88 protein-coding genes, 2 tRNA genes and 2 pseudogenes (1 of these 92 running past the window's edge) are annotated in these 115,343 nt (G+C 51.3%); 34 read left to right on the top strand and 58 right to left on the bottom strand.

The genetic code is table 11. The features are described from left to right. The 4 genes and pseudogenes from E5358_RS06560 to E5358_RS06575 all read left to right on the top strand — a co-directional run. Positions 1–303, top strand: a pseudogene (locus tag E5358_RS06560) (IS5/IS1182 family transposase); the annotation flags it as partial. A gap of 78 nt (positions 304–381) precedes the next feature. After that, positions 382–891: a 5-(carboxyamino)imidazole ribonucleotide mutase gene (gene purE / locus E5358_RS06565; RefSeq protein WP_135939436.1), complete on the top strand. Its 510-nt coding sequence runs from the start codon at positions 382–384 to the stop codon at positions 889–891. Between the two features lie 9 nt (positions 892–900). Further along, positions 901–2,286 (top strand): (E)-4-hydroxy-3-methylbut-2-enyl-diphosphate synthase, encoded by a 1,386-nt coding sequence (gene ispG, locus E5358_RS06570; protein ID WP_135939437.1) that lies wholly within the window; start codon positions 901–903, stop codon positions 2,284–2,286. 107 nt (positions 2,287–2,393) lie between these two features. Then, on the top strand, positions 2,394–3,125 hold the full coding sequence (locus E5358_RS06575) for an acid phosphatase (protein WP_135939438.1): 732 nt from the start codon (positions 2,394–2,396) through the stop codon (positions 3,123–3,125). A 253-nt stretch (positions 3,126–3,378) separates the two neighbouring features. Here E5358_RS06575 and E5358_RS06580 read toward each other — a convergent pair whose 3' ends face one another. Further along, the gene (locus E5358_RS06580) at positions 3,379–4,509 is read right to left on the bottom strand and encodes an AAA family ATPase (protein ID WP_135939439.1); all 1,131 of its coding nucleotides are present in this window, start codon (positions 4,507–4,509) and stop codon (positions 3,379–3,381) included. Positions 4,510–4,773: 264 nt separating this feature from the next. On the opposite strand from E5358_RS06580, the gene E5358_RS06585 reads away from it, so the two are divergent. The 3 genes from E5358_RS06585 (at position 4,774) to E5358_RS06595 (ending at position 8,025) form a co-directional block, all read left to right on the top strand. Further along, positions 4,774–6,357 (top strand): capsule assembly Wzi family protein, encoded by a 1,584-nt coding sequence (locus E5358_RS06585; protein WP_135939440.1) that lies wholly within the window; start codon positions 4,774–4,776, stop codon positions 6,355–6,357. A 63-nt stretch (positions 6,358–6,420) separates the two neighbouring features. Beyond that, complete coding sequence (locus E5358_RS06590) at positions 6,421–6,858, top strand: lipocalin-like domain-containing protein (RefSeq protein WP_135939441.1); 438 nt, start codon at positions 6,421–6,423, stop codon at positions 6,856–6,858. A 45-nt stretch (positions 6,859–6,903) separates the two neighbouring features. After that, positions 6,904–8,025, top strand: coding sequence for an MraY family glycosyltransferase (locus tag E5358_RS06595; RefSeq protein ID WP_135939442.1), 1,122 nt, complete (start codon positions 6,904–6,906; stop codon positions 8,023–8,025). A gap of 685 nt (positions 8,026–8,710) precedes the next feature. On the opposite strand, the gene E5358_RS06600 is transcribed toward E5358_RS06595, so the two are convergent. The 3 genes from E5358_RS06600 to E5358_RS06610 form a co-directional block, all read right to left on the bottom strand. Continuing rightward, positions 8,711–11,059, bottom strand: a complete 2,349-nt coding sequence (locus E5358_RS06600) for a bifunctional dihydroorotate dehydrogenase B NAD binding subunit/NADPH-dependent glutamate synthase (protein ID WP_135939443.1) — start codon at positions 11,057–11,059, stop codon at positions 8,711–8,713. A 97-nt stretch (positions 11,060–11,156) separates the two neighbouring features. Continuing rightward, the gene (locus tag E5358_RS06605) at positions 11,157–12,164 is read right to left on the bottom strand and encodes a glycosyltransferase family 9 protein (RefSeq protein ID WP_135939444.1); all 1,008 of its coding nucleotides are present in this window, start codon (positions 12,162–12,164) and stop codon (positions 11,157–11,159) included. A 97-nt stretch (positions 12,165–12,261) separates the two neighbouring features. Further along, complete coding sequence (locus E5358_RS06610) at positions 12,262–12,864, bottom strand: DUF4254 domain-containing protein (RefSeq protein WP_135939445.1); 603 nt, start codon at positions 12,862–12,864, stop codon at positions 12,262–12,264. 129 nt (positions 12,865–12,993) lie between these two features. On the opposite strand from E5358_RS06610, the gene E5358_RS06615 reads away from it, so the two are divergent. From E5358_RS06615 to E5358_RS06655, 9 genes are all read left to right on the top strand, one after another. Further along, entirely contained in the window at positions 12,994–14,967 is a 1,974-nt protein-coding gene (locus tag E5358_RS06615; protein ID WP_135939446.1) for an OPT family oligopeptide transporter, read from the top strand. Positions 14,968–15,134: 167 nt separating this feature from the next. Continuing rightward, positions 15,135–16,388 (top strand): methionine adenosyltransferase, encoded by a 1,254-nt coding sequence (gene metK, locus E5358_RS06620; protein WP_135939447.1) that lies wholly within the window; start codon positions 15,135–15,137, stop codon positions 16,386–16,388. Between the two features lie 137 nt (positions 16,389–16,525). After that, positions 16,526–17,482, top strand: coding sequence for a DUF4271 domain-containing protein (locus E5358_RS06625; RefSeq protein WP_135939448.1), 957 nt, complete (start codon positions 16,526–16,528; stop codon positions 17,480–17,482). 8 nt (positions 17,483–17,490) lie between these two features. Then, complete coding sequence (locus E5358_RS06630) at positions 17,491–18,243, top strand: uroporphyrinogen-III synthase (RefSeq protein ID WP_135939525.1); 753 nt, start codon at positions 17,491–17,493, stop codon at positions 18,241–18,243. A gap of 107 nt (positions 18,244–18,350) precedes the next feature. Next, positions 18,351–18,767: a ribonuclease P protein component gene (rnpA, locus tag E5358_RS06635; protein WP_168354602.1), complete on the top strand. Its 417-nt coding sequence runs from the start codon at positions 18,351–18,353 to the stop codon at positions 18,765–18,767. After that, complete coding sequence (gene yidD, locus E5358_RS06640) at positions 18,733–18,972, top strand: membrane protein insertion efficiency factor YidD (RefSeq protein WP_135939450.1); 240 nt, start codon at positions 18,733–18,735, stop codon at positions 18,970–18,972. Before rnpA ends, yidD begins: the two co-directional genes overlap by 35 nt. Positions 18,973–19,059: 87 nt before the next feature. Continuing rightward, positions 19,060–20,358 carry a tyrosine--tRNA ligase gene (gene tyrS, locus E5358_RS06645; protein ID WP_135939451.1) on the top strand — a complete coding sequence of 433 codons (1,299 nt, stop codon included), beginning with the start codon at positions 19,060–19,062 and terminating at the stop codon, positions 20,356–20,358. 153 nt (positions 20,359–20,511) lie between these two features. Further along, positions 20,512–20,582: transfer RNA gene (locus E5358_RS06650), tRNA-Gln, on the top strand. A gap of 171 nt (positions 20,583–20,753) precedes the next feature. After that, positions 20,754–21,260, top strand: coding sequence for a calycin-like domain-containing protein (locus E5358_RS06655; protein WP_135939452.1), 507 nt, complete (start codon positions 20,754–20,756; stop codon positions 21,258–21,260). Between the two features lie 228 nt (positions 21,261–21,488). Here E5358_RS06655 and E5358_RS06660 read toward each other — a convergent pair whose 3' ends face one another. Further along, positions 21,489–23,570 carry a TonB-dependent receptor plug domain-containing protein gene (locus E5358_RS06660; RefSeq protein WP_135939453.1) on the bottom strand — a complete coding sequence of 694 codons (2,082 nt, stop codon included), beginning with the start codon at positions 23,568–23,570 and terminating at the stop codon, positions 21,489–21,491. 156 nt (positions 23,571–23,726) lie between these two features. Here E5358_RS06660 and E5358_RS06665 point away from each other — a divergent pair, with 156 nt between their 5' ends. Genes E5358_RS06665 through E5358_RS06685 form a run of 5 tightly spaced genes read left to right on the top strand, consistent with a single transcriptional unit; the run spans position 23,727 to position 27,659 of the window. Further along, positions 23,727–24,905: an SEL1-like repeat protein gene (locus E5358_RS06665; protein WP_135939454.1), complete on the top strand. Its 1,179-nt coding sequence runs from the start codon at positions 23,727–23,729 to the stop codon at positions 24,903–24,905. Positions 24,906–24,913: 8 nt separating this feature from the next. Then, positions 24,914–25,273, top strand: a complete 360-nt coding sequence (locus tag E5358_RS06670) for a DMP19 family protein (RefSeq protein ID WP_135939455.1) — start codon at positions 24,914–24,916, stop codon at positions 25,271–25,273. 14 nt (positions 25,274–25,287) lie between these two features. Beyond that, positions 25,288–26,403: a tetratricopeptide repeat protein gene (locus tag E5358_RS06675; protein WP_135939456.1), complete on the top strand. Its 1,116-nt coding sequence runs from the start codon at positions 25,288–25,290 to the stop codon at positions 26,401–26,403. A 16-nt stretch (positions 26,404–26,419) separates the two neighbouring features. Beyond that, positions 26,420–26,956, top strand: coding sequence for a hypothetical protein (locus E5358_RS06680; protein WP_135939457.1), 537 nt, complete (start codon positions 26,420–26,422; stop codon positions 26,954–26,956). Then, on the top strand, positions 26,940–27,659 hold the full coding sequence (locus E5358_RS06685) for a tetratricopeptide repeat protein (RefSeq protein ID WP_277821201.1): 720 nt from the start codon (positions 26,940–26,942) through the stop codon (positions 27,657–27,659). Before E5358_RS06680 ends, E5358_RS06685 begins: the two co-directional genes overlap by 17 nt. A 253-nt stretch (positions 27,660–27,912) precedes the next feature. Here the strand turns inward: E5358_RS06685 and E5358_RS06690 are convergent, their stop codons facing one another. The 11 genes from E5358_RS06690 to E5358_RS06740 form a co-directional block, all read right to left on the bottom strand. Beyond that, positions 27,913–29,895: an alpha-L-arabinofuranosidase C-terminal domain-containing protein gene (locus tag E5358_RS06690; protein WP_277821194.1), complete on the bottom strand. Its 1,983-nt coding sequence runs from the start codon at positions 29,893–29,895 to the stop codon at positions 27,913–27,915. A gap of 236 nt (positions 29,896–30,131) precedes the next feature. After that, positions 30,132–32,423, bottom strand: coding sequence for a beta-galactosidase (locus E5358_RS06695; RefSeq protein WP_277821202.1), 2,292 nt, complete (start codon positions 32,421–32,423; stop codon positions 30,132–30,134). Between the two features lie 134 nt (positions 32,424–32,557). Then, a complete protein-coding gene (locus E5358_RS06700) occupies positions 32,558–35,008 on the bottom strand; it encodes an alpha-L-arabinofuranosidase C-terminal domain-containing protein (RefSeq protein WP_135939461.1) in 2,451 nt (816 codons plus the stop codon). Positions 35,009–35,260: 252 nt separating this feature from the next. Continuing rightward, positions 35,261–36,367, bottom strand: coding sequence for a DegT/DnrJ/EryC1/StrS family aminotransferase (locus tag E5358_RS06705; RefSeq protein WP_135939526.1), 1,107 nt, complete (start codon positions 36,365–36,367; stop codon positions 35,261–35,263). Positions 36,368–36,456: 89 nt separating this feature from the next. Beyond that, positions 36,457–38,286 carry an ABC transporter ATP-binding protein gene (locus E5358_RS06710; RefSeq protein ID WP_135939462.1) on the bottom strand — a complete coding sequence of 610 codons (1,830 nt, stop codon included), beginning with the start codon at positions 38,284–38,286 and terminating at the stop codon, positions 36,457–36,459. A gap of 68 nt (positions 38,287–38,354) precedes the next feature. Continuing rightward, positions 38,355–39,134, bottom strand: coding sequence for a polysaccharide deacetylase family protein (locus tag E5358_RS06715; RefSeq protein WP_135939463.1), 780 nt, complete (start codon positions 39,132–39,134; stop codon positions 38,355–38,357). Positions 39,135–39,220: 86 nt separating this feature from the next. Then, positions 39,221–40,525, bottom strand: a complete 1,305-nt coding sequence (locus tag E5358_RS06720) for a glycosyltransferase family 87 protein (RefSeq protein WP_135939464.1) — start codon at positions 40,523–40,525, stop codon at positions 39,221–39,223. 5 nt (positions 40,526–40,530) lie between these two features. Further along, positions 40,531–41,517: a glycosyltransferase family 2 protein gene (locus E5358_RS06725; RefSeq protein ID WP_135939465.1), complete on the bottom strand. Its 987-nt coding sequence runs from the start codon at positions 41,515–41,517 to the stop codon at positions 40,531–40,533. Positions 41,518–41,612: 95 nt separating this feature from the next. Then, the gene (locus E5358_RS06730) at positions 41,613–42,014 is read right to left on the bottom strand and encodes a GtrA family protein (RefSeq protein WP_277821195.1); all 402 of its coding nucleotides are present in this window, start codon (positions 42,012–42,014) and stop codon (positions 41,613–41,615) included. 27 nt (positions 42,015–42,041) lie between these two features. Further along, a complete protein-coding gene (locus E5358_RS06735; RefSeq protein WP_135939466.1) occupies positions 42,042–43,154 on the bottom strand; it encodes a glycosyltransferase family 4 protein in 1,113 nt (370 codons plus the stop codon). Then, entirely contained in the window at positions 43,132–44,118 is a 987-nt protein-coding gene (locus E5358_RS06740) for a phosphatase PAP2 family protein (RefSeq protein ID WP_135939467.1), read from the bottom strand. The genes E5358_RS06735 and E5358_RS06740 overlap by 23 nt, the downstream gene beginning before the upstream one ends. Positions 44,119–44,342: 224 nt before the next feature. On the opposite strand from E5358_RS06740, the gene rnr reads away from it, so the two are divergent. The 7 genes from rnr (at position 44,343) to E5358_RS06775 (ending at position 53,843) form a co-directional block, all read left to right on the top strand. After that, on the top strand, positions 44,343–46,517 hold the full coding sequence (gene rnr, locus E5358_RS06745) for a ribonuclease R (RefSeq protein ID WP_135939468.1): 2,175 nt from the start codon (positions 44,343–44,345) through the stop codon (positions 46,515–46,517). 599 nt (positions 46,518–47,116) lie between these two features. After that, on the top strand, positions 47,117–47,476 hold the full coding sequence (locus tag E5358_RS06750) for a hypothetical protein (protein WP_135939469.1): 360 nt from the start codon (positions 47,117–47,119) through the stop codon (positions 47,474–47,476). A 135-nt stretch (positions 47,477–47,611) separates the two neighbouring features. Beyond that, positions 47,612–48,793: a glycosyltransferase gene (locus E5358_RS06755; protein ID WP_135939470.1), complete on the top strand. Its 1,182-nt coding sequence runs from the start codon at positions 47,612–47,614 to the stop codon at positions 48,791–48,793. Next, entirely contained in the window at positions 48,793–49,548 is a 756-nt protein-coding gene (locus tag E5358_RS06760) for a glycosyltransferase family 2 protein (RefSeq protein WP_135939528.1), read from the top strand. Before E5358_RS06755 ends, E5358_RS06760 begins: the two co-directional genes overlap by 1 nt. 21 nt (positions 49,549–49,569) lie before the next feature. Further along, complete coding sequence (locus E5358_RS06765) at positions 49,570–50,772, top strand: glycosyltransferase (RefSeq protein WP_135939471.1); 1,203 nt, start codon at positions 49,570–49,572, stop codon at positions 50,770–50,772. A 55-nt stretch (positions 50,773–50,827) separates the two neighbouring features. Continuing rightward, entirely contained in the window at positions 50,828–51,691 is an 864-nt protein-coding gene (locus E5358_RS06770; RefSeq protein WP_135939472.1) for an O-fucosyltransferase family protein, read from the top strand. A gap of 37 nt (positions 51,692–51,728) precedes the next feature. Then, entirely contained in the window at positions 51,729–53,843 is a 2,115-nt protein-coding gene (locus tag E5358_RS06775) for a hypothetical protein (RefSeq protein ID WP_135939473.1), read from the top strand. Between the two features lie 312 nt (positions 53,844–54,155). On the opposite strand, the gene E5358_RS06780 is transcribed toward E5358_RS06775, so the two are convergent. The 17 genes from E5358_RS06780 to E5358_RS06855 form a co-directional block, all read right to left on the bottom strand. Beyond that, positions 54,156–55,340 carry a vWA domain-containing protein gene (locus E5358_RS06780; RefSeq protein ID WP_135939474.1) on the bottom strand — a complete coding sequence of 395 codons (1,185 nt, stop codon included), beginning with the start codon at positions 55,338–55,340 and terminating at the stop codon, positions 54,156–54,158. Between the two features lie 101 nt (positions 55,341–55,441). After that, complete coding sequence (locus tag E5358_RS06785; protein WP_135939475.1) at positions 55,442–56,116, bottom strand: porin family protein; 675 nt, start codon at positions 56,114–56,116, stop codon at positions 55,442–55,444. A 36-nt stretch (positions 56,117–56,152) separates the two neighbouring features. Next, entirely contained in the window at positions 56,153–57,175 is a 1,023-nt protein-coding gene (locus tag E5358_RS06790) for a PD40 domain-containing protein (RefSeq protein ID WP_135939476.1), read from the bottom strand. A gap of 123 nt (positions 57,176–57,298) precedes the next feature. Then, positions 57,299–57,511, bottom strand: coding sequence for an XRE family transcriptional regulator (locus tag E5358_RS06795; protein ID WP_135939477.1), 213 nt, complete (start codon positions 57,509–57,511; stop codon positions 57,299–57,301). A 580-nt stretch (positions 57,512–58,091) separates the two neighbouring features. Continuing rightward, on the bottom strand, positions 58,092–59,024 hold the full coding sequence (locus E5358_RS06800; protein WP_135939478.1) for a lysophospholipid acyltransferase family protein: 933 nt from the start codon (positions 59,022–59,024) through the stop codon (positions 58,092–58,094). Further along, complete coding sequence (locus E5358_RS06805) at positions 59,021–60,880, bottom strand: LTA synthase family protein (protein ID WP_135939479.1); 1,860 nt, start codon at positions 60,878–60,880, stop codon at positions 59,021–59,023. Before E5358_RS06805 ends, E5358_RS06800 begins: the two co-directional genes overlap by 4 nt. Further along, a complete protein-coding gene (locus E5358_RS06810; RefSeq protein ID WP_277821196.1) occupies positions 60,877–62,838 on the bottom strand; it encodes an LTA synthase family protein in 1,962 nt (653 codons plus the stop codon). The genes E5358_RS06805 and E5358_RS06810 overlap by 4 nt, the downstream gene beginning before the upstream one ends. A 94-nt stretch (positions 62,839–62,932) precedes the next feature. Continuing rightward, positions 62,933–63,922 (bottom strand): BamJ family beta-barrel-assembly machinery protein, encoded by a 990-nt coding sequence (locus tag E5358_RS06815; protein WP_135939481.1) that lies wholly within the window; start codon positions 63,920–63,922, stop codon positions 62,933–62,935. A 117-nt stretch (positions 63,923–64,039) separates the two neighbouring features. Beyond that, the gene (locus E5358_RS06820; protein ID WP_135939482.1) at positions 64,040–64,912 is read right to left on the bottom strand and encodes a BamJ family beta-barrel-assembly machinery protein; all 873 of its coding nucleotides are present in this window, start codon (positions 64,910–64,912) and stop codon (positions 64,040–64,042) included. Positions 64,913–65,031: 119 nt separating this feature from the next. Beyond that, positions 65,032–65,637 carry a BamJ family beta-barrel-assembly machinery protein gene (locus tag E5358_RS06825; RefSeq protein WP_135939483.1) on the bottom strand — a complete coding sequence of 202 codons (606 nt, stop codon included), beginning with the start codon at positions 65,635–65,637 and terminating at the stop codon, positions 65,032–65,034. Positions 65,638–65,773: 136 nt separating this feature from the next. After that, a complete protein-coding gene (locus tag E5358_RS06830; RefSeq protein WP_277821197.1) occupies positions 65,774–67,741 on the bottom strand; it encodes an Ig-like domain-containing protein in 1,968 nt (655 codons plus the stop codon). Between the two features lie 59 nt (positions 67,742–67,800). Then, positions 67,801–69,348 (bottom strand): GH3 auxin-responsive promoter family protein, encoded by a 1,548-nt coding sequence (locus E5358_RS06835; RefSeq protein ID WP_135939484.1) that lies wholly within the window; start codon positions 69,346–69,348, stop codon positions 67,801–67,803. A 191-nt stretch (positions 69,349–69,539) separates the two neighbouring features. Continuing rightward, positions 69,540–72,368 carry a M16 family metallopeptidase gene (locus E5358_RS06840; protein ID WP_135939485.1) on the bottom strand — a complete coding sequence of 943 codons (2,829 nt, stop codon included), beginning with the start codon at positions 72,366–72,368 and terminating at the stop codon, positions 69,540–69,542. Positions 72,369–72,546: 178 nt separating this feature from the next. After that, positions 72,547–73,773 carry an FtsX-like permease family protein gene (locus tag E5358_RS06845; protein ID WP_135939486.1) on the bottom strand — a complete coding sequence of 409 codons (1,227 nt, stop codon included), beginning with the start codon at positions 73,771–73,773 and terminating at the stop codon, positions 72,547–72,549. A 117-nt stretch (positions 73,774–73,890) separates the two neighbouring features. After that, a complete protein-coding gene (rbfA, locus tag E5358_RS06850) occupies positions 73,891–74,226 on the bottom strand; it encodes a 30S ribosome-binding factor RbfA (RefSeq protein ID WP_135939487.1) in 336 nt (111 codons plus the stop codon). Between the two features lie 4 nt (positions 74,227–74,230). Continuing rightward, positions 74,231–74,353 carry a hypothetical protein gene (locus E5358_RS15085; RefSeq protein ID WP_277821198.1) on the bottom strand — a complete coding sequence of 41 codons (123 nt, stop codon included), beginning with the start codon at positions 74,351–74,353 and terminating at the stop codon, positions 74,231–74,233. Between the two features lie 430 nt (positions 74,354–74,783). Beyond that, entirely contained in the window at positions 74,784–75,803 is a 1,020-nt protein-coding gene (locus E5358_RS06855) for an alpha/beta hydrolase (protein ID WP_135939488.1), read from the bottom strand. Between the two features lie 186 nt (positions 75,804–75,989). Here E5358_RS06855 and E5358_RS15325 point away from each other — a divergent pair, with 186 nt between their 5' ends. Further along, positions 75,990–76,973, top strand: a complete 984-nt coding sequence (locus E5358_RS15325; RefSeq protein ID WP_277821199.1) for a LysO family transporter — start codon at positions 75,990–75,992, stop codon at positions 76,971–76,973. Positions 76,974–77,083: 110 nt separating this feature from the next. On the opposite strand, the gene E5358_RS06865 is transcribed toward E5358_RS15325, so the two are convergent. From E5358_RS06865 to E5358_RS06875, 3 genes are read right to left on the bottom strand one after another with little or no spacing between them, the layout of a single operon-like run. After that, positions 77,084–78,682 carry a pectate lyase gene (locus E5358_RS06865; protein WP_135939489.1) on the bottom strand — a complete coding sequence of 533 codons (1,599 nt, stop codon included), beginning with the start codon at positions 78,680–78,682 and terminating at the stop codon, positions 77,084–77,086. A 38-nt stretch (positions 78,683–78,720) separates the two neighbouring features. Next, complete coding sequence (locus E5358_RS06870) at positions 78,721–80,481, bottom strand: pectate lyase (RefSeq protein ID WP_135939490.1); 1,761 nt, start codon at positions 80,479–80,481, stop codon at positions 78,721–78,723. 54 nt (positions 80,482–80,535) lie between these two features. Continuing rightward, positions 80,536–81,888, bottom strand: coding sequence for a pectate lyase family protein (locus tag E5358_RS06875; protein ID WP_135939491.1), 1,353 nt, complete (start codon positions 81,886–81,888; stop codon positions 80,536–80,538). 279 nt (positions 81,889–82,167) lie between these two features. Here E5358_RS06875 and E5358_RS06880 point away from each other — a divergent pair, with 279 nt between their 5' ends. Together E5358_RS06880 and E5358_RS06885 are read left to right on the top strand one after the other, a co-directional pair. Continuing rightward, positions 82,168–82,584 carry a hypothetical protein gene (locus tag E5358_RS06880; protein ID WP_135939492.1) on the top strand — a complete coding sequence of 139 codons (417 nt, stop codon included), beginning with the start codon at positions 82,168–82,170 and terminating at the stop codon, positions 82,582–82,584. 253 nt (positions 82,585–82,837) lie between these two features. Next, positions 82,838–83,248: a hypothetical protein gene (locus E5358_RS06885; RefSeq protein ID WP_135939493.1), complete on the top strand. Its 411-nt coding sequence runs from the start codon at positions 82,838–82,840 to the stop codon at positions 83,246–83,248. Positions 83,249–83,367: 119 nt separating this feature from the next. Here E5358_RS06885 and E5358_RS06890 read toward each other — a convergent pair whose 3' ends face one another. The 12 genes and pseudogenes from E5358_RS06890 to E5358_RS06940 all read right to left on the bottom strand — a co-directional run bounded on the left by E5358_RS06890 (position 83,368) and on the right by E5358_RS06940 (position 96,291). Next, positions 83,368–84,915 carry a YifB family Mg chelatase-like AAA ATPase gene (locus tag E5358_RS06890; protein WP_135939494.1) on the bottom strand — a complete coding sequence of 516 codons (1,548 nt, stop codon included), beginning with the start codon at positions 84,913–84,915 and terminating at the stop codon, positions 83,368–83,370. A gap of 87 nt (positions 84,916–85,002) precedes the next feature. Beyond that, positions 85,003–85,971: a DUF4369 domain-containing protein gene (locus tag E5358_RS06895; RefSeq protein ID WP_168354604.1), complete on the bottom strand. Its 969-nt coding sequence runs from the start codon at positions 85,969–85,971 to the stop codon at positions 85,003–85,005. A 59-nt stretch (positions 85,972–86,030) separates the two neighbouring features. Beyond that, a tRNA-Leu gene (locus tag E5358_RS06900) sits at positions 86,031–86,115 on the bottom strand. 114 nt (positions 86,116–86,229) lie between these two features. Then, complete coding sequence (locus tag E5358_RS06905; RefSeq protein WP_135939496.1) at positions 86,230–86,448, bottom strand: hypothetical protein; 219 nt, start codon at positions 86,446–86,448, stop codon at positions 86,230–86,232. A gap of 185 nt (positions 86,449–86,633) precedes the next feature. Then, positions 86,634–88,040, bottom strand: a complete 1,407-nt coding sequence (locus E5358_RS06910) for a hypothetical protein (protein WP_135939497.1) — start codon at positions 88,038–88,040, stop codon at positions 86,634–86,636. Between the two features lie 142 nt (positions 88,041–88,182). Continuing rightward, positions 88,183–88,704 carry a hypothetical protein gene (locus E5358_RS06915; protein ID WP_135939498.1) on the bottom strand — a complete coding sequence of 174 codons (522 nt, stop codon included), beginning with the start codon at positions 88,702–88,704 and terminating at the stop codon, positions 88,183–88,185. A 205-nt stretch (positions 88,705–88,909) separates the two neighbouring features. Further along, positions 88,910–89,185, bottom strand: a complete 276-nt coding sequence (locus E5358_RS06920) for a hypothetical protein (RefSeq protein ID WP_135939499.1) — start codon at positions 89,183–89,185, stop codon at positions 88,910–88,912. 98 nt (positions 89,186–89,283) lie between these two features. Further along, the gene (locus E5358_RS15560) at positions 89,284–89,811 is read right to left on the bottom strand and encodes a RagB/SusD family nutrient uptake outer membrane protein (RefSeq protein ID WP_422121066.1); all 528 of its coding nucleotides are present in this window, start codon (positions 89,809–89,811) and stop codon (positions 89,284–89,286) included. Further along, positions 89,812–90,180, bottom strand: a pseudogene (locus E5358_RS15565) (TonB-dependent receptor domain-containing protein); the annotation flags it as partial. Positions 90,181–90,407: 227 nt separating this feature from the next. Next, on the bottom strand, positions 90,408–94,388 hold the full coding sequence (locus E5358_RS06930; RefSeq protein ID WP_135939501.1) for a pectinesterase family protein: 3,981 nt from the start codon (positions 94,386–94,388) through the stop codon (positions 90,408–90,410). Between the two features lie 317 nt (positions 94,389–94,705). Further along, complete coding sequence (locus tag E5358_RS06935; RefSeq protein WP_135939502.1) at positions 94,706–95,989, bottom strand: type II toxin-antitoxin system HipA family toxin; 1,284 nt, start codon at positions 95,987–95,989, stop codon at positions 94,706–94,708. Further along, on the bottom strand, positions 95,986–96,291 hold the full coding sequence (locus E5358_RS06940) for a helix-turn-helix domain-containing protein (RefSeq protein WP_277821200.1): 306 nt from the start codon (positions 96,289–96,291) through the stop codon (positions 95,986–95,988). The genes E5358_RS06935 and E5358_RS06940 overlap by 4 nt, the downstream gene beginning before the upstream one ends. 146 nt (positions 96,292–96,437) lie before the next feature. Here E5358_RS06940 and E5358_RS15090 point away from each other — a divergent pair, with 146 nt between their 5' ends. Next, positions 96,438–96,605, top strand: coding sequence for a hypothetical protein (locus tag E5358_RS15090; protein WP_168354605.1), 168 nt, complete (start codon positions 96,438–96,440; stop codon positions 96,603–96,605). 314 nt (positions 96,606–96,919) lie between these two features. Here the strand turns inward: E5358_RS15090 and E5358_RS06945 are convergent, their stop codons facing one another. Together E5358_RS06945 and E5358_RS06950 are read right to left on the bottom strand one after the other, a co-directional pair. Beyond that, complete coding sequence (locus E5358_RS06945) at positions 96,920–97,264, bottom strand: HepT-like ribonuclease domain-containing protein (protein ID WP_135939504.1); 345 nt, start codon at positions 97,262–97,264, stop codon at positions 96,920–96,922. Next, complete coding sequence (locus E5358_RS06950) at positions 97,248–97,544, bottom strand: nucleotidyltransferase family protein (protein WP_135939505.1); 297 nt, start codon at positions 97,542–97,544, stop codon at positions 97,248–97,250. The genes E5358_RS06945 and E5358_RS06950 overlap by 17 nt, the downstream gene beginning before the upstream one ends. Before the next feature lie 426 nt (positions 97,545–97,970). Between E5358_RS06950 and E5358_RS06955 the strand changes: the two genes are divergently transcribed. After that, the gene (locus E5358_RS06955) at positions 97,971–99,335 is read left to right on the top strand and encodes an ATP-binding protein (RefSeq protein WP_135939506.1); all 1,365 of its coding nucleotides are present in this window, start codon (positions 97,971–97,973) and stop codon (positions 99,333–99,335) included. A 138-nt stretch (positions 99,336–99,473) separates the two neighbouring features. Here E5358_RS06955 and E5358_RS06960 read toward each other — a convergent pair whose 3' ends face one another. The 6 genes from E5358_RS06960 to pflB form a co-directional block, all read right to left on the bottom strand. After that, positions 99,474–101,078 (bottom strand): hypothetical protein, encoded by a 1,605-nt coding sequence (locus E5358_RS06960; protein ID WP_135939507.1) that lies wholly within the window; start codon positions 101,076–101,078, stop codon positions 99,474–99,476. A 94-nt stretch (positions 101,079–101,172) separates the two neighbouring features. Continuing rightward, entirely contained in the window at positions 101,173–103,167 is a 1,995-nt protein-coding gene (locus E5358_RS06965) for a RagB/SusD family nutrient uptake outer membrane protein (protein WP_135939508.1), read from the bottom strand. 52 nt (positions 103,168–103,219) lie between these two features. Further along, on the bottom strand, positions 103,220–106,441 hold the full coding sequence (locus tag E5358_RS06970) for a SusC/RagA family TonB-linked outer membrane protein (RefSeq protein ID WP_168354606.1): 3,222 nt from the start codon (positions 106,439–106,441) through the stop codon (positions 103,220–103,222). 397 nt (positions 106,442–106,838) lie between these two features. Continuing rightward, positions 106,839–109,523 (bottom strand): hypothetical protein, encoded by a 2,685-nt coding sequence (locus E5358_RS06975; RefSeq protein ID WP_135939509.1) that lies wholly within the window; start codon positions 109,521–109,523, stop codon positions 106,839–106,841. A 382-nt stretch (positions 109,524–109,905) separates the two neighbouring features. Continuing rightward, positions 109,906–110,634 carry a pyruvate formate-lyase-activating protein gene (gene pflA / locus E5358_RS06980; protein WP_135939532.1) on the bottom strand — a complete coding sequence of 243 codons (729 nt, stop codon included), beginning with the start codon at positions 110,632–110,634 and terminating at the stop codon, positions 109,906–109,908. A 145-nt stretch (positions 110,635–110,779) separates the two neighbouring features. Next, complete coding sequence (pflB, locus tag E5358_RS06985; protein WP_135939510.1) at positions 110,780–113,008, bottom strand: formate C-acetyltransferase; 2,229 nt, start codon at positions 113,006–113,008, stop codon at positions 110,780–110,782. A gap of 481 nt (positions 113,009–113,489) precedes the next feature. On the opposite strand from pflB, the gene E5358_RS15095 reads away from it, so the two are divergent. Beyond that, positions 113,490–113,630: a hypothetical protein gene (locus E5358_RS15095; protein WP_168354607.1), complete on the top strand. Its 141-nt coding sequence runs from the start codon at positions 113,490–113,492 to the stop codon at positions 113,628–113,630. Positions 113,631–113,853: 223 nt separating this feature from the next. Here the strand turns inward: E5358_RS15095 and E5358_RS06990 are convergent, their stop codons facing one another. Together E5358_RS06990 and E5358_RS06995 are read right to left on the bottom strand one after the other, a co-directional pair. Beyond that, on the bottom strand, positions 113,854–114,759 hold the full coding sequence (locus E5358_RS06990) for a DUF5106 domain-containing protein (protein ID WP_135939511.1): 906 nt from the start codon (positions 114,757–114,759) through the stop codon (positions 113,854–113,856). Further along, a protein-coding gene (locus E5358_RS06995) for a hypothetical protein (RefSeq protein ID WP_135939512.1) crosses the window boundary here: on the bottom strand, positions 114,756–115,343 show its 3' portion. Its footprint extends 2,763 nt past the window's final position; the window shows 588 of its 3,351 coding nt (coding positions 2,764–3,351); its start codon lies off the right edge, out of view — the gene reads right to left on this strand; the stop codon is at positions 114,756–114,758. Before E5358_RS06995 ends, E5358_RS06990 begins: the two co-directional genes overlap by 4 nt.

Raw genomic sequence — 115,343 nt, forward strand, 5'->3', positions numbered from 1 at the left:
GACGGCTTGTTCTGCAACCTTGACGCAGGCTTTGACGGCTTGAAACTGCGCCTTGCCATGGACAAGCATGGCATAATCTCCAACGTGTGCCCAAACCGCAGGAATGGCACAGACTCTTCGGAAGAGTATCTGTTTGATGAACTGATGTACAAAGAACGGTGGACAGTAGAGAGGACGAATGCATGGATGGACGGATTCAGGGCTGTGCTTATACGGTTTGACACAACTGTGGATAGCTGGAAAGGGTGGAACTATCTGGCATTCATAGTCATGTTTGTTAAAAAATGTCTTAAATACAATTAGTTTAAACAACTTCAATAAGGAGAACAGACAGCTACAAACGCAAAAACAACATAAAACAACAATAAAAACTACAGAAACATGAAACCATTGGTATCAATCATCATGGGCAGCACAAGCGACCTGCCGGTAATGGAAAAGGCTATGAAATTCCTCGACGAGCAGCAGATTCCTTTCGAAGTGAACGCTCTCTCAGCCCACCGCACTCCCGATGCAGTGGAGGATTTCGCAAAGAATGCTGCCGCACGTGGCATAAAAGTGATTATCGCCGCTGCCGGAATGGCTGCCGCACTGCCGGGAGTCATCGCAGCATCCACGACACTTCCCGTCATAGGTGTGCCTGTCAAAGGCAGCGTGCTTGACGGTGTGGACGCTCTCTACTCCATCATCCAGATGCCGCCGGGAATCCCTGTCGCCACCGTAGGTGTCAACGCGTCACTCAACGCGGCTATCCTCGCAATGGAGATGATAGCCCTCTCCGACACAGCCGTGGCAGAACGCCTCGCTAACTACAAGGCTTCTCTCTGCAAGAAGATAGAGAAGGCTAACCAGGACCTCGCCGAGGTGAAGTACACTTACAAGACTAACTGACACCGGACCATGGAAAGAAGAAGGACTACCGTCACACATGTCGGCACAACTGCCATCGGCGGAGACAACCCGATACGTGTGCAGTCGATGACAACCACCAACACCAACGACACCGTGGCTTGCGTCGAGCAAACCAAACGCATCGTGACTGCCGGCGGAGAGCTTGTCCGCCTGACAACGCAGGGCAACCGCGAGGCGGAGAACATGCGCAACATCTCTGCCGCTCTCAAGGCGGAAGGCATCATGACTCCTCTCGTTGCCGACGTGCATTTCAATGCAAACGTGGCGGACACGGCGGCACTTTACTGTGAGAAGGTGCGCATAAACCCCGGAAACTATGTCGACCCGGCAAGGACTTTCAAGCAGTTGGAGTACACGGACGAGGAATATGCAGCCGAACTGCGTAAGATTGAAAGCCGCTTCGTGCCGTTCCTCGACATCTGCCGCGAGCACAACACCGCCGTGCGCATAGGCGTAAACCACGGCTCACTGTCCGACCGCATCATGTCACGCTACGGCGACACTCCTGCGGGAATCGTCGAGTCATGCCTCGAATTCCTGCGCATCTGCCGCAAGGAGGACTTCAACGATGTCGTCATCTCCATAAAAGCGTCCAACACAGTGGTCATGGTGCAGAGCGTGCGCCTGCTTGTCGAAGCTATGGACAAGGAGGATATGCACTACCCATTGCACCTCGGTGTGACGGAAGCGGGCGAGGGTGAGGACGGCAGAATAAAGTCTGCCGTGGGCATCGGAGCACTCCTGACCGAAGGAATAGGCGACACAATCCGTGTGAGTCTTTCCGAAGAGCCGGAATGCGAGATACCTGTGGCGAAAAAACTCGTGGCTGCAATCGCCGAATGTGCCGGAAAAAGGGAGAACGCTGTCATAACCGACGGCACACTTTTCCTGTCGTTCAGTGAGGACAATCTTGAGGATTTGCAGCTGAAAGCGGCAATGTCGGCAGGCGCACTGCTTATCGACGGCAAGGCGAAAGACCTTGTAATAGAAAACCATTCCGCACTTCTCGACACTGACCTCACCGCCCTTGCCGACAGCATCTTGCAGGCAGCACGAGTACGCTTCACAAAACCTGAGTTCATCTCCTGCCCCGGTTGCGGCCGCACGCTCTACGACCTCCAGTCAACAATAGCACGCATAAAAGAAGCCGTGAACAGCGAAGCGGAGCACGACAGCCGTTTCAAGACACTGAAAATCGGTATCATGGGCTGCATAGTCAACGGTCCGGGCGAAATGGCGGACGCTGATTTCGGCTATGTCGGAGCAGGTCCGGGCCGCGTCTCCCTCTACAAGCAGAAGGAGTGTGTGCAGAAGAACATCCCTGCCGAAGAGGCGGTGGAGCGTCTCATGGAACTTATAAAGGCAAACATTTAATCAGGTTTGTCAGTATTGTCAGTCGCGAAAACAGCGTCAGTACCGTCAGTACTGACACAACTGACAATATTGGCGCGACCTACAACCCTGCCAAACAACAACCCAAAATGAAACCAATCCATCTCATCATCGCCCTCTTCCTCCTTGTCCTGCCTGCCTCTGCGCAGAAAGAGATAAAGAACCAGAAATGGGGCTACGGCTTGACATTCCTCGATGAAGGCGACAGTATGCCCGACGCCCTGCACTACCTCCCGGCACCACCGGAGTTCGGAACGGAGGAATTCACCAACGACAGCATCATCTACGAAAAGGGCAAGCGCCTGCGTCTCACGGCACGCGGCGACACAGCCGTAATGGATGCCAACACATCCATAGCGTACTATCTCAAACGCTTCTCGCCCGCCGTGGGCAAAGAACTGACCGAAAAGAACTGCCCTGTGCTCACAAAGACCCTGAAAGGGCTGATGCAGGACGTGCGAGGCGGCATACAGCACGCCAAGAACACCTTCGCGCGCCACCGCCCATACCAGCATTTCAAGGAGGCGACCCCTATCCCCGAGGACGAGGGACCTACGGACTACACATCCTATCCGTCAGGCCACACCGTGCGCGCATGGGCGGCTGCGATGCTCCTCACCGCCATCTATCCCGAGCATGGAACGGAAATCATGCGCGTAGGCTATGAACTCGGTGCCAGCCGCACTATCGTGGGCTTCCACTACCAGAGCGACACCGACGCCGCACGCCTTTGCGCAAGCGCAGGTTTCGCACGCCTCTGTGCAAAGGAAAGTTTCCTCAAAGCCCTCGAAAACTGCAAGAAAGAGGCACGGAAGCTGTGATGTCGCATAAAACACACTATACTGACAACAAGAAACAGCTGTGCATTTCAGCACACAGCTGTCGAAGATAACAGATTGTTGGCAAATTGTTGACATGGCACAAGGTAACACTTGACCATGCAAAAGGTAACGTTTTACATCACGAAAGGTAACCTTTTACCATGCAAAAGGTTACCTTTGGAAATGCTGCATCTGCCAGGTATGTTTCTCATGCGGATTCTTGAGGATTTCTGAGGATTATCCCCACGTATCTTCAGAATCCGCATGAGACTCTCAACCATATACCCATGAAGCGGTCATAGACTTGGTAGCTGTTACCATTGTCCATGACAAACTCGTTCTTCAGCAGGTTCTCCAGTGCGCGGTTGATGCTGCTCGATGCGCCTAACGAATGGCTTTGCAGGAAATCCTTTCCATTGATGCTCTCCACAGTGCCTTCCTTGGCAATGGCTGTCAGCAGCTTCCGCTGGTTGAGGGTCAGCATGGAGAGCTGTTGCTGGAAATTAAACTCCTCCTCGCTGATTATTATCCTTATGCATTCGTTGATGTCCGGCTCACAGACATTGCCTTCGCAAATCTCGAAAACCTTGTTCAACAGACGCTGTATGTACCACGTGTGCCCGAACAATACTGTGTACAGATAATGGAAAGTGCCTTCATCCATCGTGATACCCCTTTTGGCAAAGTGGCATGCGGCAAACCTATGGTATTTCCTTTCGTCAATGCTTCCGATGTGCATCTTCTGCGTGCTTTGGTAGAAAGGTCGTTTCGGTGACATGAACATGTCAAGCATTATATGGCGCTTGCTGCCTGAAAATATGAAACTTACGTTCGGAAGGAACTGGATGTGGGAGCGAATCATAGCCTCTGCCCCTTTCTCCGGATATTCCGTTATCTGCTGGAACTCGTCGATGGCGACGACACATTCCCTGCCACTCTGCTTCATATACTCGAAAATCTCTCCCAATGTCTGCTCTGCATTGTCAGGGACAAAATCGAGAGTCACCGACGGCGCGCCCGTCATGCTGTCGACAGAGACAACAGGACGGCAGCTTTTGAAGAACGATGTCAGTCTGCCGAGCATCGTTTCGCTGAATGAATCCAGCTGCCCGAGGATGGTTTGGGCTAACAGCAGTGTGAACTCTCTAAGCGAATTGGTGGGGAAAATGTCAAGATAGAAGCATTTCACTTCCGGCATGTCCTTGCCTATACGGTGGAAAGCGTTATGTATGAGCCCTGTCTTGCCCATGCGCCGGCTACTCACCAGTGTGATGTTCCTCCCGTTTTCCAGCGCGGAAATTAGGGTCGCGGTCTCTTCTTCGCGGTCGCAGAAGAACTCCGGACTGATGTATCCGTATGTCAGGAAAGGGTTCTTTGTCTTCATTGTAACGGTCTTTGTGTTAGGATTTTATGCTTATTGCGCAAATTGCGTAACGCAAATTGCGCTACAAAGATAAGCATTTAATTTTGAAAAACAAAGAAATTCGCGTCATTTTGATTGCGAGAAGGTGGAAAGCGGGGAAATGGACAGGCAGGAAAAGAAACTTTCCAATTTATTGCATCAATTATAAAATAAACAAGGTCGTTTTGCGTTAAAAACTAAAGGACTATGATTCTGCGGGCTTCTCCGCAATGAAGATTTATGAGAATGACAAAGAGAACATATACATTGGTGGCGGCGGTGTTGGGCAGCCTGTCCGTCTTCGGGCAGACTGAGGGCGGTGCAGATGCAAAGCGCGACATCTTCTCCGGCATAGGTGCGTATGCCGAGACACAGGTGACGGTGGGCAAAGGGCACAATCCTTTGTGGCTCAACGCCAACAAATACGGTCTCTCGTCGCTCGATTCGGACAACGGATACTTGCGTGTGGCGGTGGAGCGTGATGTCGCTGCCGACAGCACACGACGGTGGGGAGTGGGCTACGGGCTGGACATCGCCACGGCGTACAACACGACCTCGTCGTTCATTGTGCAGCAGGCGTATTTTGAGGGGCGTTACAAGCTCGGTTCGCTGACCATAGGCAGCAAGCAGCAGCCTATGGAACTGCGTGACAATGAGCTTGCAAGCGGTGCGCAGACCCTCGGCATCAATGCGCGTCCCGTGCCTCAGGTGCGCCTCGGGCTTAACGACTACTGGACGATTCCTATACTCGGCAGGTGGTTTGCCTTCAAGGGTCATCTCGCCTTCGGCATGATGACCGACGGCAACTGGCAGGAATCGTTTGCCAAAGGGACACCGAACAAATGGAACAAGAACACGCGCTATCATCAGAAATCCGGCTATCTGCGCATTGGAAAGGACGATGAACATCATCATCTGACACTTACTCTCGGACTGGAAATGGCAGCGCAGTTCGGCGGAACTGTCTACAACTGGGCAGGAACGGACGAGAACGAGAACCATGAGGAGGCGGTCAAGCTGAAGAACAACCTCGGAAGCTACTGGAATGCCTTTGTAGGCAGTGCGACAGCCGATGCCGGTGAGGGGATTTATGAGAACGCCGAAGGCAACATCCTCGGTTCGTGGGTGGCACGGTTGCAGTGGAATGACGACCGTGTGACGGCAGGACTGTACATGGACCATTACTTTGAGGACCATTCGGGACTGTTCTTCCTCGATTATGACGGCTACGGTTCGGGCGAGAACTGGAATGTGAAGGAGCGCAGCCGGTATTTCGTTTATTCATTGAAGGACTTCAATCTCGGCTTTGACTTGCAGTTGAAGAAGGTGAAAATCGTCAACAAATTCGTGCTGGAATACATGAACACCACGTACCAGTCCGGTCCTATCTACCATGACCGCACGGAGAACATCAGCGACCATGTTGCCGGACGGGACGACTACTATAACCACTATTGCCTTTCCGGGTGGCAGCATTGGGGGCAGGTGATGGGCAATCCGCTGTACCTCTCCCCTCTTTACAACGATGACGGGTACATAGGAACGCACTGCAACCGCTTCCGCGCTGTGCATTTCGGTGTTGCCGGCGACCCTCTTCAGGGACTGCACTACCGCCTGAAGGCAAGCTGGCAGAAGGGTTGGGGCAGGTATGCAGACCCATACATGTCACCGAAGGAGAACACGAGCCTGCTTCTCGAGGCCTCCTACCGCACTCCGAAAGAGTCCTCTTTCCTGCGCCCTGTGACCTTCACCCTCGGACTTGGCGCGGACTTCGGTGAGCTTCGCGGCGACAACAAGGCAGTGCAGATGACGGTAAAGTATGAGCTTTAGTTTTTCACAAACCTAACAAGTTGTCAAATTGTCAAGTTGTCAAATTAGAAAAAAACACAAACCATGAAAAAAACAATCTACGCCATAATCCTCTCGGCTGTGCTTGCGGCATGCTCGCTGCACAGTTCCGACAACGGCAAACTGGACGGCTACTGGTCGTTAAGGCAGGTGGACACGCTCAGCAGCGGTGTCTCTGTGGACTACAGCGGGCAGCGTGTGTTCTGGGCTTTCCAGGCAGACTTGATGCAGTCGGAGGACATGCCCACAAGAATGCAGTTCGTCTACCGTTTCAGCCATGCAAAAGACACAGTGGCTGTCACCGAACCTTATCTCTCCGACCGTACCTTGGGGGATGGGAAAGTGACGGAAGACAAATGGTTTGCCGACATCAACCGCCACGGAATCAACAGTCTGCAAGACTCCTTTTTCGTAGAGCGGCTGACGGGAGACAGAATGGTGCTGCGTGACAAGATGCTTCGTCTGCACTTTGAGAAATATTGAAAAGGCATCAGGACTGACTATTATAGAACATACAAAGGACTTACAATGAACGTTATATTTGTTTTGGCTGTGACCTTCGTCATCACCCTCTGCATAGGCATTTTCCTCACCCCGCGTGTGGTGGCTGTGGCGAAAGAGCTCCACCTCTATGACCTTCCCGACAGCAGGAAGGTGCATCAGATTCCCATTCCGAGGGTGGGCGGCGTGATGTTCCTCCCCACTGTGGTCATTGCTATTACGCTTGTGCTGGTGGTACTGCTGCGCATGGGCGTGATGGGCGACAAGGTTTGGGAAGGTGCCACGATACAGCATTTCATGGCATATATGGCAGGGGCGATGATGCTCTATGTCATAGGATTGTACGACGACATACACGGAGTGGGCTACAAGATGAAGTTCTGCGTGCAGATTTCTGCCGCCGTGCTGCTCTGCGTGAGCGGACTTTGGGTGGCAGACTTCTCCTATGTCTTCTTCATCCGTGCCGTCCCGTTTTGGATAGGCATGCCTTTCACGGTGCTCTTCGTGGTCTATGTCACCAACGCCATGAACCTTATCGACGGCATTGACGGACTTGCATCGGGGCTGTCCATAGTGGCGATGACGGTGATTGCCGGGCTGAACATCATCTCCGGGAACTTCACGTGGGCACTGATTCCGGTGGCTTATCTCGGAGTGCTTGTCTCTTTCTTTTATTATAATGTGTTCTGCAAGCGCGACAAGACCTTCATGGGCGATGCAGGAAGCCTCACTCTGGGCTTCACGCTGTCGTTCCTTATCCTGCATTTCTGGCAAAAGGACCCGGTGTGGAATGTCTCTCTCCACAACATTGGTATAGTGGCGCTGAGCACACTTGCCATACCTCTGCTCGACGTTGTGCGCGTTTTCGCCTCCCGTCTGCGTGACGGACGCAACCCGTTCCTGCCGGACAAGAACCATATCCACCACAAACTCCTGCGCGCCGGACTTACGGGAAGGATGACGATGGTGGCGATACTGCTCCTGTCTGTCATGTTCATCACGGTCAATTATCTTGTCTCCAACATCAGCCAGACACTGATGATTGTCGTCGATGTGCTGCTTTTCGTGGTTATGCACTATGCCATAAACTTCTTTATCTTCAGGAAAGAGGGGCGCGGTAATGTCTGGGACAAGACATTCTCGTTATGAAAACTCCGAATGGCACTTGCCGGAACCATATTCCGAAGTGGCTGTATGAAAACCATGGGAAGCTATTGCATACTATTCTTTTCCGTAGTGCAGAATGAGTTTTAATGTTTTTTTAGTGAGTGCTCAACTTGTATGTGAGTAAAAAACAGTACCTTTGGAAGGTATTATTTTTTAACTCCAACTCAATAAGAAAAATGAAAGAGAAAACTACATCATCTTCTTCCTCATGGTCTATAACCTTAAAGGCATGAAACTGCTTCAGAAGGCTGACCGTTCACAGCTCATGGCACTTCCTTCTGACATCTACATCCTCTGCTATGCTTCCGGCAAGACCGTGAAAGTGATACTGTAAGGCTTTATCCACTCTGATAATGAGAGAATAAATGAGATTACAGCTGTCCTGAAACCATAATGTCTATATATATTATGGTTTAGGGCAGCTATAATCATAGCTTTATTGCATCTGTATAATCATATTATCAGGCGTTAGGACAGGTCGGAATGTGAACCGGTGCGGAGCATGAGAAGAGTAAGTGCACCACCATCCTGCTGCCACACCATAAGCCAATCGCTGTTGTAAGGATTCATTCTTTGCCAAAGCCGATAAGTTTTGATAATTGCAAAACCTCCCACCGGCAGCCTGTTGCAAGGCGGTCGGTGGGAGGTTGCGTTTATGATTAGTTGGTTATTCGCTCAGAGCGGCATCCATGTTCGCCGCTGCACGGCGTCCGTCGCCCATTGCGAGGATGACTGTCGCACCGCCGCGGACGATGTCGCCGCCGGCATAAAGTCCTTTGTGGGATGACTCCATGTTGTCATTCACGACGATGGTGTTCTTGCGTCCGAGCTCCAAGCCTGCAACAGACTTAGGCACAAGTGGGTTAGGAGATACTCCGACAGCCACGACGACCTGGTCGGCGTCTATCGTAATGCGCTTGCCGGTGTCAACAGGTGAGCGGCGTCCGGAAGCGTCCGGCTCTCCGAGTTCCATGACAGCAAGCACCGCCTGCTTTACAGCACCGTTCTCGTCACCTATGTACTCGACAGGATTATGCAGCGTAAGGAAGTTTATTCCCTCCTCCTTTGCATGCTTCACTTCCTCCAGACGTGCCGGCATCTCAGCTTCCGAACGACGGTAGACGAGAGTCACATCAGCACCGAGACGCTTCGCCGTACGGCATGAGTCCATCGCTGTGTTGCCTCCGCCGACAACAAGGACGGACTTCGCAGGGTTGAGCGGTGTGTCCATTGTCGGGTTGGCAGCGTCCATAAGGTTGACACGTGTGAGATATTCGTTGGACGACATGATGTTCAGGAGGTTCTCTCCGCTGATGTTCATGAAGTTAGGAAGACCCGCACCTGAGCCGACAAAGATGCCTTTGAATCCCTGCTGCTCAAGCTCATCGACAGAGATTGTCTTGCCGACAACAGTGTCTGTGTAGAACTTCACACCGAGTTTGCGGAGGTTGTCTATCTCAAACTCCACGATACTGTTAGGAAGACGGAACTCAGGGATGCCGTATTTCAGCACGCCGCCTATCTCGTGGAGAGCCTCGAAGACATGAACCTCGTAGCCTTTCTTGACCATATCGCTGGCGAAAGACAGTCCTGAAGGACCGGAACCGACGACAGCCACCTTGATGCCATTGGCAGGTGCGCACTCAGGGAGTGCCGCCTTGCCGCTCTCGCGCTCATAGTCGGCAGCGAAACGCTCAAGATAGCCGATAGCCACAGCCGGCTCATTCATCTTCAGATGTATACACTTTGACTCACACTGCTTCTCCTGCGGGCATACACGTCCACAGACAGCAGGGAGTGCGGAAGTGGATTTCAGCACTTTTGCAGCGGCAAGGAACTCTCCTCGCTCTATGTTCTTGACGAACGAAGGAATATTGATGCTTACCGGACAGCCCTCCACACACTGCGGTTTCGGACAGTCAAGGCAGCGTTTTGCCTCAATGAGAGCCTGCTCAGGGGTGAGACCCTTGTTGACCTCCTCCGTGCGGGTTGTGGCACGATAGACAGGGTCAAGCTCAGGCATCGTCACTCGCTCGATGGCGGTGCGCTCCTTCGGCTTCATCGCCTTGCGCAGTTCCTCACGCCAAGGAGCGTTGCGGTCGGTCAGTTCCGACAGCGGAGCATCGGCAGAGTCAGCATTTTCAGCAGTTGCGGCGACAGCCTTGCAGGTCTCCTCAGCGTCATCCTTGTCCGCAAGGTGCTCGGCGAAATGCTCCAGTTCGTCACGCTCGGCATTCTTGAAAGTGCCCATACGCTTCAGCATCTCGTCCCAATCGACAAGCGCGGCGTCAAATTCAGGACCGTCGATGCACACGAACTTTGTCTTTCCGCCTATTGAAAGGCGGCATGCACCACACATTCCCGTTCCGTCGACCATGATAGTGTTGAGCGACACCTCTGTCGGAATGTCATGCTTCAGGGTGGTCATTGACGCGAACTTCATCATTATTGCAGGACCGATGGCTATCGCCTTGTCGATATGCTCCCGGTCTATGAACTTCTCCATGCCCACGGTCACGACACCTTTCTCGCCCTTTGAGCCGTCATCGGTCATTACAATCACCTCGTCGGAATATTTCCTTATCTCGTCCTCGAGGATGACAAGCTCGGCTGTGCGTCCCGCAATGACAGACAGCACACGGTTTCCGGCAGCCTTCAATGCCTTGACGATAGGCAGCAGCGGTGCCGTGCCGACACCTCCGGAAGCACAGAGCACAGTGCCATAGTTCTCGATTCGTGTGGCGTTGCCAAGAGGTCCGACGATGTCAAGGATAGTGTCGCCGACATTAAGGCGACAGAGCTTCTTGCTTGACAGTCCCACTTCCTGAACCACAAGTGTGATTGTTCCTTTGCTTGTGTCAGCGTCCGCGATGGTCAGCGGCATGCGCTCACCCTTCTTGTCGACACGTACAATGACAAAATGCCCCGCCTTTCTTGACTTTGCAATCAGCGGTGCCTCAACCTCGAAAAGGAAAACCTTCTCGGAGAACTGTTCTTTTCTAATGATTTTGTTCATGTTATAGTGGTGTTTTTAAGTAACTATTGTAAATTATTTTACATTTAAGTTATGTTTGTACTAAAACTAATTTCCAACAGTTACTTGTTTATCTTAATTACAGATATTTCCCGACTTTCCCGACAATCTCCTCCGGCTTTATGCTGTTCAGGCAGGCATAATCGCCACGCAGGCAAGGCTTGTTGCCGTAGATGCTGCACGGGCGGCACGGCAGTTCCGCCTGCACAATGTCATCCTTGCTCTGTCCCCAGCCCATGAAGCCCGTGAACGGATGCGTCGCTCCCCAGATGCTTACGACCGGTGTGCCGACAAGGGATGCGAGATGCATGTTGCCCGAATCCATTGTCACCATGCACTTCATGCGCTTCATCACGGCAAGCTCATCGCCCATGTCACGGCAGAACTCCCCGGCATACAGCACATTGTCATACATGCTTTGCCATGTGCTGAACTGCGCTTTGTCCCTCGGTCCGCCGCCGAAGAGGTAGATGCTGAGGTCGGGATGCTGCCTTTTCAGCAGTCTGATGACCGTCTCCATCTTGTCCACAGGGTAGATTTTGCCGTCATGGGCGGCAAAAGGAGCTATGCCGACAGCCTTTTCCGGGATTCCGACAGGCGGCTCTTTCGGTGACAGAGGCGCTTCCTTTGGAATCTCGAAATCCAGTCCCAGCCGGCTGAACACTGCCTTGTATTTCTCGAAGGAAGTGGCCTGCTGCATTAGGATTTTATCCTCCCGGCGTGTTATTTCCTTCCTTGCGGCGCGGTTCTTGTCGATATAAGATACAGGGATGCCCGCCATGCGGAAACGCAGACGGGCATATTTTGTGCGCAGGACATCATGCAAGTCTGCCACCATGTCCGGTTTCAGTGCACGGAGGTCATGATAGACATGCCTCAGTCCGCCGATACCTTTGTAGCGGCTGTCTTTCAGGTTCATCCCCACAAATTCCACATTCGGTGCAAGTCCCTCGTAGAACGCCTTGGCAAACGGACGGCTGACCATGATGATGTGTATGTCCGGGTGTGCCATGGCAAGAGCCTTGACTACAGGCACTGTCATGGCGACATCGCCGATGGCAGAGAATCTTATGCAGAGTAGTTTCATTAAGTTGGTTGCGGGTCGGAGAGGTGGGGCGTGGGGATTCCGGCTTGATGTAACATGATGCATCAAGCCATAATCCGCGCCCTACTCCTCCGGGTGCTTATTTCTTGTAAAGGACAGGGTTTGTTGTTGGGTCGTTGTACATCTTCATCTGTCGGTAGACCTTCATGTACTTGCGTCCTGCCTCGATGTCGGCGAGGAGCTGGTCGATGGCAGTAGGGAGGTCGACGTTCTGTTCGAGCAGTACATCGAGCTTCGCCTTGCATTTTGCCTTGTGTTCCGATTGCGCATCGTCGCGCTCCACCTGTTCCTTCATGTGGTAAATCTTCAGTTGCAGGATAGAGAGGCGGTCAATCGCCCATGCCGGCGACTCTGTGTTGATTGTCGCGCCGTCAAGGATTTCCACGTCGGCGTACAGCTTCAGGAAATAAGAGTCTATCTGTTCCACAAGGTCAGTGCGGTCCTGGTTCGACTTGTCGATGCGCCTTTTCAGCACGACAGCCTCTTCCGGAGCAATCTGCGGGTCACGGATGATGTCCTCAAAGTGCCACTGCACGGTGTCTATCCAGCACTTCAGGTACAGCCGGTTCTCTATTGTTCCTTCTTCGTAAGGGTTGTTTATCGGGGTGTCGACGTTATCTTTCACATGGTAATCGGCGATAGCGCGATTGAAGATGTTGATGGCGTTTTCAGTAAAACTCATAGCCTTGTAGTTTGATTATTATCTTTTGCAAAGGTAGTCATTTTTAATGATTTGTCAAAATAAAAAGGAGCTTTATTCGGCATTCTCAAGAAAAATGAGTAATTTTGCACTCTGATTTAATAATATATTATGGCAAAACTACCAGAAAATGCCTTCCGCGAGCTGAAGGAGGGTGAAAATTACGAGCCGGTGCTCTCTCCCAAGGAGAGCCATCCGGAGGTCAATATGTGGTCCGTATGTTGGGGATTGCTCATGGCGGTTGTGTTCTCCGCCGCGGCAGCGTTCCTCGGTCTGAAGGTGGGACAGGTGTTTGAGGCAGCCATCCCTATCGCCATCATCGCCGTTGGAGTGTCCTCTGCCACAAAGCGCAGCAAGGCTTTGGGCGAGAATGTCATCATCCAGAGCATCGGAGCATGTTCGGGAGTCATCGTGGCGGGAGCGATTTTCACGCTTCCTGCTCTATATATCATCCAGGCGAAGTATCCGGAGGTGACGGTGAGCTTCATCCAAGTGTTCCTCTCCTCCCTTCTCGGCGGCATCCTCGGCATACTTTTCCTCATCCCGTTCCGCAAGTTCTTTGTCAAGGAGCAGCATGGAAAGTACCCTTTCCCTGAGGCTACGGCTACGGCACAGGTGCTTGTCAGCGGTGAGGAAGGTGGCGGTCAGGCGAAGACTTTGCTCACTGCCGGCGCGATAGGCGGCATCTATGACTTCCTCGTCTCCACGTTCGGCACATGGGCGGAAGCGTTCTCCACACGTGCCATCCCTTACGGCGCGGCTCTTGCGGAGAAGGCAAAACTGGTGTTCAGCATAAACACCAGTGCTGCGGTTCTCGGACTCGGCTACATCGTGGGCTTGAAGTATGCGGCGATAATCTGTGCCGGTTCGGCGGTAGTATGGTTCGGTCTTGTGCCGCTTATGCCTTTCCTTGGCGACGAGACGCTGCAGATGCTCAACCCGACATTCGACCTTGCCGCCCTCGGCAGTGTCACGGACATGTCACCGGAGCTGATTTTCAGCACTTTCGCCCGCCACATCGGTATCGGAGGCATCGCCATGGCAGGCTTGATAGGCATTGTGAAGCAGTGGGGAATCATACGCAGCGCGATAGGACTTGCGAGCCGTGAGCTGAAAGGTTCGGGCGCAACAACCGGCAAGGTGGAGCGCACACAGCAGGACATCTCCATGAAAATCATTGCCGTGGGAGTCATTGTGGCTCTTGTGGCGACATTCATCTTCTTCTATGTCGGCGTGGTTGACTTCAACCTCATGCACGCTGTTGTCGGCATTCTCGTCATCGGCGTCATAGCGTTCCTGTTCACCACCGTGGCAGCCAATGCCATTGCCATTGTCGGAACGAACCCTGTTTCTGGCATGACCCTCATGACCCTTATCCTCGCTTCCGTCATTATGGTTGCCGTAGGGCTTAAAGGCTCTGCCGGAATGGTGGCGGCACTGGTCATGGGCGGTGTTGTCTGCACGGCATTGTCCACGGCAGGCGGCTTTGTGACCGACCTCAAGATAGGCTATTGGCTTGGCACAACACCTAAGAACCAGGAGATGTGGAAGTTCCTCGGAGTGCTTGTAAGTGCTGCCACAGTGGGAGGAGTGATGATTGTCCTGAACAAGACTTTCGGCTTTGTGGGCGAGAATGCCCTTGTCGCTCCGCAGGCAAACGCCATGGCAGCGGTGATAGAGCCACTGATGTCAGGCACGGGTGCGCCATGGCTGCTGTACGGAATCGGTGCGCTGTTGGCGTTGGTTCTCAACTATGCCGGTGTCCCTGCCCTCGCCTTCGCCCTCGGTATGTTCATCCCTATGGAACTTAACGCCCCGCTTGTCGTGGGTGGCGCGATAAACTGGTTTGTCACAACACGCAGCAAGGACAAGGCTGTCAACGAGGCACGTGGCGAGAAAGGCACGCTCATCGCCAGCGGTCTCATCGCCGGCGGAGCGTTGATGGGCGTTGTTTCGGCGTTCATCCGCTTCCTCGAGTATGACTTTGTGAACACCGTATGGCTTGAGAATCCGATGTCAGAGGTGGCAAGTCTCGCGGTGTATGTCCTCCTCATAGCATACTTCGTTAAGGCAACGAAAAAGTAAGGGTTGGCATGCACACGGCAAAGTGTAACCTTTTACCACATGAAAGGTTACTTTCCGCCATGTCAAAGGCTACACTTTGCATAGTAAAAGCTAACCTTTGATAACTCTTTAAAATACAAGATGTTACATAAAGTGTAATTAATAACGAACAAAACGAAAACAGATATATGTACCTTTTCACATCAGAATCAGTATCGGAAGGGCATCCTGACAAGGTTGCCGACCAGATAAGCGATGCCCTCCTTGACCAGTTTCTCGCCTACGACGAGAAGTCCCACTGCGCCATAGAGACATTTGTCACCACCGGACAGGTGGTCATCATGGGCGAGGTCTCCTCCCGTGAATATGTTGATTTGCAGACCATTGCCCGCCGAACAATCAACAGAATCGGCTATACGAAGTCCGAATATCAGTTTGACGGCAACTCCTGCGGCATCATGACCGCCATCCATGAGCAGTCGGGCGACATCAACCAGGGTGTCTCCCGTGCCGAGGAGGACGAGCAGGGAGCAGGCGACCAGGGCATGATGTTCGGCTATGCCACCACGGAGACCGACCGCTATATCCCTGTCTCACTGGACATTGCCCACCTCATCATGAAGACCCTTGCCGAAATCCGCAAGGAAGGCAGGGAAATGCTGTACCTCCGCCCGGACTCAAAGTCGCAGGTTACGGTGGAATACAGTGACGAGGGTGTGCCACAGCGCATAGACACCATTGTCGTTTCCACACAGCACGACGACTTTGACGAGGACGAGGCGATGCTCGCAAAGATACGCGAGGACGTGCTCAACATCCTCATGCCACGCGTGAAGGCACAGCTCAGAAGCGACAAGATGCTGGCGTTGTTCAACGACGACATCAAGTATTTCGTCAATCCTACGGGCAAGTTTGTCATCGGAGGACCTCACGGCGACACCGGACTCACAGGGCGCAAAATCATTGTCGACACTTACGGCGGCAAGGGAGCGCACGGCGGCGGAGCCTTTTCCGGCAAAGACCCTTCCAAGGTTGACCGTTCTGCGGCATACGCTGCGCGCCACATCGCCAAGAACATGGTGGCCGCCGGTGTTGCCGACGAGATGCTTGTGCAGCTCGCTTATGCCATCGGCGTGGCACAGCCTGTCAGCATTTATGTTGACACCTACGGCAAGAGCAACGTGAAGATGACGGACGGTGAGATAGCAGAGAAGATACGCCAAATGTTCGACCTCCGCCCGAAGGCAATTGAGCGTGCGCTGAAGCTCCGCCAGCCTATCTACAGCGAGACAGCCGCCTACGGTCATGTGGGCCGTGAGAGCAAGGTTGTCAGGAAGACATTCACCTCACTCTACCACGACACGAAAGAGGTGGAGGTGGAGCTGTTCACATGGGAGAAACTTGACCGTGTGGAGGAGATAAAGAAAGCGTTTGGACTTTAATTAATGGTTTAGGTCAGTATTGTCATTATTGGCAGTTATGTCAGTACTGACCGGACAATACTGTCAATAATGACAACTCTGACAATATTGACAAAACTGTCATTACTGACCAAAGAAAAACAACCCCTCAACAACCCTTGCTTCAGGAAACGGATTCCATACAGAAAGCTGTCGAGACGGTGCCCGCGACCTTGTCGCCAGACTCCGTCGAGAAAGAGCAGATTCCCGACTTCACCTCCAAGAAAAGCCACTGGGAGGTGAAGGTGGACTCTGTCCTCATGCCTGATGCCGGTGAGGAAGTGAAGGCAGAGGTGAAGCCGCTGCCGAAATACTACAAGGAGTCTTTCTTTGCAAAGGACTCCCTTCTGCACAGCGAGATTCACGGCGGACGCTACGGCATCCCGGGCGACCCGGTGCCTTACACCATACAGAGGGACGATGTGCTCACCCCGGTGCTCATCTTCCTCGTCTTCCTGCTGATGTTCTCCGCAAAGCGTTCATGGAAGACTTTCCGCATGCAGGCAAAGCATTTCTTCCATGACTTCCGCAAAGGCTCTATCATGGAGAAGGAGTCCATCTCCGGCACTGTCTACCTTTTCTTTGCCGGAGTGTACACCATGGTGATTCTCTCGCTCCTGTTCTACTTCTACGCCAAGGCATATGTCGCGGAGGTGTATGTGACGCTCAGCGAGTACACCCTCATGGGGTTCTTCTTCGCCAGTGTGCTAAGCATGTGGGGATTGGAGACAGCACTGCAGCAGTTTGCCAATTATGTCTTCTTCACCCCCCGCGACCGCTCGTTGTGGACGGCGGTGAAGATGATGTCGACGGCATGGCTCGGCATCCTGCTGACCCCCGTGTTCCTCCTCCTCGCCTACTTCAAGCTCAACGAGGGAAACGCACTTATATACGCGCTGATTGTCATTATATTTGTCAAATTATTGCTGTTTTATAAGTGCTTTCTCATATTTTTCAAGAAAAGAGGTGCATTTCTGCAGATTTTTTTGTACTTTTGCACACTTGAAATTGTGCCGCCATTGATATTGTGGGGTATTTTGGTAACTATAGCCAACTATCTGAAAGTAAATTATTAACTTAGATGATGATAAAGAAAATACTTGTTTCGCAGCCGAAACCGTCGGGAGACAAATCCCCGTATTTTGATATAGAGCGCGATTACGGAGTGGAATTGATTTTCCGCCCATTCATTAAAGTTGAGGGAATCAGTTCAAAGGATTTCCGACAGCAGCATGTCTCACTCGGAGCTTATACAGCCGTGGTGTTCACGTCAAAGCATGCGATAGACAATTATTTCGCACTTGCCAAGGAGCTGCGTGTGGAGATTCCGGAGACAATGAAGTACTTCTGCACCACGGAGAGCATAGCACACTATATCCAGAAATACGTGCAGTACCGCAAGCGCAAGGTGTTCTTCGGCGAGTCCGGCAGAGTTGACGACCTCATCCCTTTCATGACAAAGCACAGCGGAGAGAACTATCTCGTGCCGCTGAGCTCGGTGCACAACGACGCCATAAAGGATTTGCTTGACGAGAACAATCTGAAGCATACGGAGTGCGTGATGTACCAGACGGTCAACGATGACCTTACTGACGAGGAAAAGGAGAATTTCGACTATGACATGATTGTCCTGTTCAGCCCTACAGGTGTGAAGACGCTCCGTGACAACCTTGACGACAAGGTCAGGGAAGGCTCACTGAAAGTGGCAACTTTCGGTGCGGCGACGGCAAAGGCGGCAGAGGCGGAAGGCTACGAACTCGAGGTGCAGGCTCCCACTCCCAAGCATCCGTCAATGGTAGGAGCACTCCGCGCATATCTCCGCGAGCTTGAGGACTAAGGATGGCGTGACCTCCGCACATGCCCTGCCGACAGGGAAAGCGGAGGCTTATGCAGCAGGAAGCCGGACAAAAGCATCACCATAACCGAACAAAACAAAAGCATACATTGAAAAGACTGTCACTATCGCCACGCCTGAAGAGCAAGTCGCTCATTGACGAACTCTTCACAAGTAAGAAGAGCAAGTCCCATACAGTTTACCCGATAAGGATGGTAAGCCTGGATACGGACATAGCCCAAGGCACTGCCGGCAGTGGCGGAAAGGACGATTGCCCGGTCATGGTGCTGTTCTCTGTCTCGAAACGCCATTTCAAGCATGCCGTAGACCGTAACAGGATAAAGCGGCAGATGAGGGAGGCGTACAGGCATTGCTGCGCGGAAAACAAAGAAGAGGCATCCGGAATGCAGGCTTTGGTCCCTCAGGGGAAAAGGAGGCTGATAGCATTCCTATGGCTTGCCGACAAGCATTTTGAATCAAAAAAGGTTGACAATGCCATTAGCAAAGCTCTTGAAAAACTGCGTTAAGTGGCTGCTGCTTGCCCCGATATGGTTTTACCAGCACGCCATATCCCCTTTTACTCCGTCAGCCTGCCGCTTCACGCCGACCTGCTCGGAGTACATGCGGCAGGCAATCATCAAGCACGGACCGATGAAAGGGCTGTGGCTCGGCATAAGGCGCATACTGCGCTGCCACCCTTGGGGCGGCTCCGGACATGACCCTGTGCCGTGAAATGAGGCAGTATTGTCAATAATATAAATACTGTCAATATTGTCAGTACTGTCAATCTTGACAAAACAAAAACAAAAACAACATACAATGAAGAACTTTGTAGAAGAACTGAAATGGCGCGGAATGCTCGCGCAGATAATGCCAGGAACAGAAGAACTGCTCCAGAAGCAGATGGTGACGGCATACCTCGGCACTGACCCTACGGCAGATTCTCTCCATATAGGCCACCTTTGCGGAATAATGATGCTGCGCCATCTGCAGCAGTGCGGTCACAAGCCTATCATCCTTGTCGGCGGTGCTACAGGCATGATTGGAGACCCTTCCGGCAAGTCGCAGGAGCGCAACCTCCTTGACACGGAGACTCTCTACCACAATCAGGAGTGCATCAAGAAGCAGGTTGCCAAGTTCCTTGACTTCGATGCTGAAGGCCCTAACGCCGCAGAGATGGTCAACAACTACGACTGGATGAAGGATTTCACCTTCCTTGATTTCGCACGTACCGTAGGAAAGCACATCACCGTCAACTACATGATGGCGAAAGACTCCGTGCAGCAGCGACTTAACGGCACTGCACGTGACGGACTGTCATTCACAGAGTTCACCTACCAGCTCCTGCAGGGCTATGATTTCCTCCACCTCTATCAGGCAAAGAACTGCCAGCTGCAGCTCGGTGGCAATGACCAGTGGGGCAACATGACGACCGGAACGGAGCTTATCCGCCGCACTCTCGGCAGCGAGGCAGAGGCTTATGCCCTCACTTGTCCGCTCATTACAAAGGCTGACGGCAAGAAGTTCGGCAAGACAGAGTCCGGAAACATCTGGCTTGACCGCAACCGCACCACACCTTACGCTTTCTACCAGTTCTGGCTTAACGTAAGCGATGATGACGCAGAGAAGTACATAAAGATATTCACATCTCTTGACAAGGAGACCATCGACGCCCTCGTCGAGGAGCATAAGAAGGATCCTGGCTACCGCATACTGCAGAAACGCCTCGCGGAGGAAGTGACAGTGATGTGCCATTCAAAGGAAGACCTTGAGACAGCAAAGGAGGCTTCAAACATCCTCTTCGGCAAGTCCACAAAGGATTCTCTCCTGAAACTTGACGAACAGACTCTTCTTGACGTGTTCGCAGGCGTGCCACACTATGAGATTGCCAAGGCGGACATCATCGGTAAGGCAGCCATTGAGTTGCTTACCACCGATGCACCGGTGTTCCCGTCAAAGGGCGAGATGCGCAAACTGACACAGGGCGGTGGCGTTTCAATCAACAAAGAGAAGCTCTCCGACCCTAACACGGTCATCACAGAGGCTGACCTTCTGGACGGGAAATACCTGCTTGCACAACAGGGAAAGAAAAAATATTTCCTCATTATAGCGAAATAATGACAAATATTGCATGTAATACAAATATTTTTTGTACCTTTGCAGTCAAATAACAGGATGTCTTCCTTTTAGCCCTGCTTGTGAAGGAGGCTTTGCTTCCGGAACTTTATCGGGAGGAGGGCTATGAAGACAGAATATCCTGTTTTTTAGGATTGTCCCATGGTGTAATGGTAGCACAACAGGTTTTGGTTCTGTTTGTAGAAGTTCGAATCTTCTTGGGACAACGTAATGCGAGATGAACGGTGTCGGTTCATCTCGCATTTTTTACCGGGAAGCACTCAAAAACAAGCATGCCCAAAATTTGATTTTACTGATTTTTAGGTATTGTCGGAATGCGGAAACATTAGTAATTTTGCACTCGGAAATTTTAATATTAACAAAAGGTAAACATAATCATGAAAAAGACTTTTCTTTCAACCTTACGCGGCTTTGCTGCTTGCGTAATGGCAGTGTTCGTAAGTGTGGCGTTCTCAGCTTGTTCAAGTGATGACGACGAGCCGGTAATCCCCGCCCCACAGACTTTCACCGGACAACTTTCTACAAGCATTCCTTCAATGCTGACATTTGAGCCAATCGTCGGCGAGAACTCGGCTGTTGTCACTTGGGCGAACCCGGAGCAGACTTTGGCAACCGTGAAACTCGGTGCTTTCAGTATAGCAGTAAAGACACCTATGGGTGAGCATTCTTACAATATTGGCGAGATGACAATCAGTGATGTGCCTTGTGTGAAGTCAGGCAACAAAATCACGATGAGCAAGCCGGAGTTTGAATGTCAGGCAGGTGATTTCAAGACGACAGGTTCGCTTGAAGGAACGCTAGAGAACGGCACATTCACTCTCACACTGCTGTACACGCCGGGCACAATGCCGCTTAAGGTTAAGACTGTGTTGGTCGGAAAATAAGTTGGTCACGAGGTGATAAGTAATCTACAATAGTTGTTTTACTTACAGCTCGCAACCATTTTCTTTTGAATTTCTTATTCTTTTTGGAGTGAAAAGCATAAGTCATAGAGGTTGTCGGTTCGCAATATTCCCTCTTTCACTTATGCTTTTCATTCGAAATATATTCCAATTATAATCTTGTTGACAGACTTAGTGCTAAGTACAGCGGTAGTGTTACGGTGGTGATGGTCATCGTCCTCCGGCTTTCGATGTGTCAACGTTGGCGTCAGCATTGATGAGTTTGTCGGCACTGCGCTTCTGCCGTCCCCATTGCAGGTTGTAGCTGATTTGGACGTAAGGCATTCGCATGTTGATTCTGTCGTGCTGCTCGTTGCTGTTCCATTGGCTGAGGGTCTTATAGCCACGGTCGTATTTGCCGAAAGGCATTATCACGCCGGCGGCGAACTGCCAGCCTTTCATGTTGTAGCTCAGGTCGATGATGTTAATGTCCTCTCCCCATGAGATTTTCTCTCCCCACAGGTCACGTTGTGCACGGATGTACTGTCCGCTGAGTACAAAGCCCCAATGTGTCAGTTGCAGTGAGGCGTTGCCGCTCCATGCGTTGTTGTGGTGCTCATAGTCTGTGCCCCGCATGCGTTCCGTGCGGTACTGGAGGTAGCCGCTCACGGTGAGCCATTTAGGTATGACCTCTATCTGTGGCGCAAGGAAGAATGAGAGGTTCTGCAGACCACGGCTGTTCTCGTAAGTCGTCAGCAGTCTGTCCCCCTCCCACAGGAACATAGGGGTTATGGCATTTGGTGAGGTGAAGGCACGGACGCCGAAAGTTCCGCTGACACGTGGCAGATTGAATCCATAGCGGAAAGTGAGCATGTAGGAGTTTGCCGTCTTCAAGTCCTGGTTTCCCACACGCCACTGGAAGCCGTCAAGCTGTTGCGGCACGATGTTCGTCTCCGAGAGTGAAGGCGTGGACTGCCATGAAGTGAAGTTAAGGCGGAAATTGTGGTTGCGGTCTGGTGCGTAGGTCACTGTCGCCTGTGGTCGTGGACTCCATGAGTGAGTGCCAAGACCGGATTCCTTGAAGAGAAAATCAGTGTATTGCACGCCCATTCCTGCCGTTGCCGACCATTTTCCGAGGCGTTGGAAATATTCGGCAAACAGGTAGGTCTTGTCCTGCCGTTGGTGGAACACCTGTCCGTCAAGACTCTCATAGCGTGAGCGGTTGCGGTTGGCGTTGTAGGACGCTCCGGCGGTGAACCGTGAGTTCTGCCAGTTCTTTATATAGTTCGTCTCTACGGCGTACGCCTGGTTACGGTCCTTTATGCTGGTGTGGATGTCCGTGATGTAAGTTTCCGTGCCGGGAAACCACTCAAGATAATCCGAGAAAGTGCGTCCGGAGTAGAACGAACTGCTTAGGCTGACTATGAGCATCTGCTTGTTGCGGAAGTTCTGCTGCCAGTAAAGGGAGAGGCTCGGAGTGCTTCCCTCCTTTCCGTTGGAGTCTGTGAGGTCGATGTCGCTTGTGCCGTCGCTCAATGAGAGCAGTCCGTGGTAGAGTTCCTTCTCCCTTATGTTTTGGAAAAAGCCAAACTCCGCCATGAATACTGTTGTGTCAGGCTTTATGTAGTTGTAGGAAGCCCATGCGTTTGCCATTGTGTTGTCAGTATTGCCGCCCAGCGGTGTCTCGTCGCGAGTGACAGATGTACCATCGGGACGGGTGAATGTCTCGGAATAGTCACGATAGATTTTCACCTTGTTTGTCAGCTTGAAGTTGCCGCCCACCGACCATTGCGAGCGTCCTGTGTTGAACTTTGCGTCCGCCATGTAGAAGCCCCATGCTGTGTTCAATGCCGGTCGTGCGTTAGCCATCAATGAGCCTCCGACGGCAGGATTGGTGACAATGATGTTAAGCACATAGTTTGCACCGCCGTAGCGCAGACCGGGATTGTCTATCCATTCCACGCGCTTTATCGTTTCAGGCAGCAATGTCCTTACCTGCTCTATTGAGGATACCCTGCCGTTGATACGCACCTGCACCGACTGTCCTGCCGCCTGTATGGAGCCGAGGGCGTCGCTTACTGTCAGCGAAGGAATCATCAGATTGTTAAGCAGCTGCATGCCGTTCTTGGAGTTCTCGACAGCACTCTTGGATGGGTTGTAGATGTCCATGTCCGCCTTGCGTATGACTTTGGACGCTTTGACGACAACTTCCTGCAGTTCACGTGTCAGCAGAGTGTCCCGCGCCTCCTGTGCCATGGCAGTTGCTGTGCATAATGACAGGGCGAGAAGAGGCAGTATTTTGTTTGATTTCATGTGCGCTATGTTTGTAAAATATGTGAGGTAGCTTGGTACGGTCGTACTAAGTTTGGGATTTCACGATGCAAATATAGCGATTTTTTTATATATTATTTATTGTTTTCCGAAAAAATCTGTATTTTTGCACCTATAAAAAATAAGGAGGTGAATGTTATGGGTGGTTTGTCAGAACAATTGAACATCATAAAGAAATTCATAAAGTGCCATGCCGGCGAGAGCGATGAAGTGCAGGCACGCCGGGCGGTTGAAACAGTAATGCCTGTTGCCGAAAGTGGCGATGCCAAGGTGCAATATCTGCTTGGCAAGTATTATTCGTGGGGCTATCATCACGACTGCGACAACCTGAAAGCGATATATTGGTTTGGGAAAGCCGCAGACAGTGGTGATGAACGGGCAGCAGAAGCCATAATGGACATTTATCGCAATGACTGCCCTGACGGAACAGATGTCGTACAAAGAAAAGCATTGATACTGAAATGGCACAAGCGTTGGTTTGGCATTTTGGCGGAAAAAGCAGGCAAGGGTGCTGCCGATGCTGCCCAAGCATTGATGAATCTCTATGTTGATGATTGCCCCGAGGACATGAATCCGGAAGAGGGTGTGGAGGAAGCCTGCAAATGGTATGCCCGCCAGATAGGGATATTGACAAGTAAGGCTGCCAATGGCGACGCCGTGGATAAGATGAGTTTGGCGGACATTCTGTTGTATGGCTATAATGTACCAGAGGAGGTTTTGGCAAGTTTTACGGACGAGGATGACAAGCGGAGTCTGCTGCAAGCCGTAAAACTATACAAAGAGGTTGTCAAATGCGATTGTATCGACTTCCTCAAGTCGGAGGCGTGCTATAATATGGGGCGTGCTTATGATGACTTGGGAGAAGGGAAAAAGGCACTTGCAAGTTTCAAGAAAGCGGCGAAACTGAACAATCATGAGGCGTATGTGAAAGTCGGCGACGCTTACCACTATGGCAACGGCACAGAGCAGGACGATGCGCAAGCCCGCAAATGGTATCGGAAAGGCGCGGACTTGGGCGAAATAACAGCCGCCCTGCGACTTGCCGACTGTTACAAGAACGGCATCGGAGGAAAGCAGGATTATGCGAAAGCAATGGAAATATACATGTGCCTTGCCGAGCGCACAGGCCGCAAATGGCAACACCAGGCTGCCGGAATAGACACGGCGTTGTATGAGCTTGGCTGCATGCACATGGAAGGACTCGGCGTGCAGCAGGACATGAAAAAGGCATACCGCTATTTCAAACTTGCCGTCAAGAAAGAGAATATCAATGCCGGAAACGCACTGAATGACGAGCGATTCAAGGACTTTAAATAACTAACACCATGACAGAACAAGATATACATTGGAACAAATTTATTGAAAATGTTTGCGGACGTGACATTTCGACCCTTTCGCCGGCTCAGAAGAGAGCGGTGCTCTGCTTCCGGTACGACTCGGAAATGGAGAACGGAGGGCATTCCGCTTATCTGGAGAATCACCCTGAAACTAATCCTGACGAACTTGAAGACGCCATTCTCACTGTCGGCTGCAAGGAAATGGCGGATAATTACCGCAAGGCAATCACTGATGGCGAAGAGGATGATTGGGAAGAGACTGACAATGCCTACTACGATTTCGAGCCGTCGCTATGCGATTGCCTTCAGGAGTTTGTGGAGAAGAACAAGGATATAATCTTTGACTAAACAACCAAGTGTCTATGGAAAGAAAGGAACTGTTCGACATCATAAAGCGGTGGATTGCCGACGGAGGCGATAAGGAAGAGGCACGGCAGGCTGCCAATGCTGTCACACCGATAGCCGAGAAAGGCAGTGTGCAGGCGCAACTGCTTCTCGGACATTACCATTATCACCTTGACTGCGACAATCCCCGATTCATCACTTGGTTTGAGAAAGCCGCTGACAGTGGCAATGAAAAGGCTGCCGGATTCTTGTCGGATTACTACCGTTATGCCTGTGACAACACGGAACAGGACAAGGCGTTGGGCAGAAAGTGGCATTATAGGAAGATAGAAATCCTGAAGAAGAAAGCTGACAAAGGTGTGGCTACTGCCGCAAAAGCCCTGATGAACCTCTATGTCTATGAGCGTCCCGACGACATGGAGGAAAAGGAGGGACTGGCTTCTGCCATAGAATGGTACGACCGTTGGATTGACATATTGAGGGCGAAAGCTGAGAGCGGAAACGCCAAGGACAAAAAGAAGCTGGCGGACATACTGTATTGGGAGCATGCTGTGCCAGAAGAAATACTGTTTGACATCCGTGACCGGCATGACGAAGCGGCAAAGATTTACAAGGAACTTGCTGACACGGCAGGCGACGGTTTGTCATATTTTAATTTGGGACACACATACAGCCGTGAGGAAAACGGCTTGGAACAAGCATTTGAATGCTATGTGAAAGCGGCGGAACTGGGTTATACCAAAGCCTGCTACAATGTTGCGACTGCATATTTCGATGGCGAGGGAGTGGAAAAGGATTGGACAAAGGCGTTTGAATGGTTCAAGAAGGGTGCGGACAGTGGCGATGCCTTTTCCATGCTTAAGCTTGCGGAGTGCCATAACCGCGGCATCGGTTGCGTGAAAGACCATAATGCCGCCATGGGATTGTACACACAATTAATCAACCGCAAAACCCTGAAAGGGAGTGACGCAGGGATAGCAGAGTACGAACTCGGCAACATGTACTTGAAAGGTCTTGGCGTTGAGCAGGATTTGCAGAAGGCTTACGACTGTTTCAAGCAAGCCGCAGCCCATTATAACCGTGCCGCAGAGAACGCCCTGAACAACAAGAAGTTCCGTGATTTCAGAAGATAAGGAGTAATCTCGCACAATGGAAAAAGACGATATACTGGAACTGACAGGACGGATGTGCGCTCCTCATGAGCCGGAGGTGCGCTGCTCGTGGGAAAGGACTTCATGGAAGGCTTTTCGTGAAGCGGAGAAACTGACGGACAGAACCTTGTTTCCCGTATTGGAGGAGATTATCAATGAAAGCGGTTTGGACATTCGCAAGGCTGCTTATTTCATTTACAAGAAACTGTTGGTTCGGCAGTTTGATGAAGACAAGTTTGCCTTTTTGCTCTCACAGTTGGACAAAGAGGCAGAAAAAGGCGAATATATGTGGTGGAACGACTTTCTTGATGAGATGGAAACAAATCCCTGCACTCCCATAGCACCTTTGCTCGCCATTGCCGAAAGAGGCAAGAAATATGATGTGAAATGGGTCTGCAAAACCGTTGAGATATATGCCGGGAAAGGTAACGCCGAATCCATCCATGCCCTTCCCGCTTTGAAAGCGCGTGTAAAAGCCACCAAGCGGACACAACGGCAGGCAACAGCGGACATCCTACATAAACAAATGCCGTGAATCGGCACAGTCGGGTTATGCTCCGGCTCAGTATCAACTCGGGCAATGCTATGAGGAAAGTATCGGCGTGGAGCGCAATCTGGCAAAGGCGTTCAGATTGTATTGGCAGGCATCCGACAACTGCCGCCCTGCACGGGAACGGCTGAACAAGGACAGTTATCAGGGGCAGCTTGCCAAATGGTTGAAGAAAGCAGTCAACAGAAAAGACCTGGCGGATGCTGACCTGGCGGAAGCGATGTGCATGCTGGGCAGTTGTTATCAGCATGGTTGGGGTGTGGATGATGACATGTCTTCCGCGGTCGAATGGTACCGCAAGGCTGTTGATGCCGACGGACATGTCTCGCCGGACGCTCTGTGCGGTCTTGGCGACTGCTATGCCGGCGGAAAGGGTGTGAAGCAAGATTGGGAGAAAGCGGTGGCGTTGTACCGTCAGGCGGCGGAAATGGATGCCCCGGAAGCGCAATACTTGCTTGCCCGATGTTATGACGATGGGCATGGTGTAGAAACGGATATGAAAGAAGCCGTGCGCCTGTACAAGAAGGCGGCGAACAATGTCTGCGAGAACAAGGGTTACTACGGCCATGTTGGGGCAATGCGCTGTCTGGGTGACTGCTACACCACCGGCAATGGCATAAGGAAGAATGCGAAACAAGCCGCTGTATGGTATGCCAAAGCCACGGAATTGGAGGCTGCTTCAAAGTGATTTTGGGACAGTTTTTGACATGTGGCATTACGTTGTCCTTAGCAAGAACATGTTCTGCAAAAGCCTTTGTTATCATAATCCGGAATGCAATCTGCCGGCATAAAAACCGTATGATAATGATTGCAAAACAAAAAGGTGACACTTCACACCACAAAGTGTTATGGTTGACACAACAAAAGGTTGCCTTTCACGCTGTGAAAGGCAACCTTTTGTTGTGCTATTTTTATAACATTGATTTACAACACGTTACAGATTATTTCCCGAACTTATAGACAGCGAAAGACTGTGCAGGTACGGAGAGCTTCAGGATGTTGCCCGTCTGTGCGGCAATGGTTGTGGTCACAGGCTTCACGACGTCCTTCTTGGCAATAGTGTTTATTGCCTTAGGGTTGTCGGAACGGAGGGTGGTGACGGTCTGCGCGCCGATGTTTTTCAGACCTTTCACCTCTATTGCAACCTCGCGTGCGCCGTCGTTGAGGTTGGCGATTTTCAGGATATACTCCTTTGTGCGCTTGTCATAAGTGGCGGAAGCATAAAGTCCGTCCTCACCGGCGACAGGGAGCTTTCCGGCAGTCAGCGGGAGCACGTTTGTTCCCGGATTGGTGGAATAGAGCTGCTGCACATAATAATTAGGTGTGAGGACAGTCTCCAGATTGTCCACCCAGATAAGGTCCGGACGCCACTGCCAGCCGTCGACATGCGCGAAGAGAGGCGCGTAGGCTGTCATGTGGACGACATCGGCGTTGCGCTCCATGCCTGTCATGAACGCCGCCTCATGGAGTGCGGAGAGGAAATTGTTCTGTCGTGTAGGCTCTTTGCCCTCGACTTTCTTTGTGTGGCAAGCATACTCGCCGGCAAAAACCTTAGGGCCTTTGCGCGGATACTTGTCGTAACGCTTGATGTTGTCACGGAACCAGTTCTCGTCACGGTAATAATGCTCATCGACAAGTTCCACGTTAAGGTCGCGCATGCGCTTCCAACCGTAGTCGAATCGCTCACCGCTTGGGTCAGGACCTGACGAACCGATGATGTTCATCTTAGGATATTTTGCCTTTATAGCCTTGATGAACGGTTCAAGACGCTGAGGATATGCTTCGTCCCACTGCTCGTTTCCGATGCCGAGGAACTGCAGGTTGAACGGTTCGGGATGACCCATTTCCGCGCGGAGCCTGCCCCATTTTGTGTCTGTCGTGCCGTTTGCGAACTCGATAAGGTCAAGAGCGTCCTGGATGTATGGGTCAAGCTCTTCCAAAGGCACATTGGCTTTGGCTTCGTTTCCCTTGTTCTGGTACTGGCAAGCCATACCCACGTTAAGGATAGGCAACGGTGTCGCACCGATGTGTTCGGAGATGAGGAAATACTCATAGAAGCCCAGTCCGCCCGTCTGGTAATAGTTCGGGTAGAGGCGGTGAGGGAATGTGTAGTTCCAGCGGTTCTCGTTCAGCGGCCGTTCCTCCACCTTTCCGACGGTGTTCTTCCACTGATAGCGTGTGGCAAGGTCAGTGCCCTCCACGATACATCCGCCCGGGAAGCGGAACACTCCCGGCTGCAAGTCCTTCAGAGCCTGTAGCATGTCGGCGCGGATAGCCCCTTTCCATGCGTCGGAAGGGAAGAGACTGATGTGGTCAAGGTCAACAGCGTCCTTTGATTCAAGGTAGACGCGCATGAACGCATCCTTTGCCGTGATGGGCGAAGTGATGGTGATGGTGTGCTTCTTCCAGTCGGCGGAAGTGATGTCGAGACGGCTTTTGGCAACGATATCGTTATCCTTGTTGATAAGTTCCACCCTTATTTTTCCGGCTTTCGCACCTTTGTCGGCAAGTCGAGCCTCAACGGAAAAGTTGTAGACCATGCCTTTCTTCACGCCCATTCCGAAGAATCCGTGGTTCTCGAGACCGGTGCGCTTGTCGCGATGTCCCGGGTCTTTCAGTGTGACATAGTGCGGATTGTTCTTGAAAGCAGGGTCTGCCGTGTTGACAGTGACATTGCCGAAAGTGTTCCAGCCCATGAGAGCCTGTGGGAACTCAAACGAGCGGTTTTCCACCATCTCGGCATAGAGTCCGCCGTCCGCGCCGAAGTTGATGTCTTCGAAGAATATGCCGTACATCGTAGGCTGCACGGTGATTCCCTTCTCAGGCTTTGCGGCGTTGAGCGTCCACCTTGCCGGAGCGTTCTCTGCCATGGCAGTCGCTGCAAGGGCGCACATGGCAAGGGTTGTGATAAGTTGTTTTTTCATAAGTATGAACATTCGTTTTAGTGTATGTGAATATATATTTCTAATATGGAATCGTTATGTTTCGCATGGCATACCCCCATTTATACCCCAATGAGATTTGGAATCGCTTGGGAAATGTTGTACATTTGCATAAGATAAGCTGCACCTGTGTACAAGAACCGCGTTAGCAGTTCCTCCTTATATATCATTAATTCCACAATGTAATGACAGTTGTGTTTTTATCGACACTTCTACTTTTAATAGACAAAAATCCTGTAATCCTTCACGCTTCCCGGAGCACCCGTTTCGGCGCGAGGCAGATATTCGAGAGCGGAGACTGTCTGCCGTGTGCCCAAGTCGATGACAAGCAGGTGAGGAACTTTGGCATTTTTTGCCGTGCTCCAGTAGGTTGACTCCTGAAGGTCAAAGGCTTTCTCGCCCGTCATGTTCCTGTTTGCGTCCTCACTGTCAGCGTATTTCACAGTCCATGGCTCACGGCTGATGCGTCGGCCTGCCGTGTCGAGGAGGTAAAGCTCTGCTATCTGCACATTGCCGGTGCCGTCGTGCGTGGTGAGGCACTCTATGGCTATGTGGCGTCCTTCGGCAGGCTTTGCGAAACGAACTGTCTGCCAACCGTTGCCGGAGGTGAAGGATGATGCGGCGACAGGTGTGTAAGCACCGAGGTTCGGGCGGTCGGCAGGGTTGTCGTTCCTGCGAGGCTTCTCTGTCTGCAGCTTATCAAGCTCAGGCGAATCCTGACACCAAACGATGTTCTTCTTCGGACCTACTACATCAAGCACTATCACTTCGTTGCGCCCTTTCCTAAGCCAGCAGCCCGGAACGTAGAGCGTCTGCTGCGGACCGATATGCCAGAAACGGCCGAGAGCGTGACCGTTGACATATACTTGTCCCTTGCCGAGGTTCTCGACATTAAGGAATGTGTCGCCGGTGCGTGACAGATTGAACCATCCGCGGTAATATCCTGACGCTCCCTCGATAGGGGACGCCGTCTTCGCCTTCATGCCAAACGCCTGCAAGGCTGTCGCATAGTCATCGGGAATGATGTCCATCTGCCAGTTTTTCAAGTCCCATGTCAGCTCATGTCCGTCGGATGAGGTCTTGACTGTCACTCCGTTGGTGATACCTTTGAAATCCTTTATCGCGCGACCGAAGTTGATTCGTCCCATGGCTTCCACCACTATTGTCAGCCGGCTGCCCTTCTTCACGGCAGGGAGGGCGAGGGATTTCTCCTTCTTTACACGGTCGATGGAACCTATCAGTTTGCCATTGATGAACACTTGGCTGTAGTCGTGCCCCTCGTTCAGTGTGAGCACGCTCTCGCCTTCAAGCTCAGGGAGCTCCGTGGAGTACATGGCAGTGCCCCACCCCATGTCCATTTCCTCGAACGTAAGAGGAGTTCGGGCGGTGAGAGTGTTGGTGATTCCGTAGGACAAGGGCACATATTCGTCCAGCGAGAACTGTGGGACGGTGATGAGTTTTGCAGGCAGTCCCGGCACTTTCGGCAGCTTTTCCTTGGAATGACGCTGCATCATCTCGCGCAGTTCGTAGTATTTCGGTGTGGCTTTGCCATACTCGTTGATAGGCGCATCGTAGTCGTAGGATGTCACATCCGGGGCGAATCCCGGCGAGTTTGCACCTGCCCAATGCCCGAAGGATGTTCCTCCATGGGTCATGTACAGGGAGAATGAGATGCCTTTCGTAATCATCTCCTCCATGTTGTCCACCATTTTCTTTGCCGGACGTGTCTCATGCTTCGCGCCCCACTTGTCAAACCATCCGCTCCAGAACTCCGAACACATCTGCGGAGCGTCAGGGCGAAGTTCGCCAAGCCGCTTGAACTGCGCGTCGATGTTGGCACCTGTGCCGAAGTTCATTGTCCATGTGAGGTCGTCAAGTCCGTTCTTTGTGAAGTTGCTTGCCCAGTCGCATTGGAACAGCTGCACCTTGTCAAAGCCCGAAGCACGGACGATGTCGCGGATTTCCCCGACATATTGCTTGTCCTCGCCGTATGAACCGTATTCGTTTTCCACCTGCACCATGATGACAGGGCCGCCCTTTTCGATTGTGAGCGGTGACAGTTGCCTGCCCACTTCACCCATGAACAGGCGCACACGCTCCATGAAGTACGGGTCTTGCTCACGCAGCCGGATGTCCTTCTTCTTAAGCAGCCACCACGGCAGACCGCCCATTTCCCACTCCGCACATACGTAGGGACCGGGTCGGACAATGACATACATGCCGTTCTTCTTGCACAGGCGGCAGAACTCCGCTATGTCATTGTTGCCTGAGAAGTCAAACTCGCCTTCCTTCTGCTCATGGATGTTCCAGAAGACATACATGCAGACGGTGTTCATTCCCAACGCTTTGCACATCCTGATGCGGTGTTCCCAGTAGTCACGCGGTATGCGTGGATAATGGAGTTCGGCAGCTTTCACGAGGAAAGGCTTGCCATTGAGCAGGAAAGTCTTGTTGCCTGTCGTGAATGTTCCCGTTTTGTCATTCTCCGTCTTGACGGCTTTTCCCTGCATGGGGATGAGGGAAAGCAGTGCAAGCAAGGTCAGGTGTTTCAATGCTTTTATAGTTTTCACAGTATAGCTTATTTTCTCTGTCATGTCAAAAGGCTTGTTTTCATACCAAAAGATGCTGCAGGAAATGCAACATTTCACTTCTTGTCAGGGTTAAAACGTATGACGGTGAATGAATAGGGACTCATCTCATAGTCAATCACCGGGCTTACTTCCTGTTCCGTTTTCACAGGAGCAACACCCTCGTCAGCAGGCTTTCCCGCCATTGTCTCTGCCGTTGCACGGACGGTAGTGCCAAGAATCCCTTCAAGATTCAGCTTTGTCGTCACCTTCACAGGCAGGAGGTTCACCAGCTTTATGATGACGTCGCCCGTCCCGGAGTCACGTACGATGCTGTGTCCCATGCGCAGACGGACGTTCTCCTGGTTATTGTCAGCTTTTGCATAACAAGGGATATACTCGTCACCGGCATTCCGTCCGTAGAGCTTCTGCACATGGTAGTCGGTGGTGAGACGTATGGAAGCATTGTCAAAGTAAATGAGATTATGCGACCACTGCTGATGTCCGCGGCGTGAAAGCAACGGCGCATAGCTTGACAATTGTACCACATCGGCGTTCCTTTCGACAGAGGCGAGATAGAGAGCGGTGGTCAGGGCGGACTCCATGTTGTGCTTTTTGCCCGGCGTATGGGAAGCATACTCGCCGAGATAGACCTTGGTCTTGTTGCGGTCGTAGGAGTCATAGAAGTCCTGATTGTAAATCATCCAGCCCGAAGGGACATAGTAATGCTCGTCAATGACATCGAGATTCATCTCGTTTGCCAGTTTCCAGCCATACTCATAGTCAGAGCCACGGTTGAAAGGCCCTGCCGTTCCGACAATCTGAATGTCAGGATACTTCGCCTTCACTGCCTCGCAAATCATCTTATAGCGCACGGTGAAGACATCGGAGATAAGGTCTTCGTTGCCTATGCCTATATATTTAAGGTCGAAAGGCTTGGGATGTCCCGCCTTTGCCCTGAGGCTTCCCCATTTCGTAGACTTGTCGCCACGTGCCCATTCGACAAGGTCGAGGATGTCCTGAATGTACTGCTGCATCTCCTCCATAGGCAGACCGCCCTGCTGACCGTCACCTCCGTCGGAAGAGTTCTGGCACGGCACGCCTGCGGCAATCACCGGAAGCGGCGTCGCACCGATGTCCTCGCAGAAGCGGAAGTACTCGTAATAGCCGAGTCCCATTGTCTGGTGGTAGTTCCAGATGTTGCGCATCCCTTTTCTTTCCCACAGTTCTCCTATGGTGTTCTTCCAGCGATAGATGTTGTGCAGGCCATTGCCGTGGGCGAGACATCCGCCCGGGAAGCGCACGAACCGTGGATGAAGGTCGACAAGTTTCTCGGCAAGGTCCTTGCGCATGCCGTTCTTCCGTCCCTTGAATGTGTTTTGCGGGAAGAGCGAAATGAAATCGACAGCAACCTTTCCGGTAGCTAACGGGCGGAGTTCCAGTCGTCCGTCACTGACCGTTTTGTCAGGAACGACGACTGTTTTCGTCTGTTTCCAGCCCTTTCCTCCTATGTTTATCTTACGGCGCGCTATCACATTGCCGTCCTTGTCGACAATCCTTAGTTCAAAAGGCGTGACCTTTTCCGACTTCGCGAACATCGAAAAGTCATATTTCTCTCCTGCTTTGACCGCCACACCGTCCCATCCTGCGTTGACAAGTGCGCTGCCCGTGGTGCTTATGTCCAGCAAAGCATAGTGCGAATTGTTGGGATGCAGGGGTGCAACGGTGTCTATGGACATCGTAATCCCCTCTCCTTCAATGCTCCAGGCGTATGTAGCGTTCCAGTCCTTGTTGCGTCCGCGGACATCATGCGGTGTATATTCAAAGTCGCGGTTCTGCAAAAGTTCCGCATAAAGTCCGCCGTCGGCAGCATAATTGATGTCCTCAAAGAATATTCCGAACAGCTCCGGACTGATTGCTTTCTTGTCGGTCGGGTTGGCGGTGACGGTGAATGTCACATCCTTCAGTCCTTTGAACCTCATCGGGTCGTCACGCATAAGCTCCGACTGGCGTGCGTTACGGTACTGGCTGCGCTCATATTCCGCGATAAGGTCGTTAACCACCGCGCGCTCCACTTTTATGACAACGCCCTTCCGACGGTCACCGTCAGGGAAGACAATCTGCTGCCTTTCAATGTTCCTGTTGCCGTTTTTCTTGTCGCCGGCAGCATAATAATCCTGCGGTTTCCATAGGATAAGGTCGTCCGTTTCGGTGTTGGCAATGACCTTGCCGTCCTCGTTCACAAGCCACGTGCACACCCATTTGCCGTCCTTACGGCGGAGAAGCACAGGGTCAATCATCCTTTTTCCGCTGCCCCACGGTCCGTAGTCACTGGACACAAAGTTATGGGAGCCACCTATCTTGTGCCACGACTTGTTGTCTATGCTCCATGCAAAATGCAGCCCGTCGTGGTTTTTGTTATGGTCGGTGGTGTAAGAGAAGAGATAAAGAGAGTCCGGTTGGTTCTCGATGGCATGAGTGTTTATGGCGGCTGTCGCCAGCATTGCCATGGCTAATAGCTTTTTCATTTCAGGACGATATTGGTTGATTGTGATGTTAAGTTTCTTGGTTAAAAGGCTCTTGCCCCTGCATCGGCAACGGCAGGAAAAAGGTTTGATGCACAAAATTAGCACTTTCTAAAGGCAATAGCATGCAAAAATGTGTGTTATTCATGTATTTTTGTGTACAGACATGGATATTTGTGCACTATCGCATTAACAGCATATCCACAGACATTAAGGAATTCAAGAACCTTAATGTCTGTGGATACAAAAATCAAATCATCGGAAACCGTTCACGGCTTCGATGACTTCCGCCGCCTCTTCCGCTGTCATGCAGGGGCTGATGGGCAGTGAAAGTTCCTCGCAGGCAAGGCGTTCCGTGATAGGGAGCGACAAGTTTGCCATGGCAGGATGATTGCCGTAACACTCTTGACGGTGAGGAGGTATGGGGTAATGGATAAGTGTCGGTATGCCTCTCGATGCAAGATAGTCGCGCAGACGGTCACGCTCAGGCGAGAGAACGGGGAAGATATGCCACACATTCTGCTCCTCGGGAAGCCACTCAGGCAGTGAGACGAGCGGATTGCTTATACCTTTATTATATATGCGCGCTATCCTTCGGCGGCGTTCGTTGTCACTGTCAAGATGTGCAAGTTTGACGTCCAGCACGGCAGCCTGAAGCTCATCAAGGCGGCTGTTCCTGCCACAATACTTGAACACGTATTTCCGTTGCGAGCCGTAGTTTGCCAGTGTGCGCACCGTCTCGGCAAGCTCCTTGTCGTCAGTCGTCACCGCTCCGCCGTCGCCAAGTGCGCCGAGGTTTTTCCCCGGATAGAAACTGTGGGCGGCAGCGTCACCGAGCGAGCCTGTCCGCCTGTCGCCGAAGCGGCAGCCGTGTGCCTGAGCATTGTCCTCAAGGAGCTTCAAACCGTGCTTTTTGCATAGGTCTGCCATGCGCTCCGAATAGGCAAGCCGGCCATAAAGGTGAACGGTCATCACGGCTTTCGTGCGCGGTGAGATGCGGCTTTCGATGAGTGAGCCGTCGATTTCCAGCGTTTTCGGGTCAGGTTCGACAAGGACAGGCGTGAGACGGTTCTCGGTTATGGCAAGGATTGTCGCGATATACGTGTTTGCAGGAACAATGACCTCATCGCCCGGAGCCATTATGCCGAGTTCCATGTATGCCCGAAGGATAAGTATGAGAGCATCCAGACCGCTTGCGCAGCCCACGCAGAACCGTGTGCCGATGTACTCCGCATAGTCGTTCTCAAACCTTTCGTTCTCCTTTCCCTGCAAGTACCAGCCCGAATCCGTCACGCGGCGTATGGCGGCGTGTATCTCTTCGGCATGGCTTGCGGTGATGTCTTTCAGTGAGAGATAGTCCATTGGAAGTTGTGGGTTATAAGGTTTTATTGTGGGGTCTTCGGCAAATTGACAAGACATTGGGTTGATAATTTGTCAGAAAAGCCTCACCTTTACACTTTCTGCATATCGTTCAGTTTCTTGTAGTAGCCGTCCTTCTCGATGAGTTCCTTATGCGTTCCACGCTCGACAATCTCGCCTTCATGGAGCACACATATCTCGTCGGCGTTCTTTATGGTGGAGAGGCGGTGCGCAACAGCCACGGTGGTGCGCGTCTTCATGAGGTTCGTAAGAGCCTCTTGCACAAGGCGTTCCGACTCGGTGTCGAGGGCTGAGGTCGCCTCGTCAAGAATAAGGATGGGCGGATTCTTGAGTATGGCACGTGCGATGGAGATGCGCTGCCGCTGTCCTCCCGAGAGTCGGCTGCCACGGTCGCCGATTGATGTCTCGTAACCCTCCTCGCTCTCCGTGATGAAGTTATAGGCATTGGCGATTTTCGCCGCACGGTCGATTTCCTCCTGTGTGGCAGAATCCACGCCGAAGGTTATGTTGTTGCGGAACGAATCGTTGAAGAGTATCGCCTCCTGATTGACGTTTCCGATGAGCTGGCGCAGGTCATGGATGCCCATGTCCCTGACATTCACACCATCGATGAGCACCTCGCCCTCCTGCACGTCATAGTAGCGTGGGATAAGGTCGACAAGGGTCGACTTGCCGCCTCCCGACTGTCCCACGAGAGCCACTGTCTGTCCCTTGCGCACAGTGAGGTTGATATGGCGCAGAACCCATTTCTCCGCATAGCGGAAGCCCACGTTGCGGAACTCTATTTCGTGCTCGAACGTTGTCGGACGGACAGGGTTATCCTTCTCCGTTATATTGTTTTCGGCTTTGAGAATCTTGTCGATGCGCTCCACGCCGGCAAGTCCCACAGGGATGGTGTAGCCTGCCTTGGAGAACTCTTTGAGAGGGTTGATTATGGAATAGAGGATGACCATGTAGTAGATGAATGTCGGTCCGGTCAGTGCCATCTCGTTAAGCACGAGGATACCGCCGAACCACAGGACGATGACAATCATCATTGTGCCGAGAAACTCTGACATCGGGTGTGCGAGACTCTGTCTTACGCTCACCTTGATGACCTGGTTACGGTGCTCGTCGTTGATGTCACTGAAGCGTTTGTTCATCTTTTCCTCGGCACAGAAAGCCTTGATGATGCGCAGACCGCCGAGAGTTTCCTCCACCTGCGACATCGTGTCGCTCCAAAGGTTCTGGGCTTTCAGAGAGCCCGCTTTCAACTTTCGTCCTATGCGCCCCATGATAAATCCCATGACAGGGACGAAGATAAGTGTGAAGAGTGTCAGCTGCCACGAGATGACAAGCAGGGTTATAAAGTAGGTTATGATGAGTATTGGGTTCTTGAACATCATGTCCAAAGAGGTCATGATAGAGTTTTCGACAGTGGAGACGTCACCTGTGATACGTGCTATAATGTCGCCTTTCCGCTCCTGTGTGAAGAATCCTATCGGGAGTGATGTCACTTTTTTGTATATCTCGTTGCGGAGGTCGCGCACGATGCCTGTTCGCATCGGGATGACAACTGCCGAGGAGAGGAAGTACATGCTCGTCTTCAGGAATGTGGCGAGCACGAGGAAGAGTCCTATGATGAGGAGTGTGGTGGTCTGTCCGACATTGTCGATGAGCATGGTGACATAGTAGTCGACATTGTTCGTTACCGATTCCTTTAGGTTGTCGAAGGTCATCGGGATGTATTCCGTCACCCGCTTGCTGTCCTCTGTCTTGAAAAGGATTTGCAGGATAGGGATGAGCGCGGCGAAGGAGAAGATGTTCAGCAGAGCCGAGAGTATGTTGAAGAGGATTGTCAGTACAAGGTATTTCTTGTAGGGTGGCACGAAACGCCTCAGGATTACTATGAAGTCTTTCATTTTGATGGTGGTTATTTTCTTTTTGACTATATTGGCAATACTTTCCGTAATGTCAATGCTTACCTTGGTTAAATGTGTCTTTCCGCAAATTCGGAGTATGTCCCAAACTCTTCTCCGCGTGCCTTAAGGTCGAGGATTACGGCTTTCAGGCGGTCGTACATGCCCTGTCCGGCATGGTTGCGGATGATGAACGGCATGCGCAGTTCTGGATGCTCGCCGAGCGGATAGAACTCCCAAGGGTGGAAATACGTGTTGAAATATCCGTCATGGCGTATGATTCTGTGGCACAAAGTCTTGTACAGCCACAGCGGGAAATTATGGAGCGAGAGCCAGAACATAGGTATTCTTAGCCATGGGGAGACACTTGCCGGAATCTGCATCACGCCCTCCTTCATGAACCATGTCCTCGGAGTGGTGAGGTGCATGTAACGTCCGGGGATGAAAGCAGGGTTGAGCGAGGCGTTGTAGAGGTAGCCCCGGCGTGCCTGTTCTTTAAGGTCGACCTTGAACATCCTCGGCTGACGGTATCCTTTTATCTGTCGTCCGGTCAGCTGTTCGAGAATTTTTTTGGAGTTGACGACATCTTCCGGCTTCGGGTCCCAGTGGTCACAGCCGTGTGCAGCGACCTCATGTCCTTCGTCCATGATGCGCTTCATTACCTCAGGAGCATGGGTTGCAAAATTCGTCGTGCAGAAGAATGTGCCCTTCACTCCGCACTCCTTGAGGCAGTCAAGGATACGGTTTGTGCCGTAGCGGGACACTTCCATTCCCTCTTTCAGTGTATCGTAGTCGACGCCATGCTCACGTGGAACGTCGAATTCTTCAGTGTCAAAGCTCAATAATATCATTGGTTGTACGGTTTTACGGTAGCGGATTGTGGGTTATGAGGCTGCGGGTATGATACCATAATTCACGGATATGTTGCCGTGAAGCCTTAGTTTCCTGTGCCCTTAACGCCGTAGAGGCTGTAATCTTTCCTTATAAGTTCATAACACAGTTTCACCCATATCATGGCAACAGGCAAGGCTTTCAGTGCATAAGGCTGTATGAATTCCTGCCTTATGGTGCGCGGAAAGAGGTCAGACGGCGACATGCTCGTGATGAGAAATACAAGCACCAGCAGCACGATGTCCACCGGTGAGCGTCTCCATGGTGCGCAGCAATACCATATCACGCAACCTGTGACGGCAATGATGTAGCCGCTTGACTCTGTCCCTGTTGAGAAAAGACAGACGAACATGAGCACTCCGGCGAGGACGGTCTCGCGGAAAGCACCGCTTTTCCATTGCTCTATGCGGAAATATCCGACAGCCATCGCCGTCATTCCTGCCATAATCACGGGCAGGTCGGAATAGCTTCTTATCCACCAGTTGGCGGTATCCACAGGGGTGTCGCCTGCCGTCACCGAGAGGAAAGCCGTATGCCCCACGGTACAGGCATAGCCTGTCTTGCGGAGAAGTCCGAGGACAGAGATGTTCTGTGCGCGGCTGAGAAGGTTCTCGCCGTTCTTTCCGCCGAGACATTCAAACCATTCCCTGTACTCGGTCAGTTGGTATTCAGGGGAGGAAATCAGCATAGGGAGGCAGAAAAGCACAAGAGTCCATAGGCAGAGCGACAGGATATAGCGCGTCTTATGCTTGGAAAACAAGAAGAAAGCTACACCTACTATGCCGTAAATCTTCACAAGCGTGCCGATGACTATAAACAGTGTGGCATATTCATCGCGCTCTTTCTCCACGAAATAGTAGCTTAGGAGGATGATTGCCGCTATGGCAATGTTGAACTGCTGCATGAAAAGCGCAGTAAGAAGTTCATGGGCGCAGAACCAGATTATGAACGGGAGGATATAGGGAGTGTGCGGTGGAGATTGCATGTTATCGGCTGCAGGTGCACCTGTCTCTGCCACGGAGACGGTGGAATATCTGCTGACCGCCCAGTACAGGAACACAGCAAGGCATGTGCACCACATCCCGAGACCTAACCATTCAGGCACAACGGCAAATGGTGCAATGATGATTGAGAAGAACGGTCCGTAATGGTTCAAGTCCCAGAAGCCGCCGTCTGTTGCCGGAGCATAGAGCGATGTCCCCTGCCATGTGTTGTAGAAGACATAGCGGAAGATGTCGAAATTGTTGTGCGCCTTCAGCTTGCACAGAGCCGAGATGACACCAAGTGCAGCCCAAAGCCACGGCATGAGCCGCCTGTCGGACAGTATGCCTCTTATTCTTTTCTTATCCATTATCCTTATTTCTCTGTGTTTCCTCTCCCGGTTTCCTCTTGTTTTCCACCATCTCCGACTTGTTCTTTGATGATATACAACGGACGGTGCTTGACCTCGATGTATATCTTGCCTATATATGTCCCCACGATTCCTACGGAGAGGGTCAGTGCCGCACCTATAAACCATATCGAGCACATGATTGAAGCCCACCCGCTGGCATAAATGCCGAGGAGGAGTGAGCCGATGACATAGCACAACATGCAGAAGGCTATGACGAGCATTCCCGCTCCGGCGGTGATAATCATTTCTATCGGCCGTGTGGAGAACGACGTTATGCCGTCGGTGGCAAGGGAGAGCATCTTCCTGAGTGTGTACTTCGAGTTTCCTGCAAGGCGTGCCGAAATGACATCATCGACGGTGGCGGTCTTGAAGCCTATCATCGGTATCATGCCGCGAAGATAGAGGTTTCTTTCGGGGAACTCCGCCAAAGCATCCAGTGCGCGCTTGGACATGAACCGGAAATCGGCATGGTTGTATACAGTCTTCACACCCATGTACTCCAGAAGTCTGTAGAACATCTGTGCCGAAGTCCTCTTTGACCATGAGTCTGCCTGGCGGCTGACCTTCACGCCATAGACGATGTCCGCTCCCTCACTGTGGCGGTCAATCATCTCTTCTATGGCATTGAGGTCGTCCTGCAGGTCCGCATCAATCGTCACAACGGCATCGGAACCGTGGCGTGCCGTCATCATTCCTGCCATGATGGCGTTCTGATGTCCTACGTTATGTGCGAGGTCAAGTCCGCAGATGCGTGCGTTTTCCCTGTTCAGTTCGGTGATAATCTGCCATGTCCTGTCTCCCGAACCGTCATTGACATAGAGAACAAAACTGTCCTCTGCAATCTTACCCTTCATGACCAGTCGGTCAAAGAGTGCAGAGAGTTCCTTTGAGGAGTCACGGAGCACGGCTTCCTCGTTGTAGCATGGGGAGACGATTGCTAATTTTATCATTTGGTGATGGTGTTTTTTTCTGTCCCGACAATATTGCCGGCAGTGACAGTTGTGTAAATCTTGACGGTATTGGCCTTGTCAGTCTGGCTTGCCAATTATTTCTTTTTATAGACGAAATGCAGCATCATGAAGTTAACAGGGACGGCAGAACCCATTGCAAGCAGTGCCGCATACTCCTTTGGAATGCCTGCCCACAGATAGAGATTCAGGAAGCCCAGCTGGACAAAGAAATTCACAATGTGCGAGCCGCCGAAGCCTGTCAGCCTCTTCCATGACGGGCGGCTGTGGAACGTCCAGTAGCTTGTGATGACGAAGTTGCAGCAGAAAGAGACAAGGTAGCTTATGGTGTACGCCGGGTTCGGGTTCATCCAGCGGATAAGAACCCAATAGACCGCATACTGTATGGCCACGGCGAGACATCCGTTTATGCAGAAACGGACGAACTCCCCTTTCTTCCCGCCACCCTGTAGCGGCATTCTTTTGCTGTTATCTTGCATGTTTTTTCAGCTTTAAGTGCAATTGGTTCACATGAGAAGCCTCTCATACATCCCCATCATTTGACATGTCAGACCGTCCGGATCGAAACTCTTGCGTGCATAATCCTCCAATTTTCCGCCCATCGACAGTCGCAAGTCTGTGTCTGAAAGCAGACGGTCGATGTGGTGCGCAACAATCTCCGGGCAGTCCTTGTCGTGCGGATTGACGAGGAAAGCGTCAGGACCTGCCGCCTCAGGGAGCGAGGAGACCGTCGTCGTTATCACCGGAGTGCGCTGCAAGGCAGCCTCAACGACAGGCAGACCGAAGCCTTCATAGAACGAAGGATAGGCGAAAACCACCGCCTGGCGGTAAAGAGCCTGAAGGAGACGGTTGTTGTGTATGTCCGTCGCTATCGTCACCCACTGTCTCAGACGGTGACTGTCGATGTACTCCTCCACCTTCTTCCTGTACTCCCTTCCATTGCCTACGACAAGGAGCAGAGGGCGGTTCCCGGCAGGAATAAGTTCCATAGCCTGCACCAACGCCAGCAGATTCTTGCGTGAATTGACAGAACCGACATAGAGAACGTATGGGCGCACACCTTCCGTCCCTGACGAAAGAGCATCGCCGAAATGTTCCTTTATTAATCTGACAGCCTCATCCTCCGCCATCGGAGTGTAGTAATAGTCCTGCACAGGCTGATAGATGACCTCTATACGCTCCTCGGGAACACCATAGAACCTCATTATGTCGCGCTTTGTGGACTCTGAAATAGCCACCACACGATCGGCTTTCCGGCATGAACGCCCGTACTTGAAGTCATAAATGTGGCGGTCTGCCCAATGGTACATGTCAGGGAACGTGAGCCATGCGATGTCGTGCATCGTGACCACGGACATCATTTCTTTTGCCCCTCCGCCACATCTCTTTGCGCGGAGAATGTCCATCGGCAGCTCGTTTGACAACCCATGGAACAGTTCACAGCCGTCATTTGCCGCCTTCCTGCCAAGGGAAAGCACCCTCGGGAGCGTCCCTTCATCATAGAGAAGGTAGTCATTCCCGGGGAAAAGTCTCTGCAACCCATTCACCAAAGTACGCGAATAGTTGCCCAGACCAGTATTGTTGTGATAATAACGCTTAGCGTCGAACCCTATTTTCATGGAAGAACAGCAGATAGAACATATAATAAAGCAGGAGTCCAGAGAACAGTCCTGCGATTGCATCGACAAGATAATGGGCGCGGATGTACACCGTCGCCATGCAGAGGAACACGAAGAACGGCAGGAAGACATACATCGGACGCCACTTTCCGCGCTTCCTGCAGAGCCTTGCCAGCAGGCATCCCACCACCGTCGATATGCCGATGTGGCTCGAAGGGAACGCCGCCGTGGCACGCTCGCCCTCATGAACGGCACCGCTCCTTACCAAAGAACGGCAGAAACCGTCCCAGCCCGTGGCGGGAAGCATCTCCCTCGACTGCAGGAAATAGTCTCCGACATCAGGGAAAACGCCTTGCTTCGCACTCTCCAAGCCTATGGCATTGAAATAGTACTGCGGTCCTGTGACCGGCACAAGGTCAAAGATTATGTAGTAGGCGAAGAACGAACCGAGAACCACCGACACCGCCTTGACAAAATCCTCGTAGCGGCAGATGAAGTACATCATTACCACCGCAAGGATAAGGTAGAAATAAGAGTAGTAGCCAAGGTATATCGGTTCGGAGAAAATCCCCCACGGCATTGCCTCGGAAAACACCAAAGAGGGCTGGCAACCGAACAGATTCTGCTCCATGGCGGCAAAGACATGGTCCATGTTCGGCAGTATGCGGTTAAACTCGTAAGTGTCTGTGTACCACCAAGGGAGCATCGCCATCTGCCCGACAACGCGCAAGAGCACTGTCAGCCGGCATGGCACAAGGCGGTAGACACCCCAGAGGAGTGCCATGATGATGAGCGTCTTCACACGCCCGAATATCATTTCTCCGGGATGAAGGAGGTGGGTATAGCAGAATATCAGCATCACTGTCGTGGCAAAGAGATAAGCCAGAACAACCCATTCGAATGCCATCAGGCCTTTGACGGGCTTCTTCTCCTTTGCCAGCAACGTACTGAAAAGTTTTTTCATTGCGCTTTTTCGGTTATCGGTTTTTGGGCTTGGGGCTTTGGGATTCTTCAGGTCAGTATTGTCAATAATGACAGTAGCGTCAATATGTCAGTGTTAATAATGTCCGATTGACCTCACAACCTCCAACCCACAACCTTGGGTTTGATTTATGAAAATTTAATGTATTTTGCTTGCAAAGGTACAAAATATTTCGTTACTTTGCAAAAACTTAAAACATAAAGACTATGGGAAAGGGCAAAAAAGGCGGTAAACGCATGACAAAGAAAGAGCTCACAGTAGTGCTCATGGACTTTTTCCGACAGGAACCAGGAAAAACTTTCTCGTTCAAGGAGATATTCAAGAGACTGAAACTCAACACTCATCCGCTGAAGATGCTTGCTATAGACATCATGGAGGAGATGGCGTGGGACGACTTCCTCACACGCATCACCGACTCCTCATACCGTCTGAACCAGCAGGGACAGACCATGGATGGCGTGTTCATACGCAAGCGCACAGGCAAGAACTCGTTCCAGCCTGACGGCACGGACCAGAAGCCTGTGTTCGTGGCGGAGCGCAATTCGATGTACGCACTTGACGGCGACCGTGTCCGGGTGACCATGATGGCGCGCCGTGACAAGCATATCCGTGAGGCTGTGGTGACGGAGATTCTGGAAAGAAAGAAGACCCAGTTTGTGGGCAAAGTGCAGATAGAGCACGACGTGGCGTATATCTCTCCTGACGGGGAGAACCTCTCACGCGACATCGTTGTGCCCAAACGCCTGCTCCACAAGGCACAGGAGAACGATGTGGTCATCGTCCGTGTCGTAGAATGGCCTACCGATGAGCGCAGCCGCATCATAGGCGAGGTTATCGCAAACCTTGGCACAAAGGGCGAGAACAACACCGAGATGCACGCCATTCTGGCGCAGTACGGTCTGCCTTACGAGTACCCTCGCGCCGTGGAGGATGCTGCCAACCAAATCAGTGAGGAGATTACCGCTGAGGATTATGCGGCACGTGAGGATTTCCGTGATACGTTCACCTGCACCATTGACCCTCATGACGCCAAGGACTTTGACGATGCCTTGTCGCTGAAAGTGCTCACAAAGGGCAGCGAGGAGGACGGAAAGGGCGCATTGTACGAGGTGGGTGTGCACATCGCCGACGTCTCTCATTATGTCAAGGAGGGCTCTGTCATCGACAAGGAGGCACAGGCTCGCGCGACAAGCATCTACCTTGTCGACCGCACAATCCCTATGCTGCCGGAGCGTCTCTGCAACTTCATCTGCTCACTCCGCCCCAATGAGGAGAAACTGGCGTACTCCGTCGTCTTCACCCTCGACAGCGAGGCGAGGATAAAGACCTGGAGACTGGTGCACACAGTGATAAAATCCGACCGCCGGTTCACCTACGAGGAGGCACAGGAGCGCATCGAGAAAAAGGAGGGGGACTGTCAGGAGGAGATAAACATCATGTGGAACCTCGCCCGACAGCTGCGCGACCGCCGCTTCGAGGAAGGCTCCGTGAAGTTCGACCGTGAGGAGATGCGCTTCGACATCGACAAGGACGGTGTGCCTGTGCGCTGCTATTTCAAGAAGTCAAAGGAGGCAAACAAACTCGTCGAGGAGTTCATGCTCCTCGCCAACCGTACCGTTGCGGAGAGCATAGGCAAGGTGAAGCGAGGACAGGCGGCCAAGACTCTGCCCTACCGCATCCACGATGAGCCTGACCCACAGAAGCTTGCGGAGCTGAAAGGCTTCGTCGCCAAACTGGGCTACAAGATGAAATCGACAAGCACCAAGGGGGCTTCGGCACGTGCCATGAACCAGCTTCTCGCCGACTGTGAGGGCAAGAAGAACCAGAAGGTCGTGGAGATGGTCGCGCTGCGTGCCATGATGAAGGCAAAATATTCTGTCCATAACATCGGGCATTACGGACTTGCCTTCGACTACTACACGCATTTCACATCGCCCATCCGCCGCTATCCGGACACCATGGTGCACCGCCTTCTCACGCGTTACCAGCAGGGTGCGAAGAACGCCAGCAAGGACAAGTACGAGGAACTGTGCAAGCATAGCAGCGAAATGGAGATGACGGCAGCCATGGCGGAGCGCGATTCCATAAAGTACAAGATGGTGGAATTCATGTCAAAGTTCATCGGCGAGGAGTTCGACGCCCACATCTCGGGAGTCGCTTCCTACGGCATCTACTGCGAGATTGACGAGAACCACTGCGAGGGCATGATCCCCATGCGCGACCTCGGTGAGGACTACTACGAGTTTGACGAGAAGAATTTCGCCCTCGTCGGCCGCCGTCACCACCACACCTACTCCCTCGGCGACCCTGTGCGCATAAAGGTGGCACGCGCCAACCTCGACAAGCGCCAGCTCGACTTCGTGCTTGCAGATGAGCAGTAGGGTGCATCCGGGATGGGTGTTCCACAGCGGAGGAGAGACGCATGCAGGGAGTCCGCCTCCGTTTCCGCTGACTCACAGAGACCGCAGGTGCTCAGACAGAGGGACAGAAAGAGTCACTGACTGACTCATGGAAAAGAGATGTGACATCTGCGCCGGAAAGCTCCCTGCAGAAACAGAAAGCTATACATCATCAGGCGGGGCGTGTCAGACAGCGACATGTCCCGCCTGCTCAGCATATGGCGACCTGGCAGGAAGATTCCGCAGAAAAGTATACGGAATAAGAAAACTCATGATGTTTTACCGCCACAAGAATCGCGTAAAACCAAAGAAGAACAGGAAAGCACAGAAATTCCGAAAATTTCCTGATTCTCGCAGCCGCCTGTTACTCAGCGGTTTACACCGAAACGGATTTTATTCTATATTATCTAAGCCTGTAAAAAGTTACGTTTAGCGCAGTAAAGTGTTACCTTTTGCCAGACAAAAGATAACAAAAAACGGTGCGAAAGATGGCTTTTTACAATAAAAAATGCCGCTTTTCATCGGTAAAAGAGTAAAAAAACGGCAATAACAGGCTGCAAAATGAGCCGGTTTTGCGTATTATGATAAATAGAGCATGGGAAAACTCCGGCTTTTTCAAGAATGAAGACAATGTCCATCCTGACAGCTACAGCAAACAGGAATCCTTGTTTTCCGTAGTTAAAAGATACTGTGCAGGCGATGTGATAAAAACAATTTTCTCACTTTTCCCGACACAGCCTGCTTTATACAAAAAAAAGACAAAATGGTATCCGAATCCACAATTTTGGCACGCAAATTACTGTTTTTTCACTAAAAAGCCATACACATTGATTTTTCAAGTACTTGATGGAAAAACAATTCATACTAAAAAAACGCAATTGTTGTTTTCAAGCAAGCAGTCCATGCAACTGTGCAAAGCCAAAGGAAGAGCAATATTTTGAAGAATATTCTTTGTTATATGGATAACTTTTACTATCTTTGCAAAATAACCATACAACCACATAACCATAAAATGACTGTCATACATAAAACCACGCCAGTGGTTACAATATAACCATAAAAACCTACAGCCCATAATGAAACACCTCTTCCTCATAAGCCGCTTCCTCGACGGAGGTATTGACACAGTGCTCATCGAATACCTTAACGGACTGTGCCGGTACACTCACCATGACATTACGCTTGCCATCGGCATGAAAATGAACGAGGCGGAGGTGTTCCTCCCACGCATATCGCCCAAGGTCAGGATAGAGTATCTTGTGGAGAACGACATGCTTACGGCATACAAGCGTGCCAAGCACCGCCGCCGCAAGAACGCCTTGCATGGGGCATTCGACGAAATACTGCTAAATCCGCTGCGGCGCTGCATCATGAGGAGAAAGATAAAGGAACTTGCAGGAAAGAACGATGTCGTAGTGGATTTTGACAGTTGTTTCAGCTCTTTCATGGATGCCGTGCCGGAAAAGGTCAGAAAAATAATGTGGTTTCATTTCTCACTCGCCGCCGAAGCATGCAGAGCACCGAAACGGATAAAGCGGCTAAAGAAGAAAATCCACCGCTATGACAAGGTCGTGCTCATTGCCGATGCAATGCTGGAAGAGGCAAGAAGGATGATGCCTGAACATCAGGAAAAGTTCTGCCGCATATACAACTGCCTGAACGAGGAAACTCTCATCCGGAAAGCAAGTGAAGCTCCTGACAGCGAAAAGGCAGAAAAGCCATTCTTCCTTGCCGTGGAAAGGCTTGAGGAGACGCAGAAAGACCTCACAACTCTCTTCAAGGCCTACGCGCACCTGAGGAGCACCGCCACGGACATTGATGTCCCGGCATTGTACATAATCGGTGAAGGGAAGAGCCGGCCCTATCTGGAAAGCCTCATCCACTCTCTCGGAATGGAAAGCCATATCCTGCTGCTGGGCTTCAAAGCCAACCCCTATCCATGGATGAAGGCTGCCGTGTCACTTATCCACAGCTCAAAGTTTGAAGGACTGCCCACTGTACTTGTCGAAGGACTGATGCTCGGCAAGGTCATCATCTCCACCAACTGCCCTACCGGACCGGCAGAGATTCTTGCCGGAGGAAGAGCAGGACTGCTGACACCTGTGGGCGATGTCCACGCCCTTTCCGATGCCATGTACTCCGTGCTGGCTGACAAGACATTATGCGACAGCCTCATTGAGGATGGGAGAATACACCGCCGGCGGTTCCTGCCGCAACAAAGCATCATGGAGTTTAACTGGATGATAGAAGCAGAATGATTATGGAAAAGCAGAAAATAAGCGTAGTCATCAATACATACAACGCCGCCATGCGCCTGCGTGAGGTGCTTGATGCCGTAAAGGACTTTGACGAAACACTCGTCTGTGACATGGAATCCACTGACGACACTCTTGCCATAGCCGCAGAATACGGATGCCGCACAGTGACCTTTCCACGCGGGAAACACAACATAGTCGAACCTGCACGTGAATTTGCAATCCACCAGGCACGCCACCCATGGGTGCTTGTCGTGGATGCCGACGAGATTGTCACGCCCGAACTCCGTGAGTATCTCTACTCTTTCACGCAAAGCGGCAACGCCGGACTGTTCATCCCCCGCAAGAATTTCTTCATGGGAAGATTCATGCGCTGCCTCTACCCTGACTATGTCCTGCGCTTCTTCCTTAAGGACAAGACCCGCTGGCCGGCGGTCATCCACTGCTCTCCGGAAGTGGAAGGCAAGGTGGAAAGGATTCCGAAGAGCCGCACAGAACTTGCCTTTGTGCATCTTGCCGATGAGTCGATAAGCACCCGTCTGCAAAAGACTGACCAGTACAGCACCAACGAACTGCCGAAGAAACGCCACAAGAACTACGGCACCGGAGCCCTCATCGGACGGCCTATACTGTTCTTCTTGAAGACTTACTGCATAAAAGGAGCCTGGCGTGACGGCAGAGCCGGCTTCATAAAGGCTTCGATGGAAGCACTCTACCAGTTTGTTGTAGTGGCAAAGCTGATAGAAGAAAAGAGATAAAGAAATGAAAAAAAAGCTGACATGAAGAAAAACATTCTCATTTGCTTGTCATGCAAGTTGGTCCCAACTTGCGGCGGGACAGAAAGAACCACACTGCTCTTAGCCAAGGAATTACATGAGAAACATGACTGCAACTGCTTCCTGCTTACCCTTGAAGAAGGTTCAGAGCATTTCGGCTGTTTCAAGAAACAATATGAAATATCTTACAGCAATCATACCCAGAATGACATTTATGACATAATAAGAGACATTCTTGCAGACAATCACATCGATGTTTGCATAATGCAATACACAATGTCTCTTCCTAAAATCATAAGCAACATACTGCGGAAGGAAAAACTTACCGTAAAGACTATATTCGCCCACCACATGCAGCCCGGGTGGGAACAGACTGTCTCATACCAGACTGTCTATACGAAATACAAGAACAGCCGCAGTGCATTCTCACGCATAAGGTACAGGTCGAAGCTGTGCCTGCTTCCTTTGTTCATATCACTTGATTTGAAAAGGACACGAAGACTGTACAGGAACATCATAAACAACTCTGACATAATAGTGCTTCTGTCCAAGGAATACATACCACTGTTCCAGAAGATAGCGAAGAAAAAGGCTGCACACAAATTCAGATTCATCCCGAATGCCTTGACTTTTAATGAATTCTTTGACATAAACCACTATGATGACAAGAAGAAAGAAGTAATAATTGTGTCACGGCTGGACGAAAGGCAGAAACGTATACTCATTGCGCTTGCTTTATGGAAGACAATAAAGGAATCACCCATCGCTGCGGAATGGACACTGAAAATAATAGGAGACGGGACAAAGGCTACTGACATTGACAAATACAGACAACATGTAGCATCAAACAGCATACCCGATGTGACATTCACAGGCCGCACAAATCCTCAGCCTTACTACGAGGAAGCATCCATCTTCATGATGACATCGAAAAGCGAAGGACTGCCCATGACACTCAATGAAGCTCATCAGATGGGTGTGGTTCCCGTGGTCTTTGACACGTTTGCAGCACTAAAAGACCAGGTGACGGACGGTTATGACGGCTTTGTCATAGAGGACAATGACAAAGAGTCGTTTGTCAGCATAATGCTGGAACTGATGTCTGACGGCAGAATGAGACTCGGCATGGCTGAAAACAGCATTGAATCATCAAAGAAATTCCAAATGGACCGCATCATCAACAGATGGACAGAACTGATAGACTAAGCATGTGGGCGGCAACCGACAAGAACATTAACCAAACATACACAATAGGAAAGCAATGCTGTTCGTAAGAGACAAAGGGCAGATGTGCAACAACATCTATCAATATATAAAAATGTACGCATGGGCAAGGAAGCACAATCTCAAAAGCATGAGCATGCGCTTCGCACATAAGTACAAAGGGTTTGCCATCTGCCATACACCTTACCATAACAAGACGGTTTACATTCTGGTAAAGGCACTGAAAATTCTGAAGCTGATTCCTGTCGTTAACTACGAGGACGAAAACACCACAGCGGAAGAGTGCGAACGGCGGCTGCTCTCCTCACGCAGCGCAATCGTCGAAGGGTGGAACGTCGGTTATAATGACCTTCTGCCGGAATACATGAACGAGATAAGGCAGCTCTTTGCCTTTGACGGCAACATAACGGCTGCCGCACGGCGCAACATGCTGCCGGCCGGCGACACTACAGTGAGCATCGGACTCCACATCCGGCGCGGCGATTACAAGTCGTTCATGGGCGGAAGGCATTACTTCACGGACAAGGACTTCATGGATTGCCTCGCTCTCCTGCTTGACAACTTCAAGGGAAAGCGGTGCAACATCTATCTGTGCACCAACGACAAGAAACTTGACAAGGAATTCTTTCTGCGCACCTTACGCAGCAAAGAGAAATGGAACAACTGCCACATCAGATTCCCTCATGGCAGCGGACAGGAAGACCTGTGCCTGCTTTCCGAGTGCGACTATATCCTCGGACCGGTCAGCAGTTACTCCCTCATTGCCACAATGTACGGGAAAGCACGCTGCCTCTGGATGAGCCACAAGCACAGGGCAGTGCTTCCTTTGTCACTTTTCCGTGATTTCCAAAGCCTTACTGAAATTTTCGACATCAGTTTCTTTTCTGACGAGCATCTGTAGCCATCCAGTTAAATACATAAAAAGCAAAACACCTGCCATGAAAAAGTTACTCTTCATTGCGTTCGTCACCTTCCTGCAATCAATAGCAATCAACGCTGCAGGACAGAAAATAGACCGCCATGCACTCGTTGACCGAAACAGTCCGCACATCACGGCTGCCGATTCGCTCAGCTCACTGTCGGTGGGCAACGGCGAGTTTGCCTTCACTGCCGACATAACCGGGCTGCAGTCGTTCCCCGAGTACTACAAGAACGGCGTGCCACTCGGCACGCAAAGCCAATGGGGCTGGCACAGTTTCCCTAACGTGAAAGGGTTCAAGCCGGAAGAGACACTCATGGAGTATGACTTCGGGCACGGACATAAGGAACTTTATGCCGGACAACCTAAGACACCGGGACGGCAGAAGGAGGCCTCCGACTGGTTCCGCGTCAATCCTCATCGTCTGCATCTGGGCATGATAGGCTTCGACTTCGACCGCAAAGACGGCATGAAGAACATCACTGCCGTAGACCAAAGGCTGGATTTATGGACGGGAACTCTTGACAGCAAATTCAAGTACAAAGGTACGGAGATTGAGGTGAAGACAGTCTGCCACCCACAGAAAGACATGGTCGCTGCGGAGATTGTGTCAAAGAAACGCACCGGAATATGCTTCCGTTTCCCTTATCCTACAGGGCAGCACTGTGACGATGCGTGCGACTGGAATGCCGACAGCAAACACTCTACACGTCTTATCACACAGGAAAATAACAAAGCTGTGCTGGAGAGGGTGCTGGACGGCACAACCTACTATGTCACAATCACTTGGCAAGGCAAAGCAAAGCTGACGCAAAAGGCTGAAAACTACTTTGTGCTCACGCCGAAAAGCGACAGATTTTCCTTCACTTGCTCCTTCGACAGGACTCTTCCGGCATCGGAAAACGTGTCCTTCCATGCCGCACATGAAGCTTCCTTGGCATATTGGAAAGCATTCTGGACTGACGGCGCGGCAGTGGATTTCTCCTCCTGCACCGACCCTCGGGCAAAGGAACTCGAACGCCGTGTGGTGCTGAGCCAGTACCTCCTCGCCATACAGTGTGCCGGAACAACTCCGCCACAGGAGACGGGCTTGACCTACAACTCATGGTTCGGCAAGTTCCACCTCGAGATGATATGGTGGCATCAGGCACAGTTCGCCCTCTGGAACCGCACGGAACTGCTTGACCGCACCCTCGGCTGGTACCGTTCGGCACTGCCTGTTGCAAGGGAAATCGCAAAGAGACAGGGCTTCAAGGGTGTGCGCTGGATGAAGATGACCGACCCGTCAGCCATAGAAGCGCCGTCAAAAGTAGGCAGCTTCCTCATCTGGCAGCAGCCGCACCTCATCTATCTTGCGGAACTCGTCTACCGTAATGCCACGGACAAAACCGCCATTCTGGAGAAATACGGTGACCTTATCGAGCAGACAGCGGAGTTCATGCACTCGTTCGCGACCCTCGATTCCGCCAACAACCGCTATATATTAAAAGGTGTAATCCCTGCACAAGAGACTTTGAAAGCCGCCGAGACCGTCAACCCTCCGTTTGAACTCTCCTACTGGCATCATGCCATGAAGGTGGCGCAGGCATGGCGCGAACGTCGCGGAATGGCACGCAGCGAGGCATGGGATGACCTCATCGACTGCCTCTCGCCTCTCGCTTACAACGACGACAAGCTCTATCTTGCAGCGGAGACAGCCACCGAGACTTACCGCGACATACGCTTCACCTCCGACCACATGGCGGTGCTTGGCGCAGTGGGCATACTGCCGATGAGCCGGCTTGTCAACGAGGACTACATGCGCAACACGCTCCACTGGATTTGGGACAACTGGAACTGGAACAAGACATGGGGCTGGGACTACCCGATGACGGCAATGAACGCCGCACGCCTCAACGAGCCTGAGAAGGCTGTCGGCGCGCTCCTCATGGACAAACGCACAAACACCTACCTCCCGAACGGCCACAACTACCAAGACCAACGCCTCCGCATCTACCTTCCGGGCAATGGCGGACTGCTGACTGCTGTTGCCATGATGTGTGCCGGCTGGGACGGCTGCACGACAGAGAACCCCGGATTCCCGAAAGACGGCAAATGGAACGTCCGTTGGGAGGGTCTGAATCCTATGCCATAAGTCCATGCACAGCATAAAGAAACAAACTCTTCTATTTCAGCAAAACTCAAATTAATCGACACACCATAATAAGAAATCTTCTTAATACGCATGAGAAAAACAAACATACTCATCCATATTAAGAATATTATACAAGTGCTTTTACCATATTATATAAAAACAAGAAAAAGAGCTGTATCACTACTAAAATTTGATACAGCTCTTATTCTTTTGTAGCTATCATACCATATAAAACAACAAATGGAGGTTATTTGCTGACTCTCTTTTATTATATGTACTGATAAGCCATCTTGCTTGAATGTAATTTAATTCTCACTCCTTAGAATTTGAGAAAACAAACTTAATGACTTTCTCGCCACGGACAAGCCCGTCTTTTGACAATACGGTAACCTTGATTTCATGTTCCAAGCCATCGCAGACAGACGCAAGGTTTGTACAGCGAATTACATAAGAGTTCTGCATGGCACCCGTAACAGGAAGGTTTTCCAATGTTATATTGGTGAAATACCGGTCTGCATACATAATAGAACCGCCGGTGTATTCCGACATAAGCCATGGCTGTTCGTTATAGAGGTACGTGTTGTCACACCACTCCTTTCTGTCACTGTAAACAGTGTGGACAGTGCCGTTGTTTGTCGTCCAATTATTGTTTTTAGGGTTCAAGTACTCCACTGACCATTTTTCTATGCCGTTAGGCTGGTTAGGCTCGTCAGTGAAATTGACAAAGATACGGTTAGAACCACCACGGAAAGCAAAATTGTCATTTGCGAAATGGAGGGCAACCATTCCACATTCGTTGTATGAACCATTTTCATACAATCTGCTGTTTTCCGCCTTTGCACGAAGCGTTTCAGCGTCTGCACCTCCATAATGACGAGTGCGGTCTGTGCCATAACGGTTGTCGGCGTTCATGTACTCACCAAGTTTCTCCGGCGTTGTCATGTTCAGCGCGCCATCAATGGCATGGTTCGAGTCACCGTATCCGACGCTTCCCACGCGCAAGTCAAGCCCACTCGCTTCAAGGACTTTCGACCAGGATATGATACTGTTGGCAACAGCATCTGCCTCTTCGGACATACTGCCCGAGTTGTCAACAAGGAACACTACATCGGCAAGCAGTGTACGGCTGTCCCCATCAGCGTTGTTATACACATCGATGCCCTTCGCGCTATTGTCAATAGTCACCCAAACATTCTGCTTTGCTGAATTTCCTGTACCATAAAGTTTCAGCCAATCAGAATGCTCTTCATCCCATACACCGGTCATGTTGATAGCCAAATAAGGATAACCGCTCTCTTCCTCTACTGTGACAGAGAAATTTGGCAATGTGACATTAGCATTACCGATTTCAGGCGCAGGAGTCGCCTCATTATCACTCGGTATCCCAAGCACATCATTGGCTGTGACAACATCATCATCGCTTGAACATGAGACAAACGACAAAGTTCCCATAGCCATCGCTGCACAAACGATACTACGATAATTGATTCTCTTCATTTTCTATGGATTTTAATTGTTTGTAAGTGAAATTGTTCTGACTAATTAATGACATGCAGTAATTATTCAGAACAACTTAATTCACTAAAGGGGGAAAAGGCTTAGAAGTTATATCCGAGGTTAATCATCCATGCCTTGTTCTTGATTGAACCATCATCGTCACGACCGATGTTTGTCAAGCCAAGGTCATAAGAGAAACCGAGATAATAGTGCTTTGCCACAGTCACGCCGGCACCGAATGAGAGACCCATGTCGAAGCTCTTAGCGCACTCTGAGTCATCATCATCCTCACCACCGAAGAAATCATACTCGGCTTCATCACCACCTACTTCATACTTGCTCTTTCCTGAGATGCCGTAAGCAAGGTAAGGACCAACGTTTATCTGAAGCTCGCAAGCGTCACTGAAAGCGTAACGGTAAGAAGCGAGGACAGGAATCTGGAGATACATTGGGTTCACCTTCCATGTTTCACCATCCTCTTCCATCTTGAAGCCCTTCTGCTGAAGGAACAGACCTGTCTGCAGATGGAGGCTCTGCATGAGAGGAATGTCAACATTCACACCTGCGTTGAAACCGATGCGGCTGCCCGGAGAGTAGGAACTGCCATCCTCTGAGAATGACATGTTTGCGCCAAGGATACCTCCGCGGATGCCGAATACCACTCCCTCGTCACTCTTCTCTGTTGAGAAGAAAGAAGAAGATGAACTGCTTGCTCTCTGAGCGGAAACTGTCAATACGCTGAACGCGCATGCCAATACTAACATAAACTTTTTCATAATCTTAAATGTTTGTTGGTTGATTAGTTAATTGGGTTACAAATTGAAGTCCATTCGCCATACATTGTACACCTTGTCCACAGAACCGCGCTGTGAGAGGAAGAATATGCTCTTGCCGTCAGGAGCCCAGACCGGCGAAAGGTCATTGCCGGGATGATAAGTCAGCTGTGTGAACTGTGTGCCGTCGGTGCGCACGACAAAGATGTCCGTGTTGTCAATGCCCTCCTTCTCCGACTTGCTGCTGCCGGTGACAAGAAGCCAGCGGCCGTCAGGTGACAGCTGCGGCGTGGTGTAGCTCTTTCCCGGCTGTGTAAGGATAACCTCCTCCACACCGGTCTCAAAGTTCACGCGCCATATCTCACTCTCGTTGTTGTTCGTGAACCGTGCGCAGTAGACCACACTCTTCTGTCCCGGGATAGGGCAGACGGTCATTCCGCGTGAATAGTTCGAGAACAGGTTTGTCTTTCTGTCATAGCTCCAGATGCTGTAGCTTGAGCGTCCCTCGCCACGGTGGAAATAGATGGTGTTGCCGTCAGGGCTTATCACACCGCCATAATCGTTGTCCGTACCGCTGGAAATCTGTCTTACCACCGTGCCCTGGTTCGCATCGACAAGGTAAATGCCCTGATGCCCTCCTCGCACCTCAGTGAAACAGAGAGTGTTGCCGTCAGGACTCCAGGAGAATCCCTGAACGTTGGTCCTGAACGTACGCTGCACGCTTGCTCCGCCGTGTGACGCGCTCTTAATCATCACATTGGTGGTCTTGTTCTTCTCATTGATGTAGCCTATGCGCTTGCCATCAGGCGACACAGCAATCTGCGGCACCACCCACCAATCAAGAACGTTTGTCTTCTTCGACCCGAAGATTCCCGAAGTCTTCCCGACAAGCCCGTCATTATAGTCGGCAACCATGTCGGCATCTTCGGTAATCTTCTCGAACTTCACGCCGCCCTCTTCAGGGACAAACACCACGGAATAGTCGAATTTGCCTTTCTTCTTAGCACCATAGCTTCCCATGGCAACAAGGCAAAATGCAAGTAATATAAATGTCTTTCTCATTAACCAATATTTTAATATTAATAATTGTGAAATATTGGTGCAAAGGTACAAAATTATATAATTAGAATGAACATTATTGTGTATCCGTAAAGCGACAGAAATGTATCAAAAACAGGACACATATCAACCCTCAGCCTCATAATCCTCCACAAACTCCTTGAAGAAATCATGCTTGAGTATCCTTGAGATTCGTATCAGCATTCCCGTGTCAATGCTGTTTTTCCCAAGAATCCTGTACACAAGGGAACGGTTGCAGTTCAATTTTCTGGCAAGCCAGCTCACCGTCCGCTCCTGCCTCTCCAGCTCTTCCCTGATGCTTTGTCCGATGTTTATCATGCAGATACAAGTTATATTCCGTTAACACTTCAAAAGAATATAACAAAAAAAGGCGGGACCCACTCCATGCTTATTTTTCAAGTCCGGTCAACCGCCAAGTAAACCTTTGCATACCAACAAGCACAAGCAGTCCACGCCCCAAGGGACGTGAACCTATCATCGCTTGTTCCCGTATGCAGAATGATTTGGCGGTTATTCGACTTGTTGAGAACAAGGACTATAAGTCCATATTTCTAATAAGTAAAGAACGGGAGTTGCCTCACCGTCATATTCTGTTTTTACTGTTTTTTCTGTTTTTAGAATTATACTTTGCAAAGATACTACAAAAAAGTCAATTATATGCCTATCCATGTGAATAAAATGCATTTCCAAAAGAAAAATGATTGTTTTCCCAGCTTAGGGACAACCATTCATGCATAATGGATTTATCCGTAAATAAGCAGGTCTGTCATGCGAAATGACCAGTAAACTCATAATTTGCAGGAGTCCTTTATATGATGTCACAGCCAAACAGGTTTTGGACATTGCTGCGCTCCACATATTGTCTCCTGACAAAAGCAAGACTTTTTCACAGCGACAATCATCCCATGATGACCTTGCCTGAGACCGGATCATACATTTTCAGCCACTCTTCCTTGGTGCGCTTCCATCGGTTATGGCTCCACAGCCAGAGGAAAGGAGCCTTTATGATTGTCTGCTCCAGCATGCGTGTGTAACGCTCAGTGATGGCAAATTCAGGCTGCTCCCTGGAGTTGTCAGTGATAAGAACGAACTCCGCTTCATAATACCCGCGCTTCACTTGGCGCACATCAAGGTAGTAGACATCCATGTCAAGCTTCTTCATGAGTTTCTCTGCACCAGTGAATATCGGTGTCTCCGGATGATTGAGGAACGGTGTCCAGTAGTGGATGTTGTTCCAAAAAGGAGCTTGGTCGGCAATAAATCCCACGAGTATGGGCTTGCCCTGCTGCTTCAGCTTCATCATCATGCGCACCGATTCGTTGACAGAGATGTTTACACTTCCGAAGCGCTGGCGTGTATAAGCTATAAGTCTGTCAAACACAGGGTTCTCCAAAGGATGATAGAGCTGTGACGCTATGCACGTGCCTTTTGTCCAAAGACTGAAAGAGGATATCCATTCCCAGTTGGCATAATGCCCGAGATATATGCCGACGTTCTTGCCGTTTCGGGCGGAAGCTCTGACACTCTCTACATTGAGAAAACGCATACGGCGTTTTATTTCTTCCTCGGAAATGGCGAAATACATCACTGATTCCGCAAGGATGTCACAAAAATGCAGGTAGAACCGTCGCTCCAAAAGCCACAGTTCCTTGTCTGATTTCTCCGGGAAGGAGTCTCTCATCTGCCGGTGAACAAGTTTCCTGCGGTAGCGAATGACATAGAACAGCAGTGCAGAAAGACACAGGGAATTGAAATAATGGATGCATGCCGGCAGCTTTGAGACAGCATACCAGCAGCAGAACATTATGTGGTAGAGGACTTTTTCTTTCATAGTTCAGATGTTTTCTTGTACAGGTTCTGCAACAGAGCCTTCGCCTTGCGCTCCCTTATGCCGTCAGCTCCGGCGACACTTCTCTCACCGTCAAGGTCAAATGTTGTACGTCCGGTGGAGTCAACGAAGGTTATTCCGCTGTTGTAGACGTGGAAAGCATTGGGATAAGCATACGTCGCGCTTGTCACATCGCGTGAGAAGATGAAGGCATCGTGGACGATTCCCATCTGTCCGAGCAATGTCGCCGGGAGGTCTGCCTGATTCATGAGCCTGTCAATCTTCATCTTCCGTACCACGGCCCCTCCTGTCCATATCATCGGGATATGGGTCACGTCATGGTCGTGCAGGGCGGCATTCTGTCCGTAAGGTATGCCATGATCGGATGTTATGATGACAAGCAGATTGTCCCACACCGGGCTTTTCCGCAGCTTCGCCATGAGTACGCCAAGGCAACGGTCTGTATAGTTGAAGGCATTGAGCACATCGTCGTCCATGGTCCGTGACGGCACGGTCCACGGCTCATGGCTGCTCAGGGTCATGATAGTGTGGAAAAACCTTTTGTCCGGATGCTTGCAGCAGTCTGCAACAATACCTTTAAACGCCTTGTCGAACAATGTCCCGTCATAGACACCCCAGTCCGTGGCGATGTCCTTGCGAGGGAAATCCTTGTCGGAGACGGTCTTCTGGAATCCGGCCTGGTGCATATAGCCGCCGGTACTTGCGAAAGAGATGTCGCCGCCATACCAGAATGCCGTGCAGTAACCGTTGTCAAGCAGTGTGCGCGGCAACGCTGCCATGCGCTCACACTTCTCAGGAATCTTCATGAGTGATGTCTTCGGAATGGCTGGCCACCCTGCGAGGAGCGACAGTTGTCCGCGATCGGTGCGGAAACTGTTGGCGTGGCATGCAGTGAAGTCCACTCCTTCGTCCGCCAAAGCCTGAAGGTTCGGCATGGCATTCATGTCACGTGCGACATGCCAGTCCGCACCTTCCCATATCACAAGCAATATGTTCGGACGCCGAGTGGTGAGGAGGGTGTCTGCAGTTACTGTCTCCGTGTTATATATTCCCTTGATTATTTCTTTGCATTCCTCCTCTGGAAAATACTGTGCCTGTGACCCGAAATCCTCGAGTTTGCCTATGGAATAGAGCATATTGAACACCGGATTGACGGCAGCATGGTTAAGATACTGGTTGTCGGAATAATAAGCTTCCGAGACATTGTTGGTGCCTTTGCCCACTCCTCCTCTTATCATCAGCACGAGAAGGGCACAGACAGCGACATACAACGCTACGGTCGTGAGGATGCGGGTTAACGGCCGCCGGGGGCAGGCGGCGGGGTGCGGGGTGCGGGAACCTATTGCGAGGAAGAACAAACGGCCTGAAAACCACGCCCATACGGCTGCAAGAAGCACCTGACGGGTAACGAATCCCGCAGAGACACTTGCCATAGCATCCTTCGGCTTGTCGGTGTAAAGGAACACGGATGTGTCAAGCTTGAAATGCCAGAATGGATAAAGGGCGATGTCAGCAATAATAATGACTGCAAAAAGTATGGCTATAACTGCATAGTATATCCTCAGGAAATGTCGCAGTCCTTCCTCCTTTCTCTCGCAGGAGGCAGGGAGAAATGCCGTGGCCATTATGGCCAGGAAAGGCAGAACGAGAGTGTATGCCGTGACGGCATAGTCAAGTTTCAGACCGTGAAGCACCACTTCCAGGCAGTCTGTGCCCGAAGTGCCCTCCTGCCATGTCAGGAGAAGAAATAAGAGTTTCTGCACTATGAAGACAAGCATCACGGCAATGAACAGCCTCGCCATAAGCATTATGCCGGCATTTCCTGTAATATGTTTCATTTTATGATAAGTTTGTCGTTTACCATTCGTTGCATGTAAGTCTGGATAACAGCCTTCAACTGCCGCTCATCAGCCATTATTTTCTCCCTTTCAGTTGCCGGCAAAGCAAGTGTGCCGTCACCTTTCAGGAGATTACGGCGCAGAAGTGTGTCCTTCCGGAAGTTATAGACGGCATGAAGACTGTTGCCATCGAACTGCAGGAGATAGTCGCCTTTGACAAACTGGTACAGCCCGCTGCCGGTATGGTTGACAGCCCACGTCTCTTCGGCGGGTGTGTTCAGCAGGTCAACGCCCCACGCGATGTAAGGTTCGGGATAGCGCAGCCACCCGAGGATGGTGGGGAGGATGTCCGTCTGCTGTGCTATGCAGTGCATCCGTCCGCGAGGCATCTCGCCGGAAGGGTCGAAGAAAAGCAGTGGCGCACCGAACAGCCCGAGGTCTGTACGGTACTCGGGGTGGTCGGCGATGTTGGTATGGTCGCTGGTGAAGACAAAGATTGTGTTCTTGTACCACGGCTGTTTCCGCGCTGTCTCAAAGAATTTCCGCAGCGCCATGTCCGTATAGCGGATGCACTTATGGATAGGGTTCTCGTCCTCATCCTTATAAACCTCCTTGTACTTCTCCGGCACAACATACGGATGATGACTGGAGGCGGTGAAGACAGAGGTGACGAAAGGCTCGCAGAACTCTGTCATCTTCATGGCATAGAACTGCAGGAACGGCTCGTCCCAGATGGCCCATGTGCCGTCGTACTCCCGTTCTCCACCAAAACGAGGATCACGGCCGAACTCCGTCCTGCCGTAGTAATCCTTGTAGCCCGTTGCTTTTGCGAACGCCTCAAAGCCCATGCTGCCGTTCTCCGCGCCATGGAAAAAGGCGGAATAATAGCCTTTCTTGCCCAGTTCGCCGGCTATTCCGCTGACATCGTTCATGGATGCCGGCGTGAGGAAAAACGGCTCTATGAAGCGCGGAATGCCTGAAAGTATGGACGGCATACCGTCGATTGACTGTCTGCCGTTTGCAAAAGTATAGTCGAAACTGAGACTTTCCTTGTACAAAGAGTCCATGAACGGCGCATAACCCTTGTACTTTCCACCGTCAAGGTGATCATTGTACGCTCCGATATATTCCCTGCCGAAGCTCTCGACGATAAGCACCACGACATTCTTCCGCCGCATTTCGCCCTTGACAGGCTCATGGACAGGTGAATAGATTGTGGCGAGTTCCTCGTCGGAGAAATATCTCGGGTCATGGAAAACGTTCTTGCCGACCGTGCGAATCATGGAAAACGGTGTGTTTAGGATGAGCACTGCCTCTGCCGGACGGCGGACATATTGGTTGGCATTGCTGACGGTTATCGGGCGTACGGCTGTCGTCCAGCCGCCTCGCATACCGGCAATGCAGAAAGGAACAAAGACAAGGAGAGTAAGGGCTCGTGAGGAAATCTCCGCCCAACGCGGGAGAAGAGAATGCTTTCCTATACCCATTATGCGGCGTGACAGCCGCCAAACGGCATAGAAAACAAGGAAAGCAAGGAGGAAAAGGTACCAATGGCGCAGGGTCTCCGCACCGAGAATCTGCAAGAGGTTGCTCTCGTTGGCGAACTCATTGAACACGGACATGGTAGTCCTTTTGCCTGTATATTGGAAATAAACCGCGTCGCCGAGGTTCATTGTGAGTGCCAAACCGGTGATTAGGGTGTAGACAATGCTGACTGCCTTGTCCCACTTCCGCGGAAGGAGGACTATCAGGAGGACAACAAGGGCGTTGGTGTACATCACCGCCGAGGTGTCGAACATCAGGCTGCCTTCCAACAGCCGCCATGGGGAGTTATGGGAGAACACGTCCGTGAAGACATCCTTGTTCTCCAGGAAATAAGCCACACGGGCAAAGAAAAATACAGCGTAAGAGAGCAGGAGGTGCAGGAATACCCGCACCGCACATGATAACAGGCTCATGGCTTTTTGATTGCTCGTCATACGCTGTGGTTGGATTGTGGGATTTGGTCAGTAGTGACAGTATTGTCAGTACTGTCAATGCCGACAAAAACAATTACTTCTTCCTGCGTGCAGCAGGCTTTTTCGCTGTTTTCTTGGCTGTCACGGCAGGAGTTGCCTTTTCTTCCTTAGGCTCCTCTTTAGCCTTCACTTCCACGACTTCCACCTTGAAGACGAGAGTCGAGAAAGCAGGAATCTTGCCACTCGGGCGGCTGCCATAGCCGAGGTTCTCAGGGATATACAGCTCCCAGACAGAGCCTTGCGGCATCATGCAGAGAGCCTCTGTCCAGCCCGGGATGACCTGTGTCGGCTTGAAGGACGTGGTCTGCGGGGTGCGCTCATAGCTTGAATCGAAGACAGTGCCGTCAATAAGTTTGCCCTCGTACTTCACAACGACGTCATCATCCTTCTTTGCGACAGGACCGTTGCCTTCGGTAAGCACCTTGTACTGAAGACCTGAAGGGAGCACCTTGACACCCTCCTTCTTGGCATTCTCGGCGAGCCAGTTCTTTCCGGCAGCCTTTACAGCCTCCTCCTTGGCTTCCTTTATGGCGTTCATGGCAGCCTCGAAATATTTTGTGGACTCTTCCATGGAGAGCACACTGTTGTCGTTCTCCACGGCGTCGGTAAATGCACGCTTGAAGAGAGCCTCATCGAGAGCAGCTTCCGAACCTTCCATCTGAGATTGGATGTTAGGGAGCATGCGCTCCTTCACCATCTGTGCGATCTGCTTTCCGGCAGCCTCCGCCTTCATCTGCGGTGTCTCCACCTCGTTGAGTCCTTTCTCCAGACCTTTCACGAAGTCAGCCATATAGGCGGTGTCCACCTTAAGTTGTCCTGTGACATACTCCATCATGCCCATTGTCAGGCTCTTGCCTGCGGCATAGCTGATGGAGTCCGCCTTGGTCTGCAGGGAGACAATGGATTTCTCCACGACAGCGGCAGGGACGGTCTTCTTGTTCTTCTTGTCCTTTTTGGCTACAGCCTCAGAACAAGCGGCGCCCGCCACTATAGCGAGCGCCAGCATTGTTATTGTCTTTTTCATTGGTTGAATTGTGGTTGACAGTTGTGGGTTATGGGGTAGTTTGGTCAATGTTGACAGTACTGACATCATTGTCAAAACTGTCCCGAGCCCTAACACCCACAACCTCAGGCTAAAACCTTACTTCTTTATCTCAAGGAGTTCAATCTTGAAGATGAGGGTTGAGAAAGGCTTGATAGCACCTGCCTGGCGTGAGCCGTAAGCGAGGTCCTGTGGGATGTACACTTCCCATGTAGAGCCGACAGGCATCTTTGTGAGAACCTCTGTCCAGCCCTTGATTACCTGGTTGGCACGGAGAGTGGTAGGGTTGCCGGACTTATAGGTTGAGTCGAACACTGTTCCGTCGAGGAGCTTGCCCTCATAGTTGACGACAACGGCAGAAGTGTCGGCAGGAACGGCTCCTGTTCCCTCCTTCAGAATCTTGTACTGAACGCCTGAAGGGAGAGTGACAACGCCCTGAGCCTTCTTGTTCTTTGCGAGGAAGTCCTCACCCTGCTTCTTGTACTCACCAAACTGCTCCTCAAGGTTCTTGGCGCGAATCACCTCCATCTTAGCCTGTGCTGTCATTCCGGCCTGCTCCTGAGTCATGAGACCGTTCTTGCCTGTGTAGCCGTTGATGAAGCCTGCCATGAAGTTCTTGAGAGAGATGGTCTTTGTTGAGTCCTCACCGAAGATTTCGTGGTTGATGCCCTTAATCATCTGGTTGGAAATCTGCTGACCGATTTGTATGCCGGCATAGTATGCTGCCTTCTTCTTGTCGTCACCGGCAGACACACCTTCGTTGAGACCCTTTATGAATTCGTCCACGCAAGTGGAGTCAACGCCCATGCGCTCTACGAGGTACTGTGAGAGACCGTTGGACTGTGCCATACCGATGGCGTAAGAGAGTGTGTCGAGGTCGTCGTTAAGGTCCGCCTTAGGGGTGGAGTTTCCGCAGCTTGAGAATCCGAGTGCTGCAGCGGCTGCAAGAGCCAGGAATGTAATTTTCTTCATTTTATCTTTTTGTTGTTTTTGTTTTCTTTTGTCATGTTGTATCATGATGAATCAGGTTGCATCATGTCACAGCTCATGTTGAATCATGAGGCAATATGTTACATCATGATGCGTTTTCTTTACTGCACCTCGATAAGCTCAACGTCGAAGATGAGTGCTGAGAACGGAGGGATTGACGCTCCTGCGCCGTGCTCGCCGTAGCCGAGGTTGTAAGGGATGTAGAGACGGTACTTTGAACCCTCGGACATGAGCTGCAAACCTTCTGTCCAACCGGCGATGACGCCGTTGAGTGGGAAGGAGATAGGCTCACCGCGCTGTATGCTTGAGTCAAAGACTGTGCCGTCGGTGAGGAAACCCTCGTAGTGCACCTTCACTGTGTCAGTGGCCTTTGGCTGCTTGCCGCTGCCCTGCACAAGCACCTCATACTGAAGTCCTGAAGGGGTCTCGATGACCTTCGGATTCTTGCGGTTCTCGGCAAGATACTTCTCTCCTGCCTCTTTCGCGCCCTTTCCTGCCTCGCGGCGGCGTTCCATCTCGCGCTCCTCCTGCTTTTGGAAGAACTCGTTGACGAGCTTCTGTGCGTCCTGCTGTGCCACTTTCGATTCGTTTCCTTCAAGCATATCCTTCACAGCCTCCATGAAGTCTGCGAGATTGATGTCTTTTGCTCCGAGCTGTGCCAGCTGTGTGCCGATGCCAAGTCCGAGAGCGTAACTTAATTTGTCCATGTTTTTATTTGTATTTTATTGATTTCACGATGCTTTGCCCTTAAAGCCGTCCGTAGGCGGCAATAACGCTTACAGTCTACAAAATTACAAAATAATCCATTACCTATGGTCTAAGGCGTATAACCTTTAACCATTTTTAGAATTTGCTGTCGACCTTTTCCTTGTCGTACGGCAGCCCCATTTCTGCGGCGCGCTTGGCATTGCGGAGAGTTATTGTCTTTTTCTTCTCGCCTTTCTGCTTCTTCATCTCGCCCGGCTTTTGCCGGTGGAACGGGATGTTGCCGATGGTGAAGGTTGTCGTGAGGTCCCATTTTGCCTTGCATTCTACAGGTTTCGGGTTGTAGTGCACCTCTTCCGGCTGTAGGTCAAGGGAGTAGTCGCCAGTGTCCCATTTGCCGTTGCTGTTGCGGTCAAGGATACACCGCATGTAGTATGTCCCCGGCGTGAGGTAGTAGAACTCTGCCGTGTTGTCCTTGGCGACGGCTTCTGCCAGTTGTTTCCCTGCACGGTCGAGGATTTGCACGATAACCTGGCCGGTGCTGTCCCTAACCCCTTCGACATTTACGAAGAGCGTCGCAAAGTCCTCTTCGGAGGCAATCTTTATGCTGTATCTCTTCGGGTCGGAGACTCTTCCATAGATGTCGCGGAATGCTGCGGAGTCGATTTCGAGAGTATAGTCCGTGTCCGGCTGCCATTCCCCTCTGATGCCATAGGTTCTCGGAGGAAGCCCTTCGGAGTACATCTCCCACGGCACGTCGGTCTTTACGGAGTCGACGAGTGTCGTGAGGTAGATTTTCTCGCGGAAGATGGTGTCGAGCGGTGTTGGGAACTCGATGGTCAGGTTCTTGTCAGGAGCCATTTTGGAGCCTCCGCCGACAAACTTCGGCTCCAGAGCGACGATGCGCGGGTCGCGTTCCTTGAACTCCCTTTCCTTCTTCTCTGCCTTTTCCTTCGCCTTTTCCCATTTCTCCACGTCCTCGTTGAGGAGCTTCATGCGCTTCTCGTAAGGCACTTTGGCAAGGAATTCAATGGTGTCGGTCTGTGAGACAAGAGTGCCGAGGCTGTCGGTCATCATGTATTCGAGGGCGATGCGCAGCGTGTCCTGGTTGACAAGGGCAGTGTCGCGCAGCCAATAGGTTATTGTGTCGCGGCGTTCCGTTGTCTCGATGATGTATGCGTCCTTGTCATTAAAGTTCAGTGCCGTGAGCTTTGGCAGCGTGTCGGTCGGCGTGCTGAAGAAGAGAGTGAAGCGGTCGGGCTCCTTTCGCTCCGTCTTGATGAGGTAGCGTTGTGTCGCTTCCTGTGTGAAAGAGCGCAGGCAGATGTCGTCAGGGAGATAGCGCAGGTAAGGCACTCGCTTGATGTCGGCGATGTGCAGGCTGTCCTTCCAGATTGTATCCTGCCTTATGTCGTCCTTTGTAGAAGGGACTATTATGTCGTGGCTGAACGCCAGCGGTTCGCCGCGCTGTGAGAGTTTGAAGTCGCTGTCGCTGTCGCCGAGGGAGTAGATGCGATACTTTCCCGGTGCCACGCCACGGATTACGAAATGCCCGTAGGAGTCTGTGCGTCCCGTGCGGAGCATAGGTTCGGTGGTGAAGGCTGAGTCTGCAAGGTTGGCATAGAGACCCACAAGCTGCCCTTTGACCGGTTCGAGGTCTTCGGCGTTGACGACATATCCGCTTACGGCGAGAGTGTCTATATGGTCGCCAGTGGAGAAGACATAAGTGTAGTTGCCCATCGGATTGTTCTCGTTGTTGTCCTTTATGGCGTCGGAGAAGTCAATCGTGTAGGTGGTGTTTGCCTTCAGGGAGTCGCGGAAGGTGATGCGTATGGACTTTCCCATGGTCTTTATGTCCGGCTGCTCTATCTGAGGAGGGCAGAAGACAAGGTTCTCGGCAGCGTTTTCCAACTGGACGAACTCATTGAAATACAAGGTTATGCGTTTCTGCGTGACACCTGTGGCGCGCTCCTGTGGCATGGTAGCCACCACGCGTGGCGGCACTTCATCGTACCAGCCGCCGTCAGGAGAGCCCATGCGGGCGCAGCTGTGGAGGAGGATTGCCGCTGCCGTGGCAAGGAGGATTATGGAAAGTCGGTTAAGCATTTGGTTGGGATTGGGAGTGGTGGGAGGTGGGTTGGAGGTTGTTGCAACAGGAAGTCCCCTTAATTGAGTTTCAGGAGCTGCTCGATATGCTCGCGCGTGTTGCTCAGTCGCGGCACCTTATGCTGTCCGCCGAGTTTGCCACGCTGCTTGAGCCATGAGTGGAACAGTCCCTGACGCGCCTTGATTATCTCGAGAGGCTGCAGGGTGATATCCTTGAAACGCTTCGCCTCATAGTCGGAATTTATCTCCTGGAGCTTGTCGTCGAGAATCCGTGCGAAACGGTCAAGGTCCTCAGGCTCACGCGCAAACTCTATGAGCCATTGGTGGCGGCACTTGCCGTCGTCACCCATAAAGACTGGAGCTGCGGTGTATTCCAAGACTTCCGCGCCTGTCTCGAGGCACGCATGTGCCAGTCCCTGCTCGGCATTGTCGACGATAAGTTCCTCGCCGAAGGCGTTTATGAAGTGCTTTGTACGCCCGGAGATGATGAATTTGTAAGGGTTGGTGCTCGTAAACTGCACGGTGTCGCCGATGACATAACGCCACAGGCCGCAGCTTGTGGAGATTACCATGGCATAATTCTTGCCCACTTCCACGCCCCACAACGGCACAACGGTAGGCTTCTCCGGCTTCGCGCTCATAGGAGCGGCAAGGTAAGCGTTGAGCTTGTCAAGCTCCGACATGGGCACAAACTCATAGAATACATCGTAGTCAAGCATGAGGAGCATGGACTTGTCGTTCGGGTCACTCTGTATTCCGAAGAATCCTTCCGAGGCGTTGTAGGTCTCCTCATAGTGCATGTCGGACTTTGTGATGAGCTGCTCGTACTGCTTGCGGTAGGGAGTGAAGGCTATGCCGCCGTGGAAGAACACTTCAAGGTTTGGCCATACCTCCTCCAGATGCTGCTTGCCTGACAGTTCCATGACACGGAGAAGCACCGAGAGCATCCACGAAGGCACACCGGAGATGTTGGTGACGTTCTTGTTCAGCGTCTCCATGGCTATCCTTTCGCGCTTCACCTCAAAGTCGGAGAGCAATGCTGTCTGCTTCTTCGGCACGCGGACCATGTTCGCCAACGGGTTGATGTTCTCGATAAGGATGGCTGAAAGGTCACCCACGAGTGAGCCCTCGACATTGTAGTTTGCCTGATGCGAACCTCCGAGAATCAACGCGCGTCCGTCAAAGATGCGCGAATTGGGGTTGTTCATGAGGTAGATGGCCACAGAGTCCCTTCCTCCGGCATAGTGCATCTGCTGCAGTCCCTCTTTGGAGACAGGGATGAACTTCGACTTGTCGTTCGTCGTTCCCGAGGATTTGGCGTACCACCTGACCTTTCCGCGCCACAGGATGTCTTCCCCGCCACGGCGCATGCGGTCGATGTCCTGCTTCAGGGACTCATAGTCGTTAAGCGGAAGGTCCTGTGCGAAGGTCTCATACTTATGGATTGAGGAGAACGCATAGCGTCTTCCAATCTCCGTATCATCAGCACGACAAAGCAGACTCTCCAGCACTTTCTGCTGAAGGTCTGCCCCGTGGTTGATATGTTTCTGCAGTTCATTCTGCCTTCTTGCGAAGTACAGTTTCTGTGCAATGCTTGTTATGCTCATGTTCTATGTGTTTAGCGGCAGACAAGCGTCACCAAAGGTGCCGCCGTTAACCGCCGTTCAGAGGCATACTCCCCATTCCTTGGCGGAAAGGGGGCATGCCTCTGCCGGTAAAAATACTTTATTTATATAATATATGTATAGAGGTTCTCTCCATATATATCACACAAGCCTGTGTTGTCGGCTGCCGGCGGTTATTCCGGACGCATCACAACAGTGAGCTTATTGCCTGCTACAAGCACCTTGTTCTTGAGGAAAGCGGAAATCTTCTCCGGCGTTACAGCCTCGACAACCTTCTTATAGTCGGTCATCTCGTCAACACCGAACTTGGTGTAGCCGTCAATCATTCCTGCCCAGTAACCGTTCTTCTTGGCGTTGACATCAGCATCCTTCAGCATGTTGGCCTTCACTTTGGCAACAATCTCTGCGTCTGCGCTCTGTGCCAGCTTTTCGATGTCCTTGTTGATAAGCTCGAGTGCGAGGTCAACCTGCTCAGGCTTTGAGATAGGGGCATAGACCTGCATAATCACCTCTGAACCGAACTTATAGCCGGAGAGTGACAGGTAAGCGCCGCAAGAGTAAGCTGCGCCTGCGTCCTCACGCACATCCTTCAGGAGCATCTGTGACAGGACCTCACCGACATAGGATGAAAGGACAGAGTTCTCGAGAGTGTATTCAACAGGAGCGTGGAGCACCTGCATGACAGAAGGCTGCGGAGTTTCCATCTTACGCTTGAAATCCTTCACCACATTGCCCTTGAACAGAGTGCGCACGTCTGCCACCTTGGCAGCCTTTCCCTTACCGGGGAGTGATGCGATGTACTTGCAGATGAGCGGACGGATGGTAGCCTCGTCGAAGTTGCCTATGATAGTGAACGTGTAGCCGTTAGCATTTGAGAAACGCTCCTTGATGATTTCCAGACAGCGGTCAAGGCTTACGTTAGGCATGTCGGCCATTGTAAGCGGCGCAAAGCGAGGGTTGTTGCTGTAAAGTCCGTTTGTCAGAGAGTCGGAGAGTGCAACCTGAGGCTTCAGGTCACGGTTCTTCAGGCTTGTCTCAAGACTCTGCATGAGTTTGTTGTAAGCCTTCTCGTCCTTCTGCGGAGCAGTGAAATAGAGGTAAAGGAGCTGCATCATTGTCTCGATGTCCTTCGGTGTGGAATGACCGGTGACACCGTTGTAGACGAGGTTGCCGAGATTGACATCCACATTTGCCTGCTTTCCTGCGAGAGCCTTCTCAAGCTCGTTGCTTGTGAAGTTGCCGAGTCCGAATGTTCCTGCCACATAATCGATGAGCTTCAGGTTGCTGTAGTCGGCAGCGCCATAGAGGTTCTTGCCGCCGTCAGCCCATCCGCGGAGGAGGATTTCGTCATTCTTGAAGTCTGTCTTCTTAAGGATAACCTTCGCACCGTTGGAGAGTGTGAGCTCGGTGTAGCCCAGTACGTCGTTCTTCTTCTCAGACTTTATCTTGCCTGCCTTAAGCATCTTCTTCTCGTCAACGAGAGGCTCGTCCTTTGTGTTGTCCACCCAAGCCTCGACAGCCTGTGCACGTCCCTCGGCAACGACTGCCTTCATGTCCTCGACAGTGAGATACTTGGCACCTTCCTTCTCCTGAGCGAAGCAGGAGATGACAAGGTTCTTGTCCTCGTTGATTGTGATTGATTCCTTCAGTCCCTGATTGATTACGTCGAGCTGGATGTTCTGTGCGATAGCCTGCCAGAGCTGGTAGTCAATGTCAGGGTCAGGCATTGCGGAGCCTTTGAGGTAGTTGTTAACACACTGCTGATAGAGCTCTGTGTGCTTGCGCTTGTCACGGTTGGAGTAAGCCTTCTCGCGCTGTGAGAGGAACTCCTCCTTTGCACGCACGAACTCACCGCCTGTGAAGCCGTGCTCCTTGATTCTCTTCAGCTCGCGGACTCCGGCAAGGAGAGCCTCACGTGACTTTCCTTCCTTGGCAACGATGGTCACGTCGAACGCGTCCTTTGTCGTTGAGATGCAGTAGCCTCCGTAAGACATGGAGAGCTGCACGAAAGGACAGTCAGGGTTCTGTGCTATCTCGCTCATACGTGAGTTGAACATCATGCAGACAAGAGTGCTGAGATAGTCGTTCATGTACTCCATCTGAGTGTTCATCATCTCTTTTGGCAGCGCATCGCTCTTCATGGCTATGGACATGAGGGTGTACTGCATTTCCTTGTCCTTGTCGAAGATGTAGATTGCCTCCTCATTGTCAGGCACCGGAACAGGCTCGACATGAGCGGCGTTGGCGTGAGCCTTGATGTGGCTGAAAAGTTCCTTTATCTTCTTCTCTGTATGGTCTACGTCGATGTCACCGATAACGATGATTGCCTGGTTCTCAGGGTGATACCACTTCTCGTAGTATGCGCGGAGCACCTCAGGCTTGAAGTTGTCCACAACCTCCATGGTGCCTATAGGGAGGCGGTAGCCATACTTACAGTTAGGATACATGGCAGGGAGATTGTTCTCGAAGAGTCGCTGCATGGCAGAGTTGCGCATAGCCCACTCGCCGTGGATGACGCCGCGCTCCTTGTCGATGTCCTCCGGGAGGAGTGAGAGACCGTTTGACCAGTCCTGAAGGACGAGGAGGCAGGAGTCGAGGGCTGTCTGGCGCGCTGTCGGCACGTTATCTATATTATAGACAGTCTGCTCGATAGAGGTGTAAGCGTTGAGGTCTGCACCGAATGCAACACCGAGTGTGCGCAGGTACTCTATCATCTCATTGCCCTTGAAGTGTGTGGAGCCGTTGAACGCCATGTGCTCCAGGAAGTGGGCGAGACCGCGCTGGTCGTCGTTCTCTTGTATGGAACCGACACGCTGTGCGATATAGAAGTTCGCCACTTTCTCAGGATAAGCGTTGTGGCGGACATAGTAGGTGAGACCGTTGTCGAGCTTGCCTATTCGTGTGTTAGGGTCTGTCGGCAGTTTCGGCAGCGCCGGCATCTGTGCGAGGGTATAGGAAACCACTGCGAACAGGACGACGATGATTGAAAGAAACTTTTTCATTTTGTTGTTTGTTGATTATAGAAAATTGAAGTTGTTTGTCAAGGTTGTTATCACGGTCAATCATGGTTTTATCACGATTCATCATGGTTTATCATGAAATGGTAATCATGAAATGGTAATCATGATGAATCCTGATAAATCCTGATGCAGCATGATGTGTCTCACCACTCTTCCTCCGCTAAAGCAGGTGTCTCGTGAGGTATCTCACAGGGTAATAGACGGAGATGAAGCCCACGGTAATCACCGTGACGAAGATGACTGCCACATCGGAATAGTGCACGCTGAGCGGATAGGCGTCGACAATGAACGTGCCGGTGGACTCGCCCATGCTGACAATGCCGAACTCCTGCTGCAGCCAGCAGAGGAGCAGACCGAGTCCCGTGCCCACAACGGCGCCGACAACGGAGATGAGACTGCCTTCGATGAGGAAAATCTTTCCTATCAGACGGTCGGAGGCTCCGAGACACCTCAGTGTCCTGACATCCTCCTTCTTGTCGATTATGAGCATCGAGAGCGAACCGATGATGTTGAAGCAGGCAATGACAAGGATGAACGTGAGGAAGATATATGCGATAATCTTCTCAATCTTCATTATGCGGAACGTGTCCTCCTGCTGCTCGAACCTGTCTTTCACGACATACTTGTCGCCGCAGATGCCGCGGATTTCTTCCTTCACCGCCTCGATGTCCGTGCCCTTTTTCAGGCGCAGGGCGAGGCTTGTTATCTCGCCTTGGCGGAAGAAGAGGTTGCGTGCGAAGGTTATGGAGGTGAGGATATACTGCTTGTCGTACTTCGCCTGCTTGACGGAGAAGACGCAGCCGGAGGACATCAGCGAGTCGACACTGAACGCATCGCCCGGGTTGGTCATGTCAAGCTGTCCCTCGCGCTGCGGGGCGTAAATCTTCAGCCAGTCCTGCCAGTAGGCTCCCGTGCCGAGGTCTATCGCCACGCGGATGCCCGGAATGCCGTACTCAAGGTCGGCGGCATGGAGCGTGAAGTCGCCCTCGCCGATGAGTATGCTCCTGATGTTGGTCAGGTAAGGGTAGTTGTCCTCCACGCCCTTTATGCGCACCATCATCTGCTTGTCCCCATAGACGGCAAGTGCCTGGTCCTCCACGCATTCCGTGGCGACATCTATTTCCGGCAGTGCCTTTATCTTCAGCAGCAGCGGGTCGTCGGCAGCGCATGCCTTTCCCTTTGCCGGAGTGATTTCTACCTGTGGGTCAAACGCCGTGAAGAGCGATGCCACAAGGTCGTGGAAGCCGTTGAACACGGAGAGCACGATGATGAGTGCCATGGTCGCCACCACTACTCCGATGACCGAGATTCCGGAGATGATGTTTATTGCATTGGTGCTTTTCTTGGCAAACAGGTATCTGCGCGCTATGGTGGTGGCTAAGGACATTGGGTTCTTTTGTTGTTTTTTTTGAGGTTGGAGGTTGTGAGGGTTGGACAATAATGACAGTATTGGCAACTCTGACAATACTGTCTGCATTGTCCAACGCCCACGCTCCTCGGTTCATTATTCTTTCAGCAATTCGTCGATGCGCTCGATGTAGTCCAGTGAGTCATCGATGAAGAAGCGCAGCTCAGGGATGATGCGCAGCTGGTTGCGCACGCGCCGACCGAGGTCATAGCGTATCGTAGCCTGGTTCTTGTTGACATTCTTGATTATCTCCTCGCCCCTTTCGGAAGGGAACACGCTGAGATAGGCTGTGCAGACGGAGAGGTCAGGGCTTATCCTGACGCGCGTAACACTGACCATCACGCCGTGCATCATACGGGTCTGTGACTGGAAAATGAGGCTCAGCTCCTTCTGCAGAAGGCGCGAGATTCTATTTTGTCTTGTCTCTTGCATATCCTTATTGTGTTAAGTTTATGATGTTCCTCGGAAGCCTGCGCCCGTCATTCCACGAAAAGCGGTGGCAGAGGACTGTGCGGAACGGCAGTGAATCCGTGCGCAAGTCATATTGCTCGCTTTCCATATCCTTTAGACGCATAATGCTCCTAATAAACTACAAAATTACTCCAAATATTCGAAAAACAAGCCGTAATTAATCTTTTTTAACCTGACACACCTTTTTATATATAAAGTTTCCTGCTGAAATCCGCCATAATCCCAAACCTGCATTCCAATGCACCGGCAACAGTGCGGGAAACGTCCGGCAGCAGTGCTGTGAAAGGTCAGCAAACGTGCATAAAACAAACCGTTACCTTTCGCATGACGGAAGGTAACGGTTGACCATGTGAAGGGCTACACTTTGCCGGACAAAAGGTAACGCTTGGCTTCACATTCCTTACTCTTTGTTTTCAAAATGATATACAAAGAGGATGACAATTCTTATAACAATCTATGGTTCAAGCACATGCAGCGCGCACCGGTTCCTGTCACCCTCTTCGTCTTTTGAGATGTCTTCATCGCGGTATTCGCATATTGTGGTATAAATCATGCATCGGACTGTAAAGGTCAGGCTGCAGCATGTGCATGTCAAGGAAATCCTTGACCTTCTGCGTATATTCCTCGGGATGGTCGAGATAAGCCCGCGCGTGCTCTGAGCCCGGTGCTATCCACAGTTGCTTTGAATAAGTTTTCGTTTCATAGAGCTTGTGTGCCATCCATGTCGGGACAAAGGTGTCCTTGTCGCCATGTATGAACAGGATAGGATCTATGGACCACCTCATCAGCTTCAACGGTGACGCCTCGCCGAAGCTCCACCCGTTCTTCAGTTTGCAAATCACACTGGCAGAGTACATCAGCGGGAACTCCGGGAGGGAGAACTGCTCGCGAAGCTCCTTCGAGAATTCGTCCCACACGCTCGTGTATCCGCTGTCCTCGATGAAGCAGCGTATGGTGATTGGGGACCGTTCTCCGGCTGTGCACATTGTTGCTGCTGCTCCCATGGAGACACCGTGGATGACAATCGCCGACTGTTTCTTCTCGTCGCGGAATATCTTGTCCGCAACATTCGCCCAGTCGAGGATATCCTCCCTGTCCTTCCACCCCATCTGTATGCTCTCGCCGTCACTCAGTCCGTGGGCGTGAAGGTCAGGGAGCAGGATATTGCAGTTCAGGTACTTATGGTACATTCTGCCAAGGTAGAGGAACGTGGCATGGCAGTCCTTGTAGCCGTGGACAATGATTGCCGTGCGTCCGTGTGCGTTCTCGTTGCGCATGTACACGGCATGGAGGCGGCGTCCGTCGTACCTTGTTATGAACGTGTCGCGCAGCAGACCGTTTGCTTTGACGCTGTCGGTCCATGCTTTCATGAACGGTGCGCGCTTGAACATCACCTGCATCGCGCTGTCAATGTCGCGGCGGTTGGGGTCGGGCGTGAGGGAATAGCTGAGCATGTAGAAACTGCCGCCGATTGTGATTACCGTGACAACTGCCAGGACTGCCACGATGGAGAGGAGGGGTTTCTTTTTGATTTTCATTGGAATATATGTTTTTATATTGTGTTTTTGTGGGGATAAAGTGGAAATGTCGGAATAAATGACTAACTTTGCATAAGATAAGCGGCACCTTAGCAATTAAGAGCAAGCTCTATTGCGTTCGGTTTGCATTATCTTTGCAAAAGATTCTGCGTTTTTATTTTATAGTATTCATAAACCAACAGTAATATGTTTATCGTATTCGGATGCTTGTTTTTGGGAATAATCTTGGGGCGTTTGTTTTTGCGGAACCGTGAAAACGGACGGCTGGCAAGCGTCATCACCGGCATTGTCCGCCTGCTTCTGCTCGCGTTGGGACTGGAGGTCGGAGCGGACAGCATGATTATGGGCAGCCTTGGTTCGCTGGGCTTGACTGCATTGTGGCTCACGGTGGCGGCAATGGCGGGCAGCGCATTGGCGGCGAGCGGGCTGTGGATTGCCGTGCGGAAGAGTGGCAGCGGTGCATTGGGATGCCTCCGGAAGCCTTCAGAGGGAACGGCTTCAGCAGCGGAGAACGGCAGGCACGGAGGCTTTGCAAGCCGGCTTAACATGCTGTGGGAGAGCATGAAAGGCAGCATTGTGGTTGTCGCGTTCTTCCTTTTGGGCATAGTGCTCGGACTGTCGGGAGTGGCGGATGCGGACGGCAAGTCTGTCTCGCTGACAAGCTATGTCCTCTATGCCCTGCTGCTGTGTGTCGGCATGACCATAGGCGAGGACGGAGGTTTCTTCAGCCGTGTGAAGGGGTTGGACAGGAAACTGATGCTTCTCCCGCTGATGACGGCGTGCGGAACGTTCCTCGGTGTGGCGGCAGTGTGGGCTTTTTTCAGGCAGTATCTCCTGACGGACTGCCTTGCCGTGGGTTCAGGGTTCGCATATTACTCGTTGTCAAGCGTGTTCATCACGGAGATGAGGGGTGCGGAACTGGGCACTGTTGCGCTGCTGTCGAACATCTTCAGGGAGATTCTCGCCCTGCTTGTCATCCATCCAATGGCGCGCACTCTCAATCCGCTGGCAGCGGTGAGCATGGGCGGCGCAACGACTTTCGACACCTCGCTGCCGGTCATCATGCAGTCGGCAGGGAAGGATTATCTCATCATTGCCGCCTTCCATGGCCTGACGCTCGATTTCAGTGTGCCGCTGTTCGTCACGCTGTTCTGCAGCATCAGTGGATAGAGGATAGCGGGATTTCAAGGCTTTACCCTTGTTTTTACAAACAACAGTGGGGCTGCACCACCTTGATGATGGTGCAGCCCCACTGCCATATATCGTAGAAATTCCATTGCTTATTTCATGGGATAATACTCCTCGAAAGAGGATTCAGCATCGCTGCGCTCAGCCTTTGTGACGGCATCGACGAGGGTATGGCAGTAGACTTCAAGGTCTGTGTACCAGCCGCGCTTGTCGAGAGTGAAGGTTGCGGAGTTGTCCGTGCCTACGGAAAGTCCGTGCGCCCTCTCCCATTCGTCGGCAATGCCGTCGTTGTCCGTGTCGAAATCCGTCGGACGCTGTGATGTCCCGAAGTTCTTTTCGGTATAGCCGTTGACATCGGAAACAAGGTCTATGAGTCCCGGCTTCTGCGTTACGGAGCCTTTGTAGGTGGCTGTGCCCGCCTGAACCTCCTTCATGTAGCGCGCATCCACATCATCACGGTACAGCGATGCGCCACTGTGCGCGATGACTTTCATGTATGCCTTGTCAGCCGTGTGCGTCGTGACGCTGCCGGAAGGGCAAGGCTTCTCCATGCGGATTGGCACACATTGCTCGCCGTTCTCGTTCGCAACGTGCTTCACGGAGCTGCCGTAGAAGTTGTGGATGTCCTTGGAACAGATGTCGCCGTTGATGTCCGACACACCTTTGCCATAGCTTACGCCACGCCAGTCGCGGTTGGGAGTCTTCTTGCCGGCGGTGGTCTCGGTGGTGTTTCCAGAGATGTAGTAACGGCTTGTCATACCGAAATACTCGTCGTTGCCGGTCATCGAATTGGCAGCCTCCGCCACCGACACAGTGGTTACGCGCTCCTGACTGCCCTTTCCCGAAGGACCTGCCTTGTAATAGTTGTTGACCATGTTCACCTGTCCTCCTCCGGGACCGCCGTAGCATGTGCCTTGGGCGTTGTACATCAGGCAGTTGCGGAAATCAACTATCTCCGACTGTACAGGATTCTCCCATTTGTAGGTGCTGTAAAGGTGGTTGTCCTTGTAGCCTTCCCAGCCGTTTCTTGCGCCGTTGAAGCGCGGTCCGCGGTTGGAGACGTGGGCGATGAGGTTATGGTGGAACGATGCGAGTTTGCCGCCCCATATCCCTCCGTAGCCGTGTGCGCCCTTGGAGTGTCCGGGATTGGTAAGGCTCTCGGCTACGGTGCACCACTGCATGGTGAAGTTGTTGTTGTCATAGAAGGACGCAACCTCGTCGATGCTCCATGAGAAAGAGCAGTGGTCGAGGATTATTCCTGTCCTTCCGCGTGCATAAGAGGCGTCGGCACCGTCGTTGATGTCACGCTCCTGACCGCGCCGGAAGCGCAGGTAGCGGATGATGTTGTTGGACTCCGGGCTGACGGTGTAGTACCTCAGGGTGATGCCCGGAGCAGGGGCAGTCTGCCCCATGACGGTGGTGTTCTGCCCGATTTTAAGGTTTTTCTCCAAGGCGATGACACCTCCGACATCAAAGACGACAATCTTCCTCTCGTTGCCTTTCACCGCCTCGCGCAGCGAACCGGGACCGTTGTCGTTGAGGTTCGTGACATGGACGACCTTTCCGCCACGCCCTCCGGTGACATATCTGCCATGCCCTTCCGCACCGGGGAATGCCGGCGCACTGTCAAACTGTGCCAATGCAGCCACAGGCAGGGTAGCAAGGAGCATGGAGAGTAGTTTATGTTTCATGGAAATATATTCTTTTTTGCTTTGTTCCTGCTGTCAGATTAATCAATGACCTTTGTCGAAATGCGCTGATTGTTCTTAAGGATTACGGTCTTGATTTTCACGCCTTTCGCGTTTGCGTCTATGCGCTGTCCCTGCAGATTGTGGTACATTGTGGCAACAACCTCCTTGTCACCGACAGTGGTTCCGTCGATTCCGGTGGAGACAAATGCAGGATAATACTCGTCAACAGCATCAATGGCGTCGGCATTCTGTGCCTTTACTATGTGCTCCACAAGTGAGTTGGCATACACCTCAAGGTTTGTGTACCAGCCGCGTGTGTCGATTGTAATCAATGAAGCGTCACTTGCATCGTTAGGATTCAGACCGTTGGCAATCTCCCAAGCGTCAGGAATGCCGTCCCTGTCTGTGTCAAAGTCTGCCGGACGAGTTTCTCCGGCAGCCGGACTCAACCATGGATAAGGATTGCCACCCGTATAATCAGGAATCACATCAACACACTTGTCAAGGATTCCTTTCCAACCGTTCAGAGAACCTGTATAAGTGACGGTTCCTGTACGTGCTTCCTCCATATAGCGTGCATCGTGTCCGTCACGATAAAGGCTTGCGCCTCCGTATTCAAGCATCTTCTGAAAAGCCACTTCCGCAGAATGTGTTGTGACCTCACCGGCGTGGACAGGCTCATCGAGAACAACTTTCACACATGATTTTCCATCATAAGTAACGTGCTCTCCTGAATAATAATTGTTGTTGTCTACTGTATATTTTTCTCCGTTTATGGTAATATGTCCATTGTCAAACAATACACCATTCCAATCATAGCTTTCCGGTGCTGACGCTGCATGTACATAATTGCCATTTATGTAGTAACGGCTTGCCATTCCAAGAAGAGCAGTCTGTGTGCTGTTACCCGACTCTCCCACGCTTGCCTGAAGCACACGTGTTTTGTTTTTTGTTGCAGGACCGGCCTTATAGTAGCAGTTCACAATGTTGCAATATCCTCCGCCCGGGCCGCCATAACATCCGTTGCCGTTACCCCAGTTGTAATAAACATTGTTGCGAAAGTCTACTCGCTCAGCCTCAACCGTGTTTGGATATGCGGTCTTGTCATATCCGCTCCATTGGTAACGGGCACCGTTGATTCGTGGCACACGATTGTTCACATGAGCTATCATTGTATGGTGGAACGAGGCATTCTTACCTCCCCAAATGCCGCCATAGCTGTGAGTACCCTTTGTGTGTCCTGAAGCCAAGCCCTCTGCGCACACGCACCACTGCATTGTGAAGTTCTTGTTGTCATACCATGATGCAACCTCATCCGTGCTCCATGAGAATGAGCAGTGGTCTATTATTATGTTGCTCCTGTTACGTCCCCATGCTGCATCAGCACCATCATCCGTTGACACAAGTTCACCACGACGGAAACGGACAAAACGTATAATGACATTATTAGCCTTGTTCTCAAAAGTCTGGTCGCATATCGTTATTCCACCGGGAGATGTCTGCCCAAGAATTGACACATCTCCATTTTTGATTACAAGGTTTGACTTAAGGTGTATGTCACCCGCAACGTCAAACACTATAATTCTTTTCCCCAACTGCGACAGTGCAGCACGCAGCGACCCTGTGCCGCTATCGTTAAGGTTTGTCACATGGATGACCTTTCCGCCGCGTCCTCCGGTGGTGTATCGCCCATGCCCCTCTGCACCAGGGAATGCCGGAGCTGTCTCTGTCTGTGCCGCTGCCAACAACGGCAGGGCAGCGAATAGGAGTGTAAAAGTTTTCTTTACAATAGTCTTCATTTATTTTTCAGTTGTTTTGTTGTCCTTCTATAAAATATTTTTACCTGATTTTTTTCATTTTACTGTCTTGCGACCCTTCTTTATTTTCACGCCATTCCCCGACTTCGGGATAGGCTGTCCGGCAAGGTTGAACGTGTCCGTGGAGATGTTTGACTGTGCGGAGGCATTGGTTATGCCCGTGATGTTGCGGAACAATGTCGCGCCGGCGTGGACGGTAATCTCCTCAGGCACTGCGGAAGCGTCCATCGGAGTGTAGGCATAAGGCATTGTGACCGTGCCGTTTGTGGTGAGGTTATACTTGCTGTCGGGGTTCACGGCTATGTTTCCGCGGCACTCATGCGCCCTTGCGTTCTGCGCCTGGAAGCACTTTCTGACGTCCTTTGCGAAATGGTTTCCCTCGATGAGCATAGCCACCTTGTTCCTCGCGTTTATGCACGGCGAGGAGTTTCCGGGGCAGTTATAGTAGTTGTTGAGGAGGTGCAGCGTGCCATAGCGTGCCATCGGCATGCGCGCCATGCAGCCTTTTCCCCACATGTTGTTGGCGAAAGTGATGTTGAGCTTTCCCTCGTCAGCAGGCGATTCCTCCGCGCTGCACACAAGATTCGTGAAGGAATGGGAATAGGAACGCTCCGTATAGCTGAACGTGCACCAGCTTACGGTGACGAAATCCGACTGCATGGTGATGTCGAAATTGCCGTCCATGCCGTCCGTAAAGTCACAATGGTCCACCCAGATGTGCTCCGAGGAGGTCATCTGCAGCAGGTCCGTGCCGCCGACATCGATAGAGCCCGGACCTACAAACCTCAGGTTGCGCACAATGATGTTGCGGCATTTTGACATTTGGAACACACCCGCCCGGCGGTGGTCCTCGTTGCCGTACATGTCGAGGAGCGTCTGGCGCGTGTGCTGCTCCTGTTCCTCCGCGACATAGACGCCGTTGCTCAGGTAGCCGCCAGTGCCTGCATTGCCACTCATCGAAGGCACTCCGGCATCGTCAAGCCGCTTCTTTGCCTCAGGCGTGACAAACCATTGCGTGCACAGCCGCGCGCCGTTTATGCCGAGCAGCGTCTTGTCCGCCAGTCCTTTCAGCGGCACAGCCTTGGAAAGTAGGAAATCGCCTGCCGAGCCGTCAAAGACAATCACATTGTGGTTCGTCACCGCATCAAGCACTTCGGCATACATGTCCTTGCCCGTGGAGGTCAGAGTTTTCACCCTGCCGGCATCGATTCCGCTGAACGGATAATCCTTCACACCGCCTCCGGTGACACGGAATTCCTCCGCCCCACTGTCGAGTGACGAGCACACAGCCATACCAAAAGGCGCGTTGAGGTCATGGACCGACTGTCCGTAGGATGACAGGCAGACCATAAAGAGCATTGCCGAAAGGATGATGTTGCGCAGTATCATAGTTTTCCAAGCGTATACAGTGTAGTCTATTTTGAATATAACGGCAAAACCGAAGGTTTAGTGTACGTGCATATTATAAAATGTGTGAAAAGTTCTTTACTGTCGTTTCACACTGATTCTTTGCGCCTTGATTTCATCGCAACGCATGCCTCAGGCACATGAAAGGCGGTTCACAATTTTTAACCGCCAAACTGTTTGCCGTTTCATGAAAAACGTGTAAATTTGCAGCCGATAACAAATATTTCCATGAATACCGGTTTATAACCTTGGGAAAACAACATGTCACGACGACGGATTCACATATTCCTCCTGACGCTCATTGCGCTGTTCTCATGCACGGACTTGTATGAGAAGACGGGCGACATGCTCATCGGAACAGCGGTGGAGAGCGAGGAAGTCCGCAGCCGGGCAGCCGTCCTGTCATGGGATGACAGTAGGGAGACATCGATGGCACAGCCGGGCGAGACCGTCACTGTGCCTGCATGCCTGCCCACTCCGCCGGCTCCACACAGCGTGGCAGCCGCAAAGCATCTCCGTACAGGTAAGACGCTCCTGCGCATGCCGTCGGCAATCGTCGCCGACAGGCAGACCCGCCGTCATCATTTCCCAGTTTTCTTCGCAAAGGCAGGCACCGCCTTTGTCTCGCCCCATGCGGCAAACTATTATGTGTTTGCCCTGCGGCGCATGTTGTGTTAGATTTTTTCCGTTTTCATGCATGCCCTATTGTTTGCCCGCCCGACATCCGTCAGGGCGCGTGCCGCGGCATGCACAAAATCCACAGATAACAGTCCTGTAGGCAAAAGGTAACGCTTTGCCGTGTGAAAGGCAGCCTTTCGCATGGTAAAAGACGACCTTTTGCAAGGTAAAGCGTTACCTTTTATAAAACACTGAGACACAGATAGTTTCAGGAAGTTATTTCAAAACAAGCAATAAAAAAACACAAATGAAAATGGAAAAGACAAGCACTATATACCCACTTGTTGAGAAAATCATCAACACCTTGCCTGAGATAGAGCGCAGGCGCAACGGTCTGCTGAAGACAATCCTTGGCAGCAAGTACACACTGACCTATCTTCCTACCGGCGCGGAGGTGAAGCCCTACCGCGAGACTTACGGCGTGGGACTGGCTGAGGACATAGAGCGCATGGTGAGCACCGGCATGATTTCCGACCTGCCTGCCCTCAAGCCTTCTGCCAACGGCAATGTGATGATTCAGGCGTACATCAGCCACGACCTCCGGTTCTGTGCCATCCAGGCATTGCGCTTCCTGGACTTCGAGTATTCGCCGGTGACGAAACCTTGCGTGTACACCGATGACAAGGCGTACGAGATTGTATGCAAGATAAAGGGAATGGCATAGCAAGACTACCCCGGGCTGACATCATGGTGTGGCAGCCCGGGGTAGTCGTTTTGGTCAATATTGTCATTAATGTCAGTAGTGACAATATTATCGGTTTGGTCAGTACTGACCAAAAAAAACTATCCCCATCTCTCCGCCCAGTCACCGCGGTCAAGGGTGCGGTAAGCGATTGCCTCGGCGAGATGATGCGAGAGGACGGAAGGCGACGCTTCGAGGTCGGCAATGGTGCGTGCAACCTTCAGTATGCGGTTGTAGGCGCGGGCAGACAATGACAGACGCTCCATGGCATCGCGGAGCATTGCCAGTCCTGCGTCGTCAGGGGCGGCATAATCATGAATCATGCGCTCCGTCATCTGCGCATTGCAGTGGATGCCCTTGCAGCCCCTGAACCGCTGCTCCTGTATGCGCCGCGCGGCGATGACACGCTCACGGATTGCCGACGAAGGCTCTCCGGGCGACTGCTTGCTGATGTCCTTGAACGGGACGGGCGTTATCTCACACTGGATGTCTATGCGGTCGAGCAGCGGACCGCTGATTTTGTTCATGTAACGCTGTATCTGCCCGGGAGTGCAGACACAGTTGTGCGTAGGGTCGTTGTAGTATCCGCAGGGGCAAGGGTTCATGGACGCCACGAACATTATGGAACATGGATACTCTATTGTGTATTTTGCGCGCGAAATGGTTATCTTCCTGTCCTCCAGCGGCTGACGCAGCACCTCCAGCGTACCCTTGCTGAACTCCGGCAGTTCGTCGGCAAAGAGCACGCCGTTGTGCGCCAGACTTATCTCGCCGGGTTGTGCCTTCGTGCCGCCGCCGACAAGGGCTACCTGCGAGACGGTGTGGTGTGGCGCGCGGAACGGACGCCGGGAAATCAGCGAGACATCGCTGCCGAGCTTTCCGGCAATGGAATGTATCTGTGTCGTCTCAAGACTTTCGGCAAGCGAAAGCGGAGGAAGAATGCCGGGAAGTCGCTTTGCCATCATCGACTTTCCACTGCCCGGAGGACCTACCATGATAAGGTTATGGCCGCCTGCCGCGGCAACCTCAAAGGCTCTTTTCACACTTTCCTGCCCTCGCACATCGGCGAAATCAAGGTCAAAGTCCGTCTGCCGGGCGTAGAACTCCGCCCTTGTGTCGACAAACACCGGCTCATCCGTACGCATACCGTTAAGGAACTCCACGACATCCGTTATCGTCGCCATGGCATGGACATCAAGATTGTTCACCACGGCTGCCTCCCTGCCGTTCTGCATGGGGACTATCAGTCCGCGGAACTTCTCCGCCCTCGCGCGGATGGCTATCGGCAGCGCGCCTTTTATGGGTTGCAGGCGTCCGTCAAGCCCTAATTCTCCAACAAGCATGTACTCGCCGAGACGGTCAGCGGACACCTGTCCGTCAGCGGCAAGGATGCCGATGGCTATGGGCAAATCGAAACTTGCGCCCTCCTTTTTCAAATCGGCAGGCGCAAGATTGACGGTAATCCTTTTGCAAGGATATTCGTATTTGTTGATTGTTATGGCGGAATGGATGCGGCTCTGCGCCTCACGCACAGCCTCATCGCCAAGTCCGGAGAGGAAGAATTTCTCGCCTTTTGTGGCGTTCACCTCCACGGTGACGGTCTTCACGTCAAGCCCGTTGACCGCCGCGCAGAATGTCTTTACAAACATTAGGGTCAGGTTATTGGTTTCAGTTGAGTCAGTTATCTCAATTATGTCAGTAATGACATTATTGTCAGTACTGTCAGTATTGACTGGTTATTTCTTGAGTTCCTTCACCAGCTCGTCGACAGAGAGGTCGCGGGCAGCAATCTTGCCGTTGCGCACGACAATGTTCCGGCGTGTCTGGAAGAAGCCCAGTTTCTTTGCTACAGGACTGTCCGCCATTCTTCCGTCACAGAAGACAGGGAAGTCACGCTCCTCCCTCTTAAGCATAGCGTCCGACGCATCATAGGACACGCCAAGGATGCCCCACTCTCCCTTTGTGTCCTTCCTCTCGTTGGAAAGGCGACGCAGAATGGCTCCGCTCTCAAAGTCCCATGAGGCGAAACAGCAGACAACCCATGTCCCTTTCCTAATGTCCGGAAGAGGGTCACCCATGATGTCCGTGCCGGCAATGTGCTGCACGGCAGCCCCTTTGGCAGAGCGGCGCAGCTCGTCAATCTGTGTCTTGAGAATCTTCAGTGCGGCATTCTCCTTCTGTACGACAAGCATCCTGTCTGCCAGTGCCAAAGCAGCGTCATAGTCAGGCGAGGGCGAGGCAAGGATATACCGTCGCAGGAGATACATGCCGACAGGCGAATCGGGATTCTCCTCCACAAAAGCCTTCAGCTCCTTGGCAACAGCCTTGCTGTCCTTGGCACTGCCGACAGCCTTGCGGAAACGTGTGAGGAGCTTGTTCTCGTCGCCTCCCTCTACCTCCAGTTCCTGCAGGTTATGGGCATTGCCTTCCATGGATGCCGACTCTCCCGGCGTCACAAACACCGGAATCTCCACACCATTGGGCAGCATTATGACCGCCACCCCCTCATGCTTGCAGACAGGTTCGTAGGTGAAGCGTCCGCCTGCAACGGTGATGGTGTCAATCCCCTCCAGGGAACCGTCAGGGCTATAAACATAAAACTCACCCTGATTAAGGTTCAGCAGATGACCTTTGAGCCTGAAATGCCCATTGTCAGGTCCGCACGCAACCAATATCAGCGTGAGTAGCAGAAGTATGTTTCTCATTGATTTGTATGTCCTTTCTTCCCGGCTCCGGCGCATGAAGAAGCCTTTCCGCCAAGGAGTACCGCGAGCGGGACTCGAACCCGCACGGCCGTTTCGGGCCAGGAGATTTTAAGTCTCCAGTGTCTACCATTCCACCATCGCGGCACATAAAAATGTGTCTGTTTTGCAAAATTACTTATTTTAATCAAGATTTAAGAATAACAAACTCCTTAATTAAGTTTTTTTATGATTGTCAGCCGGTGTCGTCAGCCTGTCACTTCAGGTGCCATACGATCTTGTCGGCAAGGCTCTTGCCTGCCTTGACCTCGATGTCAATGTCGCAGACTTTCCGCTGACATCCTTCTGCCCGAGAATCACTCCCGGAGAACCGTAGAAGAGTGGCGAGATGCAGTCCTCGCCCGTGACAATCAGATGGACAGGGTGGTGGATTCCGCCATAGACATTGAAATATCCTCCCTGCCCTGCGCACCCATACACATAGCTGCCACGAATGGCAATAATGTGGCAAGAAGCCTTGATTGTTGTAACATGTGTTTCATATATTCCTGTTTATTTGCTGTTGTTGACATCAATTCTTATCACACTCGCCGCGTCGGAAGGGCGGCGCGCATTCTTAGGTATCGTTATCCGCAATCCGGAAGGGGTCTGCCATGACCCGTGATTTATTGAAAACAGAGATGCCATGCTGTGGCACCTCTGTTTTTTTTCTTTATCAAGCCAAAAAGATGATGCGTATTATTTTCCAGCACGACCTTTTTGCCACTCTTCACAACAATGCCTTTATAGTTGTCGCCAACTCTCCGGCCGGAGAGGTTGTAGCATGCGTCCGCAGCCTTTACGGGAGCGGCAGGGCAAGAGTTTATGCCTGTTGTGGAGAACGATGTGTCCATGTCTTCACCCATAATGGAGTTTGCGTAAACCTCAAGTGCTGTGTAACCATCACTGTTGACCGCATTGTTGTCCTGAACACCGACTGTCAGTCCGTGGGCACGCTCCCATTCGTCGGCGATGCCGTCGTTGTCACTGTCGAACTCTATGGCGCGTGTCTCTGATGGGGCGGCAGCCTTGCAGTAGAGGAAGCCGTTTGCATCATAAGCCATCTCGTCGGCAAGGTCGGCAGGGTCGTCGATTATTCCGCTGTCAGCGTATCCGTCTTTCCAGTCACCATTGTGTGAGGCAGAACCGGTGCGGCACTCTTCCACGATACGCTTCTCGATAGCGTCACGATTGATGCAGCCTACTTTCTCGAGCACATCGTTGTAGGCTTCCTCTGCGCTCTGCATCTTGTCCTTCAGCGTGTAAGCGTTTATGTCAAAATGATATATAGGGAAGAACACTTCAGGCACAAGGAAATCTTTGCTCAAAGGGGCAAGGGCAGCATTGCCGTCAGTGGCAAAGCCAAGTGAGTTGTCAGCAGTGACGGCGTCGCTGCCGTCCATGTGGTTGCCGCCAAGATGCCATTCCGCGAGCTGTGAGGAGACTGTGGCGCGCACAAACTTGAGGTTTGACTCATTGACAGCCTTTCCTCCACGTCCTCCGGAGGCAAACTTGCCGAAGCCTTCAGCAGTAGGGAAGGCCAATAGCTTTTGTGACGCGAGAGGATAGTGGACTTCTCCCGGTGTCTCAGGCTCTTCTCCTGCCGATGGGGAACTCACCTCCTTGTCATTGGCACGGTTGGCGAAATCCGGTTCAGGCATTCCGTCCGCCCCTGTCTTCCAGAGATATGCGCCATCGATGTCAGCGGCATTTGTGTTGAGGGTGGCAATGGTTGTTACCATGTCTGCCACTGCCACAGACTTGCACGATGCGTCACAAGCGTAATGACCGGTGCCGGTGATGGTTGCCTTCAGCTTTCCGCCGCGATGGGTGGTGGTGATGTCTGCGACGCAGACATCGAAGTTGCGGATAACGCAGATGTTAGGCCAGAAGCAGTTTGTTGCCGCAGCTGTCTCATCGCTGATTTCCGGACATACAGCCCCACACCATTTCATGGATGTCTCCGCCCATATGCGAGGGCCAAGCTCTCCGTGATAGAACGAGTTGGTGAGGCGAATAGTTCGTCTTGGCATTCTTGACGTTTGCCGACTGCGCCCATGCTGCCAAAGCGGAACTGCCGAGCAATAGCGACACGCATAATGTCCTGATAATGTTCATGGTTAATGGTTGGTTAATTCAAAAGATTATTTTGAACTTGCATTCAGTGGATTATTATTACTTTACACGCTGACCGGCAATATTGAAGTCACCAACCATTATCTGACCGTTCTTAAGAATCTTCTTAGGAGCGACCCTTGCTGCTTCAGTGTTTTCAACATCCCGGATGCCTGTGCCTGTTGTCTCATCGCCCAAAGCGCCTGCGTTCTCGGCAGCGTATGCCTGTGTCTGTCCGCCTGACAGGCTGTAGATGATGATTTGCTTGCAGTTCTTGACATAATAGTATTCCATGTTGTTCTGGCGCTTGCTCGCATAATAGCCTTGGCTGAACTTCACGCCGGTTTCTTCGTCAAGATAGTCCTTTGAGAGACAGACCTTCACAGCCTGACCGGCATTGCCACCGGATTTGTAAGCGATGCCGGTCTTCTCATATGCCTTTGCCAAGTCTTCATCACCAAGGCTCACGCCTACTGTGTCTTTGGTAAGATAGACAGCATAGTTCTTATCGACTGTCGTCACTTGTGCATCTGCCGCCATAGCACCGAGTGCAGCAATGGCTGATAGCAAAATTTTCTTCATGGTTAAGTTAGTTTTTTTTAGTTATTGGTTTTCAAAGGCTTCTTGCAGTGTCATGCACCGCAAGAAACCTGCTTTGACTAATCAAAAGAAACAAAATTATTTCTTCAAGAACTTCTTGCCGTTCCTGATTACCACTCCCTTGTAGCTTTCATCCACTTTCTGGCCTGCAAGGTTGTAAGTCATGTTGTCATTGGATGCCTTTACCTCAACACCGCTGATACCGCTGACTGCGCCCGGAACAAAGGAAATCTCCGAGAATCACCAAATCATCAGAAGACCAGAGAGCCTCACCGGCAGGGATGCCGAGAAGATCCATTGACCATCCGCACCAGTCGCCATACCATTCAGCGTGGGCTGCCGCTATCTCAGAAGCGTCGGTCAGGCATACGTATCTTGTACCGTCAACCTGTGTGAGGATGTTCTCCGCGTTGGCTGACATTGCACCACAGAGGGCAAGAATAGAGAGTAGAGTTTTTTTCATTATAGCTCTGTTTTTGTTTGGTTAATGTATATGTTCTTTTTTTCCTTGGGAAGAGTTTTAGAGACCGGGCAGTCCCGGTCTCTAAAAACACAATGTCTTTACTTGAAATTCTCGATACCGCTGTTGGATGTCTGTCCGTAGCCGTTGTCACCGTACTCCTCAGAGTTGAGGATTGTGGAAAGGAACTCAGCCGATATAGGGCGGTTGTAATGATAAGGCTTGAAAGACTTCGCCGCACGCTTGTTGTACTTTTCGAGGCGTGTCTCGAAAGCGTTGTGGCGCTTCAGCAATGCCCAGCGTGAGAATTCTCCTGCCATCTCTCGAGCGTACTCGTCGAAGATATCATCCTCTGTGGCAGAAGCGAGCTTCCACTGGCTCTCTGTTGCTGTTGAGCGTGCAGCGCGCTTGCGGAGGACGTTGAGGTATTCTGCAGCCTTGCTGCCGTTGCCAAGCATCTGCTCCGTCTCTGCAGCAAGGAGGTAGATCTCTGCCATGCGCATGATGTACATGTCGCCGATGTGGAGCCACTTTGTTCGTGCGTCATTTGTATTTGTGCCGTTAGCAATGAAATCAGCTGCTCCGTCACCGAGGGAAATGACCTCATTCTTATTGACGGAGAATGTCACGGTAGTCGTCCATTCGAAATCACCCTTCTTCTTTGCTGTGAACGGACGGCCTATCGCTGTGAGCTCGAAACCATGGTTGCGGGTCTCGGCGATGTTGTTGTACATTGTGTACATCTCTGTGGAGCTGTATCCGCCGTTGGTGACAGGGATTGCCTGGTTCCAGATGACGCCGTCGGTGTTTGTGATGTAGTACTCGGCAGAGACATCGACACGTCCGTTAAGCACTGATGCGTCAAGACCGAAGTTCCAGCTCTTGGACTTCTCCCATGTGAGCGGAGTGTTGGTAAGCTCTTTCTTGAACTTGTACTGGGTGTAGGTCTGGTCGCCAAGTCCTGATGTCACAAACTCCGGAATAGCGGAGGGTAACACTTCATCATGCGGAAGGTAACGTTTGACAAGACAAAAGGTAAGACTTGACAAGGCAAAGTCTTACCTTTGGTTTTGCCTCATGACAGCCGGAAAAAACTCTGGCAAAACAGCAAAACCCATAACATGGCAAGAGTGGTCTCCCGACAAGCGGAAAGCCACTCTTGTTTTTCAGTCAGTATGCTTGAAAAAAGCAATCCTGACATGCTTTCTTTGAAGCAAGAACCTTATCACATCGCTGTCTTAAGGATGCGCGGGCAGATGCCCTTGGCGTCCACACGGATGAGAATCACGCCGTTGGATGCTGCATTTGCAGCCTTTCCTCCTACTGAAGAGAGGGAGACGGAAGGTGCGGTTATCCTCATTGTTGAGAGGAGACGGCCGTCGAGAGAGAAGACTGCCACTGTGCCGCCGACAGCGTTCTCGCCTACGTGGAGGGTGCGTGTGGCGCGGTCGTAGCTGACGGTTGTTGTCTCCATGGTCACGCCGGCGATGCCTGTGGTGAAGTTGTTGTCCATGGTCTCGCCCATCAGGGAGTTGAGGTAGACCTCAAGGGCTGTGTAGCCATCATCGTTGACAGAGTTCTGGTCAGCCACGTCAGGGTTCAGCCCGTTGGCCTTCTCCCACTCGTCAGGCATGCCGTCGCCGTCAGTGTCCTGAGGGACGACATAGTCCGTGCTGTAAGCGATGAAGCCCTCACACTGGCGCTCGTTGTCGATGCGGCCGTTGGTGCCATATTTCGCAGTTCCGTTGAGCACCTCGTCAAGAATACGCAACTCAACTTTGTCCTTGTTCACGCAGCCGACATTCTTGTTGACAATGAGATTCTTGTATGCTTCTTCGGCAGTCTCGATGTTCTCAAGCATGTAGTTTGCAGGGACATAGCGTCCTTCGCCGCCTGCCGCAGTGTAGCGGTGGTAAGGATATTTCGGCGTGATACGCTCGTCAGCGCGAATCTGTGCGAGGGTGTAGTGTTCTGCCTCCATGCCCTTCCAGTTGTCGGCTGTGGCTGCCGCGCTGGCTGTGGCCACATTGCCGCTGACGAACCATTTCGCAGGGGCGTGGGATGTTGCTCCGGAACGTGCATAGCTGGAGTTCACAAACGCTACGGACGACTTGTTGGAGAGCGGTCCTGCCTTGTAGTAGTTGTTCATGAAGTTGCACTCATGACGTGAGTTGACAATCTCGGCAGGGTTTTCGGGGTCAGTGCGTGGCGTCACATCAGCTGTGTTCTCGCCGCCGTAGCATCCGCCCTTGCTGCCGTAGTTGTAGTTGACATTGTTGACATACTCCATGAAGACCACATAATCGTTGCCGCGTGCACCGTTGATTCTCGGACTTCGGCTGTTGTTGTGTGCAAGGAGGTTGTGATGGTATGTCGCCGGCGAGCCGCCCCACTGTGAGCCATAGCCGCGGGCTCCCTTAGGATGTCCGGCATTGTAGAGTCCCTCGTGTACCATGGTGTTCTGCACTGTGAGGAAGTGTGAGTCCTGGGTGTTCATGTTCTCCTCTACGGACCATCCCACGGTGCAGTGGTCGAAGATGTAGTTGGCACAGTTCTCCGTTGCCACGGCACCTTCTGCCACGAGAGTTCCGGAAGCGTTGTTCTGTCCGATGCGGAAGCGCATGTTCCTTATTATGAAGTTCTGTGAGCCACCGAAGTTCATCTTGTTGTGAGTGATGACGATACCCTCACCCGGAGCTGTCTGTCCTGCGAGAGTCCAGTCGTTGCGCTTAACGCGCATGTCGCTGACAAGCTTGATTTCGCCTGAGACAGCGAAGACTATTGTTATGGGCTCGTCAGGATACTGCTTGAAAGCCCAGCGCAGCGTGCCTTCGGTTGTGCCGTCCTTGTCATCGGCAAGGCTTGTCACCTTGACGACCTTTCCGCCACGACCGCCGGAGGTGTATTTGCCGAAGCCCTCTGCTGTAGGGAACGCAAGCATCTTCGACGGGTCGGCGACCTTCTTCGCCATGCTTGTCACGCCGTGGCGTGAGATGGCTTTGACGGTATAGCTGGCGTTGTCGTCTTCGGCAATGGTGAGTGACGGTTCCGTGAGGATTCCTGCAAACTGTCCGTCCTTGTAGAGGATGTAGCCCACCGTCATCTTGTCGCCCTGCCATGTCACGCTGCCGTCCTCGAGAGTGAAGCCGGAAGGTGCTGCTGCGCCTTTAAGGATGTATTCATAGTCGAAAGGAATGTCGCCTTTGAGCTGTTCGAAGATGTATTTCGGGAAAAGATAGTCTGCCACTTCGGCATCTGTTGCCTGATGTGACCATGCCACACGCTTTGAGACATCAGCAATGGAACCGTCAGCGTTCTTGTTCTTGTATTCAACGTATGTGCACTTTCCGTCAGCACCACGGTTGTCCCAGTCTGTCCATCCTGCCGGCTTGATATGGCTGCCAAGCGTGCAGTTCATGAACATTGTTCCTGCTTTCTCGTTCCATGGGCGGCCGAGAGTGTAGGAAGCCGCTGCCGTGCCTTCCTCGGCGGTGATGTTGCAGTTGTTGAAGAAGAGTCCGAGATAAAGTGGCGACACGCTCAGTGACGGGTGAAGGCGTGATGTGAGGGTTGCCCATGCGTCGCTTGCTGCCGTGACATATCCGTTGCCGCCTTTCAGGCATCGTATCTCGCAGTTCTCAAACCATTCCATACCGCTGTCATAGATGAAGTCGGTCGCGCCGATGATGGTACATCCGGTGAAATAGCCTCGCGCTCCGCCGTTAGCCTTATAAGTGTCCTGATAGCCGCTGAGGATACAGTTCTTGAAGATGTGGGCGTCGCCGTGAGTGTACAAAGCCTCTGCCTGTCCTTTGTTGCCGCTGGTGTTGCGGATAGTGATGTTCTCTGCATAGAAGCGGTCTGTGAACACGTTCAGGGCGGCACAGTCATTAAAAGTGGCGTTGCCGCTGCCGCGCGACACTGATGATGTGAGGATTGTTGTCTCCTTGTTTTCTCCTATAAGACTTATGAACTTGTTCTTCAAGGTCTTTGTTCCTGAATAGAGGTTCTCGTCGTATATGCCGGGACGGACATAGATTATTCCTCGGCGTCCTTCGCCCACGGCGTCAATGGCTGCCTGGATGGTGGTGAAGTCGCCGCTGCCGTCCTGTGCCACGGTGGATATGGTGACAGGAGCGTTGGCGTCAGGTGCATTATCGACATAGTCATCGTCCGAGTCCACTCCGAAGATTGAGAGGTCGGTAATCTCGCCAGGGTCGGAGATTCTGTTGTCACGGGCATACTGTGCCTGCTCGGCGGTTATCTCGCTGCCGAAGATTTGGATTTTGTGGAGGCGCGGTGCTTGGTACCATGTGTGTTCCACGGTCTCACGGGCAAACAGGTCGCTCTGCACCTGGTTGCGGGTTCTTTCACCGTCCCATACTCGCCAGCGGATGGACACATCCTCGGCATTGATTATGTTTTCAATGAAATATCCCTGGTCGGAGAATGGTGTATATTTGCGCTCTATCTGCTCGGAAGCCATCCATACAAGAGGTGTCCATGGGCCGTTGCCGATTTTGTAGTCGCACTTTATGCCTCTGCCGGCAGAGGTGCCTGACCAGGACCATTGTATGCGTTCCACGTATGGGATATGGTCTATCTCCACCCATCCGTGCCATTCTTTCTTGGCGGCAAGGTTTGCACCGGCAGTGTTCTTATCGCGGCACATCTGCACAAAGCCTGCCTCGCCGTGCGTCGGCTTGCCGTCGCTGCCGTAGGTGACATTATCCTCAAGCATGACCTTATGGCCTTCCATCGTCCAGTCGTTAGGGAAGCCTTTGTTTGCGCCGGCAGGTGCCTGCTCGTCATAGATGCGTCCCATGGCTGCCGTGGTGCCTGCCAGTCCGTTGTAGGATTTCTTTGTGGCGAACGTGCAGTTGTGGAAGACTACAGGATACTTCACTTCGCTGCCGCCGTTGGCGGGTGTCTCCAGCACGGCGTTGATGTATCCGCCGTATTTCTTTGCCTTGCTGTTAACGTACTCCGGGCAGTCGACGGCATATTTTCCCTGCCATGTGTCGGGCCATGTGTCATCATTGAAGTTGATGTCAATCACTTTCTTGTAGGTGGAGCTGTTCGACCACTTCTCCACGACGCAGTCGGGGTCGTATGTCCCGTCCGCCTTCAGTGTCTGTGCGCTTGCCACATTCGCCACAAGCAACGCTGCCACTGCTGCGATGATTTGCTTAAAATAGATTCTCATGTATGGTTAGTATTGGTTTTATTTTTAGTTTTATGGTTTTCTTCTGCAAAAATAATGCAGACAGAATTTGTTCATGTATGCCGAGGTGCAGCTTATCCTATGCAAAGATAATGCAAACCGAACGCAGTTGAGCTTGCTCAGAACTGCTGAGGTGCAGCTTATCTTATGCAAAGATACTGATTTTCTTTCATATAGCCAAACAAAAGAGAAAAATATTGGAGGAATACTACTCAAAGACACCAAAGACAGATTCATGGGATAAAATCAGCATCAATCCGCATTAGGCAAAGCTCACTGCATATTCATGCGACCTGCCTTCATGGTTTCAGCTCAAGATTCTTTACCCGCATGGCGATTTCCTTTTCCACCTTCTCTGTCCATAGCTCTCCGACACCGGCTCTATGAGCATAATCCGCATAATGCGAAACAATACTTGCCGCTTTTTTCAGGAATGGTTCAGCTGCTTTGATACTGTACTTCCGCGCTGTTTCCAGCAAATCTTCAGCCGTTATATCTTCTGTTTTGTTGTTTATAGTCATGCTATGGCGGTTGACATAATACGGAGCATCCACATCAATGGCAAATGTATAGTCGTATGCCGGAGCTATATGCCACTTCCCGTCATCAGCCATCATGAAACTGAAATTCTTGTTATGGTCATCCACATTCCCTCCAAGCACATTCATTACCATAAGGCGAAACAACTGTTGGGATTCAGCCGGAGGCACCCCAATATGGCAAGCTACATCAAACAGGTCATCATAGGAATCGGACGAAGGATTCATTGCCGCCAATGTCTGCACATGAACCTTTTTGCCACCCCTACGGTCAAAACGTTCTGTCAGGAAATGTGTCGCCGTTCCGCATTCAAGCAGGCGGCTCGGCATCATGTTCATCCCGGCATCCACAGCCATCAGATAATAACTGTACTCTATTCGGGTAGTAGGTATTTCAATATGCTCATCGAACTTGACAATCATGGGGGTGTAGCCCTCACAAGGGGCATCAACCTGACCGGAAAAACATTGTCCCTCCTCCAAATTAACATTTACCACAGCCTTTGGGCGTCTTCCACCGGCAGACGTGCCAACTTTGAACAGGCTTTCTATCATCAAATCGTCCGACATGGTGGCATGAAACGTCCCGGCCTGTTCCAAAGCCCGTTGCGCCAGTTCATGCAAGTCGGCAATCTCCACACGGAATGGAGTCTCCATTTCTTCGGCTGTTGGGGGAATAAACTCCAAAGCACCCATACCGCGCCGTCCAATGTAAGCGAGACGGTCGAGTGCAGAAAGATCCCTTGGGCGAATGCGGTGCGCCTTTGCCCATTCGTTAAACACTGTATTTCCCCAATGGTCTGGCAACGAATCGGCTACAAACGATGGCAAACCGCCGAAAACTCTCTCCTCTTCCGGATAGACAGGCAGACCATGCTGTGCAGCAGCGCCACTGATGGAGGCACGTAGCGGCGCAATGTCGTAACCACCTGACACATACTCTCGGTCGAAATAAAAGCAGGCTTTGTTCTTGTGGTTTTCACGGCTTGCAACAAGTGTCCCTACCTTTTTGCCCCATAACATCACATCCAAATTTTCTATCATGGCTTGTTCCTCCTTACTCTTTTAGGTATCAGCTTTTCTATTTTCTGAAGAGCCATCGGCGGCATAGGCAGTTCCGGCATAACCTCCTCTATACGACGCTCCAACCCAAGGACACGCAACAGCGAAATATAATTGTTCAATGTCAGATTAAGATTCACGCCCTGCTCGAAATGGCTTATAGTCGCCTGCCCTACACCCGACTGTTCCGCCAGTTCCTTTTGACTCATACGTGCCGCCAATCTGTAATCCTTCAGTCGCTTCGCTAAAAGCAACAAAATATCGTTGTTCGTAGTATATTTCATTTCCATGCAATTAATATATTACCAATTATCTGCAAAGATACAAATAATTATCCATATATTGATACACATTTCTCTTTTTGTTGACCATGATTGAAAAAAAATTAGTGGTGTAATATGACTCGAAGATATAGTCAAACAAAATTGATTTGCGAAAACACTCATGCCTTATTGTAGAACATCTCCATGCAAAGTGTGGCGAAGCCACAACCCTTACGGGAAACGTCCCCGATAAGCCAAACGAGCAGAGCGAAACTTGTTTCAGCTATGCCGTGGCGAGGGGAGGTAGAGCGAAGCTCAACCACCTCCGGCTTTAGCCGTGAGGATTGGAAATCTGCTCAAATACTGTGTGGTGGAACCACACTCTTTTATTGTGGGCGTAAGGAATTGAGACAGAAAAGAGTGTGGCGCTGCCACACAACTAATGGAGATTATCTCTAATCCGCACGGCTGAAGCCGGCGGCATAAAGACTGTGGCTCCGCCACATCTTATGCGAAACATTTCCTATGAAAATTTGAGTTCACAACAACTTGTCGAGTTTTAGCGGACACCAATATTAGAAAATAGTCTTTACATAACTCACAATATAAAAGTAACCACGGATATTTCGTTCTAATGACCGATTTGAGTTTATTCATTTTCAAGCAACTTAGTCACCTCATCCTTCAAAGGCTGGATGTCTTCCTTTATTGTGTCCCAAAGCATTTCGTCCTTTATCTGACAATAACCATGGACAAGGATATGGCGCATATTGATGATTTGGCGCCATGGAATATGCGAATGCTTTTCACGGAACTCTTTTGTAAGCATATAGGATGCTTCACCGATTATCTCAAGATTCTTGATTACAGCAAAGCGCCGCATCACATCATTACGCAATTCATCTTCCGTGACACCATCGGTAAACTGGCGAATATAGTCTATTGCCTGCAATATATGTTCAAGGCGTGCCTTGTCTCTAATTGGCTCTCTCATACACAAGGATTTTATCGCGTTCCGCACTCGCTAATGCGAAGTTCATCAGCTGCCCTTCCTCTACAAGGTCGATTTTCCGCATCAACAAATCTTCCAGACTGCACATCATGCTGCTGAATTTCAACAACGACATCCTTGTGCCGGGAGAAAAGCGCACCATTATGTCAACATCGCTGTCCAAACGTTCCTCCCCACGAGAGTAAGAACCGAACACCCATGCTTTCTCCACTGGCTGGTCTTTGAAAAAATGCTGAAGTTTTGCTGTAATTATAGAATCCATAATCACTTGTTTTATTGGTTGCTGCTGCAAAGATACGAATAAGTTGAGAGAAAACCAAATTTTTGTTTAAGTTTTCCGAACGAAACAATTATAGTCAAACAAAATTGATTTGCGAAAACACTCATGCCTTATTGTAGAACATCTCCATGCAAAGTGTGGCAGTTACTGTAGAACATGGAAATTATACAAAAACGCAATCATTGGGTAATAGGAAAACCATGGGCAATGCGCTTGCATATTTTCACAAATCTATTCTGTTTGACTCTAAAAAAGATTATTATCAGGGAATCTTCTTAATTCGCGTAAAGAATATACGTCAAGCCTATTATTTGATAATTTTGAGAAAAAATGTGTTTTTTGTTTGTTTGTTTGACGGAATAAATGTAATTTTGCAGGCATAAAATAACAGAATAAATGTAATCCGCCATGCTAAAGCGCAGAATATCAACAGAAATCGAAAATTATCTTAAATCTTCTTCCAACAAAATACTTGTTGTGGATGGTGCAAGACAAATCGGCAAGTCGTATATCATCAGGCATGTCGGCAAAAGCATGTTCAGAAACTATATCGAGATAAATATGGAACGGGACAAGCAGAATGACCGTCTGTTTGCAGAAGCCAAGACTGTAGAGTCCTTCTATCTTTCACTAAGTTCCATTGCCGGCGACAGACTTGGGACAAAAGAGGATACCCTTGTCTTCATAGACGAAATACAAGCCTACGAGCATCTGCTGACACTGGTGAAGTTCCTTATGGAAGACGGACGCTTCACTTATGTCGCCAGCGGTTCGCTGCTTGGTGTTACGCTACGCAAGACACAATCTGTGCCTGTGGGCAGTATACAACGCTTGCGGATGTTCCCACTCGATTTCGAAGAGTTCCTTTGGGCTAACAATGTGGGGGATGAGACTATCCGAGAGATGAAAAAATGCCATGAGCAACGGATAGCACTGCCTGACGCCATCCACCGAAAGATAATGGACATTTTCCGCCGTTACCTGCTTGTGGGCGGACTGCCTGACGCTGTCAACACATATCTGTCAGAACATAACATCGTAAAGGTCAGGCAAGTGCAGAACGACATAATGGAACTCTACATTAGTGATGCCGCAAAATACGAGGGAGAGTCATCACGCAAACTGAAAATACAGCGTATCTATGACATGATTCCGTCCAACATGGAAAATCATAAGAAACGAATAAGAGTCAAGGATATAGAGGGAAAAGCAGGCAAACGTACAAGTGACTACGAGGACGAGTTCGACTACCTCATATCCTCAGGCATCTCATTGGATGTGAATGCCATCAGCCAACCTACTTACCCATTGGTGCAGAATGCAGGGAAGAATCTTCTGAAACTTTACCTGAACGATGTCGGGTTATTGACCGCCAAGCTCTATCGCAACAACATCAAGCCCATACTGGAAGATACATGCAGCGTAAACCTTGGTGCAGTATACGAGACTGTAGTGGCACAGGAACTGCGAGCACATGGTTTCCGCCTTTATTACTATGACAACAAGAAGAATGGAGAGGTTGACTACCTTATAGACGACACTTTGACAATGTCTTCACTACCCATTGAGGTAAAGTCCGGAAAAGACTACACTGCCCACAGTGCCTTGAGCAAGTTTCTTGCCATAAGGGATTATCATGTAAAGTCAGCCGTGGTGCTTTCTAACGAGCAATCCGTTTATGAAAAACATGGAATAACCTATATGCCAATCTATAACGTAATGTTCTTTTGGCAGGACATAGACCTTCAGGAGAGTGAACTCACCTTATTTTAGGCACACCATACCATCTGCATTCTCATGATTATGCCCATGTCGGGCTAACAGAACAGAGGCACCGCCTGTCAAGCGGTGCCTCTGTCTTGTATTCTGGTTACCAACTAATAACGATTAGTTGATTTCTTTTGCATAAGGTTACTTCATCAGGTACTTCTTGCCGTTCTTGATGACGATGCCCTTGTAGTTCTCGTCAACAACCTGTCCGGCGAGGTTGTAGATAGCATTGCTCTTGACAGCAGGAGCGACTGTCTCCACGTTCTCGATAGCAGTTGAAGGTCCAGGGGTGAACTTGTAGCCATAGAGACCAATCTGGCTCTTAGGGCTAAGAATCATGTACTTGCCGGCATTGAGACTGAACTTGAAGTTACCTGCGAACTGCTTGCCAGGGTCACCGTCACGGCTTGGGAGATAGTTCTCGTCAAGAGTGCGCTCCGCAATAGGTTCCAAGGTATTGTTGTTATACCATCCTGTGAAGCTTACAGCCTCCGGTGCGAGTGGCTTTGTCGTGCTTTCGTCTATAATGTAGAGAGCATTCTTCGGACGCCATACCATGAGGATAGCCTCCATTGTACCAGCCGTAGCAACTTCCACCTCAATGTATGTTCCTACAACAGGGAGCTTGCCGCAAGTTGGCTCATAGAACTCTTCTGTTACACGGTCTGCTATACCGTCGTTTGTTTGTTCATACCAATAGGTGCGTGAGATACTTGGGTTTCCACGACCCATGATGCAGTGTGTGAATGTCTCGTCCCAAATCTGGTTGCCGCTGCCGTTTGCACGGAGGTCCACCCAGGTCTTCTTGCCTGCGAGGCACTGGTCAAGATCGCTGTCATTTCCGGAAGGAGAATCAGCAGCCTTGCCGTTAGGAGTAGAGCGGTATGTGATTTTCACATTCTCTGTCTGGCCATAGATGTAAGCGCTGCCGTCAGCAACAGTCATGAGTTTTGCCTCTGCGTCAGCAGCCTGATTGCCGTTGAACTCTGGCTCGACAGTTGCAATGGCCTGGCCTACTGACCAAGACTCACCTGCTGCAACAGCACCACCCTCAACGAAAGAAATGCCATAGAGAGTGTGGTTCTGGCCTGCTGCAATAATCCAATATGACTTGCCAGCTTCTACGTTTGCTGTAATCTCGAAGTCAGCATCAGCTGTATTCATGAAAGCTACAGTCTGATAGCAAGTGTATATCTCTCCGAAGTCAGGGTCTTCCTTCTCAACAGTAGTGAGGATAGCGAAAGATCGTGTCTTTCCTGCTTCACCCTTAGAATTGTTTGCAATGTTGAATCCAAGGACACCATTGATTTTTGCAGTTACCTTCAACATTGTCTGACCGTCAAAATCATTGAAGAGGTTCAAGTTTCCATACTCAGAAGCATTGAATTCTTCAGCCTTGAAATTGTTATCAAGGGTTTTCTTCTGAATGCCGAGGTTGATGTAGTTCTCTACGAGTCCGTGCTCCTTAAGAACAGCTGAACCCTGAGCCCACTGATCAAGGAAGTTAACATCGTTTTCACCAGCTACTGTCATCAGTTCATTGTCCAAGATAACAACACCCTTTGGAATAAGCACACCAGTGTTCCAGCTCATTGTGCCGTAGCCAGACTGAGTGCGGAGAGTCTCAGCACTTTCCTGAGAAATAATGAAATGACCCGGCTTTTCAGCTACAGGCACAAACCAATCAACTGCACTTGCTGACAATGTAGCAAGGACTGCAGCGCATGAAAGTAAAAATTTCTTCATAAGTTATTAGTTTTGTTAATTAATAAATAATTGTTTTTTATTCCTGCGGTCAGCGGTTATTACCGACCGCAGGAATAAGGTTTATGGGATTTCTTTAATAGCCCTTTGAAGGAGTTGTGCCGTAGCCATTGTCACCGTACTGTTCCTTATTGAAGATACGGTCAAGGAAGTCCTGAGCGATTGGCATGTTGTACATATAGTCCTTAAAGAACTTAGCAGCGCGCTTGTTATATTTTGGCAAGCGTGTCTCGAAAGCGCGGTGGCGCTTGAGGAGTGCGCGGCGTGTGTATTCGCCGGCCATTTCGCGAGCGTACTCGTCAAAGATGTCGTCCTCAGAAGCGTCAGTGATCTGTGGTGCGGTTGTTCCCGGGCGTGCCGCGCGGTTGCGGAGTATGTTAAGGTATGGTGCCGCCTTGCTGCCGTCGCCAAGCTGCTGCCATGCCTCAGCTGCGATGAGGTAAACCTCTGCCATACGCATGATCATTATGTCACCGCTCTTCTGGTCAAGACCCTTGCCCCATGCACCGTCGTAAGCCCAGTTGAACTTGATGAGTGAAGGGAAGAGGGTGTTGGAGTTTGTGCCGTCGAAGGCAGTTGACTTATACTCTGTAGAGAATTCTCCGCCATAAAGGTCGTCGATGTTGACAGTGAAATAAGGGCTTTCCTGCTTCTGTTCCTTTGTCTTATACTCCTTTGAGAGTACTATCAAGAAACGGTTGTCGTCAGCAGCTACAGGGTAGTCGATAACGTAGAGGTTCTTCACGTCCTTGATTCTCTGTGTTGTCTTGTAGTCTGCAGGCTTCATGCCCTTTGGCCAGAATCCGTTGAATACATACTGGTTGGATGCTCCGCCTGTGACAACATCCATATCGACGAGAGGAAGGAGGTATGTGTTAAGATATTTCTGTCCCATGCCATACTTGTCGATGAGTGCCTGGTCAATCTTCTTCGCATACGTTCTGTAGTCAACCCATCCGCAGTCAACCATTGAGAATGCAGAAAAGGCTGTCATGAATGTGTTCTCATAGCGACGGTCCCATGAAGGGTCGAACACGTCCATAGTGTACTTGGAAGGAGCGAAGACATGCTCGTTAGTACGTCCGAGGTAGTAGTTTTGCTTTCCTTCGAATGGGAAGAGGTCGTTGCAAGACTTTGAGCTGCCCGGCTCACACATTGTGTACTTGAAGAGATTCTGCTTCTGATAGTAGCCTCCTGCATTAGGGTCAGTCATGTTGACACCTGATGCAATGAAGAGAGCCTCCTTATTGTTTCGGTTGTTTGCCTGTGCCCAAAGGTCGTCAACAGTAGGATACATGAACCAGTCATACTTGCTCCGGTTGTTAATCATCTCCTCAGCAGCGTCCTTGGCAGCAGTCCAGAGTTCCTTCTCGCGAGCAGCGTTGCCGGCTGCCTTTGCTTCGCCGGCCCACTGAGCGTAGGCACGGCAAAGGAGTCCCTGGGCAGTCTTCTTTGTCACGCGGGCATACTGTCCGTTTCTTGGCTGTGTGCCAAGTACGTGTGCAGCATCCTTAAGGTCCTGCTCTATTGCCCGGTAGATTTCGTCAACTGTTGAGCGTACAGGGTTATTGTCAATATCTCCAACCTCTGTCTTTGTGAGAGTGACAGGACCGTAGTAAGTGACAAGGGTAAGGTAGAAATAAGCGCGGAGGGTCTTTGCTTCTGCAACAACCTGAGCTTTCTCTGCCTCAGAGGCGCCAGTGACGCTTTCTGCATGGTTGATTACTGTGTTACAGTGGGCAATGGTAGCATAAGCTTGATTGAACACCTTCTTTGTACCGTTGGTACTTGTTGTGAGACCCTCATAATACATTGGTTCCGGAGCATAGAGAGGGCTTGCGCCGGAGCAGAGCCACATGTCGGAACCGCCTTCTGCCACAGAGAGGAAATCATAAGCGCGGAAGAGTTCCTGAGAGAGGGAACTATAGCAATAAGTTGCCAGTCCTTCCCATGTATTAAAGTTCTCTATTGTGTTGTTGCCTGCTGAAGGATTATACTCGTCAAGTTCACATGATGTAAAGCCAAGAGAGCATGCAAGACCTGCGGCGATATATAGTTTCTTTATTTTCATAAGTTGTTTCGTTTTATGTTTTTTGAAAATCGCTTAACAATCAGTTGTGCTTTTAGAAAGTGAGATTTACACCGAACACGAGCTGCTTTGTAAGAGGGTAAGACATGCTTCCGCCCATTTCAGGGTCATAATTCTCAAGGAGGTCGCTCTTAGCGATGATGATAGGATTAGTGATTGTTCCGTAGATACGGAGGTTCTCAATACCGACTTTCTTTGCTATGTTAGTAGGCAATGTGTAGCCGAGAGTGATGTTTTTAACCTTGAAGAAAGAACCGTCTGTGAATGAGAGACCGGAATAGCCGGTATAGTCTATTCGGTTCATTGTAGAGTTGATGGCAGGGAAATAGTGGCTCTCATGACCAGTCTCTGTTGTCCAGAAATCGAAGTTTGTAGGGAAGTTTCTTCCGACGTTTGGCTCGCAAGCACCTACGAGGTCATAAGAAATCATCTGTCCCCAGCGCATGTACATATATATGGAGAGGTCGAAGTTCTTGTAAGTGAATGTGTTCTTCAGACCGGCTGTCCAGTCAGGGCTCTTATGTCCAAGCACCTGCTTGTCGTTATCGCTGATGACATAGAGGTTGTCCTTGTCATAATGTTTGAGCACGCGCTCAATCTCACCGTTGGCGTTCTCTTCCTCAACCCACTTAGAGTACTGTCCTGGACCATCGTGGATGAGTCCCGGGATGTCAATCTTAAGATGTCCGGGCTTCTGGTTGAAGACTGCAGCGTCCTCAGCCTCATCGAGAGTCCATGTACCATTAAGTTTATACTCGTAGAATGAGTTTATAGGCTCACCTACGCGGTAGATTGTGCTACTGCCGATGACATCGTTTGGAGTGGCGAGCTTCTTGATTTCCTCGTGGTTGGCAGTGAATGTTGCGTTGACAGTCCAAGAGAAGCCGCCTGGCTTCTTGGCGATGAATGGGCGTCCGGTGATGGCGAGTTCGAGACCATTGTTCTGTGTCTCACAAATGTTCATCATTGTCTTGAAAGGCGCTGATGCTGAGAAGCCACCGTTGTTAATGCCGAGATCCTTTTCGTAGATGACATCCTCTGTCTTTGTGCTGTAGTAATCGATAGTAGCATCGATGCGTCCATTGAGGAATGCTGCGTCAATACCGATGTTCCAGTTCTTTGACTTCTCCCAGCCGAGGTCGAAGTTAGCGATGTTCTGTGTATAGTTAGTGATGAATGCAGAACCGTTGCTGAAACCGAGTGTGCCAGGCTTGAATGTTGAGTAGCTTGAATATGGGTTGATGTTTGCAGTACCAGTCACACCGTAGCCTATGCGAATCTTCAGGTTGTCGAGCCATGAGCGTGTGCTCTCCATGAACTTCTCGTCAGAGATTCTCCATCCAAGAGAGAATGCAGGGAATGTGTCCCACTTGTTGCCTGTTGCGAGGCGTGAGTCGCCGTCGTGGCGCACTGATACGCTTGCAAGGTATCTACCAAGGTAAGAGTAATTGATACGTCCCACGTAGCCCATCTTCTTGCGCATGGTGTAGTTTGACGTAGCGTAAGTGTTATTGCGATTAGAGAGGTTCTCGTCAAGGTTATGCCAAAGATATGAGTTGGATGAGAGATTGTTTCCATAGCCGAGATTCACCTCTGTGCGGTTGTGGCTCCATGATGTTACGCCCGTCACTGTGAATTCATGCACCTTATTTATATTGAAATTATAGGTGAGGATGTTCTCCCATGTGTAGTTGTAAGCGAATGAGTTGTTTATTGAAGCGTAAACGTTAGAGTTTGTACCCGTAGCATCAGCACCACTGTTCTCGTAGTAGTTGTAGCATCCTATACCCTCAAAGCGGTTTGTCTTGCCATAGGAGAGAGTGGCGTTGACGCGGCTCTCAAGAGTAAGACCCTTCAGTGGAGTAATGCGGATATAAGGATTGAAATGGAGATGTGTGCCCTGGTAGTTGTTGCGATAGTTGCCCTTATTGTTGACAAGGATACTCACTGTGCCTGAACCATCTATAGGGCAAATGTTAGGGTTACCTTGCTCATCATAGAATGAGCCGATAGGACTCTCAGAGAGGAGCTTGTAAAGGTTTTCTTGTCCCTTATTTCTGTAGTTGAAGCTACCCTGTATGTTCACACCTGCTGCCAGCCAGTTGTTAATCTGGTGGTCGACGCGGATGTTTGTGGAGTAAATTTTATTGTTATCGTTAGCATACTGTCCCTTTTCGTCAGAGAAGTTCAGTGACATGTAGGCCTTTGTCTTCTCGTTGCCACCAGAGACTGAGAGAGAGTAGTTCTGAGTCATTCCTGTCTTCAGCAACTCGTCAGCCCAGTTGAGTGAGTGAGTGCGGAGATAGTCGGTGACGGTGAGATTAGGGTTCAGTTCCTTTGCAGCCTGAAAGCTTGAATAAGCACTGCCGAGGACAGAGCTCTCGTCAACGATACCCCCCCCTTCCTGGAGAGAGAGTTTGCGGAGGTTATAGAATCCTTCTGCGTCATAAACCTCCGGCACTGTTGACCATCCGTTTATGCCAAGGTAAGCGTTGAGGTTGACTGTAATCTTGCCAGCCTTGCCACTCTTTGTTGTCACGATGATGATACCATTGGCACCGGCAGAACCGTAAACAGCAGTAGAGGAAGCGTCCTTAAGCACTTCTATTGACTCAATGTCGTTAGGGTTTATAGTGTTGATGTCGCCAGGCATACCGTCGATGATATATGTTGGTGTGCCGTCAGCAGAGAATGAGCGGTTACCACGGAGCTGCACTGTCGGTGTTGCACCGGCCTGTCCGGAAGAGCGTGAGATGTCAAGACCTGCCACCTTTCCCTGAAGGGCATCCATTGCGTTGGCTCCAGGGTTGAGGGTTATATCCTCCGACTTCACAGATGTGACAGCGCCGGTGAGGTCGCGCTTCTTTATAGTGCCGTAACCGATGACAACAATTTCGTCCATCATCTGGTTGTCCGGCTGCAGTTGAACCTTCATGCCGTTTGTCAGCTTCACTGTCTGTGTGATATAGCCCACATAAGAGATTTCGATTGTTGCTCCGTTGGCTGCATTGATGGAGAAATTGCCATCAAGGTCGGTAATTGCGGCAGCCTGTGAGTTTTTCACTTTGATTGTAACGCCAATCATTGGTTCTCCGAACTCATCAACAACAGTGCCCTTTACGGCATTCTGCTGAGCCTGGACGAAAGTATTCGTATTGCCGCCAGCAAATGCATGTACCGGAAACATTGTTGCTGCAAAGCCCGCCACAAACATCGCTGTCATAGCTCTGTTGACCAAAGTTTTGTTCTTTTGCATAAATGTTAAGTTAGTTATAAATAATTTTAATTATATTCAAGTGGGACATTAGGTTAGTGTGTACAAATTTAGTGAAAATGACAGATACTTAAATGTATATATGACACGGATTAACAAAATTTACCCTCACCCGATTACTTTTTAACAAAAATAAATAAATAAAAAGGAAAAACATCAAAAATCAAGGGTATTTTTGCGAAAATTTACTACAATCATTTATGCTGATTTGCATAAATCAAAAAAAATCATTGGTGTATAGACAACACTGCCAATAGTGCCTGTTGCCACAGTACCGTCGATATTGTCAAAAAGGTCAGTAATGGCAATACTGTCGGACTGTCAATAGTGACAGTGCTGTCAATACAGACATTACTGACCCCAAATCATTGATTAAGGCTTACTTTATCACCTTCTTGCCATTGATGATGACGATGCCGCGTGCGGAGCGGCTGACACGCTGACCGTTGAGGTTGTATGCGGCGGCATCGGCGGCGTTGTCAGGGTCGGAACCGTTGGCAATCTCTGTGATACCTGTGGAGATGCCGTTGACGTAGACATTGACCGTGCGTGTGAAGGAGTAGCCGCCTTCCTCACACTTCACCTCAAAACTCATCACTGACTCTTCAACAGGAGCCGTCACTGTCAGTGTGCTGCCGCTGACTGCCGCGCCTGCACCGCTTACGGAGAACGCTGCAGCAGAGGAATAGCCGGCAAAGAGAGGCATAAGGTCTATGGCAAGCATCTTGCCGCCTGCCACCTCATAATGAGGCTGCGCCATCCAGTTTAGATACTCTTCGAGGGCTGTATATCCGTCGTTGTCATTGTCGGAATTGTTGTCCGGCGAGGTAACTGACAGTCCGTGAGTGCGCTCCCACCAGTCCGGCATACCGTCAAGGTCGGTGTCGAAGTCGGCGGAGCGACGCACTTCAGGGATGTCAACATAGCCTTCGGAGTCCCATTCGCGGTCGATAAGACCCTTCTTGCCGGTCTTGCTGCCCACCTTGCTTGTCGTTCCGCTAACAGTCTCGCTGACCATTCGCGCATCATGACTGTTGAAGAACGGCTGGTTGCAACCTACATCGGAGAGGACATTGCGGTAAGCCTGCTCGGCACTCTCTATGGTTGCGTAGGAAGGGAAGAACGGTTCGCTGACGAAAGGCTCCCAATTGAGTTCCTGACCGCCGGAGAGTGAATAGCGGTAAGTTGTGCTTTCTTTGTCGTAGACCTTGTTTCCGTTGAGTTCCTCGCGGATGTTTCCACTGACATAAGCCGACTGTGTGCCCTGTCCTGTTCCTTCAAGCTGAAGGTTGAGAAGGTAGTTCTGCCGTGTGGAAGGTCCTTTCTTGTAATAGTTGTTCACAAAGTTTATCTCGTGGCTGCCACCGTCGGTTGCCCTTCCGCCCCAGTTGTAGACAACGTTGTTGAACACATCATGTGCTCCGTCGTAGAAACCGCTGCCGGTAAGTCCGCCCGAGAGGCTCCAGTTGCGTCCCTCATTGTGGGCGAGGAGGTTATGGTGGAACGAGCCCACACCGCTGCCCTGTCCGCCGCCGATGGTCGCTGCATAGCCGTGCTGTGCACCGCTGCCGTAGTTAGGATGGTCGGCGCAGTTGAGAGACTCTGACAAAAGGGTGCGCTGGAGCGTTATGCTCTTTGCGCCGCGTGAGGAGAAAGCCTCATCCGTTGTCCACGAAACGGAACAGTGGTCGACAATGGCATGGTCGCCGCCTGCCAGTCCGAGACCGTCAAGACCCTTGTTCTGCTCTGCCTCGATAGGGCCGTTTTGGTCGCCGGCATAGCCGCGGTAGCTGCGTATGAAGCGTGTTATGCCGTCGGAATTCACACCGAGTGGCGCGCCGCGGAAGGTTATTCCCTCGCCGGGAGCTGTCTGTCCTGCGATGGTGACATACTTGTCGGAGCAGGTGAGTCTGCCTTTCAGTGTGATGTAGCCTGAGACATCGAAGACTATTGTGCGAGGACCTGCAACCTTTGTCAAGCCGTAGCGGAACGTGCCCGGCTGCGGATTGTCCACATCATCGTCAAGGGATGTGACATGATAGACCACGCCTCCTCGGCCTCCTATTGCGAACCTGCCATAGCCTTCGGCACCCGGGAATGCGAGATGTCTCGGGCGGAACGACCATACATCGCCCTCATACCTGTTGCCGGCAGCGTCCTCTTCGTCGATTCGCCAATAGTAGACATTGTGGGTGCTGATTCCCTGCGGAGCATACTGTGCCTCGGTTGTGGCAATCATTTCGGTGAGATTGTCGGGCGATGTACCGAACATGACATGGTGTCTGACTGCACTTGACGCCGGCTTCCATGTCAGTACGATGTCTCCCGCCTCATTGTCCGGTGCATCGACGGCAGCGGCATGCATGTCAAGATTTGCAGGATAAGGGTCGGAGGCTGTCGTCTTCGGGTTCGGGCGGTCAAAAATCAGTGCGTTGACCACTGCATAGTTGTTGATGTACTCCATGCCGCTCTTAGGGTCGGAGACATACTCCACGACAACATCCCTGCCTTCCTCGGCAACGAACTTAATGTATGACATGCCCGAGAGCGAGTTGCTCTCCTGACGGATTGTCTGCTCCACGTCCTCAAGAACCGCCGTCCCGTTGACAAGAACCTTCAGCATCGGATAGCCCGGGGTCATCTTTCCGTCAACGTTGTTGTGGTAAGCAGCAAGCGAATGCTCTCCCGGCTTCAGGCCGCTGATGGTGAAGCGCAAGCCCATCGGTTCGGTTGTGGAAGGAGAATAATTGCCATCCTCGAGAATTATCGGGAATATGGCGTCGCCGATAAGCTGGTTCTTGCTCTTGGCACCGTCCTTCCACCAGTTGCAGTAGACGGCATTGCCGGCATAGCCCGGTGCTTTCACCGACTCCACCTTTATCGTCACTGTACTGCCGTCGTCGGCAGTGAACTCCTGTTCGGCACTCTCCACACGTGCCACTTCCCACGGTTGGAAACCTTCCTCCGTGGTCGTTTTCGACTGATTGGGGGTGTTGAAGTCTATTCTCTGTGCCATGGCACTTGCAGAACAGAGCAAAAGAGCGTAAATAAGTTCCTTTTTCATTTTAAGTTAGTTTGTTTGATAGATTTTGGTATGTTTGTTTCAGGAATGCCGCGCCCGGCATTTCCTTTTTTTTATTCTGTCATTTCTCAAGCAATGCTTCCTGTTCTTCATTGCCCGACATGTAAGTCACGTGCTTTGAGGCAAGGACATGTGTATGCCTCCCGGCAGCATGTATTTTCATAAAACGGAATCCCCGTCCGAGTCTGAACTGCCCAAAAAAGTCAGACACAAGACGTTTGAGGCCACTTCAGTTCAGTAAGGGCATTCTGCAATCGTACCATAAGCAGCTGTTCCGGCACTCGCGCATTGCTTCACGATTCCCTCCATCTTGCCTTTGCTTTGGAAGGCCGGCAGATTGCATGCCGCAAGAACTGTCATTGACTCAATTCACATAAACCATCCCGAAGTACTCGCTGAACAGTGCTTTGGCTGCATCCAGCTGTCCGGGAGTGTTCTCCTTGACACCCTTGAGCATGTACTCCTGCCCCATCGCCTCGTACTTATGCACACCCAGGGTGTGGTAAGGCAGGATTTCCACCCTCTGAATCATGCGGTAGTCCCTGAAATGCTCACCCAACGCACGTATGTCGTCCTCAAACAGGCTGTAGCCGGGGACAAGTACATAGCGCATCCAGAAAGGGCGGCCATGTTGTTCAAGCCATTCCGCCATGCGCAGCGTACGGCCGTTGCCGTGCCCTGTTATGATACGGTGGCGCTGAGGGTTGAACTCCTTTACATCAAGCAGCACAAGGTCTGTAAGCCCCAGAAGCTCTTCCACATCCTCGTTCCACACACTGCCGTTGGTGTCTATACATATATGTATGCCCAGTTCCTTCAGACGGCGGAACAAGGGGATGAGGGCTTTCGCCTGCAAGGTAGGCTCGCCGCCGCTGAAGGTCACACCGCCTTTCTTGCCGAAAAAGGCTTTTTGGCTCATGGCCTTGCGCACAATCTCGTCCACGGATGTCTCCATGCTCTCCCCGCAAGCGTCTATCGTATCGGGGTTGGCACAATACAGGCAGCGGAAGTTACAGCCCTGGAGGAACACCACAAGGCGCAGTCCGGGACCGTCGAAGGTGCCCATAGACTCGTAGGAATGGACTCGTATCATCATTTTCAGGGGGATTTGGACAGTAATGTCAGCAATGTCAATAGTGACATTATTGACCCCAACTGTCAATAATGACAATTCTGACAGTTGTGACAATACCGACAATCACGTCAATACCGGCACTACTGTCAGAACTGCCTAACAATTACATCTTCTCATGGAAAGAGCGGCTGATGACCTCCAGCTGATGCTCACGGCTGAGTTTGGTGAAGTTCACGGCATAGCCGGACACACGGATTGTCAGCTGCGGATACTTCTCAGGGTGCTCCATGGCATCCTCGAGCATCTCGCGGTTGAGCACGTTCACGTTGAGGTGGTGCGCACCCTTGGTGAAATAGCCGTCCATCATTGTCACAAGGTTGTCGATGCGTGTCTCCATGTCAACACCCAAGGACTTCGGCACTATGGAGAACGTGTTGCTTATGCCGTCCTGTGAGTCACGGTAGCGCAATTTCGCCACAGAACTCAGTGACGCGATTGCACCGCTCTTGTCACGGCCGTGCATAGGGTTGGCACCCGGAGCGAAAGCCACACCCTTCGCTCTGCCGTCAGGAGTGGCACCGGTCTTCTTGCCGTACATCACGTTGGAGGTGATTGTCAGCAGGGAAAGCGTAGGGCGCGCGTTCTTGTAGACAGGGTGCTTCTTAAGCTCCTCGCTGAAGAAATAGACAAGGTCCACACCAAGGTGGTCAACACGGTCGTCGTCATTGCCGAAGCATGGGAAGTCCTTCTCTATCTCGAAGCCCTCGGTAAGTCCGAGTTCGTTACGCTTTGCACGTACCTTGCCGTACTTGATTGCCGACAGGGAGTCGATGGCTATCGACAGGCCAGCCACACCGTAGGCAAGATTTATGCGCGGGTCGGTGTCGACGAACGCCATCTGCGCCTTCTCGTAATAGTACTTGTCGTGCATGTAGTGGATGATGTTCATGGCATCGTTGTACACGCGTGCTATCTGCATCAACACCTTTTTATAATTAGACCAAACCTCCTCAAAGTTCAGAAGGTCGCCCGTAAGCACAGGGATGTCCTTGACCATGACGGTGCCCGTGTTCTCGCAGCGTCCGCCGTTGATGGCGAGAAGGAGAGCCTTGGCAAGGTTACAGCGTGCTCCGAAGAACTGAATCTGCTTGCCTATCGCCTGATAGGAGACGCAGCATGCGATGCCATAGTCGTCGCAATGGCGCACCTCACGCATCAGTGTGTCGTTCTCGTACTGTATGGACGATGTGTCGATTGACACCTGTGCGCAGAAGTTCTTGAAGCCTTCCGGAAGCTCCGGACTCCACAGCACGGTCATGTTCGGTTCAGGAGAAGGACCGAGGTTGTAGAGAGTCTGGAGGAAACGGAACGATGTCTTTGTCACCTTTGTACGTCCGTCGTTGAAGCGTCCGCCAATAGACTCCGTAACCCATGTAGGGTCTCCGGCAAAAATGTCGTTGTACGACTGCATGCGCAGATGTCTCACCATGCGCAGCTTGATTATAAACTGGTCGACAAGTTCCTGTGCGAAGGTCTCGTCAATGATTCCGTGGTCAAGGTCGTACTGGATGTATATGTCAAGGAATGACGACACATTGCCCAAGGACATGGCGGCTCCGTCCTGCTCCTTCACGGCGGCAAGGTAAGCCATGTACACCCACTGCACCGCCTCCTGTGCCGTAGTGGCAGGGCGACTGAGGTCGAGACCGTAGTATTCGCCCATGACCTTTATCTCGCCAAGTGCCTTTATCTGCTCCCTTACCTCCTCGCGCAGGCGGATTTTCGCATCGGTCATAGGACTTGTGATGTTGCGCAGATTCTCCTGCTTCGCCTCGACAAGGCGGTCGATGCCATAAAGGGCGAGACGGCGGTAGTCACCGATGATTCGTCCACGCGCATAATTGTCCGGCAGACCTGTAAGGAACCCGAGAGAGCGGAAGGAGCGAATCTCGTCGGTGTAAGCGTCAAACACACCGTCGTTGTGCGTCTTGCGGTAGTGTGTGAAGATGTCCTTCACCTTCTCGTCCACCTCCACGCCGTTCTCGCGGCATGCCTTCTCCACCACCTTGATGCCTCCGAACGGCTTGATGGCGCGGCGCAGCAGCTCGTCGGTCTGCAGTCCCACTATAAGTTCGTTCTCACGGTCGATGTATCCGGCCTTATGGGAGGTTATTGTGGAGACAGTGACATTGTCAAGTGAGCGCACACCATTGTTGGCACGCTCCTCCTCCAATGCCTTGAGACATTCGTTCCACACTTTCTTTGTCCTCTCCGTAGGACCCTCCAAGAATGAGGCGTCGCCCTCGTAAGGGGTGATGTTGGTAAACACAAAGTCGGAAACATTGATTTCCTTGTTCCATAGTCCATCCTTGAATCTGTTGTTCATTTCCATACTAAAACCTGTTGGCTCAATTATATTATTTTAATAAAATCTACAATCAAAAAACATGCATGCTGCATATTATCAACGGTTTATCAGACTCCTAACCACCAGCAGCCAATACCTGACATGCACAATTCTGTGACAAAGTTAGGAAAAATTCCCAACACTTGCAAGTATTTGGCAGGAAATAATAGGGTATATATTACAATTATCCGCATTACACCTGTTTTTTTTTTAACGGCAATCCGGGTGAAAAGCATATCCAGGAAACAGTTCCGGCAGCATTCTCTTTCAAAAAATCCTCCATCTTCCGTCATGAAAGCCGGGACGCTGACGAAACGTTACCTTATAACAATCAGTATGCAAAGCGTAACCTTTCGGCACGCAAAGCGTAACCTTTCGGCATGCAAAGCGTAACCTTTCGGCATGTGAAGCGTAACGGTCTGCATCACACCTCATAACACCCTGACTACCAGCAGGCAAGAATATCATGTTCGACAACAGCGGTGACGAATTCAATGAGTCGTTCGAGTTCTATTACTCGACAACAGGCAAAGAAGTGACCGACTTCGTCAAGGCCGGAGGCGATGCGTCCGTGCCGGAAATAATCATTTCCCGTCACACAGCATAACAGAGAGGGCGTATCGGTAAAATTACCGGTATGCCCTCTCTGTTTTATCTGAAAAGCTATTGAAGTCACAAATGACCGGACTCCCGAGAGACGGAGTCCGGTCATTTGTGACTGCTATCATGGCAAACGCTGAAAATAAAATTGTTGCTGTCCCGTAAAAATAATTCACGGCGTCTTTTTCCTGTTTCTCCAAAAGACGCCATCGCCCAGACCAATACACCGCTTAGCGCGATACAGCTTCCAGCAGTTCCTCCACGGAAGCGTCCTTGAGGATTACTGTCCTGTCGGCACCGATGAGGTAAAGGGAGGGCATTGAAGGCAGGAAATAAATGTCGTCATGAAGGATGCCGCCGGTGTCCGCCCCCACTGTCCACCATTCCGGGAGAGTGTCCTTTGTCCGTTGCCATACGGCAGCATCGCCCTCCGTATAGACGGCAAGGACGGTTATCTTCCCCGACTCTGCAAGACTGCGTAGTGCAGAATCCCCGGAAAGGCTCCTTACCGCCGCCATGCAGCCGTCACAGTGAGGGTCGTAGAAGAGAAGCACTGTCGTACGAGCCGGAGTTTCCGCCAGAGAAGAGCGCCTGCCGTCACGCAGCACCATCTGGAAGTCTGCGGCCACCGTGCCTGGGAAGTTCCTGCGTATGGCATCAAAGAGGAAAGCGGCGCGTGAGCGCAGGGAGGCGGTTCCTGCCGCAGAGCTGCGTATGCCGTCAAGGAACATCGTGTAGTAAAGTTCGCTGAACATCGGCGACTCCTTTTCGTACAGATACTTCGCCGCAAGGTCAGCGACCATCATGAACGCCTTTCCGTCAGCCGCCGCACGTCCTGTCAGCAATGTCACGGAGCGCTGAACATCGTCCGTGCCGGCATGAGGGAAGAGCGACATGAAGTTCACAAGATTCTGCTCCATAAACCGCTCGTCACGGCTTCGCAATGTGTCACGGAAGTCCATCTCATCCCAGAAGTGTTCCATCAAGTAAGCCGCACGCTTCCCAGGAGTGCGCAGGGAGTCCGGGACTGCCGGCAGCGGCAGTCCCGTCTGTGCCGTGGAAGGTGCAGCCGCAAACAGCATGAGCAACACCGGCTGTGCCAGTGTTGCCCGCATTATATCAGGAAGTATGTTCATTGTCTTTTCCTTCCTTTCCTCTTTGCCGGAGACGGCGGCGGTTCAGACAGGTCCACGAACCGCACGAAGCATGCGTCGTTGCCGTTGCCAAGGCTTACGCTTCCTATTGCGTTAACGTCGAAAGAGAAATAGTTCAAGTCCATTCCAATGGCATTTGGTTCCATGCTCTTGTCTTTTGACCAGTCCAGAAAGCCGGTGACCATGTTCTTAGCATAGTAAATCGCGCCCGGACGATAATAGAGAGCGGCGAAGAGCGGAGCTGTCTTGTTGAAAAGATGGCCTCGGTTCTCGTATCCGCTGGAGCTGTAACGCAGGATTCCCTTTCCGTCGTTGTGGCCCTCGATCCCGTTCTTCCGGTGGCCGTAACCGGCACGGCCTATCGGGAAGAACAAGTTCCTGGCTGTGAACCTGTGGCTTACGTCATTGGCATCATAATAGTATGCGAACACGCCACGCATTCCTTTCTGCTCCCTGTCCTCGTCTTCCTGGTAATAGCCATAGGCCATGTCAACATCGTATTGTGTCTCCTTCGCTCCGTCAGCATAAAGCACGCCATATCCGAACAGGACATTGTCCGTGCAGTA

This window comes from Palleniella muris, assembly GCF_004792655.1.
GTDB classification, from domain to species: Bacteria; Bacteroidota; Bacteroidia; order Bacteroidales; family Bacteroidaceae; genus Prevotella; species Prevotella muris_A.

Excerpts from the sequence above, each read along its gene's own strand:
- E5358_RS06730 (WP_277821195.1), bottom strand. The coding sequence starts at position 42,014 with ATGCAAGATAACAGCAAAAGAATGCCGCTACAGGGTGGCGGGAAGAAA.
- E5358_RS06720 (WP_135939464.1), bottom strand. The coding sequence starts at position 40,525 with ATGGATAAGAAAAGAATAAGAGGCATACTGTCCGACAGGCGGCTCATG.
- E5358_RS06780 (WP_135939474.1), bottom strand. The coding sequence starts at position 55,340 with ATGAAGAGAATCAATTATCGTAGTATCGTTTGTGCAGCGATGGCTATG.
- E5358_RS06945 (WP_135939504.1), bottom strand. The coding sequence starts at position 97,264 with ATGAGAGAGCCAATTAGAGACAAGGCACGCCTTGAACATATATTGCAG.
- E5358_RS06865 (WP_135939489.1), bottom strand. The coding sequence starts at position 78,682 with ATGAAACATAAACTACTCTCCATGCTCCTTGCTACCCTGCCTGTGGCT.
- E5358_RS06690 (WP_277821194.1), bottom strand. The coding sequence starts at position 29,895 with ATGAAAAAACAACTTATCACAACCCTTGCCATGTGCGCCCTTGCAGCG.
- E5358_RS06815 (WP_135939481.1), bottom strand. The coding sequence starts at position 63,922 with ATGAAAAAGACAATAACAATGCTGGCGCTCGCTATAGTGGCGGGCGCC.
- E5358_RS06630 (WP_135939525.1), top strand. The coding sequence starts at position 17,491 with ATGATAAAGAAAATACTTGTTTCGCAGCCGAAACCGTCGGGAGACAAA.
- E5358_RS06875 (WP_135939491.1), bottom strand. The coding sequence starts at position 81,888 with ATGATACTGCGCAACATCATCCTTTCGGCAATGCTCTTTATGGTCTGC.
- E5358_RS06950 (WP_135939505.1), bottom strand. The coding sequence starts at position 97,544 with ATGGATTCTATAATTACAGCAAAACTTCAGCATTTTTTCAAAGACCAG.
- E5358_RS06795 (WP_135939477.1), bottom strand. The coding sequence starts at position 57,511 with ATGATAAACATCGGACAAAGCATCAGGGAAGAGCTGGAGAGGCAGGAG.
- rbfA (WP_135939487.1), bottom strand. The coding sequence starts at position 74,226 with ATGCAAGAGACAAGACAAAATAGAATCTCGCGCCTTCTGCAGAAGGAG.
- E5358_RS06750 (WP_135939469.1), top strand. The coding sequence starts at position 47,117 with ATGATAAATAGAGCATGGGAAAACTCCGGCTTTTTCAAGAATGAAGAC.
- E5358_RS15325 (WP_277821199.1), top strand. The coding sequence starts at position 75,990 with ATGTTTATCGTATTCGGATGCTTGTTTTTGGGAATAATCTTGGGGCGT.
- E5358_RS06790 (WP_135939476.1), bottom strand. The coding sequence starts at position 57,175 with ATGAGAAAGACATTTATATTACTTGCATTTTGCCTTGTTGCCATGGGA.
- E5358_RS06590 (WP_135939441.1), top strand. The coding sequence starts at position 6,421 with ATGAAAAAAACAATCTACGCCATAATCCTCTCGGCTGTGCTTGCGGCA.
- E5358_RS06910 (WP_135939497.1), bottom strand. The coding sequence starts at position 88,040 with ATGCCAAGACGAACTATTCGCCTCACCAACTCGTTCTATCACGGAGAG.
- E5358_RS06770 (WP_135939472.1), top strand. The coding sequence starts at position 50,828 with ATGCTGTTCGTAAGAGACAAAGGGCAGATGTGCAACAACATCTATCAA.
- E5358_RS06665 (WP_135939454.1), top strand. The coding sequence starts at position 23,727 with ATGGGTGGTTTGTCAGAACAATTGAACATCATAAAGAAATTCATAAAG.
- E5358_RS06805 (WP_135939479.1), bottom strand. The coding sequence starts at position 60,880 with ATGAAACATATTACAGGAAATGCCGGCATAATGCTTATGGCGAGGCTG.
- E5358_RS06840 (WP_135939485.1), bottom strand. The coding sequence starts at position 72,368 with ATGAAAAAGTTTCTTTCAATCATCGTCGTCCTGTTCGCAGTGGTTTCC.
- E5358_RS06575 (WP_135939438.1), top strand. The coding sequence starts at position 2,394 with ATGAAACCAATCCATCTCATCATCGCCCTCTTCCTCCTTGTCCTGCCT.
- E5358_RS06855 (WP_135939488.1), bottom strand. The coding sequence starts at position 75,803 with ATGAAAATCAAAAAGAAACCCCTCCTCTCCATCGTGGCAGTCCTGGCA.
- E5358_RS06960 (WP_135939507.1), bottom strand. The coding sequence starts at position 101,078 with ATGAAGAAATTTTTACTTTCATGCGCTGCAGTCCTTGCTACATTGTCA.
- E5358_RS06825 (WP_135939483.1), bottom strand. The coding sequence starts at position 65,637 with ATGGACAAATTAAGTTACGCTCTCGGACTTGGCATCGGCACACAGCTG.
- E5358_RS06580 (WP_135939439.1), bottom strand. The coding sequence starts at position 4,509 with ATGAAGACAAAGAACCCTTTCCTGACATACGGATACATCAGTCCGGAG.
- E5358_RS06660 (WP_135939453.1), bottom strand. The coding sequence starts at position 23,570 with ATGAAATCAAACAAAATACTGCCTCTTCTCGCCCTGTCATTATGCACA.
- E5358_RS06670 (WP_135939455.1), top strand. The coding sequence starts at position 24,914 with ATGACAGAACAAGATATACATTGGAACAAATTTATTGAAAATGTTTGC.
- E5358_RS06915 (WP_135939498.1), bottom strand. The coding sequence starts at position 88,704 with ATGAAGAAAATTTTGCTATCAGCCATTGCTGCACTCGGTGCTATGGCG.
- E5358_RS06930 (WP_135939501.1), bottom strand. The coding sequence starts at position 94,388 with ATGAGAATCTATTTTAAGCAAATCATCGCAGCAGTGGCAGCGTTGCTT.
- E5358_RS06890 (WP_135939494.1), bottom strand. The coding sequence starts at position 84,915 with ATGTTTGTAAAGACATTCTGCGCGGCGGTCAACGGGCTTGACGTGAAG.
- E5358_RS06615 (WP_135939446.1), top strand. The coding sequence starts at position 12,994 with ATGGCAAAACTACCAGAAAATGCCTTCCGCGAGCTGAAGGAGGGTGAA.
- E5358_RS06830 (WP_277821197.1), bottom strand. The coding sequence starts at position 67,741 with ATGCTTAACCGACTTTCCATAATCCTCCTTGCCACGGCAGCGGCAATC.
- E5358_RS06775 (WP_135939473.1), top strand. The coding sequence starts at position 51,729 with ATGAAAAAGTTACTCTTCATTGCGTTCGTCACCTTCCTGCAATCAATA.
- E5358_RS06970 (WP_168354606.1), bottom strand. The coding sequence starts at position 106,441 with ATGCAAAAGAACAAAACTTTGGTCAACAGAGCTATGACAGCGATGTTT.
- E5358_RS06735 (WP_135939466.1), bottom strand. The coding sequence starts at position 43,154 with ATGAAAATAGGGTTCGACGCTAAGCGTTATTATCACAACAATACTGGT.
- E5358_RS06955 (WP_135939506.1), top strand. The coding sequence starts at position 97,971 with ATGCTAAAGCGCAGAATATCAACAGAAATCGAAAATTATCTTAAATCT.
- E5358_RS06800 (WP_135939478.1), bottom strand. The coding sequence starts at position 59,024 with ATGAAAGAAAAAGTCCTCTACCACATAATGTTCTGCTGCTGGTATGCT.
- E5358_RS06600 (WP_135939443.1), bottom strand. The coding sequence starts at position 11,059 with ATGAACAAAATCATTAGAAAAGAACAGTTCTCCGAGAAGGTTTTCCTT.
- E5358_RS06595 (WP_135939442.1), top strand. The coding sequence starts at position 6,904 with ATGAACGTTATATTTGTTTTGGCTGTGACCTTCGTCATCACCCTCTGC.
- E5358_RS06845 (WP_135939486.1), bottom strand. The coding sequence starts at position 73,773 with ATGTCCTTAGCCACCACCATAGCGCGCAGATACCTGTTTGCCAAGAAA.
- E5358_RS06810 (WP_277821196.1), bottom strand. The coding sequence starts at position 62,838 with ATGAGCCTGTTATCATGTGCGGTGCGGGTATTCCTGCACCTCCTGCTC.
- E5358_RS06585 (WP_135939440.1), top strand. The coding sequence starts at position 4,774 with ATGACAAAGAGAACATATACATTGGTGGCGGCGGTGTTGGGCAGCCTG.
- E5358_RS06820 (WP_135939482.1), bottom strand. The coding sequence starts at position 64,912 with ATGAAGAAAATTACATTCCTGGCTCTTGCAGCCGCTGCAGCACTCGGA.
- E5358_RS06965 (WP_135939508.1), bottom strand. The coding sequence starts at position 103,167 with ATGAAAATAAAGAAACTATATATCGCCGCAGGTCTTGCATGCTCTCTT.
- E5358_RS06695 (WP_277821202.1), bottom strand. The coding sequence starts at position 32,423 with ATGCAGGGAAAAGCCGTCAAGACGGAGAATGACAAAACGGGAACATTC.
- tyrS (WP_135939451.1), top strand. The coding sequence starts at position 19,060 with ATGAAGAACTTTGTAGAAGAACTGAAATGGCGCGGAATGCTCGCGCAG.
- E5358_RS06610 (WP_135939445.1), bottom strand. The coding sequence starts at position 12,864 with ATGAGTTTTACTGAAAACGCCATCAACATCTTCAATCGCGCTATCGCC.
- E5358_RS06920 (WP_135939499.1), bottom strand. The coding sequence starts at position 89,185 with ATGAAAAAAACTCTACTCTCTATTCTTGCCCTCTGTGGTGCAATGTCA.
- E5358_RS06705 (WP_135939526.1), bottom strand. The coding sequence starts at position 36,367 with ATGGACTATCTCTCACTGAAAGACATCACCGCAAGCCATGCCGAAGAG.
- E5358_RS06605 (WP_135939444.1), bottom strand. The coding sequence starts at position 12,164 with ATGAAACTACTCTGCATAAGATTCTCTGCCATCGGCGATGTCGCCATG.
- E5358_RS06990 (WP_135939511.1), bottom strand. The coding sequence starts at position 114,759 with ATGAACATACTTCCTGATATAATGCGGGCAACACTGGCACAGCCGGTG.
- E5358_RS06655 (WP_135939452.1), top strand. The coding sequence starts at position 20,754 with ATGAAAAAGACTTTTCTTTCAACCTTACGCGGCTTTGCTGCTTGCGTA.
- pflB (WP_135939510.1), bottom strand. The coding sequence starts at position 113,008 with ATGGAAATGAACAACAGATTCAAGGATGGACTATGGAACAAGGAAATC.
- E5358_RS06710 (WP_135939462.1), bottom strand. The coding sequence starts at position 38,286 with ATGAAAGACTTCATAGTAATCCTGAGGCGTTTCGTGCCACCCTACAAG.
- E5358_RS06880 (WP_135939492.1), top strand. The coding sequence starts at position 82,168 with ATGTCACGACGACGGATTCACATATTCCTCCTGACGCTCATTGCGCTG.
- rnr (WP_135939468.1), top strand. The coding sequence starts at position 44,343 with ATGGGAAAGGGCAAAAAAGGCGGTAAACGCATGACAAAGAAAGAGCTC.
- purE (WP_135939436.1), top strand. The coding sequence starts at position 382 with ATGAAACCATTGGTATCAATCATCATGGGCAGCACAAGCGACCTGCCG.
- E5358_RS06725 (WP_135939465.1), bottom strand. The coding sequence starts at position 41,517 with ATGATAAAATTAGCAATCGTCTCCCCATGCTACAACGAGGAAGCCGTG.
- E5358_RS06870 (WP_135939490.1), bottom strand. The coding sequence starts at position 80,481 with ATGAAGACTATTGTAAAGAAAACTTTTACACTCCTATTCGCTGCCCTG.
- E5358_RS06885 (WP_135939493.1), top strand. The coding sequence starts at position 82,838 with ATGGAAAAGACAAGCACTATATACCCACTTGTTGAGAAAATCATCAAC.
- E5358_RS06700 (WP_135939461.1), bottom strand. The coding sequence starts at position 35,008 with ATGAAAAAGCTATTAGCCATGGCAATGCTGGCGACAGCCGCCATAAAC.
- E5358_RS06975 (WP_135939509.1), bottom strand. The coding sequence starts at position 109,523 with ATGAAAAAGGAACTTATTTACGCTCTTTTGCTCTGTTCTGCAAGTGCC.
- E5358_RS15095 (WP_168354607.1), top strand. The coding sequence starts at position 113,490 with ATGTTCGACAACAGCGGTGACGAATTCAATGAGTCGTTCGAGTTCTAT.
- pflA (WP_135939532.1), bottom strand. The coding sequence starts at position 110,634 with ATGATACGAGTCCATTCCTACGAGTCTATGGGCACCTTCGACGGTCCC.
- E5358_RS06895 (WP_168354604.1), bottom strand. The coding sequence starts at position 85,971 with ATGAGAAACATACTTCTGCTACTCACGCTGATATTGGTTGCGTGCGGA.
- E5358_RS06940 (WP_277821200.1), bottom strand. The coding sequence starts at position 96,291 with ATGAAATATACTACGAACAACGATATTTTGTTGCTTTTAGCGAAGCGA.
- E5358_RS06675 (WP_135939456.1), top strand. The coding sequence starts at position 25,288 with ATGGAAAGAAAGGAACTGTTCGACATCATAAAGCGGTGGATTGCCGAC.
- E5358_RS06715 (WP_135939463.1), bottom strand. The coding sequence starts at position 39,134 with ATGATATTATTGAGCTTTGACACTGAAGAATTCGACGTTCCACGTGAG.
- E5358_RS06765 (WP_135939471.1), top strand. The coding sequence starts at position 49,570 with ATGAAGAAAAACATTCTCATTTGCTTGTCATGCAAGTTGGTCCCAACT.
- E5358_RS06935 (WP_135939502.1), bottom strand. The coding sequence starts at position 95,989 with ATGATAGAAAATTTGGATGTGATGTTATGGGGCAAAAAGGTAGGGACA.
- E5358_RS15085 (WP_277821198.1), bottom strand. The coding sequence starts at position 74,353 with ATGGAAAGCGAGCAATATGACTTGCGCACGGATTCACTGCCGTTCCGC.
- E5358_RS06835 (WP_135939484.1), bottom strand. The coding sequence starts at position 69,348 with ATGAGCATAACAAGCATTGCACAGAAACTGTACTTCGCAAGAAGGCAG.
- E5358_RS06680 (WP_135939457.1), top strand. The coding sequence starts at position 26,420 with ATGGAAAAAGACGATATACTGGAACTGACAGGACGGATGTGCGCTCCT.
- ispG (WP_135939437.1), top strand. The coding sequence starts at position 901 with ATGGAAAGAAGAAGGACTACCGTCACACATGTCGGCACAACTGCCATC.
- E5358_RS06785 (WP_135939475.1), bottom strand. The coding sequence starts at position 56,116 with ATGAAAAAGTTTATGTTAGTATTGGCATGCGCGTTCAGCGTATTGACA.
- E5358_RS06755 (WP_135939470.1), top strand. The coding sequence starts at position 47,612 with ATGAAACACCTCTTCCTCATAAGCCGCTTCCTCGACGGAGGTATTGAC.
- metK (WP_135939447.1), top strand. The coding sequence starts at position 15,135 with ATGTACCTTTTCACATCAGAATCAGTATCGGAAGGGCATCCTGACAAG.
- yidD (WP_135939450.1), top strand. The coding sequence starts at position 18,733 with ATGCCATTAGCAAAGCTCTTGAAAAACTGCGTTAAGTGGCTGCTGCTT.
- E5358_RS06740 (WP_135939467.1), bottom strand. The coding sequence starts at position 44,118 with ATGAAAAAACTTTTCAGTACGTTGCTGGCAAAGGAGAAGAAGCCCGTC.